The following is an 83,318-nucleotide window of genomic DNA, read 5'->3' as shown; positions in this document are numbered from 1 at the left end:
GCGGCTGAAAACGCCGCCCACCGCAACGCCGCTCCAGGGGCGCGGGGAACTGCGCGACCAGCCCCCGCAAGGCCGCACCCGTGTACACGAGGCCGCACCCGCGTACGACCGCGATACGACCCGCCCCGCCCGGGTTACTAGGCGGACACCTCCGACCGGTCCCCACCCCACAGCGTGTGGAACGAGCCCTCCCGGTCGGTCCGCCGATACGTGTGCGCCCCGAAGAAGTCCCGCTGTCCCTGCGTGAGCGCCGCGGGCAGCCGCTCGGCACGCAGGGCGTCGTAGTACGCGAGGGCCGCCGCGAAGCCCGGCGTCGGTACGCCCTGCCGGGTCGCCGCGATCAGCACCTCACGCCAGTCGTCCTGCGCGGCCGCGATCTCCTGCGCGAACGTCTCGTCCGAGAGGAGACTCGGCAGGTCGGGCCGGGCGTCGTACGCCGCGCGGATGCGGTCCAGGAACGCCGCGCGGATGATGCACCCGCCGCGCCAGATCGAGGCGACCCGGCCCAGGTCGATGTCCCAGTCGTACTCCGCGCGCGCCGCGTCGATCTCGTGGAAGCCCTGCGTGTACGACACGATCTTCGACGCGTACAGCGCCTGCTCCACCCGGTCGGCGAACGCCCCGGCCTCCGACGCGCTCAGCGGCGACGCCTTCGGTCCCGCCAGCCCCCGCGAAGCGGCCCGCAGCGCCGCGTGCCCGGACAGGGAGCGGGCGAAGACCGCCTCCGCGATCCCGGACACCGGCACACCCAGGTCCAGCGCGATCTGCACGGTCCACCGCCCCGTGCCCTTCTGCTCGGCCTGGTCGACCACCACGTCCACGAACGGCTTGCCCGTCGCCGCGTCCACGTGCGACAGCACCTCGGCCGTGATCTCGATCAGGTAGGAGTCCAGACGGCCGGTGTTCCAGGTCCGGAAGATCTCCGCGATCTGCGCCGGCTCGTACCCGGCGACATCGCGCAGCAACTGGTACGCCTCGCCGATGAGCTGCATGTCGGCGTACTCGATGCCGTTGTGCACCATCTTCACGAAGTGCCCGGCGCCGTCCGGTCCCACATGGGTCACGCAGGGCGCGCCGTCCGCCGCCTTCGCCGAGATCTTCTCCAGCATCGGGCCCAGCGAGTCGTACGACTCCCGCGGGCCGCCCGGCATGATGCTCGGCCCGTGCAGCGCGCCCTCCTCGCCGCCGGAGACGCCCATGCCGACGAAGTGGATGCCCTGCTCGCGCAGCTCCCGCTCCCGGCGCCGGGTGTCCGCGAAGTGCGCGTTGCCGCCGTCGATGATCATGTCGCCGGGCTCGAGCAGCGGCGCGAACTCCTGGATCACCGCGTCGGTCGGCTCACCGGCCTTCACCATGATGACCAGCCGCCGAGGGCGCTCCAGCGCCGCCACGAACTCCTTCGCGGTCTCGGCCGCGACGAACTCGCCCTCGCTCCCGAACTCCTCCACCAGCGCGCGCATACGCGCCGGCGTCCGGTTGTGCACCGCGACCGTGTAGCCGTTGCGGGCGAAGTTGCGGGCGAGGTTGCGGCCCATGACCGCCAGACCCGTGACGCCGATCTGCGCCGAAGTGCTCATGCGTTGGCTCCTAGTGACCTCGATATATCAGCGGTGCCGGTCATGCCCGCCAGTGGTGCCCCACCGTCCATCCTGACGTGCCGGTACTCCGACCGCACATCCGGGGTGGCGCGATGTCGCGCAGGCAGATACGCACGGAAGGCCCCACCGCACTCAGCCGTACCGGGTGGCGGACAACGCCCGCCGGTTCCCCGCCACTTGGCGTGAACAGGCGGCTGAATCGCTGTCTTGTCATGGCCTGTTCGCAGCGCTTACTTTTGCCCCTCCTGACGCATGTCATTGGGGGGCTCCGACATGGCCGTACGCGGCCGGCACCGCCGGTACCAGCCGAACAGGATCAACCGCGCCTCACTCACCGTCACCGCGGGCGGCGCCGGAATGGCGCTCCCGTTCATCGGCACCGGCGCCGCGCAGGCGGCCGACCTGGACACCTGGAACAAGGTGGCCGCGTGCGAGTCGAGCAGCAGGTGGCACGTCAACACCGGCAACGGCTACTACGGCGGGCTCCAGTTCGCCCAGTCGACGTGGGAGGCGTACGGCGGCGCGCGCTACGCGGGACGGGCGGACCTGGCCACCAAGGACCAGCAGATCGCCGTGGCGGAGAAGGTGCTGGACGGGCAGGGTCCCGACGCCTGGCCGGTGTGCTCGGCACGGGCCGGGCTGACCCGGGGCGGGGACACACCCGACATTCACCCCGCCGGCGCGACGACGAATACGAGGAAGACGAAGAAGACCTCGGTCCAGGACGTCCAGCCGCAGACCACGCCCCAGTCGCGGGCGGGCAGGACCGAGATGTACACCGTCGTCCAGGGCGACACCCTCTCGGGGATCGCGGAGACACAGAAGGTCAAGGGCGGTTGGCGGGGCCTGTACGCCGCGAACCGGAAGGCCATCGGATCGGACCCCGACCTGATCCTGCCGGGGCAGCGGCTGGCGCTGCGCGGCAAGGCCGCCACCACGGCGGACGAGGCGGCGTCCCGGACGACCTCCACCACCCCCAAGTCCCCGCCCGGGAAGACCTCTTCGGAACGGCAGGCGGAGAAGCGGGAACAGGCCACGACGACCGGCCGCACGCTGGTCGCGCCGGTCGGCGCTCCCGCCGGCACGCCGTACCGCAAGGCCGGTCCCTCCTGGTCGAAGGGCTACCACACCGGCGTCGACTTCCCCGTCCCGACCGGTACGTCCGTGAAGTCCGTCGCGGCAGGTCAGGTGGTCAGCGCCGGGTGGGGCGGCTCCTTCGGCTACGAGGTGGTGATCCGGCACACCGACGGCCGCTACACCCAGTACGCCCACCTCTCGGCCATCTCCGTGAAGACCGGGCAGTCGGTGGGGGCCGGCCAGCGCATCGGCCGCTCGGGGTCCACGGGCAACAGCTCGGGCCCGCATCTGCACTTCGAGGTGCGGACGGGGCCCGGCTTCGGCGCGGACATCGACCCGGTGGCGTACCTCCGGGCCGGTGGCGTCAGGATCTGACCCGCGTGCGGTGCCGGTCGAGGACGGGCGTCGGGACGTACGGGCCGCCGTAGAAGGGGCCGTAGAGGTTCCGGAGCTCGCCCTCGGGATGCTGCGGACCGCCGTCCTCGTACCCGCCCTCCGCGACCTCGGCCGGAATGAGGATGCCCTCGATCCTGTCCGGTACGAGGATCTCCTCGCGCCGGATCGTTCCTGCCTGCTCCGGAAGCCCGGGCAGCAGCTCCCCGGCGCGCACCGCGGTCCGCTCCGCCCCGGGCAGGGCTGCCACGGCCTGCGCCTCGGGCAGCGCCGCCGTGGCCTCCGCCTCCGTACGCGCGATCCGCTCCGTCGTCAGCAGGATCAGGCCACCCGCCGCCACCACGCCACAGCCCAGGGCCAGCACGGTGCCGGTGGTGCCGTACCGGAAGGTCTCGCCGAACAGCGTGATGCCGACCGCGGCCGCCACCACCGGGTTCACGACCGTCAGCGTGGCCAGCGGCGCCGCGAGTCCCGCGCCCCGGTAGGCGGCCTGGGACAGCAGCAGACCGGCCGTGGCGAAGACGCCTATCGTGCCGAGGGCCGGCAGGTCGGCCGCCGACACCCCGCCGTTCCAGTCGACCGCGACGATCTTCGTGAACACCGAGGACATGCCGAAGGCTATGCCGGCGGCCGTCGCGAGCAGCGTGCTGCGCACCGCCGGATGCCGGTGCGCCGCCCGGCCCGCGACCATCAGCGCCACGACCATGCCGCCCGTCACCACGGCCACGACCACGCGTTCCGCCGTGGCCAGCGACTGCGACTCGGCGGCGCCGACCAGGGACAGCAGTCCGGCGAGACCCACGGTCGCCATGATCGCGCCCCGCCAGGCCGTCGCCCCGGCCCCGCGGCCCACGAACAGCGCCGCCATCGGCAGCGCGAACACGATCGTCAGCGCGCCGAGCGGCTGCACCAGACTCAGCGGACCGAAGGCCAGCGCCACCACGTGCAGCAGACCGCCGAGGCCGTTCAGCGCGACCGCCGCCCACCAGCCCGGCCGGCGCATCGGCGCGAACTGCCGACCCGGGGTGGACACCGCGACACGCTCCTGCACGATCGCCCCGCCCGCGTACGCGACGGCGGAGACGAGCGACAGGAGCACGGACAACGCGAGGGCGCTCATGAGCTGCTCCTCTGCGGGAGGCGGGGGCGGTGACCCCGGTGCGGCGATCGGTCGGCTCTCATGACCGACACGATGCCTCGAAAAGGACTTCCCGTCGTCGTACCAGAGCACGCACTGTGTCGTACTGCCGATGGAGTACGACGGCGGCGGCGTCATCCCCAAGGCTGGTGGCCCTGGGGGAGACCCTCAGGTGAGAACCCCGAGGCGCCCTGGTACTACTGCACTTCGTGGACCTCGACCCCTCTCTCGCCGCGCTCCGGCCGCTGGGCGGCTTCTTCGTGCTCCGCACGGCAGGGGAAGCCCTTCGACCACTGCCGACCCTGGCGCAGGCGTACACGGAACAGCCGTCGGACGCCTCCGGCGGCGCCCTGACGTCCCGCGTCCGGAAAGTCGCGCACGCCCTGCGCGCCCCCGAGGCGCGGATCGCCGCCTCCGTGGCCCAGCAAGGGCTCGCGGCCCGGCTGTGGTCCGTCACGCTCGGCTGCGCCGCCCTCTACGGCCGCATCCCCGACCTCGACCCCCGACTGCTGCGCTGGGACCCCGACGCGGGCGCCCCCGACGACCTCCGGCTCACCGAGGTGCGCCCCCTGCCCGCGGACCCGGCGACCCTCGCGCACGTCGTCCTGCACGGCCACCTCGAACCGCTGACCGCCGCCCTGCACGCTCGGTACCGCGTCGCCACCGGCCTGCTGTGGGGCAACGCCGCGTCCGCGCTCGCGGGCGCCGCCCGGCAACTGGACCGGTGGGCGCACGCGAACGGCCGTACGGACACCGCCCCCCGCACCCGCGCCCTGACCGCCGAACTCCTGGGCCACCCCCTCCTCGCCGGCACCGGCACCCTCACCGAAACCGCCTTCCGGCGTCGCAACTGCTGCCTCTACTACCGTGTGCCGGGCGGCGGCGTATGTGGTGACTGTTGCTTCCCACGGCCCCCGCGCTCTTCCCCACGCGCCCCGTCTGAGTGACCATGAAAGGGCAACCAGCCGTCGAGCACAGGGGGTTCCGGGTGCGAGTGGGACTGCTGACCCGGGAGTACCCGCCGGACGTGTACGGCGGCGCGGGTGTCCATGTCGAGTTCCTCGCCCGGGAGTTGCGGGACCTCGTCGACCTGGAGGTGCACTGCTGGGGCGAGGGCCGCGGAGTGGGCGTGCAGCGCCACCGCCCCTGGTCCGCGCTCGACACCGCCAACGACGCGCTGCGCACCTTCTCCGTCGACCTCGCCATGGCAGCGGGCCTCCAGGGCCGTGAACTCGTCCACTCGCACACCTGGTACGCCAACCTCGCCGGCCACCTCGGCAAGCTCCTGTACGGCATCCCGCATGTGATGACCGCCCATTCCCTGGAGCCCCTGCGCCCCTGGAAGGCCGAGCAGCTCGGCGGCGGATACGCCCTCTCCAGCTGGGCCGAGCGCGCCGCGATCGAGGCGGCCGACGCGGTGGTCGCCGTCTCCGGGGCCATGCGCGAGGACATCCTCGGCTGCTATCCGGCGCTGGACCCGGACCGGGTCCACGTCGTGCACAACGGCATCGACACCACCCTCTACCGGCCCGACCACGGCACCGACGTCCTGCGCCGCTTCGGCCTCGACGCCGACCGCCCGTACGTGCTGTTCGTCGGCCGCATCACCCGCCAGAAGGGTGTGCCCCATCTGCTGCGCGCGGTACGGGACATCGACCCGGCCGCTCAGGTCGTGCTGTGCGCCGGCGCCCCCGACACCCCCGAGATCGACCAGGAGTTCCGCGACCTCTACCAGGAGCTGAGCCGCGTCCGCGAGGGCGTGCACTGGATCCCGCAGATGCTGCCGCGCCCGGAGGTGATCCAACTCCTCACGCACGCCGCCGTGTTCGCCTGCCCTTCGGTGTACGAACCCCTCGGCATCGTCAACCTGGAGGCGATGGCCTGTGGAACTCCCGTCGTGGCCTCACGGGTCGGCGGCATTCCCGAGGTCGTCGACGACGGCGAGACGGGCCTGCTGGTCCCGCTGGACGACGACTTCGAGGCATTCGAGGCAGCACTCGCGCGGGCCCTGGACTCGGTGATCGGCGACCCGGAGACCGCCCGCCGGATGGGCGAGGCCGGACGGGAGCGCGCGGTGGCGGAGTTCGGCTGGGACGCGGTGGCGCGGCGGACCGTCCGGCTCTACGAGGAGATCCTCAAACAGGCTTAGCGCGCGCTGCACAGGGGCAGGCTGGGATCAACCACGGTGAGGGGAGCGGCCATGCGTCGTGGCGGACCTTCGGTGCTCGGAATCGTACTGGCGGGCGGAGAAGGCAAACGCCTGATGCCCCTGACCGCGGACCGCGCGAAACCCGCGGTCACCTTCGGAGGAACGTATCGCCTGGTCGACTTCGTCCTCTCCAACCTCGTCAACGCCGACATCCTGCGCATCTGCGTCCTCACGCAGTACAAGTCGCACTCGCTGGACCGGCACATCACGACGACGTGGCGCATGTCCAGCCTGCTCGGCAACTACGTCACACCGGTCCCGGCGCAGCAGCGTCTCGGCCCGCGCTGGTACCTGGGCAGCGCGGACGCCATCCTGCAGTCCCTGAACCTCGTCTACGACGAACGCCCCGAGTACGTCGCGGTGTTCGGCGCCGACCACGTGTACCGCATGGACCCCCGCCAGATGCTCGCCCAGCACATCGAGAGCGGCGCGGGCGTCACGGTGGCGGGCATACGCGTCCCGCGGGGCGAGTCGTCGTCCTTCGGCGTGATCAGCCCCGGCTCGGACGGCCAGAGCGTGGAGCGCTTCCTGGAGAAGCCCGCCGACCCGCCCGGTCTCCCGGACGACCCGGGGTGCGTGTTCGCCTCCATGGGCAACTACATCTTCACCACCAAGGCCCTCATCGAGGCGCTCCAGCGGGACGCCGAGGACGAGAACTCCGTGCACGACATGGGTGGTTCGATCCTGCCCCAGCTCACCGACCGGGGCGAGGCCCAGCTGTACGACTTCAGCGCCAACCACGTCCCCGGCGAGACCAACCGCGACCGGGGCTACTGGCGGGACGTCGGCACCCTGGACGCCTACTACGACGCCCACATGGACCTCATCGCCGAGCGTCCCGCCTTCAACCTCTACAACCGCCAGTGGCCCATCTACACGCACTCCAACCAGCTCTCCCCGGCCCGCTTCAACGCGGGCGGCATCGCCGGCGAGTCCATCGTCAGCGCCGGCTGCCTGATCCGTGGGCAGGTCACGCGGTCCGTGCTCTCGCCGGGCGTGGTGGTCGACCCGGGGGCCGTGGTGCAGGGGGCGGTGCTGCACGACAACGTGCGCATAGGGCGGGGCGCGGTGGTGCGGGGAGCCGTGCTGGACAAGAACGTCGAGGTACCCCCGGGCGCGACGATCGGCGTCAACCCGGAGCGGGACGCGGACTTGTACACCGTCTCCAAGGGCGGGGTGATCGCGCTGGGGAAGGGGCAGTTGGTTTCGTAGCGGCCCCGGGGAGCGAGAGCAGACGCATATCGGTGCCGGCCGACTGGCGTATCGGCTCCGGCAAGCGCCTGAAGCCGGACTTCGGCGGTGTCGACTGGCGGGCCGAGGTGTACGTCAACGGCACCGCGTCGGCGTGCGCGACCCGACCGACGCGGCGAACGGCGGGAACCCCCCCCGCTCGGCAAAGCAGCGCCTGGACCCGAGCGGCATCCGGTACACCCCGTCCTCCGGCATCTGGCAACCGGTGTGGCTGGAGCCGGTCGCCTCCGACCATGTGGACGGGCTCAAGCTCACGCCGGACCTCGGCGTCGGCACTCTGACCGTCCCCGACCCGCCTCTGTGGTCACCCGACGACCCCAAGCACATCAAGGTCGAGCCGGACCGCTGGCTCTACTGGGCCGACCGGCTCGGCCTCGCGGTGCCCGGCCACGCCTGGTCGGTGCAGGTCTCGGAGGTCGAGGGTGAGCTGAACGGGCTGCTGACCTACGACCGCGCCGTGCTGAAACCGGACGCGGCACGGCTCGAAGCCGCGCACGAGGTACTCATCCGTGACGCCTCCCGGGTGACACCCACGGGATGCCCGGCGCCGCAACCTGTGCTGGAGTGACCTCATATGCACCATGAGTCCCGCCCCTTTCGCGAGGGGCGGGACTTAATCTGCTGTTAACTGAGCGTAGCTTGATCGTACTTGACCGTAATCGCCCCAGGGCGATTGACTGCTGATCCACCCGTCGTCGACGCGAGGCAAGCCATTGACTTCTGACCTGCTCGCACCTCTCGACCTGGCGTTCTGGAACATCGAGTCCGCCGAACACCCCATGCACCTCGGCGCGCTCGGCGTGTTCACGGCGCACTCGCCCACCGCCGGCGCCCACGCGGCCGACCTGCTCGCCGCCCGCGCCGCCGCCGTGCCGGGGCTGCGGATGCGCATCCGCGACGCATGGCAGCCGCGGGGCCTGCTGCGGCCGTTCTCCTTCGGCGGCGCCACCCGCGAGCCCGCTGACGACTTCGACCCGCTCGACCACGTCCGGCTGCACGCCCCGACCGCCGACTTCCAGGCGGCGGCGGGCCGGCTCATGGAGCGACCCCTGGAGCGGGGCCGGCCGCCGTGGGAGGCGCATGTGCTGCCGGGCGAGGACGGTGTGTCGTTCGCGGTGCTGTTCAAGTTCCACCACGCCCTGGCCGACGGACTGCGGGCGCTGACGCTGGCCGCCGCCGTCCTGGACCCCATGGACCTGCCCGCCCGCAAGCCCCGCCCCGAGGAGCCCCGGGCTGGTCGCCTGCCCGATGTGCGCAAGCTGCCGGACGTGCTGCGCGGCACCCTGTCCGACGTGGGCCGGGCCCTCGACATCGGCGCTTCCGTCGCCGTCTCCACCCTGGGCGTGCGTTCGTCGTCCGCGCTGACCGCCGAGCCGAGCGGCACCCGCCGCACCGCCGGGGTCGTCGTCGACATCGACGACGTGCACGTGATCCGCAAGGCCGTCGGCGGCACGGTCAACGACGTCCTCATCGCGGTCGTCGCGGGCGCCCTGCGCCGCTGGCTCGACGAGCGAGGAGACGGCAGCGCGGGCGTCGCGCCGCGCGCGCTGATCCCCGTCTCCAGGCGCCGCCCGCGCACCGCCCACCCACAGGGCAACCGGCTCTCCGGCTATTTGATACGGCTCCCGGTCGACGACCCCGACCCGCTGCGCCGCCTCGCCGCGGTCCGTACGGCGATGGACCGCAACAAGGACGCCGGTCCCCACCGGGGCGCGGGCGCCGTCGCCCTGCTCGCCGACCACGTCCCCGCGCTCGGCCACCGGCTCGGCGGACCGCTGGTCGGCCAGGCCGCCCGGCTCTGGTTCGACATCCTGGTCACCAGCGTGCCGCTGCCGGGCATCGCCCTGAAGCTCGGCGGCCACGCCGTCACCGAGGTCTACCCCTTCGCCCCGCTGGCCCGCGGCCAGTCCCTGGCGATCGCGATCTCGACGTACCGCGGACGCGTCCACTACGGCCTCGTCGCCGACGCCAAGGCCGTACCGGACCTCGACGTGCTCGCCGAGGCCGTGTCCGAGGAGGTGGAGACCCTCATCACGGCCTGCGGTCCTTGACCCCGGCGGATTTTGGCGGACCGGCCCGGCGCTCCGTAGAATTCCCCGTTCGAAAGCGGGCGCGACCGGAGCGCCGCGGGTGATCAGGGAACGGCAGCGGCGATGACGGTGACAGAGGACGGCTCGGCGACGCTCACGGACGACGTCGTGCGCGAGCCCGGTGACGAGGTCCAGTACGGCCCCGGCATCGACCCCGAGCGGCTCGCCGTCTGCCTCAGCGTGCTCGAGGAACTCGACAAGCTCGAGGTGGACCACCCGGACGCGATCGCCGTGCGCCGGGCCACCGCCGGCGTCTACCGCACCGTCAAGCAGCGCCGCCGCCAGGAGCGCCGGGCCGCCAAGACCGCCCACGACAAGGCGGTCACGGAGGCCACGGCGACCGGTTCCGCCCAGCGCATCGACGACGAGACCGAGGGTCTGCTGCCGTCGTCGGCCACGCAGGAGGGCAGGGTCGCGGGGATACTCCAGCGCCCGCGCTCCTGCTACACCTGCAAGACCCGGTACGTGGAGGTCGACTACTTCTACCACCAGCTCTGTCCCGACTGCGCCCGCGTGAACCGCGCCAAGCGCGACGCCCGCGCCGACCTCGCCGGCAAGCGCGCCCTGCTCACCGGCGGCCGCGCCAAGATCGGCATGTACATCGCGCTCAGGCTGCTGCGCGACGGCGCGCACACGACGATCACCACGCGCTTCCCGAAGGACGCCATCCGCCGCTTCAAGGCGATGGACGACTCGGCGGACTGGATGCACCGCCTGGAGGTCGTCGGCATCGACCTGCGCGACCCGGCTCAGGCCGTGGCCCTGGCCGACCAGGTCGCCGAGGCGGGCCCGCTGGACATCCTGATCAACAACGCGACGCAGACCGTGCGCCGCCTGCCCTCCGCCTACGCCGCCCTGGTCGACGGCGAGAGCGCCCCGCTCCCCGCCGGTGAGCTCCCCGCCCACCACGTCATCGGCGCCTTCAACTCCGGCGCGGTCGACGGCCTGGCCGCGCTGCCCCTCGGCACCAGCGGCCTCGACGCCCAGAAGGTCGCCGACCTCGCCCTGGTCGCGGGCAACGCCAGCGTCGAGCGGCACCTCGACGGCACCGCCATCGACGCCGGCGGCCTCGTCCCCGACGTCGTCGACACCAACACCTGGGTGCAGACCATCGAGCAGATCTCCCCGGTGGAGCTGCTGGAGACCCAGCTGTGCAACTACACGGCGCCGTTCATCCTGATCAGCAAGCTCCGGCCGGTCATGGCCGACGCCGCGAAGAAGGCGGCGAGCGGACGCGCGTACGTCGTGAACGTCTCGGCGATGGAAGGCGTCTTCGGCCGCGGCTACAAGGGCGCGGGCCACCCGAACACGAACGCCGCCAAGGCCGCGATGAACATGGTCACGCGCACCAGCGCCCAGGAGATGTTCCAGACCGACGGCATCCTCATGACCTCCGTCGACACCGGCTGGATCACGGACGAGCGCCCCCACTACGACAAGCTGCGCCTGGCCGAGGCCGGGTTCCACGCGCCGCTCGACCTGGTGGACGGTGCGGCTCGGGTCTACGACCCGATCGTGCGGGGCGAGGCGGGGGAGGACCTGTACGGGGTCTTCATGAAGGACTACGCGCCGGGTAAGTGGTAGGCAGCGCTTGGTCGCGTCCGCGCGGCGCCCCTAGGGGGCTGTCGGACCGCGCGACTGCAGGCGCTCGTGCACCGCGTATCCCGTTGCCGGCCGTGCCGCTCGCACCCGCGTCCCCCCGTCCACCAACAGGTCCGCCCCGGTCACCCACTCCGCCGCGTCCGACGCCAGCCACACCACCGCCCGCGCCACGTCCTCGGGTTCCCCGATCCGCCCCAGTGGCAGCCCGGCCGCGACCTGTTCCTCGCCGGGCTCCCACACGAACCGGGCCATCTCGGTGCGGACCAGCCCGGGCGAGACCGAGTTGACCCGTACCTTCGGGGCCAGCTCGCCCGCGAGCTGCTGGGTCAGATGGGCGAGGGCGGCCTTGCTGGTGCCGTACGCGCCGATGTGGGGGCCGACATGACCCGCGCCCTCCGTGCAGACGTTGACCACCGCGCCGCCGTGCTCGCGCATCCAGGCCCGCCAGGCGTACTGCACGAGCCGCAGCGGCGCCTCGACGTTCACCGTGAACGCCTCACGCCAGGCGGGCGGATCGACGTCCATGAGGGGGCCGTACGGCAGATTGGTCGCCGCGTTGTTCACGAGGATGTCGATCCGGCCGAACTCGCGCACAGTGAGGTCGACTACCTCCCGCAGATGCTCCGGGTCGGCCACGCTGCCCGCCGCCCCGACGCCACCCAGCTCGGCGGCCGTCCGCCGCACTTCGTCGGCGTCCCGCGCGGTCACGCACACCCGCGCTCCGGCGGCGGCCAGCCGCCGGGCGACCGCGTGCCCGATGCCGCGCGTGGCGCCCGTGACGACGGCGGCGCTGCCCTGAAGTCCGTACAACGACGTCATCGCCGTACGGTCTCATGACAGGTCGTCAGTCGGCAGCCCCGAGCGGCGAGTTCCGCGCCGCCACCAGCTCCAGCACCGTGCGCCAGTCCTCCAGCACCCCGGCGTCGAACTCGGCGCCGAGGCCCTCCTCGTCGGCCTGGCGCAGGCGCAGCAGGTCGTCGTCGGCCGGCTCGGGGGCCCGGCAGTGGTCCCGCACGAGGCGGGAGACCCTCTCGCCGAGGAGAGGGCGCACCGCGTCCGCCGCGCAGTCGCAGTGGCGGGTCGCGTCGCCCGGGCGCAGCAGCGGGCCGATGGCATGAACGAGCCCCGCGACCTGGAGCTCCTTGTCGGCGGGGCGGACGCGGCGCAGCAGCGCGGCGGTCCGCAGGGCGTGTTGGTGCAGATCGACTCGGGTGCCGCCAGGGCCCGGGCGGTACCTGGTGCCCCGGCAGGCGTACAGCAGATCCATCAGCTCCTCGACACTGCGCAGCTCCATGCGTCAGTCCTCCCGCCGGACAGGCCGTTGCCGCCCGCCAGCAGACCATGGTCGCCTTGCGAATCGGCCAACGGGACTTGAACTGCGCGGCGCGCTCGATCCACGGGTGGCCGGAACGATGATGTTGACCCGTACGAGTGACTTATGTATCAGGGTATTTCGGGATAAAACAGTGCATAGCGGGTGCCGGAGTACCGCTTGATTTCGGATAGTTACCGTTTGTTTGCAGCCCCATCGAGCGGGTACCCGCTCATTTGGTTAATCTGTAGCGGACGGACAGCACTACAGGGTCCCAACCCACACCCACGGTCCGTCCCGGGACAAGCCGGTGCACAACGGCCTGCTCTCACACCAGTTACCGGCGCCACCGCGTCCGAGCCGACTTTGAGTAAGACCCGAGCGGGCGTCAGGTACCGGACCGCAGACTGGCCGGCCCGCCCCGAGGGTGATCCGACACATAAGGAGTGCGCGGTGACACCTGAGAAGACGAATCGCGAGCAGCGCCCCAAGGAACGCACGGAGCGCGCGGGTCGCCGGTCCAAGGAGATCGGCAGTCTCGATGTGTGGGCCAGGTCCGCCCCCATCCGCCTGGCGGGCTACGAGGATGACCTCGCCGAGCCCCACATCCTGCCCAGCGTCGACTGACGGGGCAGAACCCTTCGCGATCGCCGTCGCATGGGCGTGCGAGACTCACGCCCATGCTGATCAGAGAAGCCGCGGCCGGTGACTGGCCGCGGATTTGGTCTTTCTGGCACCGGATCGTCGCCGCCGGCGAGACCTACACCTGGGACCCGGACACCTCCGAGGACGCCGCCCGGGCGCTGTGGATGAGCCCGCTCAAACGCGTCTACGTGGTCGAGGACGACGCCGGACTCGTCGTCGCCTCCGCCTATGTCACCCCCAACTACGGCGGCCCCGCCACCCGAATCGCCAACGCCGGCTTCATGGTCGACCCCGACCACGGCGGCCGCGGCATCGGCCGCGCCCTCGCCGCACACGTCCTGGCCGAGGCCAAGGCCGACGGTTACCGGGGCATGGTCTTCAACGCCGTCGTCGAGACCAATCCGGCCGTAAACCTGTGGACCTCCCTCGGCTTCACGATCCTCGGCACGGTCCCGGACGCGTACGACCATCCCAGGCACGGTCTGGTGGGTCTGCACATCATGTACAAGGCGCTTTAGCCGCCGCTGATCCCTTCTACGTTAGGCGCTTGCCTAAACGATTTAGGCAAATGCATACTCGCTTATGGCAACAAGCGGGTGAGCGGACGAGCGGGAGGACGGCTGTGGCACGCGTAGGGCTGACCGCGAAGCGCCTGGTCCGGGCGGGCGCCGAGCTGGCCGACGAGGTCGGCTTCGAGCGGGTGACCGTGTCGGAGCTCGCCCGGCGGTTCGACGTCAAGGTCGCGAGCCTGTACTCGCATGTGAAGAACTCCCAGGACCTCAAGACGCGGATCGCCCTGTTCGCGCTGGAGGAACTGGCCGACCGGGCCGCCGACGCCGTGGCCGGGCGGGCCGGCAAGGACGCCCTGGTCGCCTTCGCGAACGTCTACCGCGACTACGGCCGCCGGCATCCCGGCCGTGCCGCCGCCGCCCGGATGCGACTCGACCCCGAGGCGGCGGCCGCCAGTGCGGGCGTCCGGCACGCGCAGATGACCCGCGCGATCCTGCGCGGCTACGACCTCACGGAGCCGGACGCGACCCACGCCGTACGGCTGCTGGGCAGCGTCTTCCACGGCTACGCCAGCCTGGAGACGGCCGGCGGCTTCAGTCACAGCGCCCCCGACTCCGAGGAGTCCTGGACCCGGATCCTGGACGCCCTCGATGCCCTGCTGAGCAACTGGCCCACCGGGCCCACGCTTTGATCGCCAGGCCGAGGACAAGGACGCGGAGGACATGGACACCGAGTACGACTGGATCAGCACGCCCCTCACCGCCGGCCTGCTGCGCGGCGCCCTCGACGTCGAGCACACCGGACACGGCCTGCTGCCGCACCGGCTGCCCGCCCGGGCACGCGCCCAGAACACCGACGAGCAGCTGGCCATGGCCGAGTCACAGCCCTCCGGCGTACGCCTGGCCTTCCGTACCCGGGCCACCGCGCTCGAACTGGACACGCTGCCCACCAAGCGCACCTATGTAGGAGCTCCGCCCCGCCCGCACGGCGTGTACGACCTGGTCGTCGACGGCGGTCTCGTGGGGCAGGGCAGCGTGACCGACGGCAATGTGGTGATCGTCGACATGGCCGCCGGCACCGCCGAGCACCGGCCCGGCAAGCCCGGCACCCTCCGCTTCACCGGGCTGCCCGACGCGGAGAAGGATGTCGAGATCTGGCTGCCGCACAACGAGACCACCGAACTGATCGCGCTGCGCACAGACGCCCCCGTCGAGCCCGCGCGGGATCCGGGCCGCCGGGTGTGGCTGCACCACGGCAGTTCGATCAGCCACGGCTCCGACGCCGCGAGCCCCACCGGCATCTGGCCCGCGCTCGCCGCCACGCTCGGCGGCGTGGAGCTGATCAACCTGGGCCTGGCCGGGAGCGCCCTGCTCGACCCGTTCACCGCGCGCGCCCTGCGCGACACCCCCGCCGACCTCATCAGCGTCAAGATCGGCATCAATCTGGTCAACCTGGACCTGATGCGAGTGCGCGCCTTCGGTCCCGCGGTCCACGGCTTCCTCGACACCGTCCGGGAAGGACACCCGACGACACCGCTGCTGGTCGTGTCGCCCATCTTGTGCCCGATCCACGAGGACACGCCCGGCCCGTGTGCTCCGGACCTCAGCGGCCTGCGCGAGGGGCGGCTGCGGTTCGTGGCCATGGGCGACCCGGCGGAGAGCGCGAGCGGGAAGCTGACGTTGAGGATCATCCGGGACGAGTTGTCCCGGATCGTGCGGCAGCGGGCGGCCGACGACCCGCACCTGCACCACCTGGACGGCCGCGACCTCTACGGCGAGGCCGACGCCGCCGAACTCCCCCTGCCCGACGATCTCCACCCGGACGCCGACACCCACCGCCGCATCGGCGAACGCTTCGCCCGGCTGGCGTTCGCCGCCGACGGCCCGTTCGCCGGCACACCGGGCGAGCCGCGGCCGGAACCGCGGCGTGCCCCGAGCAGATGATCGGGGACGTGAGCGCACGACACCGCGACGACCGGCTGCCGCGGTCACAGCGGCGCACTACACGCCCGGCGCGATCGAGTACTACGACGACTGCGCCTGCTCCAGCGGCGCCGTCCGCTGCCACGGCCGCAGCCTCTCGATCTGCTCCGCCAGGCCCAGCAGCTCCGCCTCCGCGCCGGGGCGCCCCACCAGTTGGACGGCGCAGGGAGCGCCGGAGGGGAGCGTGCCGAACGGGATCGACATGGCGGGCCAGCCGGTGAGGTTCCACGGCGGGGTCAGCGGCGAGTAGGCGGTGTTCGCCATGATGTTGCGCAGCCAGCCCCGCTCGTGCCAGGGCTCCGACCTGGGCGAGCGGCGGGCGAGGGCCGGGGTGAGCAGTACGTCGTGCTCGGCGAAGAACGGCTCCAGACGCCGGCGCAGGGCCTCCCGGCTCGCGCCGCCCCGCGCCCGGGAGACGAAGCGCCTGCCGACAGCGGCGTGGACCCGGGTACGGCGGTCGAGCTGCCGGGGGTCGAGGCCCCGCGCGTCCACGGCCGTGCCCGCCGTCCAGTGGGTCAGCGCGGTGACGCCCAGCGACATCGGGTACGGCGGGTCGGCACGCCGTACCTGGTGACCGGCCTTGATGAGCAGCCCGGCGGCCTCGCGTACGGCGGTCGCGTACGGCTTGCCGATGGTGACCCCGGCGAGTGGGCTGCGCAGGGACACGGCGATCCGGTACGTGCCGGACGCGGCCGGCGGTGCGACCTCCGCGTCGGCGAGGACCGACAGCATCAGTCGGGCGTCCTCGACCGTGGTGGCCAGCGGGCCGTTCTCCGACATGCCGAACCAGTCGCCGTCGCCGACGCCGGCCGGGACCACGCCGGTGCCGGGCTTGATGGTGACCAGGCCGCAGTTGGCGGCCGGGATGCGCAGGGAGCCCATGCCGTCGTTGCCGAGGGCGATCGGCACCATGCCCGCGGCGACCGCCGCCGCGCTGCCGCCCGACGAACCGCCCGCCGTGCGCGAGGTGTCCCACGGGTTGCGGGCGGTGCCGTGCACGCCCTCCGTGGTGCCGAAGACACACAGCTCCGGCACGTTGGTCAGTCCCACGACCACCGCGCCGGCGGCCCGCAGCCGGGCCACGGTGACGTGGTCGTGGTCGGCCGGGGCGTCCGGTGTCGCCGCGGAGCCGACGCGGTTGGACTCGCCGCGCACCGCGAGATTGTCCTTGACCGCGACCGGCACGCCGGCCAGGGGCAGTTCGGCAAGGTCGGAGCGCGAGCCGACCTCGTCGGCCTCGGCGAGCGCCGCCTCGGCGCGGACCAGGCGGAACGCGCCGACGCGGCCGTCGAGGCGCTCGATGCGGGTCAGGTGCTCGGCCACCACCTCACGGGGCGTGGCCTGCTTCTCGCGTACGGCGGCGGCGATCTCGGCGGCGGTCCGGCCGACCCAGCTGGTCACGGGCGCTCCTCAGGGCTTACTCGCGAGTATGTAGGAGCACTCTGCCGGGTGGCGGGCCCGGAGTCGAGAGGACGCTCGGCTCGAACAGCCGGACGGGGGTGACCCGCGCCGGGACGATCGGCGCGAGCCGGCTCCTGCCGCCGGCGGACCTTCGCGTCAGCGTGGCCCGGCGCGGTGGTACCGCTCGGCCAGTCGTGCCAGGGCGACCGCGCCGAGCAGCAGGCCGAAGTCGCGCAGCGCGATGTCGTAGTAGTCGGGAATGCTCAGCAGGTTGATGATGATCCCCGCGAGCCAGCCGGCCACCAGCCAGCCCCCGAAGCGCGGTGCCACGGCGACGACCAGGCCGACGACGATCTCGATCACGCCGACGGCGTACATGGCGCCCTGCGCGCTGCCCGGGACGATGTCGTCGATCCACGGGGCGAGGTAGCCCGGCCAGTCGACCAGCAGATTGGCGAACTTGTCCAGCCCGAACAGCACCGGTGCGACGGTGAACCCCACGCGCAGGATCCAGAACGCCTGGTAGCCGGGGTCGGAGGTGAGGCCCCGCCGTGGGGCGACGGGGGCGGAGGATGCGGATGCGGATGGGGACGACATGATGCCCTCCTTCTATAACCAACTCCTGTTGTCGATAGAAGCCCATCGCGGCTCTATAGTCAATGGGCGTGGGTTTTACACTGGTGGGCGTGGACCACGCGAAGGACGCACCCCGCGACGACCTCTCCGCCCTCGCGGCGCTGGAGGAACCGACGCGCCGCCGGCTGTACGAGCACGTGGCGCGCCGTACCGACCCCGTGGGCCGGGACGAGGCCGCCCAGGCCCTGGGGCTGGCGCGGCAGACGGCGGCGTTCCATCTGGACCGACTGGCCGCCGAGGGCCTGCTGGACGTCGTCTACGAGCGGCGCAGCGGGCGAACGGGACCGGGTGCCGGACGGCCGGCCAAGCTGTACCGGCGCTCGGACCGGGAGGTCCGCGTGAGCCTGCCCGAGCGGCGCTACGAGCTGGCCGGGCGACTGCTGGCCCAGGCGGTGGAGGAGTCCGACGCCACGGGGGAACCGGTCCGCACGGTGCTGCACCGCAAGGCGGCCGGGCTCGGCGAGTGGCTGGGCGGCCGATCGGCGGCCGGTGTCGTGGACCTGCTGGAGCGGTACGGCTTCGAGCCGCGCAGGGAAGGGGACACCGTCGTCCTCGGCAACTGCCCCTTCCACGCGCTGGCGCGGGAGCACACCGAGACGGTGTGCGGGATGAACCTGCACCTGCTGCGCGGGGCGCTCACCACCTCGGGCGACACCTGCTTCGAGGCACGCCTCGCGCCGGCGCCGGGCCGGTGCTGTGTCGTGCTGGAACCGGCCTCCTGAGTCCGTCCCGGCGATCGGGCACGGCTGTTCAGGCGGTGCGGGCCGCTGGCGGGTGACCGACGACGGCAGCGGGGACGTGGTGGTGCGCTTCCACGAGGCGCACGGCGGCCGGGCACGGGCCACGCTGACGGCGGACTTCGAGGTCGCGGACGTCACGGCGACGGACCTGCTGGAGCGCCCGCTGCCCGAGACGCCGGCGCACGACGGGCGTCGCGTCGCCCTGCGGCCGCGGCCTTTCGAACGGGTGACGCCGTGGCTGCGACGGGCCTCGTCGCACGGACGGGTTACGGCGGCGGCGCGTCGTCGTGGAACGGGGCACCAACTGCCGTCACACTCAAGGTGGTTGGCGTCCCATTCGCGCCTCGGAGGCACTCTTGAAGCTCGTCACGCGCGCGCAGCTCGGCTGGCCCGCATCCGCCGCACCCACACAGACCTCGGCCAAGGGTGTGAAGGTCCACTACGCGGGCGCGCCGGTCAGCGTGAAACTCCTCGACGACCACGGCCTGTGCGTCGCCCAGTGGAAGGCGATCCGCAAGGACCACCTGGCCGACGAGAAGGAGAACTACTCCGACATCGCCTACAACTACGGGGCCTGCCCGCACGGTCATCTCCTGGAGGGACGCGGCCTCGACAGGCGCACCGGGGCGAACGGCAACCAGGAGCTCAACCGCGCCCACTACGCGATCTGCGGCCTGGTCGGCTCCGAGGGGCTCACCGAGCCGACGGACGCGATGCTGGGCGCGATCCGCGACGGCATCGAGTTGCTGCGCCGCCACGGCGCCGGCAAGGAGATCAAAGGACACAGGGACGGCTTCGCCACGAAGTGCCCCGGAACGCACCTGTACGCATGGGTGCGGAAGGGAGCCCCGCGTCCGGGTGGTCCGCCGACCGTGCCGGGCCCGCGGCCGGTGGTCGACCTGTCCAAGGTGATCGCCGCGGCCCTGAACGACCCGGACAAGGCGGGCACACCGGTGTCGTACGCGGGCGTGCGGACCGTGGAGAAGGCGCTCGTCGCGGAGGGCCTCCTGGACGCCGGGTACGCGGACGGCCACTTCGGCGGGGCGACCGTCAAGGCGTACTCCGCCTGGCAGCACCGGTGCGGCTTCACCGGCGCGGACGCCAACGGCATCCCCGGTCAGGCGTCGCTGGACCGGCTCGGCGAACGCCACGGCTTCGACGTACGACCGTAGGACCCGGACCCGGACCCGGCTGCGGCTTGGAGGGGAGGGTCAGCCGCCCAGCTGCGCCCGCAGCCACTCCTCCACCTCGCCCACGTGCGCGGCCGCCGCGGCGCGGGCCGCGTCCGGATCGCGGGCGACCAGGGCGCGGTGGATCGCGGCGTGTTCGCGGCGGGTGCGGGCGAAGGCGTCCTCCTCCTGGTAGCCGCGCCAGACGCGGGCGCGGAACGTGCGGGAGGACAGGCCCTCCAGGATCGCGGCCATCGTCTCGTTGCCGGCGGCGGCCGCGATCTCGCGGTGGAAGGCCAGGTCGTGGGCGAGGATCTCCTCCGGGTCGTCGGTGGCGTTCATCGCCGCGAGATGCTTCTCCACCTCCGCCAGTCGGTCCGGCGTGATGCGCGCCGCCGCCAGGGCCGTCGCCGTGGACTCCAGGACGCGGCGCACCTCCAGCAGCTCCACCAGCCGCGGTCCCCTGGACAGATCGGCCACGACGCCGAACGTCTCCAGCAGGTCGCCGGCTTCGAGCTGGGTGACATAGATGCCCGAACCGTGCCGGGCCTCCAGCACCCCGAGCACCGTCAGTGCGCGGATCGCCTCGCGCATCGAGCTGCGGGAGATGCCGAGTCGGGCCGCCAGATCGCGCTCGGTCGGCAGCCGCTGGCCCGGCTCCAGCCGCCCCTCGGCGATCATCGCCTTGACCGCCTCGATGGCGCGCTGCGGCGCGGTGCCCTTCTGTGGGGCTGTCTCGGCTTCCACGCCGTTCCTCCCGTCGCGAGGCACCTCGGGGGCGCCTGGTGAGCGGCAGTGTAATCACCAGGTTGGTCGGACCACTATGGCTGGAAACGGCGAGAATCTGCCTGCGGAGGGTGTTGTACCGGCGAAGTGGTCTGATAAATATGCGGACATCTGCTCGAACCAGGTGCTCGAACACGCTCGATGAGGAGCCGCCAGATGCCCGGCACGACAGCGCGGAAGCAGAACAGGTCACGGATGGTCAGGGCGGCGGCCGCGGTCGCCGGCGCCTCGCTCGCGCTCGCCGCGTGCGGCAGCACCAAGGACACCGGCGCCGCGAGCGCGGAAGGCGGCGGCAGCGGCGAGGTCGGGGTGATCCTGCCCCTGCTGACCTCGCCGTTCTGGCAGTCGTACAACGACTACGTGCCGAAGATGGCCGAGTCCGAAGGCGTCGACGCCCTCAAGACGGTCAACTCCAACAGCGACCCCTCCCAGCAGATCACCGACATCAACAACCAGCTCAACCAGGGCGTACGAGGGCTGGTCGTCGCCCCGCTGGACAGCGCCGCCATCGAGGCCGGCCTGGACCAGGCCGAACGCAAGGGCGTCCCGGTCGTCGCGGTCGACGTGGCCCCGGACAAGGGCAAGGTCGCGATGGTGGTGCGCGCCAACAACGTGGCGTACGGCGAGAAGGCCTGCGACTACCTCGGCAAGCACGTCACCAGCGGCAAGGTCGTGCAGATCATGGGCGACCTCGCCTCCGTCAACGGCCGCGACCGCTCCGAGGCGTTCCGCACCTGCGTGAAGAAGAACTTCCCCAAGCTGAAGGTCCTGGAGATACCGGCCAAGTGGGAGTCCGACACCGCGGCCTCCAAGCTGGACACCCTCCTGAACGCCAACCCGGACATCGAGGGCATCTACCTGCAGGCGGGCGGCGTCTACCTCGCACCGACCCTCCAGACCCTGAAGTCCAAGGGGATGCTGAAGAAGGCCGGGCAGCCGGGGCACATCACCATCGTCTCCAACGACGGCATCCCGCAGGAGTACGACGCCATCCGCAAGGGCGAGATCGACGCGACCGTCTCCCAGCCCGCCGACCTGTACGCCAAGTACGGCATGTACTACATCAAGGCCGCGATGGAGGGGAAGACCTTCCAGCCCGGCCCCACCGACCACGGCTCGACCATCGTCAAGCTGCCCAGCGGCATCCTCGAGGACCAGCTGCCCGCGCCCTTGGTCACCAAGGACAACGTCGACGACCCCGAGCTCTGGGGCAACACGGTCACATGACGACGCCACTCGTTCAGGCGCGGGACATCGTCAAGCGCTACGGCCCCACCACCGCCCTCGCCGACGGCCGGCTCACCGTCCTGCCCGGCGAGTCCCACGCCCTCGTCGGCCGCAACGGCGCCGGCAAGTCGACCCTGGTCAACATCCTCACCGGACTCCAGGCCGCCGACGAGGGCGAGGTCCGCTTCGACGGCGAACCCGCGCCCCCGCTCGCCGACCGTGACGCCTGGCGCCGCAGAGTCGCCTGCGTCTACCAGAAGCCCACGGTCGTCCCCGAGCTGACGGTCGCCGAGAACCTCTTCATCAACCGGCAGCCTCTCCGGCGCGGCTTCATCAGCTGGCGCAGGCTACGGACCGAGGCCGCCGCACTCCTCGCCACCTGGGACGTGCACGTCGACCCCGAGGCCCGCACCGCCGACCTCAAGGTCGAGGACCGTCACATGGTGGAGATCGCCCGCGCGTTGAGCTTCGGCGCCCGCTTCATCATCCTCGACGAGCCCACCGCCCAGCTCGACAACCGCGAGATCGAGCGGCTGTTCACGCGCATGCGGGCACTGCAGGACTCCGGCGTGACCTTCCTGTTCATCTCGCACCACCTCCAGGAGGTCTACGAGGTCTGCCAGACCGTCACGGTCCTGCGCGACGCCCGCTGGATCACCACGGCCCCGGTCGCCGAACTCCCGCGCCGGGCCCTGGTGGAGGCCATGGCGGGGGAGTCCATCGAGGTCATCGCCGAACAGGCCGTGGACCCCGGGGACGTCGACCACGACGCCCCCGTCCTCCTCGAAACCCGCGGGCTCACCTCACCGTCGTACGAGGACATCGACCTCAGCGTCCGCCGCGGCGAGGTCGTCGGGCTCGCCGGGATCAGCGGCAGCGGCAAGGTGGAGCTGGCCGAGTCCTTCGCGGGGCTGTACACCCCGACGAGCGGGACCGCGCACCTGGCCGGCGAGCGGCTGCCGTTCGGCGATGTGCGTGCGGCGCTCGACGCGGGCGTCGCCTGTGTGCCACGCGACCGGCACGACCAGGGCCTGGTCGCCGGCATGACCATCGGTGACAACGCCACCATGAGCGTCCTCGACCGGCTCGGCCGCTTCGGGTTCGTCGGCACCGAACGCAGGCGCGGCTTCGCCACCGCCCTCATCGAACGCCTCGACATCCACACCGAGGGCCCCGACCAGCCCGTCTCCGACCTGTCCGGCGGCAACGCGCAGAAAGTCGTCATGGCCCGGGCCCTCGCCTCCGACCCCCGCCTGCTCGTGCTGATCAACCCCACCGCGGGCGTCGACGTGAAGTCCAAGGAGTCCCTGCTGGCCCGCGTGGACAGCGCCCGCGAGGACGGCATCGCCGTGCTCGTCGTCTCCGACGAACTCGACGACCTGCGCCGCTGCGACCGCGTCCTCGTCCTGTTCCACGGCCGTGTCGTCGCCGAGCACCCGGCGGGCTGGCGCGACCACGAGCTGATCGCCTCCATCGAAGGAGTGGACCATGGCTGACACCAAGGCCCCACCGGCTACGCCCGTCAAGGTCCCCGATCCGCGCGCGGCCAGGACGGTCCTGCTCCGCCGCGCCCGCGAACTCGCCCTCGTGCCGGCGTTGCTGGTCCTCATGGTGCTCGGCGCCGTGGTCAACGACTCGTTCCTCACCGAGCGCAACCTGATCTCCATCCTCGGCGCCTCCGCCGCCCTCGCGATGGTCGTGCTGGCCGAGTCGCTCGTCCTCATCACCGGCAAGTTCGACCTGTCCCTCGAATCGGTCGTCGGCATCGCGCCGGCCGTCGGAGCGCTCCTCGTCCTGCCTGTCGCGAGCTCCGGCTGGGGCACCGAACTCCCGGCCGCACTCGCGCTGTCGGCGGTCCTCGTGGTCGGCGCCGCCGTCGGAGCCTTCAACGGCATCCTGGTCGTGAAGTTCAAGCTCAACGCGTTCATCGTGACGCTCGCGATGCTGATCGTCCTGCGCGGACTGCTGGTCGGCGCCACCAAGGGCAAGACGCTGTTCGGGATGCCTGACAGCTTCTACTCCCTCGCCACGACCACCTTCCTGACCATCCCCATGTCGGTGTGGCTCGCGGCGGCGGCCTTCGCGATCGCCGGGTTCGTGCTCAGGTACCACCGCATCGGGCGCGCGCTGTACGCCATCGGCGGCAACGCGGACGCCGCCCGCGCGGCCGGCATCCGGGTCGAGCGCGTGATGCTCGGCGTGTTCGTCGTGGCGGGCGCGCTCGCGGCGGTCGGCGGGATCATCCAGACCGGCTACGTCGGGGCGATCAGCGCCAACCAGGGCAACAACATGATCTTCACCGTGTTCGCGGCCGCGGTGATCGGCGGCATCAGCCTGGACGGCGGCAAAGGCACCATGTTCGGCGCCCTGACCGGCGTGCTCCTCCTCGGCGTCGTCCAGAACCTGCTCACCCTCGCCCAGGTCCCGTCCTTCTGGATCCAGGCCATCTACGGCGGAATCATCCTGGTCGCCCTCATGATCGCCCGCGTGACGACGGGCCGGGCCCAGGACTGACCCCGCCGGCCCCCGTCATCGACGTCACCGACCGAAAGGCCCTCTGTGTCCCCGACCCCCGGCACCCCCGCCCGCGTCACCGCGGTCGACACCTACGACATCCGCTTCCCCACCTCGCGCGAGCTCGACGGCTCCGACGCGATGAACCCGGACCCCGACTACTCGGCGGCGTACGTCGTCCTGCGCACCGACGCGGCCGACGGGCACGAGGGGCACGGCTTCACCTTCACCATCGGGCGGGGCAACGAGGTGCAGGTCGCCGCGATCGAGGCACTGCGCGGCCATGTCGTCGGCCGGTCCGTCGACGAGCTGTGCGCCGACCCGGGGACCCTCAACCGCGACCTGATCGGCGACAGCCAACTGCGCTGGCTCGGCCCCGAGAAGGGCGTGATGCACATGGCGATCGGCGCGGTCATGAACGCCGTGTGGGACCTCGCCGCCAAGCGTGCCGCCAAGCCGCTGTGGCGGCTCCTCGCCGACGCCGACCCGGAGTGGATCGTCCGCCAGATCGACTTCCGGTACATCGGCGACGCCCTCACCCCCGAGGAGGCGCTGCACCTCCTGCGCCGGGGCCGGGAGGGACGGGAGGAGCGCGCGGCCCGGCTGCTGGAGCGCGGGTACCCCGCCTACACCACCTCCGCGGGCTGGCTCGGCTACGACGACGCCAAGCTCACCCGGCTCGCCGCGGAGGCCGTCGCCGACGGCTTCCGGCAGATCAAGCTGAAAGTGGGCGCCGACCTGGAGGACGACGTACGGCGCTGCCGTGTCGCCCGTTCGGTCGTCGGGCCGGACATCCGCATGGCCATCGACGCCAACCAGCGCTGGGACGTGGCCGAGGCGATCCGCTGGACCAAGGCGCTCGCCGAGTTCGACCCCTACTGGATCGAGGAGCCCACCAGCCCCGACGACGTCCTCGGCCACGCGGCGATCCGCGAGGCCGTCGCCCCGGTGAAGGTGGCCACCGGCGAGCACGTGCAGAACCGGGTCGTCTTCAAGCAGCTCCTCCAGGCCGGCGCCGTCGACGTCGTCCAGATCGACGCCGCCCGCGTCGGCGGCGTCAACGAGAACCTCGCCGTCCTGCTGCTCGCCGCCAAGTTCGGCGTGCCGGTGTGCCCGCACGCGGGCGGCGTCGGCCTGTGCGAACTCGTCCAGCACCTGTCGATGTACGACTACGTGGCGGTCACCGGGACCACCGAGGACCGCGTCATCGAGTACGTCGACCATCTGCACGACCACTTCCTCGACCCGGTGGTGATCAGGGAGGGTCACTACACGGCACCCACCGCGCCGGGGTTCTCGGCCGCCATGCGGCCCGAGTCGATCGCGCGGTACACGTTCCCGGACGGCGCCTTCTGGGCCGCCGACCTCCAGACGCAGCAGAAGGGGCACACGGCATGAGCGACTTCGAGGGTCTCAAGGCGCTGGTGACGGGAGGCGCCTCCGGCATCGGCCGGGCCACCGCCGAACTCCTCGCCTCGCGCGGTGCCCAGGTCGCCGTACTCGACCTCGACCCGTCGTCGGTGGAGAAGCCACTGCTCGCCTACCGCGCCGACGTGACCGACGACACCTCCGTGCGCTGGGCCGTGTCCGCCGCCGTGGAGCGCCTCGGCGGACTGGACGTGCTCGTCAACAACGCCGGCATCGGCGCCCAGGGCACCGTCGAGGACAACGACGACGCCGAATGGCAGCGGGTCATGGACGTCAACGTCGTCGGCATGGTGCGGGTCGCCCGGGCGGCCCTGCCGCACCTGCGCCGGTCGTCGCACGCGGCGATCGTGAACACCTGCTCCATCGCGGCCACGGCCGGACTTCCGCAGCGGGCGCTGTACAGCGCGACCAAGGGTGCCGTGTACTCCCTCACCCTCGCCATGGCCGCCGACCACGTCCGCGAGGGCATCCGCGTCAACTGCGTCAACCCCGGCACGGCCGACACCCCCTGGGTCGGCCGCCTGCTCGACGCCGCCGACGACCCGGCCGCCGAACGGGCCGCACTGGAAGCCCGCCAGCCCACCGGACGGCTCGTCTCGGCCGCCGAGGTCGCGGGCGCCATCGCCTACCTGGCGAGCCCGCTCTCCGGCGCCACCACCGGCACCGCCCTCGCCGTCGACGGCGGCATGCAGGGCCTGCGCCTGCGGCCGGTGAGCCGGTGAGGCGGCTCGGCGGCAGCGGCGTCGAGGTCAGCGCCCTGTCCTTCGGCGCCGCCGGCATCGGCAACCTCTACACCGAGGTCGGCGAGGAGCAGGCGTACGAGGCGGTGCACGCCGCCTGGCAGCGGGGCATCCGCTACTTCGACACGGCACCGCACTACGGCCTCGGCCTGTCGGAACGTCGCCTGGGCGCGGCCCTGCGCGAACGCCCCCGCGACCGGTACGCCGTCTCGACGAAGGTGGGCCGCCGCCTGGAACCCTCGGACGAGGGCGGCGACGACCTCGCGAACGGCTTCGCCGTGCCCGCCACGCACCGCCGCGTCTGGGACTTCAGCGAGGACGGCGTGCGGCGCACCCTGGAGTCGAGCCTCGAACGGCTCGGCCTCGACCGCGTCGACGTCGTCTACCTCCACGACCCCGACGACCACGCCGAGTGGGCCTTCCGCGAGGGCTACCCGGCGCTGGAGAAGCTCCGCTCGGAGGGCGTCGTCGGCGCGATCGGCGCCGGCATGAACCAGGCGGAGATGCTCACCCGCTTCGTCCACGACACCGACGTCGACGTGGTGCTGTGCGCCGGCCGCTACACGCTGCTCGACCAGCGGGCCCTGACCGAACTGCTGCCCGCCGCCCAGGCACGCGGTACGTCGGTCGTGATCGGCGGCGCCTTCAACTCCGGGCTCCTGGCGGATCCGAAGCCGGGCGCGACGTACAACTACGCCACCGCGTCACCCGAGTCGCTGCACCGCGCCCTGCGCCTGAAGTCCGTCGCCGACCGCCACGGCGTCACCCTGCGCGCCGCGGCCCTCGCCTTCTGCGCCGCCCACCCGGCGGTCGCGAGCGTCCTCGTCGGCGCCCGCTCGGCACACGAAGTGGTCGACGGCGCCCACCAGTTCGCGGCGCCTGTGCCCGCCGCCCTCTGGCAGGAGCTGCGCGACACCGGCCTCCTGCCGCCGGACGCCCCCGTCCCCGCCGAGGAGCAGTGATGAGAGTCGCCCTGCACACCAAGGTCCGCGCGGACCGCGTCGCCGAGTACGAGGCCGCCCACCGCGAAGTCCCGAGAGAACTCACGGACGCCATCCGGGCCGCCGGCGCCTCCTCCTGGACCATCTGGCGCAGCGGCACCGACCTCTTCCACGTCCTGGAGTGCGAGGACTACGGCCGTCTCCTCGCCGAGCTGGAGAAACTGCCGGTCAACGTGGCCTGGCAGGCCCGCATGGCCGAACTGCTGGACGTGGTGCACGACTACTCCGGCGCGGGCGCGGAGGCCGGCCTGCCCGTCGTGTGGGAGCTGCCGTGACGATCGTGGACGCCCACCACCACGTCTGGGACCTGTCGGTCCGGGACCAGGACTGGATCAGCGGGCCCGAACTCCAGCCGCTGCGACGGAACTTCACCGTGGCCGACCTCGCCTTCGAGGCTCGGGCCGCCGGAATCGGCCGTACGGTCCTCGTCCAGACCGTCACCGTGCCGGAGGAGACCCCCGAGTTCCTGGCCCTCGCCGCCGAGCACGAGCTGATCGCGGGCGTCGTCGGCTGGACCGACCTCACCCGCCCCGACGTCGCCGAGGAACTGGCCCGGCTGCGGGAGCTTCCCGGCGGGCGGTACCTCAAGGGCATCCGCCACCAGGTCCAGGGCGAGCCCGACCCGGAGTGGCTGCTGCGTGCGGACGTACGGCGCGGACTGGCCGCCGTGGCCGACGCCGGGCTGGTCTACGACCTGGTCGTGCTGCCGCACCAGTTGCCGGCCTGCGTCAAGGCCGCCGCGGACCACCCCGGCCTCACCTTCGTCCTGGACCACCTGGGCAAGCCCCCCATCGCCTCCGGGGAGCGAGAACCCTGGGAGACGTCCGTGCGCTCCCTGGCCGCACTTCCCAACACCGTCTGCAAGGTCTCCGGCATGGTCACCGAGGCCGACCTCGCCTCCTGGACGGTCGACGACCTGCGTCCGTACGCCGACGTGGTCCTGGACGCCTTCGGCCCGGACCGGCTGATGTTCGGCTCGGACTGGCCGGTGTGCACGCTGGCCGCGTCGTACGGGCACGTGCTCGCCGCGGCACGGGAGCTGACCGACCCGGACGATCGCACGCGGATCTTCGAAACCACCGCCACCCGCGTCTACGACCTCTGAGCCACCCCCGCCAGCCGGGTGGGCGGCAGATACTCCCGCACATACGTCCGCTCCCAGCACGCGCCCGTCTCCCGCAGCTCGGGCCAGGTCGTGTACCGGTAACGGAACAGGCGGGCGCGGATGTGACGCGGCGGCGCGTCCGCGGGGAACGGCGAGCGGCGCAGCAGCTTCAGCGTGTCGCGGTCGTTCTCCAGGAGCCGTTCCACCAGGGCGCCGAACCACGACCCGGCGTACGCGGGCGACAGCGCGGCGAACCACATCAGCCAGTCCAGCCGGAGGTGGTACGGCGCGAACTGCCGCGGCCAGCGCCGGGGATCGCCGGGCTTGCCCTTGAACTCGTACTCCCGCCACTCCGAGTCCTCCCGCGGCACGTCGTCGGCGGTGCCCTCGATCACCACCTCGTACCGGATCCTGCTCACGCTGCCGAACGCGCCGTAGGTGTTGACCAGATGGAGCGGGTCGAAGGAGCGGTTCATGACCTGGCGGCGGGAGATCATGTTGGCGACCGGGCGGTAGCTGAGGAACAACAGCAGCGCGGCGACCGCCAGGACCACGACCTCGTACCACAACGGCGCCTCCGGCACGGCCGGCGGATCGCTCGGGAACTCCACTGCCGACAGGGCCAGCACGATGGTGATCCAGTTGAGCCAGGAGAAGTTGCCCGACAGGACCAGCCACAGCTGGGTCACGATCATCAGGGCGGCGGCGGCCGTCGCGATCGGCTGCGGGGTGAACAGCACAAACGGCACGACGAGTTGCGTGACGTGGTTCGCGGCCACCTCGACCCGGTGCAGCGGCTTCGGCAGATGGTGGAAGAACCAGCTCAGCGGCCCCGGCATCGGCTGGGTCTCGTGGTGGTGGTCCAGGCAGGTGAGCTTGCGCCAGCAGGCGTCGCCGCGCATCTTGATCAGGCCCGCGCCGAACTCCACCCGGAACAGGATCCAGCGCAGCAGGAACAGCACCACGATCGGCGGCGCCACCTCGTCGTTGCCGAGGAAGACGGCGAGGAAGCCGACCTCCAGCAGCAGGGACTCCCAGCCGAACGCGTACCAGGTCTGGCCGACATTGACGATCGACAGATACAGCGCCCAGGGGATCAGCCACAGCAGCATGGCCCCCCACAGCGGCACCAGGGAGTCCAGCCCCGCCAGCAGCGCCGCCGACACGGCGCAGCCCGCCCAGGCGCAGACGGCGAAAAGCCGGTCCGAGTAGCGGAGCTGGAACAGGCTCGGCGCGGCCCTGAAGGGCACCCGTTCGACGAAACGCGGCACGGGCAGCATGCCGCGCTCGCCGATCAGCGCCCGGAACTGGAGGGCCGCCGCCAGGAACGCCACGAGATACACACCGGCCAGAGCCCGCTGGAAGACCAGCCGACTCGTCCAGTAGTCGGGCGCGATGAACCACTCCACGGCCGTGTGCTCCTCGTGTCCATTGTCGCGCCGGAGACGCGTGTGACTCTCCGTATATCACCTCTCCGCTTGCGTAACCCGAGTGAGTGAAACAGACAATGGTCGCGAACTGCCCGGAAACCGTCGGGAGGACGTGGTGCGGACATCCACCGGAGCCATCGTCACGGCCTGCGCGCTCTCGGCGGCGCTCATCGTCGCCGGCTGCGGCGGCAACGCGGTGAAGGGTGTGGAGAAGGGCATGGAATCGAGCGGAGAGGTCCTCCTCCAACCCGCGGCGGCCAAGGGGCCGGATCCCTTCACCGACTCCACGGCGACCACGGCGACCACGGCGACCACCGCGTCCCCGGTCACCCGAACGCCGCAACCGTCGCGATCGGGCCGGACCGGGCCGCAGTCCCTGTCCGGCGACACGCCCGGCCTCTACGGCGGCACCCGGGGTACCGGCAGTTGCGACGTGCGGCGGCAGATCGACCACCTCACCTCCGACCGGGGCAGGGCCCGCGCCTTCGCCCGCACCGCGGGCATCGCGCAGGACTCGATCCCCGGTCATCTGCGGAGCCTGACCTCGGTCGTGCTGCGTGCCGACACCCGAGTCACCAACCACGGGTTCCGCGACGGCCGCGCGACCGGCTACCAGTCCGTCCTTCAGGCGGGCACCGCCGTCCTCGTCGACAACCACGGTGTGCCGCGCGTCCGCTGCGCCTGCGGCAATCCGCTCACGCCGGCCGCCGACCTGCGAGGCGAGCCCGGCACGAGCGGCCGGCCCTGGTCCGGGTACCGGCCGGCCCAGGTGGTCGTGGTGGCTCCGACGACCCAGGTGATCACCGACATCACGATCATCGACGTCGCCGACCACACCTGGATCGAGCGGCCGACCGGCCATCGGGGGCACGACCGCGACCATGTCCTGCCGCGCCCGGAGCCGGCCGACCCGCCCCCGCACCCGCACCCGCACGACAGCGTCTCCGGCGCCTGGCCGGGGGAGGACGGCGGGGACGGCGGAGACGGCGGGGACGGCGGGGACGGCGGGGACGGCGGGGTCCCCACGGGCGAGGGCACGGGGCCGTCCGGCGGACCCACCTCCCCGTCCGACGAGCGCACCTCATCGAACGCGTCGCCGACCGACTGCGCGACCCCGACGGCCACCGTCACCCCGGGCGCCACGGACGACACGCTGACCGAGCACGCGTCGGACACCTCGGACACCTCGGACACCTCGGACACCTCGGACACCTCGGACACCTCGGACACCCCGAATACCCCGGACACGCCGAACACCGGCGCCACCCCCTGCCCGACGGCCACCGTCACGGCCCCGCCCGCGCCGACGGCCCCCGACCGCACCCCTCGGTCGCCCGGGGAGCCCAGCGCCCCCGACTCCGGGACCGCGCCGAAGTCGTCACCGAAGTCGTCCCCGAAGACCTCACCGAAGACCTCGCCGAGGACCTCCCTTGCCCCGCAGACCTCGGACAGCATCTTCGGCAGCCCCACCGACGTCTTCGCCGGCTGACCGAGCGGGTGGAGACAGACCGGGCGGACGCCGAGAACAGTTCTGTCGTCCCAGTCGAAGAATCCGGCAAATCCTGGCAAGGTGGCCCCATGGTTGATCGGGGAGCGAGCGCCCTGTCTCTCCCGGACGACTGGCCCGCCCACCCGGATCCGATCCTGGCGCTCAACCGCATGGGCAGCTTCGACTGGGACCTGGACAGCGGTCTGTTCCACATGGACGCCCAGGCCCACGAGGTCTTCGACCTGCGCCCCGACGAATTCGACGGCAACCCCGCGACGCTGGCGATCCGGGTGCCGCCACCGGAGGCCTACCGGCTGGACGGCCTGGTCTCCAAGGCGATGAAGGACGGCAGCGAGAACTACGGCGCCTACTTCCGCATCCGCTGCCGCGACGGCACCCTGCGCTGGACCCACACCCAGGGCTACATCCGCCGCGACGAGACGGGCCGCCCGCGCCGCATCATCGGCATCGTCCGCGACGCCACCGACGAACTCGCCGAGAGCGAGGAGCGGCGCGAGCAGGCGGCCGAGGACGAGGCACGCCGTCAGCAGACCAGCGTCGTCCAGCTCACCACGGCCGCCCTCGCCCACGCCCGCACCGTCCAGGACGTCATCGACGTCCTCAAGGACACCCACGGCATCACTCACCTCGGCGCCACCAGCCTGGTCATGGGCCTGGTCGAGGCCGGCCGCATCCGCCTGGTCGCCGAAGGCCCCGCGGGCAGCTTCGTGCCCGGGACCCTGGTCACCCGGATCGACGAGCAGTACCCGATGAGCGAGGTCGTCCGCACCCTCAGCCCGCGCTTCATCGAGTCGCCGGAGGAGTTCGCGGAGCGCTACCCGATCCTCTGGCCGCACATCACCGACCTCGACATCACGGCCGCCGCCTATCTGCCGCTGATCGCCCAGGCCCGCCCGATCGGCGCCATCGGCCTGCTCTACAGCGACCGCGACGGATTCTCCACCGAGGACCGCAACGTGCTCGTCGCCCTCGGCAGCAGCATCGCGCAGAGCCTTCAGCGGGCCATGCTCTACGAGCAGGAGAAGGACCTCGCCACCGGTCTCCAGCAGGCCATGCTGCCGCGCACCATCCCCAGCGTCCCCGGCGCCGACGTCGCCGTCCGCTACCGCGCGGCCGGTGCCGCGGGCTCCCTCGGCCGGGACATCGGCGGCGACTGGTACGACCTCATCCCGCTGCCCGGCGGCCGGGTCGGCGCCGTCATCGGCGACGTCCAGGGCCACGACACGCACGCCGCCGCCGTCATGGGCCAGCTGCGCATCGTCCTGCGCGCCTACGCCGCCGAAGGGCACACCCCGGCCACGGTGATGGCCCGCGCCTCCGTCTTCCTGCACGAACTGGACACCGACCGCTTCGCCACCTGCCTGTACGCGGAGGCCGACCTGTCCACCGGCGTCGTGCAGATGGTCCGGGCGGGCCACATCGACCCGCTGATCCGGGAGCCCGGCGGCGCCTGCCGTCGCGTCCCGGTCGAGGGCGGGCTGCCGCTCGGCCTGTCCGCGGAGTTCGGGCGGCTCGAGTATCCCGTCAGCACCATCGAGCTGGACTCCGACCACACCCTCCTGCTGTGCACCGACGGTTTGGTCGAACAGCCCGGCGTCGACCTGGACGACGGCATGCGGACCCTTACCGCGCTCATCGCCACCGGCCCGCACGACGTGTGGGACCTCGCCGACCGCCTCATCGACGTCGCCGAGGAACGCGGCGGCGACGACGACGTGGCCCTGCTCCTGCTGCGCCGCCGCGTCCCGGACGCCCCGCAGTCCGGCGGCCGCCTCCAGCAGCACGTCGCCCCCGGCGACCCCGAGGCCCTCACCGGAGCCCGGCACATGATCCGCGCCGCCGTGCGCGCCTGGGACGCCGCCGAACGGGCCGACGAGATCGAGCTGGTGGCCGACGAGCTGATCACCAACGCCCTCATGCACACGGAGGGATCCGCCATCGTGACCCTGCGGGTCCTCACCGGCTCCGAGCGCCGGCTGCGCGTCGAGGTCGAGGACTCCTCCAGCGCCCTGCCACGCCGCCGCGAGGCGGGCGAGTCGGGCGTCTCCGGCCGGGGTCTGCTCCTGGTCGACCTGCTCACGGACGTGTGGGGCGTGGAGGCCCGGGGCGGCGGCAAGGCGGTGTGGTGCGAGTTCGTCGTGCCGGAGCGGACCTGAGCACTCCGGTCCGCGGTGGCACTCTGGACGTATGCCGGAACTCCCCGAGGTCGAAGCGCTCAAGGACTTCCTGACCGAGAACCTGGTCGGCCACGAGATCGTCCGCGTCCTGCCCGTCGCGATCAGCGTCCTCAAGACGTACGAGCCCCCGGTCAGCGCCCTTGAGGGCCACGAGGTCACCGCCGTGCACCGCCACGGCAAGTTCCTCGACCTCGAGACGGCCGACGGCCCCCACCTGGTCACCCACCTCGCGCGGGCGGGCTGGCTCCACTGGAAGGACGAGCTCCCGAGCGGCATGCCCCGACCCGGCAAGGGCCCGCTCGCGCTGCGTGTGGCCCTGGAGACCGGAGCGGGCTTCGACCTCACGGAGGCGGGCACGCAGAAGCGCCTGGCGGTGTACCTGGTCCAGGACCCGGGGCAGGTCCCGGGCGTGGCCCGCCTGGGCCCGGACCCGCTCGCCGACGACTTCGACGAGCGGCGGTTCACGGCGCTGCTGAAGGACGAGCGCCGTCAGCTCAAGGGCGCCCTGCGCGACCAGAGCCTCGTCGCCGGGGTCGGCAACGCCTACAGCGACGAGATCCTGCACGCGGCCAGGATGTCCCCGTTCAAGCTGGCGTCGTCGCTGACACCCGAGGAGACGACGAGGCTGTACGAGGCCCTGCGGACGACCCTCACCGATGCGGTCGAGCGCTCGCGCGGTCTGGCGGCCGGACGCCTGAAGGCGGAGAAGAAAAGCGGCCTGCGCGTGCACGGCCGCACCGGCGAGCCCTGCCCGGTGTGCGGCGACACCGTCCGCGAGGTCTCCTTCAGCGACTCCTCGCTCCAGTACTGCCCGACGTGCCAGACGGGCGGGAAGCCGCTGGCGGACCGCAGACTCTCGCGGCTGCTGAAGTAGGGCCCGCGGGCGCACTCCCTCAGGACGGCCTACCGGGGCACGAGCGTCACCAGATGCTCCCCGCCCGACGTCCGCACCTCGTAGCGCACGATCTCGTCGCGGTGCATCGCCGAGGCGCCCCTCATGGTGTTCTCGCGGGCGTCGTGGTCGGCGGCGTGCCAGGTGGTCACGGTCTCCTCCGAGCCGTCCCGGCCGACGGCGACCAGATGGCAGGCACGCGGACCCGCGCCGTCCCTCACCTTCAGCTCCACCTGGCTGCCGTACGCCTCGTCCTCGGTGGTGACCTGCGCCCACACGCCCGAGCGGGCGTCGGTCGCCTGGACGATCTGTACGGTCCCCTCGTCGCCGCCCGCCATGATCGCGGCCGTGGGTCCGGCGAGGGCGAACACGACCGAGGCGGCCACGGCGTACAGCGTGCGCCGGCGCCGGGCGCGACGGCGGGCCGCCACGGAGTCGAGCAGCCGGTTCAGCAGCTGCGGGCCGGGCTGGGCCATGGGGTGCACGAACCGGGGCGTGGCCCGCCGGTACAGCATCAACTGGCGGGTGACGGGCCCGAACTCGGTCACGTGTGCCGCGCAGCGCGGGCACTCCATGAGGTGGTCCTCGAAGCGGAACGCCTCCGCCTCGTTCAGCACGCCGAGCGCGTACGCGGCGACGTCGCGATGCCTCTCCAGGGACCTCATGCCGAATCCTCGTGCCGTTGGGTGTGGGGTGGGTTACTCCTTGCGCCCACTGGTACGCACCAGACAGTGGAATCACTCAAGCCCGGCACCGAATCGCAACCAAAGGATTCGGAGCGGTCGGCACCGAGGATTGGTCCGAGGCGAAAAGAACTTAAAAAAGATGGATGGCGAGGTGCCCGAGCGGCAGCCCGAGCTGCCACGCCGGGGTCCACACCTTCGGTCCCTCGTCCTCACCGACCAGCGCCCCGCCGCCCGGCACCGCGTTCAGATCGGGTGCGAGCAGCTCGGTCTCCTGCAGCCAGCGCCAGGCCGCCTCGGCCAACTCCAGGTCGGGTGCGGGCCCGCCGGCCTCGACCGCCTCCGCCGCCAGACCCGCCATGCGCTCGCGCACCCACTCCTGCCACGGCTGGTCGTACGCCGTCAGCGACAGCCAGGTCTCCAGCTGGGAGACGACCCGGATGCCGGAGAGCTCGCCGTCGGTGTCGGACAGGAAGATGGTCAGCGCCAAAGCGTCGCGCCCGGCACGGAACTCGAAGGACGTCGGCGGCATCAGGTCGCCGGTGCGCAGCAGCTCGTCGGCGATGTACTCGGCGTACAACCACGCCATGGGGACGGTCAGTTCACCGCCGCCTGCGCCGTCCGTGCTCTCTTGACCTCTGTGCAGCATCCCTTCCTGCCTTCCTCCGGTGAGTGCGTCGCCCGACCCGGGGCCCTCGGGCCCTGGGGCCCGATCGGGAACACGGATGAGGACAGCCGATTACTCAACCGGTGTCTTGGCAAGGCGCTTTACGGAGGCTTGACTCAGCCATTGGTTTCACCGCAGGTCGGCCGCGTATCCCGGAAGCACCCTGCGCAGGGCGCGCAGCGCGTAGTAAGCGCGGGACTTCACGGTACCGGGGGGGATCCCCAGTGTTTCCGCGGCTTCGGCAACACTCGCCCCTTGGAAGTACACGAGCACCAGAACTTCACGGTGCTCCGGAGTGAGTGTCTTCACAGCCTCGCGCACATCGAGCATCTCCGCGGCCCGCTCGGCATGGTCGGAGATCACGCGCGCGTTCTCCAGGATCGCGTCCCCGACCTCCGGCGGCCGTGCCTGCCGGGCGCGCCGCGCGTCGATCGCGAGCCGCCGCCCGACCGTCATGAGCCAGGGCCGTACGGACTCGAAGTCGGCCGCGCGCAGCGCCTCGGGGTGCTGCCAGGCGCGCACCAGCGTCTCCTGCACGAGGTCCTCGGCGCGCTGCCGGTCGCCGTCGCAGAGCCGGAGCAGGAGCGCGAAGAGGGGCCGGCCGTGCTCGCGCTGCAGTGCGGCGAGCTCGTGCTCGGCGGTCGTCGTCCCGTTCGTCAGGGTGGTTCCGGCCGTCATGGCCGTATGGCATCGCAGGCGGCTGTTGGGGGACAGAGCACGCACACGGATCTGCGGCGGACGGTCGATCGCGTCGGCGAACGGTTCGACGAACGGTTCGTTCCGCCTCTGGCGGTGGTTGAACGGTCCCTTCCGCCTGTGGTGGTGCGCGGACGGGCTAACAGAAGTGGCCGGATTGTTTGCGGGCAAGTCCAGATTCATACCTATTGGTGGGTAAATAAGACCACTCGGGGTGAGTTGATGATTGCACGCAGTCGACTTGCGGCCCTCGCTCTGACGGCCGCCCTCGCCGCAGGCGCCGCCTGCCAGGCCAACAACCACAAGGGCCCGGGACAGTCGGGCTCCTCCGCCGGTCCCCGCGGCTTCACGCTCGTCGCCTCCGGCGACATCCTCCCGCACACCTCGGTCATCGACCGCGCGCGCTACGACGCGGGTGGCTCCGGCTACGACTTCCGCGCGATGTTCGACGGCGTCAAACCCGTCGTCTCCCGCGCCGATCTGGCGCTGTGCCACATGGAGACCGTCTACGGCGCGGACGGCCAGTACACCGGCTACCCCACCTTCAAGTCCCCGCCGGAGGTGGCCCGCGGCGTCGCCGCCACCGGCTACGACGGCTGCTCCACCGCCTCCAACCACAGCCTCGACGACGGCGCCGCCGGCATCCTGCGCACCCTGAACGCCCTCGACGAGGCGCGCGTACGGCACGCGGGAACGGCCCGCACCCAAGGCGAGGCCCGTGCCGTGACGGTGCTGCGTGCCGGTGCGGCCAAGGTGGCGCACCTCGCGTACACGTACGGCGTCAACGGCTTCCCGCTGCCACCGGGGCAGCCCTGGGCGGTCAACCTCATCGACGAGGACAAGATCGTGGCGGACGCCCGCGCCGCCCGGAAGGGCGGCGCCGACGTGGTCGTCGTCTCGCTGCACTGGGGCACCGAATGGCAGGACGACCCCGACGACCAGCAGCTGACCCTCGCCCGCTCGCTCACCGGCTCCCGCACCGGCGAGCGCCCCGACATCGACCTGATCCTCGGCACCCACGCCCACGTCCCGCAGGCGTACGAGAAGGTCAACGGCACCTGGGTGATCTACGGCATGGGCGACCAGGTCGCCGGGGCGATGTACAACCACCAGGGCGTGCAGGACCCACGCGGCAACCAGTCCACCCTCGGCCGCTTCACCTTCGCCCCGCCCGAGCGGCCGGGCGGGCGCTGGGAGGTGAAGAAGGCCGAGTTCATTCCCCAGCTGTTCGACATCGACGCCGGCCGTGTGGTCAACGTCAACCGCGCCATCGCCAAGGGCGCCGAGCTGAGCGGCGTACGGGACCGGATCCGGGACGTGGTGCTCAGCAGGGGCGCGGCGGAGGACGGGCTGGTGATGGGGGAGTAGAGGAGCCGGGGGGAGTAGGGCGAGGGGCAGGCACGCCTCAGCCGGCGTCGACGTGGTGGAGGAGTCCGAGCAACTCGACGGGCGGGAAGGCCGCGGGCTTCCTACAGTCGGAACATGAGTGCCGCCGCGGAGGCCGCCCCGGTGAAGGACACCCCGGGCCGGATACGGCCGCCCGGGAACGCCCTGCTCAGCAGGGTGCCGGAGGCATTCGCGACCTTCTTCGGCGCCCTCGGACCGCTCTGCGACACCGAGACCGAACGCGGCTTCTCCATGGCCCCCGACCACCTCGGGAACCCGGCCGACGGCGACTGCCTCCTCGTGGAGGCCCTCGGCGGGGACGGCGGGCTGCTCGCCCTGCTGTCCTTCGTGCCCTGGGGCAAGGACTGCTTTTCCCTGGACCTGATGCGCCGTGACCGCGCCGCCCCCCCAACGGCGTCATGGAGTCCATGGTCGCCGAACTGCGCGCGGCGGCCCCGAAGACGGGCATCCGCAGGATCTCCCTGAACTTCGCCGTGTTCCGCTCGGTCTTGGAGGAGGGCGCCCGTATCGGCGCCGGACCGGTGCCGCGGCTGTGGCGGCGCCTGCTGCTGTTCTTCTCCAAGTGGTGGCGACTGGAGGCCCTGTACCGCTCCAACGCCAAGTACCAGCCGCACTGGTTCCCGCGCTTCCTCTGCTACGGCGAGGCCGCCTCCCTCGCCCGTATCGGCCTCGCCTCCGCCATCGCCGAGGGATTCGTCTCCGTACCGTCACTGCGCAAACTCCGCAGAAAGGGGCACCCGAGGAACGGACCGCGTCCCGCGACCACCGAGGCACTGCCCTCGCTGGCGGCGCTCGGCCTCGAAGGAGGGGACGAGGCCGGGGCGGTCGGACCGGATGCGGGCCTGCCCGAGCAGGTCCGCATCCGGCACCGCACCCTCGACCGGCTGCGCGCGGACGGCCTGGACCCCTACCCGGTGGGCATCCCGCCCCGCACCCACGCACTCGCCGACGTCCGCGCCGGCGAGCAGGTCACCGTCGCCGGCCGGATCCTGCTCGTACGCGACCTTCGGCGGCATCGTCTTCGCCGTGCTGCGCGACTGGTCCGGCGACCACCAACTCGCCCTCACCCGCAAGGACTCCGGCGCCGCCCTCGACCGCTTCGCCGCCGACACCGGCATCGGCCTGGCCGACGTCAGCGACAAGGGCGAACCCACCGTCTGGCGATCCGCGAGAGCCTGCCGTTCCCGCCGGTACGACGCTGCTGACTCCTCGTCATGAGTGCCATGCCCCACGGCCGGCCCGGCCGCCACCGGAGCTGGTCCGGTCGGGCGTTTTCCTGCCGCCGTCCCGGTGCCGCCGTGGTGCGCCGGTCCCTGCCCGGGCGACTGATGATTCATGACGAAGGATCAGTCGCTCACGCGACGCCGCGCGCTGCTCGCCGGTGCCGCCGCCGTCGGAGCGGCCGGCACCGCCGGACTGCTCAGGACGGTCGCGGGCGAGGAGCCGATCCGGCCCGCCGCCCCGGCCGCGGGCCCGCAGGCGCACCGCGCGCTCAAGCCCTCCGCCTACCGCCTCCAGCCCCTGACGGGGTACGGTCCGCCCCGCGCGGCGCCCCGCCGGGCCCTCGTACGGCGCAAACCGTTCCTGCGCGTGTCCGGACGGGGCCGGACCATGGTGCTGACCTTCGACGACGGACCCGACGCCCGCTACACCCCGTACATCCTGGACACCCTGCGCGAGTACGACGTCCGCGCCATGTTCTTCGTGTGCGGCGAGATGGTCGCCGACAACAAGGACCTCGTGGCCCGGATGGCCGACGAGGGCCATGTCGTCGGCAACCACACCTGGTCCCATCCACTGCTCACCCGTCTCAGCCGCGCCCGGATCCGGGCCGAGATGGAGCGCACCAGCGACATCGTCGAGGAGACGTACGGCGAACGCCCCCTCTGGTTCCGCGCCCCCTACGGCGCCTGGAACCGCGCCGCCTTCCAACTCGGCGCCGAACTCGGCATGGAACCACTGGCCTGGACCGTCGACACCCTCGACTGGACCGCCCCCGGCACCCGCACGATCGTCGACCGCGTCGAGCACGGCGCCGCCCCCGGCGTCGTGGTGCTCTCGCACGACGCCGGGGGCGACCGCTCCCAGAGCGTGCGGGCACTGCGCCTCTATCTGCCGCAGCTGCTGGACTCCGGATACTTCCTCACCGTTCCGGAACGGAAGTAGACCTGACGGGAGCGGACATACATTGCGGCCTTCGCCGGCCCGTCGAGAAACGCTCAGTGCACCTCGACCAGGCTGGCGAAAGCGACGACATTCCCGTCATAGCCGTTCTGCTGGGAGAAACCGCCGCCACAGGTGATGACCCGCAATTCGGCACTTCCTTTCGACGCGTAAACCCGGTCACCGGGGAAGTTGTTCTTCTCGAACATCTCCACACCGTAGACCTCGAAAACGGCCGTCTTTCCGTCCTGGCGGACGACCTCGACGCGATTTCCCCGGCCGAGCGATCCGAGCCCGTAGAAAACGGCGGGGCCCTGATGGTTGTCGACATGGCCGACGACCACCGCGGTGCCCTTCTCGCCGGGGGACACGGACCCGGTGAACCAACCCGCCAGGTTCGGGTCCTCCGGGGGCGGCGCGCCGATCCAGCCGTCCATGTCCAGGCCGACCGGGATGATCGGCGCGTCGACCTGGATCCCGGGGATCCTGACCCGTTCCGGCATGGCGTACGGCAGCGGCTGCGCGGTCGCGGCGAAGACGGCGCCGGGCACCCGGCTGTCCGCGGCGGCCGCCGAGGCGGGTCGCGGCGGTCCCGCGTCGAACTCCCCCGAGCCGTTGCGAATGAGCGCGAGACCGGTCAGCAGAACAAGCGCTATCACGCCCCAAGGAGCATGCTTCTTGCGCCGCTCCTCCTCTTCGGCCTGCTCGGACCCATACATTCGACTTCCCCTCTCGACGCGGCCGTCGCCACGTCAATCGCGCATACGAAAACGCTAAGTCCCGCGCGCGGAACCGGCGACGGGGCGGATGCGAACGGGTGGCCCCACTTCGGTGGGTGCGCCATCCGAGTTGCCGTCGACAGGAAAATTCTGACGGTCCGTGACCTGCGGCAATATCGGATTGTGGGCTCATCGGTCGGCGTGTCCTCTCACCAGGACGGACCATCGCCGAAATGCGGCTTCACGCAGGGCGTCTGAGGGTCTTTCTGGGAGGCGCTTTCTCGCCGATCGACCGGGGACGGTTCCCGGGGCGTCTTCCGCGGAGGATCACATGCGTACTACTCGTGCCCTGGCGGCCGCTGCCACCGCGGTCGCCGCTCTCGGCCTCGCCGCCCCGGCGGCGGCAGCGCGGGACGGCATGCACGTCGGCCCGAGCAACATCGTCGCCCTGCCCAGCGTCATCGCGCGCGGCGGGCAGCTGACCATCACCGTCGACGGCTGCCCGAAGGGCGGCACCGCGACCTCGGACGCGTTCCGGCCCACCCGGCTCACCCCGGTCGGCGGCAGCACGGCCAAGGGCACCGCGACGATCGACCGCCACGCGAGGCCGGGTGCGCACAGCATCACGGTCCACTGCGACGGCGCCGGCCGGCCCTTGACGCACCCCAACGCCTTCACCGTCATCGGCGGTGTCCAGGGCGGTCTCGGCGGCAGCACCTCCACAGGGGCGACGCCGACCGACATGGCCATCGGGGCCGGGCTCATCGCCGTGGCCGTCGTCGGTGGTGGCGTGTTCTGGATGCGGCGGCGCGCGGAGAAGCGGATCTGAACGGCTGCCCTTCCCAGACAGACAGGTCGCACGTTCGCAGATCTTCGCCCCGGCCCCCCTGAGAGGGGATCCGGGGCGAAGGGCTGTACGGGCGGCGGCCGTCCGAGTCAGCCGCCGTCCTCACTCTCGTGACGCCGCGAGAGGTGGTACGCCGTCCCGAGCGAGGCCGTGATGAGCGCGGCGCCCAGGCCGATGTGCTTCAGGTTCAGCTCGGCCAGGCTGCCCCCCTCGCCCGCCTGCACACCGTGCTGCCGATAGTCGGGCACCGGGCTGACGTGCCGGCCGCCGGCGATGGTGAGGTCGACGTCCTGCCAGAACGTGCCACAGTGGAACGACACCTCGTACACCGCGCCCGGCTTGGCGTCCCAGTCGACCTTGGCCCTGGCCGTCGTATGCCCCCGGGGGATGATGATCGTGTCGAAGACGCCCGAGGACACGCTCACACTCTTCTCGCAGCCGGTCGCGCGCAGCGTGACCTTGCCACCGGGCGCGATGGTGGAGGGCAGCACATCGACCCGGAAGCCATGGGACTCGCCGCTCGCCTGGGCGGCGGGGGTGGTCATGACCAGGGCGCTGAGGCCCAGCAGTGCGGCCGAGGCAACGCGTATCGCGCGCATGGTGTTTTCCTCCGGGTCCCCGAGGAGCAGCTGCGGACCTTCTTCCGCTTGTGCCGGACATGCACCTCGATGATCCGAACGCTAGAAAGACGCGCACACCCGCGCGATCGCTGTCGTGCGAATGGGGCAGGTGTGTGGGCCGCCCAGGGGACGCCGTTCCCACGACCGGGGGACGCGGGCGGCGTGGCGGCCGCGCGTCGAGCGCTGTCGCCGCCCGCGCCCGCGCCCCCGGCGGTCCGTCAGGTGCGGGCTGTCAGCCCCTGACGTGCGGGAAGAGTTCGAGGAAGGGCTCCGCCGACGCCGTGACGCCACGGCTGTAGGGCGCGTCGAAGTCCCAGATGAGGAAGAGCAGGAAGGCGATCAGCGCGGAGAACAGACCGGCGAGGACCAGCTCGCGGGGCGTACGCCGGATCTGCAGGACGAAGATCATCCCGATCGTGACGACACCGCCAGCGATCAGCCCGAACCACACCACGCCCGGCATGGTCTCCCCGGTCGAGTTCGCGCGGGCGTTGCGTGCCTGGTCGGCGGCGGTCACCTGGTCGAGGAGCGGCTGGTAGGCCTGCGCCTGGAAGTCCGTCTTCGGCTCGTAGTCGGTGACGTCCTCGCGCAGGCGCCGCAGGAGTTCGGTGCCACGCTCGGTGACCCGGCCGTGCTCGGCCATCGTCGTCCACTCGGTGGTGACGACGTGTCCGACATAGGCGTTGACATCGTCACGAATGCGGTCGCGTACGTCGGGCGGATAGACCCGGACGCGTTCCGAGATCTCGTGCAGCGCCACGGCCTCCGCCTGTACGTGGTCCTGAGCCGCGCTGCGGCCCTCCCACACACCGGCGATGGCCAGGCCCAGGACGATGGCGTACACCACGCCGATCCACATCGTCATGTACTCGATGACGTCCGGGGTCTCGGAGGGATCCTCGTCCTCGGGGGCGGTGCGGTGCCGTAGGAAGGTGATGATGACCACGACGGCGCAGGCGGCCAGCATCGCGAGGGTGAGAACAAGCCATTCCGGCAAGAGAAGCCTCCAGGATCAGCGTGGACGCAGTGCGGCGATGGCGGCGATCGCCGGTGCCGCGATGAGCAGGACGAAGGTCAGGGGCGACGGGGCGTCGTGCGCCGGGCGCCTGTGCGGGGCGGCGCGGTAGGGCGGGTAGTGCACGGGGGACGTGGACGGACTCGGGGACGGCTTGGCCGACGGCTTCGGCGCGGGGGTATCGGGGGAGGGCGTCGGTTTCGGCGCGGGCGGCGGTGTCGGCGCCGGCCGCGGGCGGGGCGGGGCGGGCCGGGGTTCCGGTGTCGCCGGGGGCGGTGGGGGTGCGGGCGGTGGGGGCTCGGGTTTAGGGGTGGGCGTGGGTTCCGGCGGCGGCGTCGGTGTGGGATCCGGCGTGGGCTTCGGTGTCGGCGTGGGCGTCGGTGTCGGTTTCGGGGTGGGCGTCGGTGTCGGCGCGGGGCACTGCGGGGGAGTCGGCCAGGTGCGGCTTCCGGCGACCGCCACCGCCTGCGCGCCGTCCGGGCCGGTGTCGGCGTACGCGCAGGCGTCGGCCACCGCCACGCCGGCCGGTGCCGCCACCAGCAGCCAGGTCAGCGTCGCCACCGTCAACGCCCTTGTCGCGAGGGTGGATTGGGTCGGTTCGCGTCCATGCACGACCAAGATCCTGAGGCCGGCCCGCGCTCCCACACACCGAAGCGCGAGCGGAATGCCCCGAACGGGCGACGGATGGCCCTCGAAAGGTTTGGTCGACGGGCGCGGGCCTGACCCTCGAAGCGCACGCGCGTGCGACACGAGGTGGGGGTGTCACAGCCTTCGGAAAGAAAGTTGCGCGCCGGTTGAACGCAGGCGTGGCACCCGTGCGTACCTCTGGTCGTGCGGCGGCGCAGCAGGGCGCTGCAACACCCTTGTGATGATCGGGGAGTTGACGATGAAGACCTCGTGGCGGAGCGCCTCGCTCGTGGTGAGCGCCGTGGCAGTGCTGGCGCTGACAACGGCATGTGGGCAGGAAACCGCCCCGCCGGCGAGCAGCCAGAACGTGGGTGCCACGGCCGCGGCCGGTGATTACGGAACCGCCGGCACCGGCCTGGGGAGCGGATCCGGCATCGACGCCGGAGCGGCTGGACAGGAGAGCGCCGCCAAGCCGGCCGCCTCCGCCGGTGAGCTGTCCGTGTCCACGAACCAGGAACTCGGCGAGGTGCTGACCGACAGCGCCGGTCTGACGCTCTACCGCTTCGACAAGGACACCGCGGAGCCACCCAAGTCCAGTTGCGACGGCGACTGCGCGAAGAAGTGGCCGCCGGTCCCCGCGGACGACGCCACGGCCGGCGCCGGCGTCGACGAAGCGCTGATCGGTTCGGTCACCCGGTCCGACGGCACCAAGCAGCTGACCATCGGCGGCTGGCCGGCCTACCGTTTCGCCCAGGACGTCAGCGCCGGCGAGGTCAAGGGCCAGGGCGTCGGCGGCACTTGGTACGCGCTCGCCCCCGACGGCAAGAAGGCGAAGGGGGGCACGGAGGCGGCCGACCTGCCCGGTCTGTCCACGCGCAAGGACCCCAAGCTCGGCGAGATCGTCATCGACAAGAACGGCATGACGGTCTACCGCTTCATGAGGGACACCCAGTGGCCGATGTCGACCAAGTGCACCGGCGACTGCCTGGAGAAGTGGCCCGTCGTCGCCCCGGTCGACGCCGAGGACACCAAGGGCATCGATCTGCAGGGGTCCACCCCCAACCGGGGCTACGTCGTCTTCGACCGCCCCGACGGCATCAAGCAGCAGTCCATCGACTGCGTACCGATCTACACCTTCGCCGGTGACAAGAAGCCAGGAGACACCAACGGTCAGGGTGTCGGCGGCACTTGGTACGCCGTCCGCCCCGACGGCAAGCCGGTCGGCGCGTCGGAGAAGTAGAGATCACACCTCCCCAGGGTTGATCGCCTCACCCGGTCGAGTACGCACCACGAAGGGAGGGACGACACCAGCGAGAGTGCCGGACGAACGGACGGCGCGCCCGACCCACCGGTCCGTCCCCTGCGGCTCCACAAGCAGGGGGCGGACCGGTTTGCGGTCATTCACCGGTATTCTTCATCCTCTTTCGTCATGGTTGTGAACTCAGTGGAACGCTTCAGGTGCTTTTCGTAGAGGGTGTACGGGGCATCAATACGGCACGTGCCGCTGGCAGTGACCGGGAACGGATGGTCAATTTCCGTTTCCGCTCGCTCCTTTGGCGGGCGATCAGTAGCCTCAGCTCGAACACCGGATCGCCCGAGCCTTGGAGAGATAGATGGAGCGTCCCGCCTGGGCCCCACGGAGCATCGACATCTCGGTGCCCAGTGTCTCGCGGATCTACGACTACTACCTGGGCGGTTCGCACAACTTCGAGGTCGACCGGGAAGCGGCCCGCAAGGCCATGGAGTTCATGCCGGGACTCCCCAAGATCATGCAGGCGAACCGGGCGTTCATGCGCCGCGCGGTGCGCTTCGCGATCGACGAGGGCATCACCCAGTTCCTGGACATCGGCTCCGGCATACCGACGTTCGGCAACGTCCACGAGGTGGCCCAGACGGCCAGCCCCGGCGCCCGCGTGGTGTACGTCGACCACGACCCGGTCGCCGTCGCGCACAGCCAGGCCGTCCTGGAGGGCGACGACACCACGGACGTCCTCGCCGCGGACCTGCGCAAGCCCAGGGAGATCCTGGCCAGTTCGCAGGTCCAGAGCCTCATCGACCTGAACCGGCCAGTGGTGTTGCTGCTCGTTGCCATACTGCACTTCGTGGAGGACGAGGACGACCCCTACGAGGCGGTGGCCGAGCTGCGCGACGCACTCGCGCCCGGCAGCATGCTGGTGCTCACGCATGCCTCGTACGAGGGAATCCCGCTGCCCGAGGAGCGGGCCAAGGGCACGGTCGACGTATACAAGGACATCCGCAACCCGCTGATCATGCGCTCGCGCGAGGAGATCGCGCGGTTCTTCGAGGGGTACGACATGGTGGAACCGGGACTGGTGCCGATGCCGCTCTGGCGGCCGGAGACAGCACCGGAGGACGAGGATCCGTATGCCTTCTCCGGGTTCGCCGGCGTGGGGCGTACGGCGTGAGCGCGGGGTCGGACGGGCCGGAGGACAGACTGCGCCGGTTCGCGACGATCTGGAGCCGGGCGGTCTTCCCGGTGACCTCGACGTCGTCGACCCGGCCGGAGTTCGAGGAGCAACTGCTGCCGCTGGCCCGGCGGTTGAGCGAGGCGCTCAGGGCCAGGACCTTCGAGGCGGACGAGGGCAAGGCGGTCGGCGCCGCGCTGGTCGCCGCGCACTGCACCGACCCCGAGGCGCTCAGCCGCTCGCTGGACTGCGTCGAGGCCTACCTCGTGCTGTACTGCGGCGCCGACGGCGACCAGGAGGGCCTGCGGGCGCGCTCCTCGCGACTGCAGCACGCCATGGCCGCCGGGTTCGCCCAGGAGCTGCGCGAGCGGACACTGGCCGAGCAGGAGGCGATCTCCGCGGCCGCCCTCAAGGCGCAGGGCGTGGTGGCGCAGGCGCTGCACGCCACCGAGGCCCGCTTCCGCGCGGTCTTCGAAGGCGCGGCCATAGGGATCGGCATCGCCGACCTCGACGGCAACATACTGCAGGTCAACGGCGCGCTGCTGCGCATGTTCGGGGTCTCCGAACAGGCGATCCGCAGCCGCAACGTCAAGGAGTGGACCCACCCCGAGGACGCTCCGCAGACCTGGAAGCTCTACGACGAACTCGTGCGCGGCGAGCGCGAGCACTACCACGTCGAGAAGGCCTTCTCCCGCCCCGACGGAACGGTCCTGTGGACCAACCTCACGGTCTCCCTGCTGCGCGACGCCGACGGCGACCCGCAGTACCAGCTGGCCCTGATGGAGGACACCACCGAGCGGCGCCTGCTCAACCTGCGGCTGCGCTACGAGGCCACGCACGACGCGCTCACCGGCCTGCCCAACCGCACGTTCTTCTTCGAACGCCTGGAGAAGGCGCTGAACGCCGGCGAGGGCCAGCGCTTCGGCCTGTGCTACCTCGACCTGGACGGCTTCAAGACCGTGAACGACAGCCTTGGTCACGCGGCCGGCGACCGGCTGCTCGTCGAGGTCGCCGACCGGCTGCAGTCCTGCGCCACCGCGCCCGGCGAGATGGTCGCGCGGCTCGGCGGCGACGAGTTCGTGGCGCTGACCACCGGCCCCGACACCGAGCACGAGGTCGACGAGCTCGCCGCCCGCATCATGAACGCGCTGGTCGCCCCGATCAGCGTCGACGGCCGGGAGCTGACCGTGCGCGGCAGCATCGGCATCGTCGAAGGACCGGCCGGGGAGCGCAGCCCGGCGGAGGTGCTGCGCAGCGCGGACATCACCATGTACCGCGCCAAGTCGGCGGGCGGCAACCGCTTCGAGCTCGCCGACGAGGAGGCCGACGCCCGCGCCATCACCCGGCACGGGCTGACCACGGCGCTGCCGACGGCCCTGGACCGGGGCGAGTTCTTCATCGAGTACCAGCCGCTGGTCCACCTCGGCGACGGCAGTGTCCGCGGCGCCGAGGCCCTGGTGCGCTGGCTGCACCCGCAGCACGGCATCCTCGGCCCGGACCGGTTCATCCCACTCGCCGAGCACACCGGACTCATCGTGCCGCTCGGCCGCTGGGTCCTGGAGCAGTCGGTGCGCCAGGCGCGCGAGTGGCGCGAACGCTACGACGCCGTGGGCCCGCTCCGCATCAACGTCAACCTCTCGCCGTGCCAGCTCACCCACCCCGGGCTGGTGCAGGACACGGTGGACATCCTGGAGCGCGCGGGCGTGGCACCCGACGCCCTCTGCCTGGAGGTCACGGAGTCGGCCCTCATCGGCGCCGACGACGATCTGCTCAAGCCCCTGCGCCGACTGGCCGAGATGGGCGTCGACATCGCGCTGGACGACTTCGGCACCGGCTACTCCAACCTCGCCAACCTGCGCCGTCTGCCGGTGAGCGTCCTCAAGCTGGATCGCTCGTTCACCCAGAGCATGCAGCGGTTCCCGGCCGACCCCGTCGACCTGAAGATCGTCGAGGGGATCGTCTCCCTCGCCCACGGCCTGAACCTCGCGGTGACGGTCGAGGGCGTGGAGACCGGCGCCCAGGCCGAACAACTGCGGCTCCTGGGCTGCGACACGGCCCAGGGCTGGTACTACGCCCGCCCGGGTCCGCCGGAGCGGCTGCACGAACTGGCGCTGGTGGACGCGACCAGGTGAGCGGCGGGGGCCGTCCGGGGGTTACTCCGACGCCCGGACGGCCGCCCCCGCGGAGGCGATGTCCAGCTCCACGGTGACCACCTCGCCCTCCCGGCGGCCGCGTTCCGTGATCGCCAGCCCGATCAGCGCCAGTTCGGCGGCGCCGTCGCGCAGCGCGTGCCGGCCGGCCGTCTCCGCGGCGGGCTCGTGTCGCTCGTCGCGGTGCCAGGCGGACATGGCCGCCTCGGCCAGTTCCCGGGGCAGCCGCACCGTGACCCGGCCGGTCTGCGCGGCGACCCGGGACCCGATCGCCGCCAGCACCTCGGTGTCGTCCCGATACCTGGCGTACTGCTCGTCCTGTTCCTCGCTCACCGGGCGAGGGTATCCAGGGACGCGCAGGGTGAGCGGGGAATATCCGGCCGGGGGACGGCCGCCGGTCACCGCTCCAGACGCTGATCTCCGCTCCAGCCGCGGATCACCGCTCCAGCAGCATCCGCTGCAACTCCCGCGCGGCCCGCGGCGGCGCCACGTCGCTGCGGTGGGCCAGCGCGATCGTCCGGTGCAGCCCGGGCCGGGCCAGTGGGGTGACCCGCAGCCCCCGGCCCGAACGCGCCGCCACCATGCGCGGGACGACGGCCACGCCCAGGCCCGCCCGCACGAAGCCCAGTACCGCGTCCATCTCCCCGCCCTCCACCGCGAAATCCGGCTCGAAGCCCTCGGCGCGGCAGGCGGCCACGGTCAGCTCGCGCAGGTCGTAGCCGTGCCGGAACATCACCAGGCGTTCGCCCTCCAGGTCGGCGACGCGCACGGTGCGCCGGCCGCCGCCCGGGCGGGGTGCCTCGGGTGAGGAGACGACCACCAGGTCCTCGCGCAGCAGCTCCACCGTGGTCAGTGCCGGGGACGGGCTGGGCAGGGGCAGGACGACCAGGGCCAGGTCGAGGGCGCCGCGGGCGAGCTCCCGTACGAGGTCGTGCGAGCCGCCCTCCTCGATGAGCAGCTGGATGCCGGGATAGCGGTCGTGGAAGGCGCGCAGCACATCCGGGAGCAGACCCGTGCACAGGCTCGGGGTGGCGCCGAGCCGGACCCGTCCCCGGCGCAGCTGCACCAGCTCCTGCACCTCGTGCCGGGCCGTGTCCGCGTCGGCGAGGATGCGCCGGGCCAGCGGGAGCAGGGCCTCCCCGGCGTCCGTCAGCGTGATGTTGCCGCGCGCCCGCAGGAACAGGTCCGCGCCCAACTCCCGCTCCAGCGCCTTGATCTGCTGCGACAGCGAGGGCTGCGCGACATGCACCAGGTCGGCGGCTCGGGTGAAGTGCCGGGTCTCGGCGACCGCCACGAAGTACTGGAGTTGCTGGAACTGCACCCCTCCACCATAGGGCATGCCTATCGAAACGAGCCGGACCATGTCTTGGACCGATGGGGCTGTTCGGCCCTAGCGTCCTGTCCATGGCTCTGGCAACGCGGACGGACCGACGGCCGTCCTTGGCACGCACGGTGTGGGACTCCACCGTCGGCAAGAAGACCGTGATGGCGGTCAGCGGGCTGATCATGCTGCTGTACCTGGTCGTCCACATGATCGGAAACCTGAAGATCTTCTTCGGGGCGGGCGAGTTCAACCACTACGCGCACTGGCTGCGCACCGTCGGCGAGCCGTTCATGCACTACGAGTGGACGCTCTGGCTCGTCCGCATCGTGCTGGTCGTCGCCGTCGTCGCCCACGCCACCTCGGCGTACCAGCTCAGCCGCCGCGACATCAGGGCACGCCCCCGCAAGTACGTGCACAAGAAGCCGCGGGCCTCCTACGCCACCCGCACCATGCGCTGGGGCGGCATCATCCTGGGTCTGTTCATCGTCTGGCACATCCTCGACCTGACGACGGGCACCGTGCACACCGGCGGTTTCCAGGAGGGCCGCCCGTACCAGAACGTCGTGGACACCTTCTCCACCTGGTACGGCAACGCCATCTACGTCGTCGCGATGCTCGCCCTCGGCCTGCACATCCGGCACGGCTTCTGGAGCGCCGCCCAGACCCTCGGCGCCGGCAGCCGCACCCGCGACCGCGCCCTCAAGACCGTCGCCGACGTCCTCGCGCTGCTGCTCACGGCCGGCTTCATCGCCGTACCCGTGGGCGTCATGACCGGAGTGGTGAGCTGACATGACCGCTGAATACGTGACCTACGCGACCGGCGAACCGGTCACCGACACCAAGGCCCCCTCCGGTCCCGTCCACGAGCGCTGGGACAAGCGCCGCTTCGAGGCCAAGCTGGTCAACCCCGCCAACCGGCGCAAGCACACCGTCATCGTCGTCGGCACGGGTCTCGCCGGAGGCTCCGCCGGCGCCACCCTCGCCGAACAGGGCTACCACGTCGTCCAGTTCTGCTACCAGGACTCCCCGCGCCGCGCCCACTCCATCGCCGCGCAGGGCGGCATCAACGCCGCGAAGAACTACCGCAACGACGGCGACTCCATCCACCGGCTGTTCTACGACACCGTCAAGGGCGGCGACTTCCGGGCCCGCGAGTCGAACGTGCACCGCCTGGCGCAGATCTCGGTCGAGATCATCGACCAGTGCGTGGCGCAGGGCGTGCCGTTCGCCCGCGAGTACGGCGGACTGCTCGACACCCGTTCCTTCGGCGGCGTCCAGGTGTCGCGTACCTTCTACGCCCGCGGCCAGACGGGCCAGCAACTGCTGCTCGGTGCCTACCAGGCACTGTCCCGGCAGATCGCCGCCGGGAACGTCGAGATGCACCCCCGTACGGAGATGCTCGACCTGATCGTCGTCGACGGGCGGGCGCGGGGGATCGTCGCCCGGGACCTGATCACCGGGAAGATCGACACGTACTTCGCGGACACGGTGGTGCTGGCCTCCGGCGGCTACGGCAACGTCTTCTACCTGTCGACGAACGCCATGAACTCCAACGCCACCGCCATCTGGCGGGCCCACCGGCGCGGCGCCTGGTTCGCCAACCCCTGCTTCACCCAGATCCACCCCACCTGCATCCCGCGCACCGGCGACCACCAGTCCAAGCTGACGCTGATGAGCGAGTCGCTGCGCAACGACGGCCGGATCTGGGTGCCGAAGGCCAAGGGCGACACCCGCCCGGCGAACCAGATCCCCGAGGACGAGCGCGACTACTACCTGGAGCGCATCTACCCCTCCTTCGGCAACCTGGTCCCGCGCGACATCGCCTCCCGCGCCGCGAAGAACGTCTGCGACGAGGGCAGGGGAGTGGGACCCGGCGGGCAGGGCGTGTACCTGGACTTCGCCGACGCGATTCTGCGGATGGGCCGGGGGGCCGTCGAGGCCAAGTACGGCAACCTCTTCGACATGTACCAGCGGATCACCGACGAGGATCCGTACGAGGTGCCGATGCGGATCTACCCGGCCGTGCACTACACGATGGGCGGCCTGTGGGTCGACTACGACCTCCAGACCACCGTCCCCGGCCTGTTCGCGATCGGCGAGGCCAACTTCTCCGACCACGGCGCCAACCGCCTCGGCGCCTCCGCGCTGATGCAGGGCCTGGCCGACGGCTACTTCGTGCTCCCGGCGACGATCAACGACTACCTCGCCCGCAACCCGCACCACGAGAAGGTCACCGACGACCACCCCGTCGTCCAGGAGGTGCTGGCCGAGACCCAGGACCGCCTCAACCTCCTGCTGGCGGTGGACGGCGACCGTACGCCGGACTCCTTCCATCGCGAACTCGGCGAACTGATGTGGGAGTTCTGCGGCATGGCGCGCAGCGACACCGGTCTGCGCAAGGCCCTGGAGCGCATCCCGCAGATCCGTGAGGAGTTCTGGCGGCGGATCAAGGTCCCGGGCACCGGCGAGGAGTTCAACCAGTCGCTGGAGAAGGCCAACCGCATCGTCGACTACCTGGAGCTCGCCGAGCTCATGTGCCTCGACGCGCTGCACCGCGGCGAGTCCTGCGGCGGCCACTTCCGCGAGGAGTCGCAGACGCCGGACGGCGAGGCGGCCCGCAAGGACGACGAGTTCGCCTACGCGGCGGCCTGGGAGTTCACCGACACCGGTGCCGCTCCGGTCCTGCACAAGGAAGACCTCGTCTTCGAGTACGTCCACCCCACCCAGCGGAGCTACGCATGAAGCTCACCCTGCGCGTCTGGCGGCAGAAGAACGCCGACGCCGAAGGCGCCATGTCCACGTACGAGGTGGACGGGATCTCCTCCGACATGTCCTTCCTGGAGATGCTCGACACCCTCAACGAGGAGCTCATCCTCAGGGGCGAGGACCCGGTCGCGTTCGACCACGACTGCCGTGAGGGGATCTGCGGCGCGTGCTCCCTCGTGATCAACGGCGACGCGCACGGTCCCGAGCGGACGACGACCTGTCAGCTGCACATGCGGTCCTTCGAGGACGGCGACACGATCGACATCGAGCCGTGGCGGGCGTCGGCGTTCCCGGTGATCAAGGACCTGGTGGTGGACCGGTCGGCGTTCGACCGGATCATCCAGGCCGGTGGTTACATCACCGCGCCGACGGGGGCGGCTCCCGAAGCGCACGCCACGCCGGTGCCCAAGCCGGATGCCGACTTCGCCTTCGAGCACGCCGAGTGCATCGGGTGCGGCGCGTGTGTGGCGGCCTGTCCCAACGGGGCGGCGATGCTGTTCACGTCCGCCAAGATCAATCACCTGAACGTGCTGCCGCAGGGGGCGCCCGAGCGCGAGAGCCGTGTCCTGGACATGGTGGCGCAGATGGACGAGGAGGGCTTCGGCGGCTGCACCCTCACCGGGGAGTGCGCCACCGCCTGCCCCAAGGGCATCCCGCTCATGTCCATCACGGGCATGAACAAGGAATGGCTGCGGGCTGCGCGGAAGGTGAAGCGGTAGACCGGGCTGCACCACAGACGTTCGCCGGCACGTGCGGACGGGCGGGGCCGGGAGTGGTGCTCCCCGGCCCCGTCTCGGCTTTCGGCGCGTCCCGGGTGAACGGCACCGGATCCGCAGGCTGACCGGGCGGACACCGGAAGGTGGACCGCCGGTACCGGTCCGTGCCGTTCAACATGCGCACATCCGCTCTCCTGGCACAGGTCACGCTCACGCCAACCGGCATCGGAAGAACAGGGTCGGCACACAACACCGCTCCGCTGTTCTCCGCCCGCCGTCCCCGGCCCGTGATCAGGAGTAAGCCATGACCGGCGTACTGACCGTCGACCGCCCCCCGCAGCCCACGGCACCCACCCGTTACACCGTCGGCCTCGCCCGCGACGAGGAGGACGTGCGTGCCGCCCAGCGGCTGCGGCACGACGTCTTCGCCCGCGAGATGGGAGCCCAGCTGTCCACCCCGCAGCCGGGTCACGACATCGACGCCTTCGACGCGTACTGCGACCATCTGCTCGTCCGCGAGGAGGTGTCCGGCCAGGTCGTCGGCACCTACCGGCTGCTCCCGCCCGAGCGGGCCGCGGTGGCCGGCCGGCTGTACTCGGAGGGCGAGTTCGACCTCACCCGCATCGACTCCCTGCGCCCGAACCTGGTCGAGGTCGGCCGCTCCTGCGTCCACCCCGACCACCGCGACGGCGCGGTCATCAGCCTCATCTGGGCCGGTATCGCCCGCTACATGGTCGACCACGGCCACGAGTGGCTGGCCGGCTGCTGCTCGATACCGCTCGCCGACGGCGGCACGCTCGCGGCCGCGACCTGGAACCGCGTGCAGGCCAAGCACCTGGCCCCCGAGGAGTACCGCGTACGACCGCTGCGCCCCTGGCGGCCCGCCGCCCCCGCCCCGGCCACACGAAGCGAACTGCCCGCCCTCCTGCGCGGCTACCTCCGTCTCGGCGCCTGGGTCTGCGGGGAGCCCGCGCACGACGCGGAGTTCGGGGTCGCCGACCTGTACGTGCTGCTGTCGATGCGCCGGATCAACCCGCGCTATCTGCGGCACTTCCTCTCCCTCGTCCCGGCATGACGGACATGGCGGCGACGAGCATCCCGGCGACCGCCTCCACGGCCGAGGCGGCCGGCGCGGGAACCCTCTGGCGGCCCACCGCCCCCTGCACCCCACAGGCGTGCGTGGAGGCGACGGGACGGGCCGCGGCCGCCCCCCTGGCCGTCCTGCGGGTCGCCGCGGTTGTGCTCCTGTTGATCGTCGGATTCCTGGTCAGCCCGCTCGGCGCGCGGATCCCCGCGAGACTGGTCCGGCGCTGGTGCCGCTGGGTCGTACGGGCCGCGGGCGTGCGGGTACGGATCGACGGCGGCGCCGCCCCCGACCGCGGGCTGCTGCTCGTCGCCAACCACATCTCCTGGCTGGACATCCCGCTGCTCGCCGCCGTACGCCCGGCCCGGATGCTCGCCAAGTCGGAGATCCGCCAGTGGCCCGTGGCGGGATGGCTGACCGCCCGCAGCGGCGCCCTGTTCATCGACCGGGACCGGATCCGCGCACTGCCCGACACGGTGGCCCGGATCGCCGAGGCGCTGCGCGCGGGCGACGCGGTCGCCGTCTTCCCCGAGGGCAGCACCTGGTGCGGCCGCGCCCAGGGGCCCTTCCGCCGGGCCGCCTTCCAGGCCGCCCTGGACGCCGGCGTCCCCGTGCAGCCGGTCCGCCTGCGCTACCGGACCGCCGGGGGCGCGCCCAGTACGGCCCCCGCCTTCGTGGGCGACGACTCGCTGCTCACCTCGGTGTGGCGGGTGGCGGCGACGCGGGGACTGGTGGCCGAGGTGGAGGTACGGAACGCGATCGAGGCAGACAGCCACCCCGACCGCCGCTCCCTGTCCCGCACGGCGGAGTCGTCGGTGCTGCCGGGGACGTGGCCGGCCCGGGCCTGCGACGGCCTGCGGCGCCCTGTGCCGGTCCTGGCGGAGCGTGGCCTCGGCGGGGTCGGGCAGTCGGCGCCGGCCGGGTCGTGTGAGGTCGTTTCGGCGTGATCGGGCGGTCGGGGCGGGCCGGTTGAGGTCTGCTCCCGCGGCACTCTGCGTCGGTCCTGCGGGAGCGTGGCTTCTGCGGGGCCGGGCAGTCGGCGTCGGCCCGGTCCCGCGAGGTCGTGTGAGGCTCTTTCGGCAGGGTGGGGTGGCCGGGGTGTCGGTGCTGCCCGGGGGGTGCGGCCGGTGCGGGTCTGTGGTTTGTGGTGGCCGGTGTGCGTCCCGGCGGAGCGTGGCCCTGACGCGGGCGAGCAGCCGTCGTCGGCCCGGTCGCGCCAGGTCCTTTCGGCGGGATCGGGAAATCCGGACGTCCGTGCTGCCGGGGCGCGGGCAAGGTGCGGGGTTGCGGCCGGAGGTGCCGGTGCGGGACTGTGGCCCGCGGCGCCCGTGTCCGTTCTGGCGGAGTGTGGCTTCCGCGGGGCCGAGCAGCCGTCGTTCGCCCCGTCGCACGGGGCCGTTACGGCATGGCACGGGCGAGATACGGCGCCGTGGCACTGTCGCTCGCCCGTGCCACCTCCGTCGGCGGACCCGCCGCCACGATCCGCCCGCCCGCGTCACCGCCGCCCGGCCCCAGGTCGATCACCCAGTCCGCGCCCGCGACCACGGACATGTCGTGCTCGACCACGACGACGGTGTGCCCGGCGTCGACGAGGCCGTGCAACTGGCGCATCAGCACCTCGACGTCGGCGGGGTGGAGTCCGGTCGTCGGCTCGTCGAGGAGGTAGAGCGTGTGGCCGCGACGGCCACGCTGCAACTCGCTCGCCAGCTTGATGCGCTGCGCCTCACCGCCGGACAGTTCGGTGGCCGGCTGGCCGAGACGCGGGTAGCCCAGACCGACGTCGAGCAGCGTGCCCAGACTGCGGGCCACCGCCGGGGTGTCCGCGAAGAAGTCCGCGGCCGCCTCGACCGTGAGGTCCAGCACCTGCGCGATGTTCCTTCCCCGGTACGTCACCTGGAGCGTCTCGGGGTTGTAGCGGGCCCCACCGCAGTCCGGGCACGGCGCGTACGTGCTCGGCAGGAACAGCAGCTCCACGCTGACGAAGCCCTCGCCCTGACAGGTCTCGCAGCGCCCGCCCGCCACATTGAAGGAGAAACGCCCGACGCCGTAACCACGCGCCCGCGCCTCGTCCGTGGCCGCGAACAGCTTGCGTACGACGTCGAAGAGGCCGGTGTAGGTGGCGAGATTGGAGCGGGGGGTACGGCCGATCGGCTTCTGGTCCACGCAGACCAGGCGGCCCACGCCCGCCGACTCCTCGGTGATCTCGCCGATGAGGGTGGACTTGCCCGATCCCGAGACACCGGTGACGGCCGTGAACACACCGAGCGGGAACTCGGCGGTCACCCCGCGCAGGTTGTGGCGGCTGACCGGGCCGACCTTCAACTGACCACGAGCGGCCCGCACTTGGCGTACGGCGGCAGGGGAGTCGTCGAACAGGAAACGTGCGGTCGCCGACTCCGCGACCGCCGCCAGCTCCGCCACCGGCCCGCTGTGCAGCACCCGCCCGCCGTGCTCACCCGCACGCGGCCCCACGTCGACCACCCAGTCGGCGCCACGCACCACATCGAGGTGGTGCTCGACCACGAACACCGTGTTCCCGGCCGCCTTCAGCCGTTCCAGCACCCTCAGCAGCGCCTCCGTGTCCGCCGGGTGCAGTCCCGCGGACGGCTCGTCGAGGACGTACACGACACCGAACAGCCCGGACCTGAGCTGGGTCGCGAGTCGCAGGCGCTGCAGCTCGCCGGCCGAGAGCGTGGGCGTGGCGCGGTCGAGGCTGAGGTAGCCGAGGCCGAGCTCGACGATGGGCCCGATACGGGACTTGAGGTCCTCGGTGAGGATGCGGGCCGTCTCCGAAGTGCCCTCCAGCGTGCCGGCCAGCTCCGTGAGCGGCAGCGCGGCCAGTTCGGCGATCGTCCGGCCGGCGAAGGTCACCGCCATCGCCTCGGGCCGCAGTCTGCTGCCGCCGCAGGCCGGGCAGGGCGCGGCGGCCAGGAACCGCTCCGCCTTGGCCCGCAGCGTCGGGCTCCTGGAGTCGGAGAAGGTCTTCATGACGTACCGCCGGGCGCTCATGTACGTGCCCCGGTACGGCCGTTGGATACGGTCGGCGTCGCGCACCGGGTGGACCGTGACCACCGGCTGCTCGTCGGTGAACAGGATCCACTCACGCTGCTCGGCGGGCAGCTCGCGCCAGGGCCGGTCGACGTCGTGACCGAGCGCGTCGAGGATGTCGCGCAGGTTCTTGCCCTGCCAGGCGCCCGGCCACGCTGCGATCGCGCCCTCGCGGATCGACAGTGAGGGGTCGGGGACCAGCAACTCCTCCGTCGTACCGTGCACTTGGCCGAGCCCGTGGCACCGAGGGCACGCCCCGGCCGCAGTGTGGGGAGAGAAGGCGTCCGAGTCCAGCCGCTCGGCGCCGGGTGGATGGTCGCCGGCGCGGGAGAACAGCATCCGCAGGGAGTTGGAGAGGTGGGTGACCGTGCCCACGGAGGAGCGGGACGTGGGCGTCGAGCGCCGCTGCTGGAGGGACACGGCGGGCGGGAGTCCGCTGATCTCGCCGACCTTCGGTGCCCCGACCTGGTGGATCAGCCTGCGCGCGTACGGCGCGACCGACTCGAAGTAACGGCGTTGGGCCTCGGCGTAGATCGTGCCGAAGGCGAGCGACGACTTCCCGGACCCGGACACCCCCGTGAACACGGCCAGCACCTCCCGCGGAATGTCGACGTCCACACCCTTGAGGTTGTGCTCACGGGCGCCGCGGACGCGGACGTACGGGTCGTGCGGAGAGTGCATGGGGATGGGCTCCGGGGCGTGTGGGTGGTTGGCGCGTGGGGCGGGGCGCGTGGGGCAGGGCGAGTGAGGCAGGGCGAGTGGGGCGGTGTCGTGGGCAAACCCCGCGATTCTATGTGAACGGGACGGAGGCGTTTCGGCGAGCCATCCGACGTTCATGAGGCCGTCGGATCCTTCGCACCGACCGCCCCTGACGTCTCGCCAGTCCCTCTTCTCACCGAGGAGTAGCGTGAGCGCTTCTAAGGGCGCCCGTTCCGCTGCCGAACGCGACCGACTGGACCCCGTGCGCCGACCCCGGCGACCGCCCGCAGGATGAAGCGCCAGGGCGCGGGCGGGGTGCGGCCGCGTTCCCGAAGCCGCTCACGATCGACACCACGTCGTTCGACCCGCGCGACGCGGACTGACCCACCAGCCGGCGGCTCGCCCGGTCACGCCGTGATGATCCGGGCGAGCCGCCGGTAGGAGTCCAGCAGTGCCTCACGGTCGTAGGTACTGGTCGTGACCAGCACCTCCTGCGCGCCCGTCTCCTTCAGCACCGTCTCCAGTTCGTGCGCGACCTGCTCCTCGGTGCCGGCGATCTGGCCGGTGAGGCCGTCCTCGTAGAAGCCGCGCTCCTTGTCGGCCATCGTGAGCGCCTCGATCCGCTCGGCGGGCGCCAGCGGCGGGAAGGTGCCGCGCGTGCGTGCGGAGGCCATGGACCATGCCTCCGGGACCAGCAGCCGCCGGGCCTCCTCGGGCGTGGCGGCCACGGCGACCGTGCCGGAGACCACGACGTACGGCTCGCTCGCCCAGGCGGAGGGCCGGAAGTGCTCCCGGTAGTGGTCGATGCCGCGCTGCATCCTGGCCCGGTTCCGGAGATCACCGATGACCATCGGCAGGCCCGCACGGGCCGCGATGTCCGCGCCCTCGCCCATGGCCAGCACGAACGGCGGCACGGTCAGACCCTCGGCGGGCCGCGCGTGCACCCCCGTGGGCGAGGTGCCGCGGAACCAGCCGAGCAGTTCCTGCAGCTGCGCCGCGAAGTCCGCCGCGTCCCCCTTGTCCCGCCCGAGCGCCTTGCGCACCCCGTCGGTGAAGCCGACCGAGCGGCCCAGCCCCATGTCGACACGCCCCGGGAACAGGGACTCCAGCACCCCGAACTGCTCGGCCACCACCAGCGGTCGGTGGTTCGGCAGCATCACCCCGCCGGTCCCGACCCGGATCGTACGGGTCGCGGATGCGACGGCGGCGGCCAGTACGGTCGGCGCGGAACCGGCGACGCCGGGCACCCCGTGATGCTCCGAGACCCAGAGGCGGTGGTAGCCCAGCTCCTCCAGCTCCCGCGCCAGCGTCACGGTGTCGCGCAGTGCCTCGGCGTCCGTGTGGCCCTCCCGGGTGCGGGAGCGGTCGAGGACGGAGAAGCGGGTCGCGGCGATCACGGAGCTCATATGGGGTTCAACAACGCCGCCGCCGCGGGATTCCTCACGGCGCGATGTTGTGGTTCAGGCGGAACAGGTTCCCCGGGTCGTAGCGCCTCTTCAGGGCCGTCAGACGAGCGTGGTTGTCACGGTAGTTGGCCTGTACGCGGTCCTGGTCGTCACTGTCCATGAAGTTCACGTACCCACCGCCCATGGAGTGCGTTTCGAGCGCCCGGTGGTAGGCGCGCACCCAGTCCTTCTGGGTCTCGCAGTCCTCACGTGTGGTCAGGGTGGGGCTGAGCGCGATGGAGAAGTCGGCGTCGCGGTAGGAGAAGGCGGTCTCCTCCGGTCCGACCCGGTGGCAGGCGCCGTCCAGGGGGAAGACGACCGTGACGCTCTGGATGGACGGGGTGTCGGCGCCGTACTCGACGAACGCGTCGATGGCGCCGTCCGGCAGGCCCTGGGTGAAGGAGCCCTTCCAGTAGTGGTACAGCCCGGCGGGAACCAGGTCGTCGAAGAGGGTGTTGATCACGGGGTACGGCATGCGCTCCAGGTGCCTGCCGAGCACCGGCCCGAGCGCGGCGACGCGGGCCCGGATCCTGTCGTCCTCGTCCTGCGGACCGGTCCAGCAGGCGATCACCCCGCAGACCGGCCGCCCGTGCCAGCGTTCGGGCAGGAACGGCACCGGCGGCCCGAGGCCGACGACGAAAATGGCGCCGAGCCTGTCGTCCGCTTCGGCGATCAGCTCCCGGTAGTGGCGGATCACGGCGCCGTCGAGCGGGAAGAAGGTCGGTCCGCCGAGGACGTCGGCGATGGGGTGCAGACGGTACGCGAAGGACGTGACGACCCCGAAGTTCCCACCGCCACCCCGTACGGCCCAGAACAGGTCGCTGTGGTGCTCGGCCGTGCACGTCACGAAGTGTCCGTCGGCCGTCACCAGGTCCACCGAGACCACGTTGTCGCAGGCCAGACCGCAGCGGCGGACCAGATAGCCCATGCCCCCGCCCGTGGTCAGACCGCCGACGCCGGTCGTGGAGACGATCCCGCCGGTGGTGGCCAGTCCGAAGGCGTGCGTGGCGTGGTTGACGTCCGCCCAGGTGCAGCCGCCCTCGACCCAGGCCGTACGGGTCTCGGGATCGACGCGGATCCCGCGCATCAGGCCGAGGTCGAGCACCACACCGCCGTCGCAGGTTCCGTAGCCGGGAACGCTGTGGCTGCCGCCGCGCACGGCCAGCGGCAGGCCCTGGTCGCGGGCGAAGTCCACCGTGGCGATGACATCGCCCGCGTCGACCGCCCGCACGATGATCGCGGGCCGCCTGTCGTGCATCGCGTTGTAGACCCTGCGGGCCTCGTCGTAGTCGGGGTCGCCGGGCTCGACGATGTTCCCGCGCACGCCCCCGCGCAGCCGCTCCAGCAGCTCGTGGTCGAAGGTCGGCGTGTAGGTGGTCATGGCCGCCACCTGCTTTCCACTCCTGGGTCGGAAAGGGGGACACCTCCTGGTGTACGCCGGGAGCGGGGTGCCCTCATCGCCGGTTCTGCCCATCCCCGGCGGACCCGGCATGGGCAGAACGGCCCATGCGCGTCATGCGAGTCCGTGCCGGTACGCGTACGCCGTCGCCGCCGCCCGCGAGGACACGTCGAGCTTGGCGAAGATGTTGTTGAGGTGCCGGGCGACAGTGTGCTCGCTGATCACCAGCTCGGCGGCGATGGCCCGGTTGGTGCGGCCCGCCGCGACCAGCCGCAGCACCTGGATCTCGCGCTCGGTGAGCCCGCCGGGCTGCCGTCGGCGCACATCCGCGAGCAGGGCCGCCGCCCGGCGGACGTCGGGTACGGCACCGAGCCGCCGGAAGGTCTGCTCCGCGGCGCGCAGCTCCATCCGGGCACCCTCGCCGTCCCCGGCGGCCCGGTCGGCGGCGGCCAGGGTCATCCGCACCTGGGCCGCCTCGTACGGCACCCGCAGCTCCAGCCACAGGGTCAGCGCCCGGCGCAGCAGGGGCAGCGCGCGGTCGAGGTCACCGTCGGCGAAGGCCACCGCACCGCAGGCCCCGGCGGCGCTCGCGTGCAGCAGCGTCGTCTCCGAACCGCACCGCCGCTGCCAGTCCCGGGCCAGGGACTGCAGCTCCTCGGCAGCCGCGCGGGCCTCGGCCGTCCGGCCCACCGCCAGGCACACCTCCACCTGGGCCGCGAGCAGCCGGCAGTGTTCGAGACAACCGGCCTCGGCTCCCCTCACGAGCGCCGGCCGCAGGGCCGTGACCAAGGCGTCGGCCTTCCCCTGGGCCAGCCGCAGCAGGGCCAGTCCGGGCTGCGGGTCGCGGCCGAGTTCGTGGGTCCGGTCGTACGACTCCTCGGCCGCGGTGAGCTCTCCTCGCCGCCGCTGGATCTGACCGACGAGGTAGACCGCCTCGGCGGCCATGCGCCGCTCGTACGGCAGCAGTTCCTCGCAGGTCCGTCCGGCCTCGGTCAGCGCCTCGGGCCAGCTGCCGCGCAGCTCCAGCACCTGGACCCGGTGCACCCGGCACAACCCGCGGTAGTTGTTCTCCTCCGGCATGGACGCGCACCAGCGCATGGCCGCGTCGGTCCATTCGGCGGCGCGTTCGAGATCGATGCAGGCCATGGCCTGCTGGAGGCCCAGGCAGTAGGTCCAGCCGGTGAAGAAGGAGCTGAGCTCACCTGCCATGGCCGAGCACATGGCGTCGTCCAGCAGATCGAGTCCGTCATGCAGGCGGCCCCGCGCGACCAGGACGCCCGCCTGCGCCTGCACGCTCATGGCCAGCAGGTCCGGGCTGCCGCAGCGCCGCGCGATCCCGGCCATACGCCGGGCCGCGGCCATCGCCTCGTCGAACGCACCGCGCTGCTGAGCGTCCTCGGCATCCATCCAGGCGAGGTAGCACTGCTCGACGCACTCCGGCTCGCCCCGCAGATGCCGCCGCGCCCGGCGCAGCCAGCCGGCGGCCACGGCCGTGCGGCCCGCGAGCTGATGTTCGTAGAAGAGCAGCCAGGCCATGAGCCCCGCCTGTCGCGCCGCGCCCGCCGCCACATATCCGGAATAGGCCCGCATCCGATGGACGATCGACTCGTCGATCCGGCTCGTCCACCAGGCGGCGTCGGCGAACGCGGCGTGGTCGTCGGGCGTGAGACAGCCGGCGTCCAGGCCGCCCAGCAGCCGGTACGCCTCGGCCCACGCCTCATGGGCGGCGGCGTCCCTGGCCTGCCGCAAGGTGTCCGCGGCCGCCCTGTCGATCGTCCGCTCGGTCACCCGCGGCTCCCTTCTCGCGCGCTGCGAGCAGGACCGGCCCCTCACCAGAACCAGAATAGGCGGGCCGGGTGCCGGAGGGCTCAGCGCACGGACACCTGGAGCGACCCCGCGTGCTCGTGGTCGCAGGCGTCGTCGATGCCGTAGGTGTCCCAGGCCGGGAACGGGTCGGTGGCCGGGGCGGCCTCGCCGTCCGCCAGCAGGCAGTCGGTCAGGGCGGCCCGGATCGCCTCCGCGTGCAGCCCCGTGCCGATGAAGACCAGCTCCTGCGCGTACGGCGCCTCGGTGTCCCGCGCGGCGCTGGGCTCGAAGCGGGCGACGGAACCGGCCTGCGACCACAGCCCCGTCACGCGCGGCCGGCTGGCGAGGGTGAAGAACCCCTTGGACCGCAGCACCTTCCCGTACGCGCCGCTGTCCAGCTCCTCGGTGACGAACGTCCACAACCGGCCGGGGTGGAAGGGCGAGTCGGCGCGGAACACCGTGGACGAGATCCCGTACTCCTCGGTCTCCGGCACATGGTCGCCGTTCAGTTCCCGCACCCAGCCCGGGGCCTGCTGGGCGCGCTCCAGGTCGAACAGCCGGGTGCCGAGCACCTCTTGGAGCGCCACGCGTCCCCGGACGGCGTCGACGATCCGCGCGGCCGGGTTGAGCCGGCCCAGCGCCGCCCGCAGCCGGTCCGCCGTCGCGGCGTCGACCAGGTCCAGCTTGTTGAGCACGATGACGTCCGCGAACTCGACCTGGTCGACGAGGAGATCGCTGACGGTGCGCTCGTCCTCCTCGTACTGGTCGAGGCCGCGCTCGACGAGCTCGTCGCCGCTGTCCAGCTCGGCGAGGAAGTTGGCGGCGTCGACGACCGTGACCATCGTGTCCAGCAGGGCGAGGTCGCCGAGGGTGGCGCCGTCGTCGCGGGCGAAGGCGAAGGTGGCGGCGACCGGCATCGGTTCGGAGATGCCGGAGCTCTCGATGAGCAGGTGGTCGAAGCGGCCCTCGCGGGCCAGCCGGTCGACCTCCTCCAGGAGGTCGTCGCGCAGGGTGCAGCAGATGCACCCGTTGGTCATCTCGACCAGGCGTTCCTCGGTCCGCGACAGCGCGGCCTCACCGCCCCGCACCAGCGCGGCGTCGATGTTGACCTCGCTCATGTCGTTGACGATGACCGCCACGCGCAGCCCCTCGCGGTTGGCCAGCACATGGTTGAGCAGGGTCGTCTTGCCCGCCCCGAGGAAGCCGGACAGGACGGTGACGGGCAGACGGCTCTCGTACGGCATTCCCGGTCAGCCCTCGGGGCGCAGCAGCCCGCGCTCGTACGCTTTGACCAGGTGCTGCGGCACGAGGTGGCTGACGCCGTCGATGGTGACGGGCACGAGCTGCGGCGTGCTCGCCTTCCACTGGGCGCGGCGGTGGCGGGTGTTGCTGCGGGACATCTTCCGCTTCGGGACAGCCATGACGGACCTCCTCGGTGGGTGAACACCGAGGACGCTACATGAAAATGGATCCCATTAACAATTTCGGGCGGGGTTCCGGTCCGCAGTCAGCGTCGCGACCGCACCCGCGCGTCCCGAGGCGGCCGGACGAACTGCAACTCCAGCGTGACGGGCGGCTCCGCGAGGCCCGGCCCGCCCGCGGCCGCCCACTGCACCAACTCCTCCGTGCAGTCGTCGTCCATCGCGAAGCCCACCCAGGTGGCCCGCCCGCCGGCCCGGCGCCCCGCGGCCGACGGCTGGACGACGATCACGTTGGCCTGGTCGCAGGGGCCGAGGCAGTCCGTCGTACGGACCTGGAAGCCGTGCTCGGCCCCCGCGGCGCGCAGCCGCTCCACCTGCCCGGCGTGATCGGTGCCGGGGAGTTTGCGTGGATTGCCGCAGCAGCAGCCCCGGCAGACGACGAGCGTGCAGGGCCGCTCGCGGGCGGCACCGATCAGGAAGGTGTGAGTGGGCATGACAGAAGCATCTCTCACTCCTTGGCGTCCACCAGCATCCGCACCTGGAACTCCTCGTACGCCGCGTCCCCGCCGGAGTCCTGACGGTCGCTCAGCACCGTGCCGAGCCAGCCGAGGAAGAAGCCCGCCGGGATGGAGACGATGCCGGGGTTCTGGAGCGGGAACCAGGCGAAGTCGGCGTCCGGGTAGAACGAGGCCGGTCCGCCGGAGACCACGGGGGAGAACAGCACCAGCAGCACCGAACAGGCCAGGCCGCCCCAGAGGCTGAGCAGCGCCCCCCGGCCCGTGAAGCGGCGCCAGAACAGGGTGTACACGATCGTCGGCAGGATCGCCGACGCCGCGATGGCGAAGGCGAGGAAGGCGAGCGTCGCGGTGTTGGCGCCGTACGAGACGAGGGCGAGCATCATGGCGAGGACACCGATGACGACCGCGGACAGCCGGGCGACGGTCAGCTCCTCGGTCTCGCTCGCGCGGCCCTTGCGGATCACCTCGCCGTACAGGTCGTGGGCGAGGGACGAGGCGGCGGCGAGGGTGAGGCCGGCCGCGACGGCGAGCAGCGTGACGAAGGCGAGGCAGGACAGCAGGGCCGTGAGGATGCCGCCGCCGAGGGCGTTGGCCAGGAGCAGGACGGCGGCGTCGCCCTTGTGGTCGGTCTCCGCGATGGTCTCGCGGCCGACGATGGCGGTGGCGCCGAGGCCGAGGATGCCGGCCGCCAGGCAGACCAGTCCGACCAGGCCCATCGCCCACACGACGGAGGAGCGCAGGACGTCGACCTTGCGCGGGGCGAGCAGACGCATCAGGACATGGGGGAGTGCGGCGAGGCCGAGGACGATCGCCAGTTCCAGGCTGAAGAAGTCGAGTTTGCTGGCGGTGCTGGCGCCGTAGCGCAGTCCGGGTTCGAGGAAGCGGGTGCCGGTGCCGCTGTTGTTCGCGGCCGCGGACAGCAGGGCGTCGGGGTTCCAGTCGTAGTGGTGGAGCACCATCACGGCGGTCACCGTCACGCCCGCCACCAGCATCACGGCCTTGATGATCTGGATGACCGTGGCGCCGGGCATCCCGCCGATGGCCGCGTACACGATGACGATGGTGCCGATCACGATCACGCACAGGGTGCGGGTGGCGGCGCTGGGCTCGCCCGTGAACTGGGTCAGCAGGGCCATGCTGCCCACGAGTTGGGCCACCAGGTACAGCACCGCGATGGTGAGGGTGCACACGGCCAGCGCGAGCCGTACCGGGCGTTGCAGTGCGGTCAGGCGCAGGGCGAGCGTGTCGCCCAGCGTGAACTTGCCCGTGCGGCGCAGTGGTTCGGCGATGAGCAGCAGCACCATCATCCAGGCGACGACCGTGCCGCCCAGGTACAGGAGTCCGTCGTACCCCGTGAGGGCGACCAGCCCGGTACTGCCCAGCAGGGTCGCGGCCGACAGGTAGTCGCCGCACATGGCGAGGCCGTTGCGCAGCGGGGACATGGTGCGGTTGCCGAGGTAGAACTCGCTGATCTCGTCGCGCTGCGGGGCCGTCAGCAGCGCCATGAACAGCGTGACCACGACCACCGACAGGAACAGCACGAACGTCAGTTGCAGGCTGAACCGGTCGACGATGCCTTCGGACATGGTCACCACGTGCGATACCCCCTGGAGCCGGGCTGGACGGTCGGCCCCGACTCGCCGCGGGACGCGGTGGCGCGGAGCGAGCCCGCTTCGTGCTGGCGCAGTCGTGAGCCCAGGCCGCGGGCGAGCGGGTCGACCCGGGTGCGCATGTGCCGGACGTAGCACCAGGCCGTCACGCCCATCACGACGAACTGCCCGAGGCCCAGGGCGAGGCCGAGTGTGAGGTGACCGAGCAGGCGCTGGTTCATCAGCCCGGGAACGGAATGCGACAGCAGCACGTACAGCAGGAATCCGCCGGCCGAAAGGAGCGTGGCGCGGATGCCGAACCTGCGCTGGGCTCGGCGCAGCGAGTGAAATTCCGGGTCTTCAGATATGCGCTTGGACGGTGGAGGGTCGCTGTTCGGCGGCGAACCGGATGTGAGCGAATTGTCGTGCCATGGTGAAAACTCGGGCACAGGCGCACCTTCTTCGCTGCGTCATGCCGAACACACTGGTGAGTGCGGGCTTGATGGGGGATGGGTGGCGGGAGAGTCGGAGCCCGGAGTATGTCAGCGGGCTCTTTGAACAATCAACCGGCAAGAGGAATTGCCCTGCACCCATGGCGCGTTCGTGCCCCTCGGGGCCGTTCGCGATCTTGCGCGGCCTGCGTAAAGGGGCCCTCATGAAATTAGTACGGACCATTCTTTCGGTCAGGCTGTCTCAAAGGCAGCCCGGGGGCAGTCTAGGGTGAGTGGTGTGACCGACCGCAGCAATCGCCCGCTCGCCGTGTTCGACCTGGACAACACCCTCGCCGACACGGCACACCGGCAGCACTTCCTGGAGCGCACACCGCGCGACTGGGACGGCTTCTTCGCGGCCGCCCCGCAGGACCCGCCGATCGAGGAGGGCATCGCGCTGGTCCGGGAGAGCGCGAAGGAGTGCGAGGTCCGCTATCTGACCGGGCGGCCCGAGCGCTGCCGGCGCGACACACTGGACTGGCTCGCGGCGCACGGACTGCCCGACGGGCGGGTGTACATGCGGCGCGACGCCGGGCGGGCGGGCGGGGGAAAAGGTGACCGACGGCCCGCCCGGCGCATCAAGCTCGAGATCCTGAACCGCCTCGCCCGCACCCGGGAGATCCGGATGCTGGTGGACGACGACGAACTGGTCTGCGAGGACGCCGAACGGGCCGGTTTCACCGTCGTACGGGCGCGCTGGACCGCCCCGTCCGCAGCGCTCGAGGTGGCACAGGAGCGGGAGGGGCGGACCTGACGACCCGCGTGCTACCCGGCGTCCTCGAGGCGGAAGCCGACCTTCATGGTCACCTGCCAGTGCGCGATCTGCCCGTTGTCGAGCTGGCCGCGCACCTCGGTCACCTCGAACCAGTCCAGGTTGCGCAGGGTCTGTGAGGCACGCTCGATGCCGTTGCGGATGGCCTGGTCCACGCCCTCGGGCGAGGTGCCGACGATGTCCGTGACCCGGTAGGTGTGGTTCGTCATGCGGGTGCTCCTCTCCCGTGACTGCGCCGTGGCGGATCAGTCACGCGTCATTCCACGGTGCCCCAGGGCGGGACATCGCGCGAGCCGTCCGTCACCGCGCCACGCTCAGCGACAGCGCGAAGCGGCCCTGGCCGTCCGTCCACCAGTGCGCCAGCTCCAGTCCGGCCACCGACAGCTCCGCACGGACGCCCTCCTTCCGGAACTTCGCCGACACCTCGGTGCGCAGTTCCTCGCCCGCCGCGAAGTCCACGGCGAGGTCGAGCGCGGGCACCTTCACCGTCTGCGCCGTACGGGAGCGCAGCCGCATCTCGATCCACTCGCTGCGCGCGTCCCACAGCGCCACGTGGTCGAAGGCGTCGGGATCGAAGTCGGCGCCCAACTCGCGGTTCATCACGGCCAGGACGTTCTTGTTGAAGGCGGCCGTCACCCCGGCCCCGTCGTCGTACGCCTCGACCAGGACCCGCTCGTCCTTCACCAGGTCCGTGCCGAGCAGCAGCGCGTCGCCGGGGGAGAGCAGGGCCCGCACCGAGGCCAGGAACGCCGCGCGCTCCTCCGGCAGGAGGTTGCCTACCGTGCCGCCGAGGAACGCCAGCAGCCGGGGGCCCGGCGTGTCCGGCAGGGTCAACCCACCGGTGAAGTCGGCGATCAGCGCGTGCACGTCCAGCGCGGGCCGCTCCTCGATGAGCGCGTGCCCGGCCTGTGTGAGCGCGCTCTCGCTGACGTCGACGGGGACGTACGTGTGCAGCCCGGTCAGCGCGTCGATGACGTACCGCGTCTTCTCGGAGGAGCCGGAGCCCAGTTCGACGAGGGTGCGGGCGCCGGTGGCCGCGGCGATCTCGCCGGCCCGGTCGACGAGGATCTCGCGCTCCGCGCGCGTGGGGTAGTACTCGGGCAACTCGGTGATCTGCTCGAAGAGTTCGCTGCCCTTCGCGTCGTAGAACCACTTCGGCGGCAGCGTCTTGGGTGTGCTCGTCAGGCCCTTCAGGACGTCGGCGCGCAGGGCGGCGTCGGTGGCGTCCTCGGGCAGGGTGCGGGTGAGAAGGAACGGGCTCACGTGCTGGGCTCCTTCGATGGTGCGGGGGGTGCCAGGGCGTCGTTCGGTTCCTTGAGCGGGGTGAGCAGTACGTCGGTGCGGTTCGCCGCGAGGAGGGTGCGGTCCGGAACCTCCTGCCAGTGCGGATCGTCGTCGTAGGGTTCGGAGGCCACGACGGTGCCGCCGCCGGGCCGGGACAGATACCAGAGCGTGTCGCCCCAGGCGGTCGCGGTGATGGTCTCGCCGTTGGTGAGCAGCAGGTTGAGCCGCGACGCGGGGGCCGCCTCGGCGACCTCCGCGACCGTGTCGGCCAGCGCCTGCGCCTCGTCGTCACCGCCGCGCAGCCGCGCGAGGACCAGCGCCCAGACGAACGCCGAGTCGTTGCGGGCCTCCATCCGCAGCACGTCCTCGGCGGGCAGGCTCGCGACAAGCGGGGCCAGCGAGCCCGGCCAGCCCTTCACGGCGCCGTTGTGGCTGAACAGCCAGGGGCCCGTGGCGAACGGCGCCGCCGCGGCCTCCTGGTCTGCGCCCGGCACCGTCGCGTCCCGTACGGCGGCCAGCAGCGCCGTGCTCCGTACGACCCGCGCGAGGTCGGCGAAGGACGGATCCGCCCAGACGGGCCCCGCCCGGCGGTACCGCGCCGGCACGGGATCCCCCTCGGCGTACCAACCGACCCCGAAACCATCGGCGTTGACCGTCCCGTACCGCTGCCGGCGAGGCGCCCACGACTGGCGGTACAGGCCGTGCGGGGGCTCCACGAGGAGTCGGCCGAGCGGCTCCTCGGGGCCCACATAAGCCAGGTGACGGCACATCAGACGTCTCCCGAACGGGCCGTGCGGAAGCCGGAGAAGATCTGCCGCCGGATCGGATAGTCCCAGTTGCGGAAGGTGCCCCGGCAGGCCACCGCGTCGACGGCGAACGAACCGCCGCGCAGCACCTTGTACTCGGGCCCGAAGAACACCTCCGAGTACTCCTTGTACGGGAACGCCTCGAAGCCCGGGTACGGCAGGAAGTCGCTCGCCGTCCACTCCCACACGTCACCGATCAACTGCCGTACCCCGAGCGGCGATTCACCCTCCGGATAGCTCCCGGCCGGCGCCGGGCGCAGATGCCGCTGACCGAGGTTGGCGTGCTCGGGCGCCGGGTCGGCGTCGCCCCACGGGTAGCGTGTCGAGCGGTCCCCGGCGGGGTCGTGCCGGGCGGCCTTCTCCCACTCGGCCTCCGTGGGCAGCCTGCGCCCGGCCCAGCGGGCGTAGGCGTCGGCCTCGTACCAGCACACGTGCAGCACGGGCTCGTCGGGTGGTACGACCTCGGTGACGCCGAAGCGGCGGCGGAGCCACTGCCTGCCGTCCCGGCGCCAGAACAGCGGGGCGTGGATCGCGTGCCGCCGGATGTGCGCCCAGCCCTCCGGCGTCCACCAGCGTTCGGTTTCGTAGCCGCCGTCCTCGATGAACGCCTGGTAGGCGGCGTTCGTCACCGGGGCCGTGTCGATGTAGAACGGCGCCACCTCGCGCCGGTGCGCCGGGCGCTCGTTGTCCAGCGCCCACGGCTCGGTGGAGGTTCCCATGGTGAACGGGCCGCCGGGAACCAGGACTTCGGACGGCCCCGCGAACAGCGGAGCCGGTGCGGGATCCGGGGCGGTCAGGGCCTGCGGGCCCCTGCGCAGCTGATGGGTGATCAGCATCGTCTCGTCGTGCTGCTGCTCGTGCTGCGCGATCATCCCGAAGGCGAAGCCCGCCTCGGTCAGCCGCGTCCCGTGGAAGGCGGCGCCCTCCAGCACGTCCAGGACGCGCCCGCGCACCTCGGCGGCGTAGTGCCGGGCCTCGGCGGGCGGCAGCAGGGGCAGCGAGGGGCGTTCGGCGCGCGGGTGCTCGAAGGCGTCGTAGAGGCCGTCGATCTCGGGCCGCATCGCCTCCCGCCCGGCGACCGCCCGCAGGAGCCACTGCTCCTCCTGGTTGCCGATGTGCGCGAGGTCCCACACCAGCGGGGACATCAGCGGCGAGTGCTGGGCGGTGAGGTCGGGGTCGTCGACGCAACTGGTCAGCAGGGTGGTCCGGGCACGGGCGGTGGTCAGGGTGGTCAGCGCCCGCTCGCGGAGGGTGTCGGCTTCGGGGGCGGGGTCGGTCATGTGCGGATGTCCTTCCCGTGCGGGACGGGGGCTGCCCCGGTCGGGCGCGGCCGGGACCGGGGGCGGTCCGTGCCGTGGAACTCGTCCAGCAGGTCGTCGGCGGGGCAGCGGCCCCTGCTGACATAGCGGTCGCGATACGCCGCCACCGCGCCCGTGACCTCGGCCGTGGCCCCCAGCCGGGGCAGCGCCTCCAGGGCCGCCGCGAAGCAGGCCGCGGCCACCTCGCGCAGCTCGGGATCGGCGAGCCCCGTCCGGGCCGCGTCGATCCACAGCGGATTGTGCGGAGCGGGCAGCGACTGGGCACGCTCGGCCAGCGGCTTCACGGCGCGGTAGGCGGTCTCGGCGGCCTCCGGGTCGTCGAACAGCGCGGTGGTCACGGCGAGCGGCACGATCCAGCCGTCCTCGCCGGGCTGGGCGTCGATCATGCGCAGCTCCAGATGGCCACGCGGCCTGACCGGCGGGAACAGCGTCGTCAGGTGGTAGTCGAGGTCCTCGTGCGTCGGCGGTCTGGGCGCCCCCGACCTGGCCCACTCCCGGAACGTCAGCCCCTCCGGGACGTCCCACGGGCCGGCGTCCCGCCGTACGCACATCACCGGCGCGTCCAGCACATGCCGCGCCCAGGCGGCCCGCGGATCGCCGTCGAGCGGGGGAGCGCCCGCGCGGCCGGCGCCGATCTCCATCCACAGCAACTGCCGGGTGGACAGCCAGCCGGTGGGCTCGCGCCCGGCCAGCGGGGAGTTGGCGAAGGCGGCCACCAGGACCGCGCCCAGCTGGTGGGCCAGCCACCAGCGCCGTCCGTGCCCGAGCGGGCCGGGCTCCTCGTTCCCGGCGTCCAGGCACACCTGCACGGAGGCCGAAGTGCACATCATGGCGCGGCCGGCCGGGCCCGTGCGGTCCAGGCATGCCTCCATGGCGTCGTAGCGCGGCTCGCGCAGGAAGCGGCGGGGCGGGCGCCAGGGGTCGTTGCCGATGCCGGCGAGCCCGAGATCGTGCCCGCGCAGTACCGCGCGGGCGGTGCCGAGGTCGGCGGAGACGGTACCGATGCACTCCATCAGCGAGGCGGCGGGCGGCGAGCTCAGCTCCAGCTGACCGCCGGGTTCGACGGTGAGCGCCGACCTCAGGGGCGCGGTACGCAGTGCGGCGTAGGCCGCTTCGAGTCGTTCGGGTGTCACGGGGAGCTGCGGTCCGCGCAGCTCGTGGACGAGCCATTCCACTTCGACCCCGACCGTGCGGGGTGGACCGGTCTTGAAGCAGATGCCCCTGACCAGGGCCTCCACCTCGGCTTCGGTGACTGCGGCGCGCGGCTGCTCCCTACAGTCACTCACCGAATCGGACATGGGAATCCTCCTGAGAATCCACGGTGCCGGCGCCCCGGATCCTGCGAACCGGGCGGCACACTCGTCCCACCCAAAACCCTCGCGCCGCTTCGCACAAGGGTGCGTACCACCACGTTCCGGGTCGGTAACCTGCGCCTCCCGGGCGTTCGCGAGGTCTTTCCCGGTCGTTCCCGGCCGGCCGCGGGGCCCGGCAAAACCCGGTTGCACCGCATGACCAGCATCGCCCACGATGCCTGCGTGAGCACGACGGGGGAGATCACGCGCAGCCGACGCGGTCGCGCGCTCATGGCGCGCACGGGGGTGGCGCCATGAGCGCGCGGCTGCGCGGCATCGCCCGAGAGACGGAACGGATCGTGGCGGCGGGGACGTACACCCCGCCCGGCGGCCGTGAGGTGTCCGTCGGGGCGGCGATCGAGGCGGCACGGAGCGGCACGCGGATGCACGGACCGGGCCCCGTTCCGGTGCCGCGGATCGCGGTGGCGGAGACGTTCTTCGAGGTCACGGGCGAGAGCAGCCTGGCCGCGGCCCGCCGGCTCGGCGACGGGACGGCCGTGCTCAACTTCGCCTCCGCCCGCAATCCGGGCGGCGGCCATCTGAACGGCGCGCAGGCGCAGGAAGAGGCCCTGTGCCGTGCCTCCGCGCTGTACACGTGCCTGCTCGCGGCCCGCGAGTTCTACGACCACCACCGCGCCCACCGCGACCCGTTCTACACGGACCGTGTCATCCACTCACCCCGCGTGCCCGTCTTCCGCGACGACGGCGGCCGCCTCCTGGACGAGCCGTACACCACCGGCTTCCTCACCGCCGCCGCGCCGAACGCGGGAGTCGTCCGGCGTACGGCGCCGCACCGCACGGCCGAGCTGCCGCGGGCGCTCGTCGCGCGTGCCGAGCGCGTGCTGGAGACGGCCGCGGCGTACGGATACCGGCGCCTGGTGCTGGGCGCGTGGGGCTGCGGGGTGTTCCAGAACGACCCGGCACAGGTGGCGGCGGCCTTCCGGGCCCTGCTCGGACCCGGCGGGCGGTTCGCCTCGGCCTTCGAGCACGTGGTGTTCGCGATCCTGGACCGTACGGCGGGGGGTGCGGTGCGCCAGGCGTTCGTACGGGCGTTCCCGGAGCGTCAGCTCCAGCCGTAGCGCTCGTGGAGGCGGTGCCTCACCAGGTTGAACCGCCCGCGGTCCAGGGCGCACGCCTCCCGTCGCATGCCTGCCTCATGGAGACGCAGGACGCGGTCCACGTCCACCCACGAGTCACGTCCGGACCGGTCCCACGGCCCGCTGCCGATCGCCACCCACTCGCGGTCCCCGTCGTGCCGCTTGCTGGAGAGCTGCACGGCGAGAAAAGTGCCGGCGGCCTCCCGGGCCACCACCAGCACCGGTCGGTCCTTGCCCCGCCCGTCGTTCTCCTCGAAGGGGACCCAGGTCCAGACGATCTCCCCGGGGTCGGGGTCGCCGTCGTGGGCGGGGGAGTACTCGGTGCGCACCTTGCCGATCGCGCGGGGGTCCGCTTCGGTGGTGGCGGTCGGGCCGTGGCGGCCCGGTACGTTCGCTTCGGTGGAGGTGCTCACGGGGGCACCTTAGGGCCTGGCCCCGTCAGCACACCCGGCGGGCTCGCTTCTCGGGGAGGCGAGGCGAGTCCGTCACCGACGAGGTCCCCGTCGGGGCCTGCCCGTTCTGGTTCCGGCCGTGGAGCGGCGCCATGTTGCCGATAGCGGCACCGTGTTGCCGATAGCGGCACCGTGTTGCCGATGCCGCCGAAGGCGGACGCGCGGGCCCGGACGATCACCTCGCCGACGAGTCCCGGCCCGGTCGTCCCCGCGGCCCTGCGCATGTGCCCGGCCAGCGACGCGTCGCCCTTGGTCTGGGGGCAGGGCCTGCCCGATGGGGTGGTGGCGGCTCAGACGACGGCGGTGGGCGCCGTCTCGCCCTGCTGCGGCGGCCACAGTTCGTGCCAGCGCAGCTCCGCCTCCACCTGCGCGGCCAGCGAGACCAGCAGGGGCTCGCTGTTCGCCGACCCGAGCAGTTGGGCGCCGACGGGCAGGCCACCCACGAATCCGGCGGGGACGTTGACGCCGGGCCAGCCCAGCACGTTCCACGGCCAGGCGTAGGGGCACGCGGCGATCATCGCCCGGTCGGTGGCGAACCCGCCCAGCTCTAGCATGGCGCCGATCCGGGGTGGGGGAGCGGCCGTCGTCGGCGCGAGGATCACGTCGTACGACTCGAAGAACGCGCCGATACGACGGTGCAGCCCGGCCTCCGCGCGCCGCGCCGCCCGCAGCGGGACCCCGCCGAGGAGCCGGCCCAGCCGCGCGGCGCCCCGGGTGCGCCGGTCGAGCAGCGCGGGGAAGGGCACCTCGCTCGCCCACTCGGCGATACCGGCCGTCGCGCGCGGGACGAAGGCCAGCCCGATCTGGCCGTACGGCGGATCCGCCTCCTCGACGACATGCCCCAACGCGCTCAGCTGCTCGGCGAGTTCGACGACCCTGGCCCGCACCTCCGGCTGGAGCCGGGCGGGCACGGCGGTGAACGGCGGCTTGAGGGAGAGCGCGACGCGCAGCCGGCCCGGTTCGCGGCCCACGGCCTCCGAGGCGTTGATCGCCGGCGGGCGGTGCGGGTCGAGGTCGTGGTTGCCGGCGGCGGCGTCCAGCAGGAGCGCGGCGTCGGCCACCGTGCGGGCGAGGGTGCCGTTGACGGTGATGCCCTGGAACGACTCGCCCTTCGGCCAGGTGGAGATACGGCCGCGCTGCGGCTTGATGCCGATCAGATGGGTCCAGGACGCGGGGATCCGCACCGACCCGGCGCCGTCCGAGCCGAGCGCGGCGGGGACGAGCCCCGCGGCCACGGCGGCGGCCGAACCACCGGACGAGCCACCGGGGGTGTGCTCCGGGTTCCACGGATTGCGGGTCGCGCCGAAGGCGGGCCCCTCCGTGAACGGCCACTGCCCCAGTTCGCAGGTGTTGGTCTTGCCGACGATCACGGCTCCGGCCGCGCGCAGCCGCCGTACCGCCTCGCCGTCCTCGGCGACGGGCGGGAACTCACCGCCGCATCCGAACGCCGTCGGCTCGCCCGCCACGTCCATGTCGTCCTTCACCGCGACCGGTACGCCGAGCAGCGGCCGCCGGACCCCGGCGGCGAGCTCCGCGTCCGCGGCCTCGGCCTCGGCGAGAGCGGCCTCGGCCCTGACCACCCGGAAGGCGTTGACGGACCCCTGGCTCGCCTCGATCCGCGCCAGCGCCTGAGCGACGAGCGCCCGCGACGTCACCTCCCCGTCGGCCAGCGCACGGGCGGACTCGGCGAGGCCTGCTGCACGGTCGGGTGTCATACGGGGGCACCTCCCAGACGGCGTTGTCTACCGAACGGTAACGTCCCGTGGGCGGCGGTGGAACGCTCTCGCCGGGCGCGGCTCCCAGGTTCCTCACAGGTTTCCCCCGCCTCGCTTCCTCGTGCGCGAACCATTGACGTGCTCGGACGTCACCCCTACCTTCTGATCGACTTCCCGAACTGCGTTCGACATTACGAACGTTCAGGTGTTTCGGGAACGTCCTTGAACCGTAGGGAGAGCCGCACGTGACCAGACGTCCCCCGACCCCGTCCCGCCGCACCCTGCTGCGCGCGATGGCCGCCCTGCCCGCCTCCGCGCTGGTCCTGGGCGAGGCCCCCGGCCTGCTCGGCACGGCGCTGGCGGCCGCACCGCCGAGCGGCTCGGCCACCCGCTACACCATCGTGCCGTTCCTGAACAGCAACGACGGGACCGTGAACGTCTACACGGCGGACGACGCCACCGACTTCCGCCTGGCCAGGGCCTCCGCGTACACGCCGCCGAGCAACCGCATCCGCGACGCGAGCATCTTCAAGCACACCAACGGCTACTACTACATCACCTACACGACCCACACCTGGCAGGACACCAGCACCACCATCGGCTTCGCCCGCAGCACCGACCGGGTCAACTGGACGTTCCTGTACGACTACACGGTCCCGATCGCGGGCCTCTCCCGGGCCTGGGCGCCGGAGTGGTTCGTCGACAGCGACGGCAGCGTGAACGTCATCGTGTCCTGCTCCACCGCCAACGATGAGTGGATCTTCACGCCGTATCTCCTCAGGGCCACCAACTCCTCGCTGACGTCCTGGAGTTCACCGGTGGCACTGTCCGGCATCGGTGCGAACCACATCGACACCTTCATCGTGAAGATCGGCTCCACCTACCACGCCTTCACGAAGAACGAGACGACGAAGTACATCGAGTACGCCACGGCGTCGCGCCTCACCGGCCCCTACACCATCTCCCGCACCGGCAACTGGGCGGGCTGGGGCAGCTACCGCGAGGGCCCCGCGCTGGTCCAGCTCGACAACGGCGGCTGGCGGATCTTCTTCGACGGCTACGGCGACGGCACGTACTACTACAGCGACAGCTACGACACCTTCGCCACGTGGTCCGCCCCGGCCGCCCTGCCCGCCGTCTCGGGAACGGCCCGCCACTTCACGGTGATCAAGGAGACCGTCTCGGGCGGCCCGGTCCTGGCGAGGAACGTCACCCGCTCCCTCCGGTCGGCCAACTACCCCACCCGGTACTGGCAGGTGCAGTCCTCCCTGCTCAACCTCCCCGTGGTCAGCGCATCGAGCACGACCGCCGAGAAGCAGGCCTCGACGTTCACGGTCGTGGCCGGCCTCGCCGACGCCAACGGCTACTCCTTCCGCGACGCGAGCGGCAGATACCTCCGCCACTACGACTTCCGGGCACGCTTCGACGCGAACGACGGGACCGCGACGTTCGCCAAGGACGCCACCTTCGTCGCCCGCACGGGCACGTCGAGCGGTTCGATGCGCTTCGAGTCGTACAACTATCCCGGGTACTACCTGCGGCACTACGGCTACCAGCTGAGGGTCGAGCGGGCGGACGGGACGGACCTGTTCCGGCAGGACAGTTCGTTCTTGCCGGTGACATCCTGGGCCTGAGCTGCGGCACCACCCGGGCCCCGCGCCGGCGGTGTGAACTCGTGCGCCGCCTCGGTGAGTTGCTGCGCGAGCCCAAGAGCGACCTGGCCGATCTCGTCATCATCGAGGCGGGCGAGATCCGTTCCGAGGCGCATGGCGAGATCCAGGAGATGATCGACGTCTGCGACTTCGCGGTCGGCCTCTCCCGCCGGCTCTACGGCCGCACGATCGCCTCCGAACGCTCCGGCCACCGCCTGGCCGAGACGTGGCACCCCCTCGGCGTGGTCGGCGACCTCTCCGCCTTCGACTTCCCCGCCGCCGTGTGGTCGTGGAACACCGTCGTCGCCCTCGTCAGCGCCACCGGCTCCACCCGCATGGGCCGCGAGGTCGGCCCCCGTGTCGCCGCCGCTTCGGCCGCAGCCTGCTGGAACTCGCCGGCGACAACGCCGCGATCGTCGCCCCGTCCGCCGACCTGGACCTCGCCGTCCAGGGCATCGTCTTCGCCGCGGCGGGCACCGCGGGCCAGCGCTGCACCACCCTGCGCCGCCTCATCGTCCACCGTGACATCGCCGACACCCTCATCGAGCGGCTGACAGCCGCCTACCACAAGCTCTCCATCGGCAGCCCGTTCGACGACACCACCCCGGTCGGCCCGCTCATTTCCACGACGGCCCCCGGCGCCATGAACAACGCCCTCGCCCGTCGTACGGGAGGAGACCTTCCCACCCATCCTGTACGTCCTGACCTACGACCCGCATCGGCACCTCCGGAGCCGAGAGCGGCGGCGCCTTCGGCGGCGAGAAGGACACCGGCGGCGGCCGCGCGTCCGGCTCCGACGCCCGGAAGTCCTACATGCGCTCCGCCACCAACACGATCAACTACTCCAGCGAGCTCAACCTCGCCCAGGGCGTCAGCTTCCGGTCAGCAGTGCCGCCAAGCGGCGCCAGGCGACGCGCGGGAGGTGGTCGAACGGCGGTTGGCCGTCGACGATCTGGAGAGCCACATGGTCCGCTCCCGCCTCGCGGAAGGCGACGATCCGGGCGCGGATCCGGTCCTCGTCGCCCCATGCGACGAGCGCGTCGATGAGGCGGTCGCTGCCGCCGTCGGCGAAGTCGTCCTCGGTGTAACCGAGGCGCAGGAGGCTGTTTGTGTAGTTCTCCAGGCCGAGGTAGAGGGCCAGATACCCGCGGGCGATCGTGCGGGCGCGGTCGGGGTCGTCTTCCAGGACGACTTTCAGCTCTGGGGCGAGCAGTGGGGCGTCGCCCAGGAGCGCGCGGGCCTGTGCGGTGTGTTCGGCCGTGACCAGGTAGGGGTGGGAACCGGCTGCGCGGTCGCGTGACAGCTTGAGCATCTTCGGGCCGAGCGCGGCCAGGACGCGGCGTTCGGCGGGTACGCCGGCCGAGTCCAGCGCGTCCAGGTAGGCGACCATCGACGAGTACGGGCGGTGGTAGCGGTCGGTTGCCACGGAGTGGCTCACCCCGAGGCCGAGCAGGAAGCGGCCCGGGTGGCAGGCGTCCGTCGCGGCGTACTGTGCCGCGGTCCGGTCCGGCTCCTGCTGCCAGATGCTGTGGATGCCGGTGGCCACGGTCAGCCGGGAGGTCGCCTCGATGAGCGGGGCGGCGTGTTGCGTCGTGCTGTTGTTGCCCAGCCAGACGGCCCCGAAGCCGAGTTCCTCCAGCTCGGCCGCGGCCTCGGTGATCTCGCCGCGCAGCGCCGGGTTCTCCGAGCGCAGGCCCAGGCTCCAGATGCCGTACCGGCCGACGGCCGTTCGCAGGGAGCTTCCGGGGTCTGCGGTCGCTGCGTCCATCATGTGCTTCGATCACTCCTTGTTCGTTGTCCGGCGCCTTCCGTGCCCTGGCCGCATGGGTGCGGACGATGCCGCCCGGGCACCGGCGCGGTTGCCCGGGCGGGCGGTGTGGATCAGCCCTGCCAGCTCGGCAAGGCGATGAGGTGGGCGAGGTTCAGCCGGGTCGGGGCGGCGCACGCGTACGCGATGGCGTCGGCGATGTCGCCGGGCTCCAGGGCCTGAACGGTCTTGCGGACCTCGGCGAACTGCTCCCGGGCGCCGTCGTCAAGCATGTCCCCGCCCAGCTCGGTGGCGGTCATGCCCGGCTCGACGTTCTTGACGCGGACGTTGCGTGGACCGAGTTCGACACGCAGGGAACGGGTCAGCGTGGCGACTGCCGCCTTGGTGGCCGCGTAGACCGCGTAGGTGGGGTAGAACGTGTGCGAGGCGATGGAGCCGACGTGCACCAGGTCCGCCGACCGTCCCTCGGCGGCAGTCGCGAGCAGGTCGTCGACGAAGACCCGGCCGGTGTAGATCAGGCCGCTGAGGTTGGTGCCGATCATCCGGTCCCATTCGACGGGCTGCGCCGACTCGTACGGGGCGCCGAGCATGGTGCCGGCGTTGGCGACCACCAGGTCGACCGGCCCCAGGGCGGTGCGTACGGTCTCGGCGGCCCGGGTCATCGCCTCCAGGTCGGACACGTCGGCCGCCACGGCGACGGCCTTCCCACCGATCTCGCCCATCTCGGCGGCCAGTTCCTTCAGCCGCTCCTCGCGGCGTCCGATGAGCGCGACGGACGCGCCGCCCGCGGCCAGGCGCCGGGCGGTCGCGGCGCCGATGCCGCCGGTCGCTCCGGTGACGACCGCCACGCGGCCGGCCAGGGTGTTGTGCTGTTCAGTCATGGCTCCACGCTCGCCGCCCAGGGACACGGCATCCAGGCCGCCCGACACCGGGGACCGGTGAACCTGGTAGTGACAGGGCCACCCAGCCGCCCGTCATGCGCCTTATCGTCGACCGCATGGCCATCGACAACCTTCTCGGCGAGTTCCTGCGGGCACGGCGGGCCCTGACCCGGCCCGCCGACTTCGGCCTGCCCGAGCCGATCCGCAGGCGCTCGCCAGGCCTGCGCCGGGAGGAGGTCGCGCTGCTGGCCGGCGTCAGCGTCGATTACTACGTTCGTCTCGAACAGGGCCGCGACCGCAACCCCTCGCAACAGGTCCTCGACGCGCTCGCACGGGTCTTCGGGCTGGACGACGAGGCCACCGCCCACCTGTACGAGCTGGCCCGCCCGGAGCCACGCCGTCGCCGGGCCCGCAACCGGCCGGAGAAGGTCGGTCCCGGCCTGCTGCGGCTGCTGGACAGCTGGCCCCACACCCCGGCGATCGTGCTGGGCCGCCACCTGGACGTGCTGGCCGGGAATCTGCTCGCCACCGCCCTCGCCCCCTGCCACACCCCGGGGCAGAACGCCGTACGCGCCCTCTTCCTCGATCCCGGTTCCCGCGCCACCTTCCCCGACTGGAACGCGGTCGCGGCCGACACAGTGGCCGGCCTGCGCGCGGCCGCCGGCGCCGACATGGACGACCCCCGCCTGACCGACCTGGTCGGTGAACTGTCACTGAAGAGTGAGGAGTTCCGGCAGCTCTGGGCTCGGCACGACGTCCGCAACCGCACCACCGGCACCAAGCGGTTCGCCCACCCCCTCGTCGGAGAACTCACCCTCGACTTCGAGACCTTCACCGTGAACAGCGCCCCCGGCCAGGCCCTCGTGGTCTACCACGCCGAACGAGGCAGCCCGTCCGCCCACGCCCTTGCCCTGCTCGGCAGCGCGGTGGCCACCGACCAGCACTCCGAGCAACGGCGGCCGCAGCCGGACGTGACGGCACGTGACGCGGCCGAGCAGCGAACCGCCGCCGAAGAGTAGTAAGGGGCGCGGCTGCCGGCCGGCAGGCTGACCGAGCGGCATCGCCGCTCCAGCGTCGGGCTGACGTGCCGGCTGCGGTCGATCGCGCTGGAACTCGGCGGCATGTCCGGTGGCGCGGCTTGTGCCGGAGGGAACCGCGGCCCTGGCGGGCTCGTGTCCTGGTACGGGTGGAAGGGAAACCGGGCGAGGGGCGCGGGAGAAACCATGCAGATCATCGAGATAACCGGGTATGCCGTCCGATCTGCTGTGATCACCTTGAGGCGGACAGGAAAGCCACTCGAATTCGTGATCTTCCCGATGGTGCATGTGGCTTCGCCGACGTTCTACTCCCAGGTCCGCATCCGACTCAGGGAATGCGACCTCATAGTCATGGAGGGAATCCGAGGCAAGTCGGTCGGCGTGAGTGCCCTCACGCTGGCTTACCGGTTCACCCCATGGCGTCGACGCAACGGCCTGCAAGAGCAGCGCGATGAGCTGCTGCTTCCCCCGTCCGTGCCGGTCGTCAACCCGGATGTGACCGCGGCGGAGGCGATCGCGGACCTGAAGGCACTGCCGCGGTGGAGCTACCTGCTGCTCATCCTCGCGGCTCCCGTGATGGGCCTGGTGTTCGCGCTGCGCGGTCCGCGCGCTTTCCTCGACGAGGACCTGGTCGTCGAGGATCTGCCGTCGACGCTGCGGGCGGAGATGATGGCCGACGATCCTGTGGAGCATGCGATGACCGATCGGCGCGACAAACGGCTTCTCGATGCGCTCGGCGAGATCTACGTAGAGCGCGCCGATGAGCCGATCAGGGTGGCCGTCGTCTACGGAGCCCGCCACGTCCCGGCGATCGTGTCGGGCCTGATGGACCGTTACGGGTACCGGGCGCGTGAAGCGGAATGGCTTACCGTCCTTGTCCCGGCGTAGATCACCCGGGCGCCGGGCGCCGGGCACGGGCTACACCGAGAACCGAGGACCGGCGGAGGCGTGACGGGCACTCAGTCGCACGAGTACCCGGGGGTGGCTCGATGCTTCCCAAAAGGGCGTCGCCGCCTGAGGCCAGGGACCGGCTGTTGAAGAAGTGGCGTATTGGGTCTTCTGGGAAAAGATGCGCACTTTGGGGTGATGTGGTGACCTTGGTTGTGGAGGCTATGGCTGACCCCAGAGGAGATGGTGATATGCCTTCCATTGACAAGGCGCTCAAGGAAACGACCGGCGTCCGGACCGACCTCGAAGCGGCACTTGACCCCGTCGAGCCCGACGGAGTCTTCCGAGACAGCCGGGAATGCGCCTCCTTGGCGCTTCTCTCCGCGGACACCAAGTTGCTGCTGTCCCCGCCGACCCCTCGCCCCAAGAAGGGCTGAGTGGACCGACAGGAGCGGCTGAATGGAGCAGTCAGGCACTTCGGCCCTCTTGCAGGGCGCGGTGCAGGACCTTGCGTCCGACGTGGTCTCCGCCCTTCGGGGTGGAGACCACGTGCGCATGTCCGGCACGGAGACAGAGGACGACCCTGAGGGAAGCCTCGCCCTCGCGGCCGTACGTGTGTTGGGAGCGGACCTGCTGCTGCCGCACGTGATCTTCCCGACACCCCCCGTACCAGAGGTACTCACCGTCTTCCGCAGAACGGTGGAGGCATTCCCGCCGCGCCCGGACGCGGCCCCCACCGTCAGGTGGAGCCACTGGGCCATGACGCGCACGCTGCGACGGTTCGACACGCCCCTGACCGGCACGGCCGGCGCGGACGACGACGCTGTCGCGGAACCCGACGCGAGCTGGCTCGGCGCGGCGACCTGGCAGGTGCTGACGCATCAACTCGCCGTCCTGGCCCCGCTCGCGGTGCCCCGCGAGGACTGTGCCGTCTCCCTGGCGGCCCGGCGCCGACCGGCCGACGTGGCCCGGGGATTCGTGCGGGCCGTACGCCGCAGGGACTGGCAGCAGGCGGCGGGGGCGGGACGCTGGCTGACCCTGCTCGACGGGGTGCCGGACACCCTCGGCCTCGAATCGGGCCTGGACTTCGTGGAGTTGATGGGCGGCAGCGATCCCCGGGTCGCCCTCCAGGTGCAGGCGGCACGGGTCATGCGGGCGGCCGGAGCGCTCGTATGACCGCCATGGGCGTCCGGGAGATCCGGGAGGTGGGAGTCGCCGCCTTCGCGTGGCTGTCCGCGCACCGGGGCGAGTTCGCGCTGGGCGAGGACGCCCTCACCGGGGACGGCCATGTGGACGCCACCTGGAAACCCCTCGGGGAACTGGTGCCCTCGCCGTGCTCCAGCGCGTCCCAGCAGTACTCGCCGTAGTGGTCGTCTCCGAAGGCCGCCGCGAGCGATGTCCTGAGG

Annotated in this window: 77 protein-coding genes and 4 pseudogenes; 46 read left to right on the top strand and 35 right to left on the bottom strand. The window is 71.9% G+C overall.

Annotated features, from left to right (window positions below; translation table 11 throughout):
• Window positions 1–137: 137 nt before the first annotated feature.
• The gene (gene gndA / locus ABZ078_RS26025; protein WP_356578949.1) at window positions 138–1,577 is read right to left on the bottom strand and encodes an NADP-dependent phosphogluconate dehydrogenase; all 1,440 of its coding nucleotides are present in this window, start codon (window positions 1,575–1,577) and stop codon (window positions 138–140) included.
• Window positions 1,578–1,871: 294 nt separating this feature from the next.
• Here gndA and ABZ078_RS26020 point away from each other — a divergent pair, with 294 nt between their 5' ends.
• Window positions 1,872–3,050, top strand: coding sequence for a transglycosylase family protein (locus tag ABZ078_RS26020; RefSeq protein ID WP_356578947.1), 1,179 nt, complete (start codon window positions 1,872–1,874; stop codon window positions 3,048–3,050).
• On the opposite strand, the gene ABZ078_RS26015 is transcribed toward ABZ078_RS26020, so the two are convergent.
• Window positions 3,040–4,188, bottom strand: coding sequence for a DMT family transporter (locus tag ABZ078_RS26015; protein ID WP_356578945.1), 1,149 nt, complete (start codon window positions 4,186–4,188; stop codon window positions 3,040–3,042). The genes ABZ078_RS26020 and ABZ078_RS26015 overlap by 11 nt on opposite strands.
• A gap of 227 nt (window positions 4,189–4,415) precedes the next feature.
• Between ABZ078_RS26015 and ABZ078_RS26010 the strand changes: the two genes are divergently transcribed.
• The 6 genes and pseudogenes from ABZ078_RS26010 (at window position 4,416) to ABZ078_RS25985 (ending at window position 11,340) form a co-directional block, all read left to right on the top strand.
• A complete protein-coding gene (locus ABZ078_RS26010; protein ID WP_356578943.1) occupies window positions 4,416–5,153 on the top strand; it encodes a (2Fe-2S)-binding protein in 738 nt (245 codons plus the stop codon).
• Between the two features lie 41 nt (window positions 5,154–5,194).
• Window positions 5,195–6,355 (top strand): glycogen synthase, encoded by a 1,161-nt coding sequence (glgA, locus tag ABZ078_RS26005; RefSeq protein ID WP_356578941.1) that lies wholly within the window; start codon window positions 5,195–5,197, stop codon window positions 6,353–6,355.
• A 51-nt stretch (window positions 6,356–6,406) separates the two neighbouring features.
• A complete protein-coding gene (glgC, locus tag ABZ078_RS26000) occupies window positions 6,407–7,627 on the top strand; it encodes a glucose-1-phosphate adenylyltransferase (RefSeq protein WP_356578939.1) in 1,221 nt (406 codons plus the stop codon).
• 29 nt (window positions 7,628–7,656) lie between these two features.
• A pseudogene (locus tag ABZ078_RS25995) lies at window positions 7,657–8,234 on the top strand (hypothetical protein); the annotation flags it as partial.
• Between the two features lie 145 nt (window positions 8,235–8,379).
• Window positions 8,380–9,717 carry a wax ester/triacylglycerol synthase family O-acyltransferase gene (locus ABZ078_RS25990; protein ID WP_356578937.1) on the top strand — a complete coding sequence of 446 codons (1,338 nt, stop codon included), beginning with the start codon at window positions 8,380–8,382 and terminating at the stop codon, window positions 9,715–9,717.
• Window positions 9,718–9,819: 102 nt separating this feature from the next.
• Complete coding sequence (locus tag ABZ078_RS25985) at window positions 9,820–11,340, top strand: SDR family NAD(P)-dependent oxidoreductase (RefSeq protein WP_356578935.1); 1,521 nt, start codon at window positions 9,820–9,822, stop codon at window positions 11,338–11,340.
• Between the two features lie 30 nt (window positions 11,341–11,370).
• On the opposite strand, the gene ABZ078_RS25980 is transcribed toward ABZ078_RS25985, so the two are convergent.
• Together ABZ078_RS25980 and ABZ078_RS25975 are read right to left on the bottom strand one after the other, a co-directional pair.
• The gene (locus ABZ078_RS25980) at window positions 11,371–12,177 is read right to left on the bottom strand and encodes an SDR family oxidoreductase (protein WP_356578933.1); all 807 of its coding nucleotides are present in this window, start codon (window positions 12,175–12,177) and stop codon (window positions 11,371–11,373) included.
• 25 nt (window positions 12,178–12,202) lie between these two features.
• Window positions 12,203–12,652 (bottom strand): hypothetical protein, encoded by a 450-nt coding sequence (locus tag ABZ078_RS25975; RefSeq protein ID WP_356578931.1) that lies wholly within the window; start codon window positions 12,650–12,652, stop codon window positions 12,203–12,205.
• A gap of 471 nt (window positions 12,653–13,123) precedes the next feature.
• Between ABZ078_RS25975 and ABZ078_RS25970 the strand changes: the two genes are divergently transcribed.
• From ABZ078_RS25970 to ABZ078_RS25955, 4 genes are all read left to right on the top strand, one after another.
• On the top strand, window positions 13,124–13,297 hold the full coding sequence (locus ABZ078_RS25970) for a hypothetical protein (protein ID WP_107086874.1): 174 nt from the start codon (window positions 13,124–13,126) through the stop codon (window positions 13,295–13,297).
• Between the two features lie 53 nt (window positions 13,298–13,350).
• Window positions 13,351–13,833: a GNAT family N-acetyltransferase gene (locus ABZ078_RS25965; RefSeq protein WP_356578928.1), complete on the top strand. Its 483-nt coding sequence runs from the start codon at window positions 13,351–13,353 to the stop codon at window positions 13,831–13,833.
• Between the two features lie 104 nt (window positions 13,834–13,937).
• Window positions 13,938–14,516: a TetR/AcrR family transcriptional regulator gene (locus ABZ078_RS25960; protein ID WP_356578926.1), complete on the top strand. Its 579-nt coding sequence runs from the start codon at window positions 13,938–13,940 to the stop codon at window positions 14,514–14,516.
• A gap of 31 nt (window positions 14,517–14,547) precedes the next feature.
• Window positions 14,548–15,768 carry a GDSL-type esterase/lipase family protein gene (locus tag ABZ078_RS25955; RefSeq protein WP_356578924.1) on the top strand — a complete coding sequence of 407 codons (1,221 nt, stop codon included), beginning with the start codon at window positions 14,548–14,550 and terminating at the stop codon, window positions 15,766–15,768.
• Between the two features lie 81 nt (window positions 15,769–15,849).
• Here the strand turns inward: ABZ078_RS25955 and ABZ078_RS25950 are convergent, their stop codons facing one another.
• Window positions 15,850–17,208: an amidase family protein gene (locus ABZ078_RS25950; protein ID WP_356578922.1), complete on the bottom strand. Its 1,359-nt coding sequence runs from the start codon at window positions 17,206–17,208 to the stop codon at window positions 15,850–15,852.
• Window positions 17,209–17,364: 156 nt separating this feature from the next.
• Window positions 17,365–17,805, bottom strand: a complete 441-nt coding sequence (locus ABZ078_RS25945) for a hypothetical protein (RefSeq protein WP_356578920.1) — start codon at window positions 17,803–17,805, stop codon at window positions 17,365–17,367.
• A 62-nt stretch (window positions 17,806–17,867) separates the two neighbouring features.
• Here ABZ078_RS25945 and ABZ078_RS25940 point away from each other — a divergent pair, with 62 nt between their 5' ends.
• The 3 genes and pseudogenes from ABZ078_RS25940 to ABZ078_RS25930 all read left to right on the top strand — a co-directional run bounded on the left by ABZ078_RS25940 (window position 17,868) and on the right by ABZ078_RS25930 (window position 19,756).
• Window positions 17,868–18,566 carry a helix-turn-helix domain-containing protein gene (locus ABZ078_RS25940; RefSeq protein WP_356578918.1) on the top strand — a complete coding sequence of 233 codons (699 nt, stop codon included), beginning with the start codon at window positions 17,868–17,870 and terminating at the stop codon, window positions 18,564–18,566.
• Between the two features lie 49 nt (window positions 18,567–18,615).
• Window positions 18,616–18,834: pseudogene (locus ABZ078_RS25935) on the top strand (glycosyl hydrolase-related protein); the annotation flags it as partial.
• Between the two features lie 106 nt (window positions 18,835–18,940).
• Entirely contained in the window at window positions 18,941–19,756 is an 816-nt protein-coding gene (locus ABZ078_RS25930; RefSeq protein WP_356578916.1) for an N-acetylmuramoyl-L-alanine amidase, read from the top strand.
• A gap of 39 nt (window positions 19,757–19,795) precedes the next feature.
• Here ABZ078_RS25930 and ABZ078_RS25925 read toward each other — a convergent pair whose 3' ends face one another.
• Complete coding sequence (locus tag ABZ078_RS25925) at window positions 19,796–20,500, bottom strand: FCD domain-containing protein (protein WP_356578914.1); 705 nt, start codon at window positions 20,498–20,500, stop codon at window positions 19,796–19,798.
• Between the two features lie 195 nt (window positions 20,501–20,695).
• Between ABZ078_RS25925 and ABZ078_RS25920 the strand changes: the two genes are divergently transcribed.
• Genes ABZ078_RS25920 through ABZ078_RS25885 form a run of 8 tightly spaced genes read left to right on the top strand, consistent with a single transcriptional unit; the run spans window position 20,696 to window position 28,554 of the window.
• Window positions 20,696–21,766 carry a sugar ABC transporter substrate-binding protein gene (locus ABZ078_RS25920; protein WP_356578913.1) on the top strand — a complete coding sequence of 357 codons (1,071 nt, stop codon included), beginning with the start codon at window positions 20,696–20,698 and terminating at the stop codon, window positions 21,764–21,766.
• Window positions 21,763–23,262 (top strand): sugar ABC transporter ATP-binding protein, encoded by a 1,500-nt coding sequence (locus ABZ078_RS25915; RefSeq protein ID WP_356578911.1) that lies wholly within the window; start codon window positions 21,763–21,765, stop codon window positions 23,260–23,262. Before ABZ078_RS25920 ends, ABZ078_RS25915 begins: the two co-directional genes overlap by 4 nt.
• Window positions 23,255–24,280 carry an ABC transporter permease gene (locus ABZ078_RS25910; RefSeq protein ID WP_356578909.1) on the top strand — a complete coding sequence of 342 codons (1,026 nt, stop codon included), beginning with the start codon at window positions 23,255–23,257 and terminating at the stop codon, window positions 24,278–24,280. Before ABZ078_RS25915 ends, ABZ078_RS25910 begins: the two co-directional genes overlap by 8 nt.
• 45 nt (window positions 24,281–24,325) lie before the next feature.
• Complete coding sequence (locus ABZ078_RS25905) at window positions 24,326–25,678, top strand: L-fuconate dehydratase (protein WP_356578907.1); 1,353 nt, start codon at window positions 24,326–24,328, stop codon at window positions 25,676–25,678.
• The gene (locus ABZ078_RS25900) at window positions 25,675–26,430 is read left to right on the top strand and encodes an SDR family oxidoreductase (protein ID WP_356578905.1); all 756 of its coding nucleotides are present in this window, start codon (window positions 25,675–25,677) and stop codon (window positions 26,428–26,430) included. The genes ABZ078_RS25905 and ABZ078_RS25900 overlap by 4 nt, the downstream gene beginning before the upstream one ends.
• Window positions 26,427–27,410: an aldo/keto reductase gene (locus ABZ078_RS25895; protein WP_356578903.1), complete on the top strand. Its 984-nt coding sequence runs from the start codon at window positions 26,427–26,429 to the stop codon at window positions 27,408–27,410. The genes ABZ078_RS25900 and ABZ078_RS25895 overlap by 4 nt, the downstream gene beginning before the upstream one ends.
• The gene (locus ABZ078_RS25890) at window positions 27,410–27,724 is read left to right on the top strand and encodes an L-rhamnose mutarotase (protein ID WP_356578901.1); all 315 of its coding nucleotides are present in this window, start codon (window positions 27,410–27,412) and stop codon (window positions 27,722–27,724) included. The genes ABZ078_RS25895 and ABZ078_RS25890 overlap by 1 nt, the downstream gene beginning before the upstream one ends.
• Window positions 27,721–28,554 (top strand): amidohydrolase family protein, encoded by an 834-nt coding sequence (locus ABZ078_RS25885; RefSeq protein WP_356578899.1) that lies wholly within the window; start codon window positions 27,721–27,723, stop codon window positions 28,552–28,554. The genes ABZ078_RS25890 and ABZ078_RS25885 overlap by 4 nt, the downstream gene beginning before the upstream one ends.
• On the opposite strand, the gene ABZ078_RS25880 is transcribed toward ABZ078_RS25885, so the two are convergent.
• Window positions 28,542–29,963 carry a lipase maturation factor family protein gene (locus tag ABZ078_RS25880; RefSeq protein ID WP_356578898.1) on the bottom strand — a complete coding sequence of 474 codons (1,422 nt, stop codon included), beginning with the start codon at window positions 29,961–29,963 and terminating at the stop codon, window positions 28,542–28,544. The two genes, ABZ078_RS25885 and ABZ078_RS25880, sit on opposite strands and share 13 nt — an antisense overlap.
• 136 nt (window positions 29,964–30,099) lie before the next feature.
• Here ABZ078_RS25880 and ABZ078_RS25875 point away from each other — a divergent pair, with 136 nt between their 5' ends.
• The 3 genes from ABZ078_RS25875 to ABZ078_RS25865 all read left to right on the top strand — a co-directional run bounded on the left by ABZ078_RS25875 (window position 30,100) and on the right by ABZ078_RS25865 (window position 34,545).
• Entirely contained in the window at window positions 30,100–31,473 is a 1,374-nt protein-coding gene (locus ABZ078_RS25875; protein ID WP_356578896.1) for a DUF6777 domain-containing protein, read from the top strand.
• 89 nt (window positions 31,474–31,562) lie between these two features.
• Window positions 31,563–33,650, top strand: a complete 2,088-nt coding sequence (locus ABZ078_RS25870) for a SpoIIE family protein phosphatase (protein WP_356578894.1) — start codon at window positions 31,563–31,565, stop codon at window positions 33,648–33,650.
• Between the two features lie 31 nt (window positions 33,651–33,681).
• Complete coding sequence (locus ABZ078_RS25865; protein WP_356578892.1) at window positions 33,682–34,545, top strand: DNA-formamidopyrimidine glycosylase family protein; 864 nt, start codon at window positions 33,682–33,684, stop codon at window positions 34,543–34,545.
• A gap of 29 nt (window positions 34,546–34,574) precedes the next feature.
• Here ABZ078_RS25865 and ABZ078_RS25860 read toward each other — a convergent pair whose 3' ends face one another.
• The 3 genes from ABZ078_RS25860 to ABZ078_RS25850 all read right to left on the bottom strand — a co-directional run bounded on the left by ABZ078_RS25860 (window position 34,575) and on the right by ABZ078_RS25850 (window position 36,591).
• Window positions 34,575–35,228, bottom strand: a complete 654-nt coding sequence (locus ABZ078_RS25860; RefSeq protein WP_356578890.1) for a zf-HC2 domain-containing protein — start codon at window positions 35,226–35,228, stop codon at window positions 34,575–34,577.
• A gap of 151 nt (window positions 35,229–35,379) precedes the next feature.
• The gene (locus ABZ078_RS25855; RefSeq protein ID WP_356578888.1) at window positions 35,380–35,895 is read right to left on the bottom strand and encodes a hypothetical protein; all 516 of its coding nucleotides are present in this window, start codon (window positions 35,893–35,895) and stop codon (window positions 35,380–35,382) included.
• A gap of 147 nt (window positions 35,896–36,042) precedes the next feature.
• The gene (locus ABZ078_RS25850) at window positions 36,043–36,591 is read right to left on the bottom strand and encodes a sigma-70 family RNA polymerase sigma factor (protein WP_356578886.1); all 549 of its coding nucleotides are present in this window, start codon (window positions 36,589–36,591) and stop codon (window positions 36,043–36,045) included.
• A 240-nt stretch (window positions 36,592–36,831) separates the two neighbouring features.
• Here ABZ078_RS25850 and ABZ078_RS25845 point away from each other — a divergent pair, with 240 nt between their 5' ends.
• The 3 genes and pseudogenes from ABZ078_RS25845 (at window position 36,832) to ABZ078_RS25835 (ending at window position 40,182) form a co-directional block, all read left to right on the top strand.
• Complete coding sequence (locus tag ABZ078_RS25845) at window positions 36,832–37,977, top strand: CapA family protein (protein ID WP_356578885.1); 1,146 nt, start codon at window positions 36,832–36,834, stop codon at window positions 37,975–37,977.
• Window positions 37,978–38,220: 243 nt separating this feature from the next.
• Window positions 38,221–39,126: pseudogene (locus ABZ078_RS25840) on the top strand (phosphatidylglycerol lysyltransferase domain-containing protein); the annotation flags it as partial.
• A gap of 225 nt (window positions 39,127–39,351) precedes the next feature.
• Window positions 39,352–40,182 carry a polysaccharide deacetylase family protein gene (locus ABZ078_RS25835; protein WP_356578883.1) on the top strand — a complete coding sequence of 277 codons (831 nt, stop codon included), beginning with the start codon at window positions 39,352–39,354 and terminating at the stop codon, window positions 40,180–40,182.
• A gap of 53 nt (window positions 40,183–40,235) precedes the next feature.
• On the opposite strand, the gene ABZ078_RS25830 is transcribed toward ABZ078_RS25835, so the two are convergent.
• Window positions 40,236–40,898, bottom strand: coding sequence for a class F sortase (locus ABZ078_RS25830; RefSeq protein WP_356578882.1), 663 nt, complete (start codon window positions 40,896–40,898; stop codon window positions 40,236–40,238).
• 331 nt (window positions 40,899–41,229) lie between these two features.
• Between ABZ078_RS25830 and ABZ078_RS25825 the strand changes: the two genes are divergently transcribed.
• Window positions 41,230–41,727 carry a hypothetical protein gene (locus ABZ078_RS25825; protein ID WP_356578880.1) on the top strand — a complete coding sequence of 166 codons (498 nt, stop codon included), beginning with the start codon at window positions 41,230–41,232 and terminating at the stop codon, window positions 41,725–41,727.
• A 107-nt stretch (window positions 41,728–41,834) separates the two neighbouring features.
• Here the strand turns inward: ABZ078_RS25825 and ABZ078_RS25820 are convergent, their stop codons facing one another.
• The 3 genes from ABZ078_RS25820 to ABZ078_RS25810 all read right to left on the bottom strand — a co-directional run bounded on the left by ABZ078_RS25820 (window position 41,835) and on the right by ABZ078_RS25810 (window position 43,941).
• A complete protein-coding gene (locus tag ABZ078_RS25820) occupies window positions 41,835–42,344 on the bottom strand; it encodes a hypothetical protein (RefSeq protein ID WP_356578878.1) in 510 nt (169 codons plus the stop codon).
• A gap of 253 nt (window positions 42,345–42,597) precedes the next feature.
• On the bottom strand, window positions 42,598–43,362 hold the full coding sequence (locus ABZ078_RS25815) for a hypothetical protein (protein ID WP_356578876.1): 765 nt from the start codon (window positions 43,360–43,362) through the stop codon (window positions 42,598–42,600).
• 15 nt (window positions 43,363–43,377) lie between these two features.
• On the bottom strand, window positions 43,378–43,941 hold the full coding sequence (locus ABZ078_RS25810; RefSeq protein ID WP_356578875.1) for a hypothetical protein: 564 nt from the start codon (window positions 43,939–43,941) through the stop codon (window positions 43,378–43,380).
• A 325-nt stretch (window positions 43,942–44,266) separates the two neighbouring features.
• Here ABZ078_RS25810 and ABZ078_RS25805 point away from each other — a divergent pair, with 325 nt between their 5' ends.
• The 3 genes from ABZ078_RS25805 to ABZ078_RS25795 all read left to right on the top strand — a co-directional run bounded on the left by ABZ078_RS25805 (window position 44,267) and on the right by ABZ078_RS25795 (window position 48,565).
• Window positions 44,267–45,247: an SCO0930 family lipoprotein gene (locus ABZ078_RS25805; protein WP_356578873.1), complete on the top strand. Its 981-nt coding sequence runs from the start codon at window positions 44,267–44,269 to the stop codon at window positions 45,245–45,247.
• A 373-nt stretch (window positions 45,248–45,620) separates the two neighbouring features.
• Window positions 45,621–46,433, top strand: a complete 813-nt coding sequence (locus tag ABZ078_RS25800) for an SAM-dependent methyltransferase (RefSeq protein ID WP_356578871.1) — start codon at window positions 45,621–45,623, stop codon at window positions 46,431–46,433.
• On the top strand, window positions 46,430–48,565 hold the full coding sequence (locus tag ABZ078_RS25795; protein ID WP_356578869.1) for an EAL domain-containing protein: 2,136 nt from the start codon (window positions 46,430–46,432) through the stop codon (window positions 48,563–48,565). Before ABZ078_RS25800 ends, ABZ078_RS25795 begins: the two co-directional genes overlap by 4 nt.
• A gap of 21 nt (window positions 48,566–48,586) precedes the next feature.
• Here the strand turns inward: ABZ078_RS25795 and ABZ078_RS25790 are convergent, their stop codons facing one another.
• The gene (locus ABZ078_RS25790; RefSeq protein ID WP_356578867.1) at window positions 48,587–48,916 is read right to left on the bottom strand and encodes a hypothetical protein; all 330 of its coding nucleotides are present in this window, start codon (window positions 48,914–48,916) and stop codon (window positions 48,587–48,589) included.
• Window positions 48,917–49,019: 103 nt separating this feature from the next.
• On the bottom strand, window positions 49,020–49,904 hold the full coding sequence (locus tag ABZ078_RS25785) for a LysR substrate-binding domain-containing protein (RefSeq protein WP_356578866.1): 885 nt from the start codon (window positions 49,902–49,904) through the stop codon (window positions 49,020–49,022).
• Between the two features lie 119 nt (window positions 49,905–50,023).
• On the opposite strand from ABZ078_RS25785, the gene ABZ078_RS25780 reads away from it, so the two are divergent.
• The 5 genes from ABZ078_RS25780 (at window position 50,024) to ABZ078_RS25760 (ending at window position 55,420) form a co-directional block, all read left to right on the top strand.
• On the top strand, window positions 50,024–50,695 hold the full coding sequence (locus ABZ078_RS25780; RefSeq protein ID WP_356578953.1) for a succinate dehydrogenase: 672 nt from the start codon (window positions 50,024–50,026) through the stop codon (window positions 50,693–50,695).
• A 1-nt stretch (window position 50,696) separates the two neighbouring features.
• Window positions 50,697–52,649 carry a fumarate reductase/succinate dehydrogenase flavoprotein subunit gene (locus ABZ078_RS25775; RefSeq protein WP_356578864.1) on the top strand — a complete coding sequence of 651 codons (1,953 nt, stop codon included), beginning with the start codon at window positions 50,697–50,699 and terminating at the stop codon, window positions 52,647–52,649.
• Window positions 52,646–53,392: a succinate dehydrogenase/fumarate reductase iron-sulfur subunit gene (locus ABZ078_RS25770; RefSeq protein WP_356578862.1), complete on the top strand. Its 747-nt coding sequence runs from the start codon at window positions 52,646–52,648 to the stop codon at window positions 53,390–53,392. Before ABZ078_RS25775 ends, ABZ078_RS25770 begins: the two co-directional genes overlap by 4 nt.
• A 301-nt stretch (window positions 53,393–53,693) precedes the next feature.
• Complete coding sequence (locus ABZ078_RS25765) at window positions 53,694–54,464, top strand: GNAT family N-acyltransferase (protein ID WP_356578860.1); 771 nt, start codon at window positions 53,694–53,696, stop codon at window positions 54,462–54,464.
• 5 nt (window positions 54,465–54,469) lie between these two features.
• Window positions 54,470–55,420: a lysophospholipid acyltransferase family protein gene (locus tag ABZ078_RS25760; RefSeq protein WP_356578951.1), complete on the top strand. Its 951-nt coding sequence runs from the start codon at window positions 54,470–54,472 to the stop codon at window positions 55,418–55,420.
• Window positions 55,421–55,871: 451 nt separating this feature from the next.
• Here ABZ078_RS25760 and ABZ078_RS25755 read toward each other — a convergent pair whose 3' ends face one another.
• From ABZ078_RS25755 to ABZ078_RS25715, 9 genes are all read right to left on the bottom strand, one after another.
• Window positions 55,872–58,202 (bottom strand): excinuclease ABC subunit UvrA, encoded by a 2,331-nt coding sequence (locus ABZ078_RS25755; RefSeq protein WP_356578858.1) that lies wholly within the window; start codon window positions 58,200–58,202, stop codon window positions 55,872–55,874.
• A 425-nt stretch (window positions 58,203–58,627) separates the two neighbouring features.
• Entirely contained in the window at window positions 58,628–59,626 is a 999-nt protein-coding gene (locus ABZ078_RS25750; protein ID WP_356578856.1) for an LLM class flavin-dependent oxidoreductase, read from the bottom strand.
• Between the two features lie 34 nt (window positions 59,627–59,660).
• Complete coding sequence (locus ABZ078_RS25745; protein ID WP_356578854.1) at window positions 59,661–61,046, bottom strand: FAD-binding oxidoreductase; 1,386 nt, start codon at window positions 61,044–61,046, stop codon at window positions 59,661–59,663.
• A 132-nt stretch (window positions 61,047–61,178) separates the two neighbouring features.
• Entirely contained in the window at window positions 61,179–62,852 is a 1,674-nt protein-coding gene (locus tag ABZ078_RS25740; RefSeq protein ID WP_356578852.1) for a LuxR C-terminal-related transcriptional regulator, read from the bottom strand.
• 80 nt (window positions 62,853–62,932) lie between these two features.
• Entirely contained in the window at window positions 62,933–64,114 is a 1,182-nt protein-coding gene (locus tag ABZ078_RS25735; protein WP_356578850.1) for a GTP-binding protein, read from the bottom strand.
• A 6-nt stretch (window positions 64,115–64,120) separates the two neighbouring features.
• The gene (gene rpmF, locus ABZ078_RS25730; RefSeq protein ID WP_003996023.1) at window positions 64,121–64,291 is read right to left on the bottom strand and encodes a 50S ribosomal protein L32; all 171 of its coding nucleotides are present in this window, start codon (window positions 64,289–64,291) and stop codon (window positions 64,121–64,123) included.
• Window positions 64,292–64,377: 86 nt separating this feature from the next.
• Window positions 64,378–64,785, bottom strand: coding sequence for a (2Fe-2S) ferredoxin domain-containing protein (locus ABZ078_RS25725; protein ID WP_356578848.1), 408 nt, complete (start codon window positions 64,783–64,785; stop codon window positions 64,378–64,380).
• Between the two features lie 14 nt (window positions 64,786–64,799).
• Entirely contained in the window at window positions 64,800–66,404 is a 1,605-nt protein-coding gene (locus tag ABZ078_RS25720) for a cation acetate symporter (RefSeq protein WP_356578846.1), read from the bottom strand.
• Entirely contained in the window at window positions 66,398–66,847 is a 450-nt protein-coding gene (locus ABZ078_RS25715) for a DUF485 domain-containing protein (RefSeq protein ID WP_356578844.1), read from the bottom strand. Before ABZ078_RS25715 ends, ABZ078_RS25720 begins: the two co-directional genes overlap by 7 nt.
• A gap of 280 nt (window positions 66,848–67,127) precedes the next feature.
• On the opposite strand from ABZ078_RS25715, the gene ABZ078_RS25710 reads away from it, so the two are divergent.
• The gene (locus ABZ078_RS25710) at window positions 67,128–67,643 is read left to right on the top strand and encodes a hypothetical protein (RefSeq protein ID WP_356578842.1); all 516 of its coding nucleotides are present in this window, start codon (window positions 67,128–67,130) and stop codon (window positions 67,641–67,643) included.
• A gap of 11 nt (window positions 67,644–67,654) precedes the next feature.
• On the opposite strand, the gene ABZ078_RS25705 is transcribed toward ABZ078_RS25710, so the two are convergent.
• The 5 genes from ABZ078_RS25705 to egtA all read right to left on the bottom strand — a co-directional run bounded on the left by ABZ078_RS25705 (window position 67,655) and on the right by egtA (window position 72,368).
• Window positions 67,655–67,870 carry a dodecin gene (locus ABZ078_RS25705; RefSeq protein WP_019758416.1) on the bottom strand — a complete coding sequence of 72 codons (216 nt, stop codon included), beginning with the start codon at window positions 67,868–67,870 and terminating at the stop codon, window positions 67,655–67,657.
• A 91-nt stretch (window positions 67,871–67,961) separates the two neighbouring features.
• Window positions 67,962–68,924, bottom strand: coding sequence for an L-histidine N(alpha)-methyltransferase (egtD, locus tag ABZ078_RS25700; RefSeq protein ID WP_356578840.1), 963 nt, complete (start codon window positions 68,922–68,924; stop codon window positions 67,962–67,964).
• Window positions 68,921–69,715 (bottom strand): ergothioneine biosynthesis protein EgtC, encoded by a 795-nt coding sequence (egtC, locus tag ABZ078_RS25695; protein WP_356578838.1) that lies wholly within the window; start codon window positions 69,713–69,715, stop codon window positions 68,921–68,923. Before egtC ends, egtD begins: the two co-directional genes overlap by 4 nt.
• The gene (gene egtB, locus ABZ078_RS25690; RefSeq protein ID WP_356578836.1) at window positions 69,715–71,031 is read right to left on the bottom strand and encodes an ergothioneine biosynthesis protein EgtB; all 1,317 of its coding nucleotides are present in this window, start codon (window positions 71,029–71,031) and stop codon (window positions 69,715–69,717) included. Before egtB ends, egtC begins: the two co-directional genes overlap by 1 nt.
• On the bottom strand, window positions 71,028–72,368 hold the full coding sequence (gene egtA, locus ABZ078_RS25685) for an ergothioneine biosynthesis glutamate--cysteine ligase EgtA (protein WP_356578834.1): 1,341 nt from the start codon (window positions 72,366–72,368) through the stop codon (window positions 71,028–71,030). The genes egtB and egtA overlap by 4 nt, the downstream gene beginning before the upstream one ends.
• 308 nt (window positions 72,369–72,676) lie before the next feature.
• Between egtA and ABZ078_RS25680 the strand changes: the two genes are divergently transcribed.
• The gene (locus tag ABZ078_RS25680) at window positions 72,677–73,501 is read left to right on the top strand and encodes a TIGR02452 family protein (RefSeq protein WP_356578832.1); all 825 of its coding nucleotides are present in this window, start codon (window positions 72,677–72,679) and stop codon (window positions 73,499–73,501) included.
• Here ABZ078_RS25680 and ABZ078_RS25675 read toward each other — a convergent pair.
• Window positions 73,486–73,932, bottom strand: a complete 447-nt coding sequence (locus ABZ078_RS25675; protein WP_356578830.1) for a type II toxin-antitoxin system PemK/MazF family toxin — start codon at window positions 73,930–73,932, stop codon at window positions 73,486–73,488. The two genes, ABZ078_RS25680 and ABZ078_RS25675, sit on opposite strands and share 16 nt — an antisense overlap.
• 329 nt (window positions 73,933–74,261) lie before the next feature.
• On the bottom strand, window positions 74,262–75,686 hold the full coding sequence (locus ABZ078_RS25670) for an amidase (protein WP_356578828.1): 1,425 nt from the start codon (window positions 75,684–75,686) through the stop codon (window positions 74,262–74,264).
• 245 nt (window positions 75,687–75,931) lie between these two features.
• Here ABZ078_RS25670 and ABZ078_RS25665 point away from each other — a divergent pair, with 245 nt between their 5' ends.
• Together ABZ078_RS25665 and ABZ078_RS25660 are read left to right on the top strand one after the other, a co-directional pair.
• Window positions 75,932–77,320 carry a glycoside hydrolase family 43 protein gene (locus ABZ078_RS25665; protein WP_356578826.1) on the top strand — a complete coding sequence of 463 codons (1,389 nt, stop codon included), beginning with the start codon at window positions 75,932–75,934 and terminating at the stop codon, window positions 77,318–77,320.
• Window positions 77,317–78,217, top strand: a pseudogene (locus tag ABZ078_RS25660) (aldehyde dehydrogenase family protein); the annotation flags it as partial. The gene ABZ078_RS25665 and the pseudogene ABZ078_RS25660, both read left to right, overlap by 4 nt.
• Here the strand turns inward: ABZ078_RS25660 and ABZ078_RS25655 are convergent.
• A complete protein-coding gene (locus ABZ078_RS25655) occupies window positions 78,210–79,109 on the bottom strand; it encodes an LLM class F420-dependent oxidoreductase (RefSeq protein ID WP_356578825.1) in 900 nt (299 codons plus the stop codon). The pseudogene ABZ078_RS25660 and the gene ABZ078_RS25655 sit on opposite strands and share 8 nt — an antisense overlap.
• Window positions 79,110–79,219: 110 nt before the next feature.
• On the bottom strand, window positions 79,220–79,987 hold the full coding sequence (locus tag ABZ078_RS25650) for an SDR family oxidoreductase (protein ID WP_356578823.1): 768 nt from the start codon (window positions 79,985–79,987) through the stop codon (window positions 79,220–79,222).
• 116 nt (window positions 79,988–80,103) lie between these two features.
• Here ABZ078_RS25650 and ABZ078_RS25645 point away from each other — a divergent pair, with 116 nt between their 5' ends.
• From ABZ078_RS25645 to ABZ078_RS25625, 5 genes are all read left to right on the top strand, one after another.
• The gene (locus ABZ078_RS25645; protein WP_356578822.1) at window positions 80,104–81,006 is read left to right on the top strand and encodes a helix-turn-helix domain-containing protein; all 903 of its coding nucleotides are present in this window, start codon (window positions 80,104–80,106) and stop codon (window positions 81,004–81,006) included.
• Between the two features lie 204 nt (window positions 81,007–81,210).
• The gene (locus ABZ078_RS25640) at window positions 81,211–81,912 is read left to right on the top strand and encodes a hypothetical protein (RefSeq protein ID WP_356578820.1); all 702 of its coding nucleotides are present in this window, start codon (window positions 81,211–81,213) and stop codon (window positions 81,910–81,912) included.
• 251 nt (window positions 81,913–82,163) lie between these two features.
• Complete coding sequence (locus tag ABZ078_RS25635; RefSeq protein ID WP_356578818.1) at window positions 82,164–82,349, top strand: hypothetical protein; 186 nt, start codon at window positions 82,164–82,166, stop codon at window positions 82,347–82,349.
• 22 nt (window positions 82,350–82,371) lie between these two features.
• Complete coding sequence (locus tag ABZ078_RS25630; protein WP_356578816.1) at window positions 82,372–83,088, top strand: hypothetical protein; 717 nt, start codon at window positions 82,372–82,374, stop codon at window positions 83,086–83,088.
• Window positions 83,085–83,279 carry a hypothetical protein gene (locus ABZ078_RS25625; RefSeq protein WP_356578955.1) on the top strand — a complete coding sequence of 65 codons (195 nt, stop codon included), beginning with the start codon at window positions 83,085–83,087 and terminating at the stop codon, window positions 83,277–83,279. The genes ABZ078_RS25630 and ABZ078_RS25625 overlap by 4 nt, the downstream gene beginning before the upstream one ends.
• Window positions 83,280–83,318 lie beyond the last annotated feature (39 nt).

Origin of the sequence: Streptomyces sp. NPDC006385 (assembly GCF_040612485.1) — a bacterium.
Taxonomy (GTDB): Bacteria; Actinomycetota; Actinomycetes; order Streptomycetales; family Streptomycetaceae; genus Streptomyces.
Note: the sequence above shows the minus strand (reverse complement) of the source record. Positions and strands in the feature narration are given on the sequence as shown.

Excerpts from the sequence above, each read along its gene's own strand:
- gndA (WP_356578949.1), bottom strand. The coding sequence starts at position 1,577 with ATGAGCACTTCGGCGCAGATCGGCGTCACGGGTCTGGCGGTCATGGGC.
- ABZ078_RS26020 (WP_356578947.1), top strand. The coding sequence starts at position 1,872 with ATGGCCGTACGCGGCCGGCACCGCCGGTACCAGCCGAACAGGATCAAC.
- ABZ078_RS26015 (WP_356578945.1), bottom strand. The coding sequence starts at position 4,188 with ATGAGCGCCCTCGCGTTGTCCGTGCTCCTGTCGCTCGTCTCCGCCGTC.
- glgC (WP_356578939.1), top strand. The coding sequence starts at position 6,407 with ATGCGTCGTGGCGGACCTTCGGTGCTCGGAATCGTACTGGCGGGCGGA.
- ABZ078_RS25985 (WP_356578935.1), top strand. The coding sequence starts at position 9,820 with ATGACGGTGACAGAGGACGGCTCGGCGACGCTCACGGACGACGTCGTG.
- ABZ078_RS25980 (WP_356578933.1), bottom strand. The coding sequence starts at position 12,177 with ATGACGTCGTTGTACGGACTTCAGGGCAGCGCCGCCGTCGTCACGGGC.
- ABZ078_RS25975 (WP_356578931.1), bottom strand. The coding sequence starts at position 12,652 with ATGGAGCTGCGCAGTGTCGAGGAGCTGATGGATCTGCTGTACGCCTGC.
- ABZ078_RS25965 (WP_356578928.1), top strand. The coding sequence starts at position 13,351 with ATGCTGATCAGAGAAGCCGCGGCCGGTGACTGGCCGCGGATTTGGTCT.
- ABZ078_RS25955 (WP_356578924.1), top strand. The coding sequence starts at position 14,548 with ATGGACACCGAGTACGACTGGATCAGCACGCCCCTCACCGCCGGCCTG.
- ABZ078_RS25945 (WP_356578920.1), bottom strand. The coding sequence starts at position 17,805 with ATGTCGTCCCCATCCGCATCCGCATCCTCCGCCCCCGTCGCCCCACGG.
- ABZ078_RS25940 (WP_356578918.1), top strand. The coding sequence starts at position 17,868 with ATGGGCGTGGGTTTTACACTGGTGGGCGTGGACCACGCGAAGGACGCA.
- ABZ078_RS25920 (WP_356578913.1), top strand. The coding sequence starts at position 20,696 with ATGCCCGGCACGACAGCGCGGAAGCAGAACAGGTCACGGATGGTCAGG.
- ABZ078_RS25915 (WP_356578911.1), top strand. The coding sequence starts at position 21,763 with ATGACGACGCCACTCGTTCAGGCGCGGGACATCGTCAAGCGCTACGGC.
- ABZ078_RS25910 (WP_356578909.1), top strand. The coding sequence starts at position 23,255 with ATGGCTGACACCAAGGCCCCACCGGCTACGCCCGTCAAGGTCCCCGAT.
- ABZ078_RS25900 (WP_356578905.1), top strand. The coding sequence starts at position 25,675 with ATGAGCGACTTCGAGGGTCTCAAGGCGCTGGTGACGGGAGGCGCCTCC.
- ABZ078_RS25890 (WP_356578901.1), top strand. The coding sequence starts at position 27,410 with ATGAGAGTCGCCCTGCACACCAAGGTCCGCGCGGACCGCGTCGCCGAG.
- ABZ078_RS25870 (WP_356578894.1), top strand. The coding sequence starts at position 31,563 with ATGGTTGATCGGGGAGCGAGCGCCCTGTCTCTCCCGGACGACTGGCCC.
- ABZ078_RS25865 (WP_356578892.1), top strand. The coding sequence starts at position 33,682 with ATGCCGGAACTCCCCGAGGTCGAAGCGCTCAAGGACTTCCTGACCGAG.
- ABZ078_RS25860 (WP_356578890.1), bottom strand. The coding sequence starts at position 35,228 with ATGAGGTCCCTGGAGAGGCATCGCGACGTCGCCGCGTACGCGCTCGGC.
- ABZ078_RS25855 (WP_356578888.1), bottom strand. The coding sequence starts at position 35,895 with ATGCTGCACAGAGGTCAAGAGAGCACGGACGGCGCAGGCGGCGGTGAA.
- ABZ078_RS25850 (WP_356578886.1), bottom strand. The coding sequence starts at position 36,591 with ATGACGGCCGGAACCACCCTGACGAACGGGACGACGACCGCCGAGCAC.
- ABZ078_RS25845 (WP_356578885.1), top strand. The coding sequence starts at position 36,832 with ATGATTGCACGCAGTCGACTTGCGGCCCTCGCTCTGACGGCCGCCCTC.
- ABZ078_RS25835 (WP_356578883.1), top strand. The coding sequence starts at position 39,352 with ATGACGAAGGATCAGTCGCTCACGCGACGCCGCGCGCTGCTCGCCGGT.
- ABZ078_RS25830 (WP_356578882.1), bottom strand. The coding sequence starts at position 40,898 with ATGTATGGGTCCGAGCAGGCCGAAGAGGAGGAGCGGCGCAAGAAGCAT.
- ABZ078_RS25825 (WP_356578880.1), top strand. The coding sequence starts at position 41,230 with ATGCGTACTACTCGTGCCCTGGCGGCCGCTGCCACCGCGGTCGCCGCT.
- ABZ078_RS25820 (WP_356578878.1), bottom strand. The coding sequence starts at position 42,344 with ATGCGCGCGATACGCGTTGCCTCGGCCGCACTGCTGGGCCTCAGCGCC.
- ABZ078_RS25805 (WP_356578873.1), top strand. The coding sequence starts at position 44,267 with ATGAAGACCTCGTGGCGGAGCGCCTCGCTCGTGGTGAGCGCCGTGGCA.
- ABZ078_RS25800 (WP_356578871.1), top strand. The coding sequence starts at position 45,621 with ATGGAGCGTCCCGCCTGGGCCCCACGGAGCATCGACATCTCGGTGCCC.
- ABZ078_RS25775 (WP_356578864.1), top strand. The coding sequence starts at position 50,697 with ATGACCGCTGAATACGTGACCTACGCGACCGGCGAACCGGTCACCGAC.
- ABZ078_RS25770 (WP_356578862.1), top strand. The coding sequence starts at position 52,646 with ATGAAGCTCACCCTGCGCGTCTGGCGGCAGAAGAACGCCGACGCCGAA.
- ABZ078_RS25765 (WP_356578860.1), top strand. The coding sequence starts at position 53,694 with ATGACCGGCGTACTGACCGTCGACCGCCCCCCGCAGCCCACGGCACCC.
- ABZ078_RS25760 (WP_356578951.1), top strand. The coding sequence starts at position 54,470 with ATGGCGGCGACGAGCATCCCGGCGACCGCCTCCACGGCCGAGGCGGCC.
- ABZ078_RS25755 (WP_356578858.1), bottom strand. The coding sequence starts at position 58,202 with ATGCACTCTCCGCACGACCCGTACGTCCGCGTCCGCGGCGCCCGTGAG.
- ABZ078_RS25750 (WP_356578856.1), bottom strand. The coding sequence starts at position 59,626 with ATGAGCTCCGTGATCGCCGCGACCCGCTTCTCCGTCCTCGACCGCTCC.
- ABZ078_RS25745 (WP_356578854.1), bottom strand. The coding sequence starts at position 61,046 with ATGACCACCTACACGCCGACCTTCGACCACGAGCTGCTGGAGCGGCTG.
- ABZ078_RS25735 (WP_356578850.1), bottom strand. The coding sequence starts at position 64,114 with ATGCCGTACGAGAGCCGTCTGCCCGTCACCGTCCTGTCCGGCTTCCTC.
- rpmF (WP_003996023.1), bottom strand. The coding sequence starts at position 64,291 with ATGGCTGTCCCGAAGCGGAAGATGTCCCGCAGCAACACCCGCCACCGC.
- ABZ078_RS25725 (WP_356578848.1), bottom strand. The coding sequence starts at position 64,785 with ATGCCCACTCACACCTTCCTGATCGGTGCCGCCCGCGAGCGGCCCTGC.
- ABZ078_RS25705 (WP_019758416.1), bottom strand. The coding sequence starts at position 67,870 with ATGACGAACCACACCTACCGGGTCACGGACATCGTCGGCACCTCGCCC.
- egtC (WP_356578838.1), bottom strand. The coding sequence starts at position 69,715 with ATGTGCCGTCACCTGGCTTATGTGGGCCCCGAGGAGCCGCTCGGCCGA.
- egtB (WP_356578836.1), bottom strand. The coding sequence starts at position 71,031 with ATGACCGACCCCGCCCCCGAAGCCGACACCCTCCGCGAGCGGGCGCTG.
- egtA (WP_356578834.1), bottom strand. The coding sequence starts at position 72,368 with ATGTCCGATTCGGTGAGTGACTGTAGGGAGCAGCCGCGCGCCGCAGTC.
- ABZ078_RS25680 (WP_356578832.1), top strand. The coding sequence starts at position 72,677 with ATGAGCGCGCGGCTGCGCGGCATCGCCCGAGAGACGGAACGGATCGTG.
- ABZ078_RS25670 (WP_356578828.1), bottom strand. The coding sequence starts at position 75,686 with ATGACACCCGACCGTGCAGCAGGCCTCGCCGAGTCCGCCCGTGCGCTG.
- ABZ078_RS25655 (WP_356578825.1), bottom strand. The coding sequence starts at position 79,109 with ATGATGGACGCAGCGACCGCAGACCCCGGAAGCTCCCTGCGAACGGCC.
- ABZ078_RS25650 (WP_356578823.1), bottom strand. The coding sequence starts at position 79,987 with ATGACTGAACAGCACAACACCCTGGCCGGCCGCGTGGCGGTCGTCACC.
- ABZ078_RS25645 (WP_356578822.1), top strand. The coding sequence starts at position 80,104 with ATGGCCATCGACAACCTTCTCGGCGAGTTCCTGCGGGCACGGCGGGCC.
- ABZ078_RS25640 (WP_356578820.1), top strand. The coding sequence starts at position 81,211 with ATGCAGATCATCGAGATAACCGGGTATGCCGTCCGATCTGCTGTGATC.
- ABZ078_RS25635 (WP_356578818.1), top strand. The coding sequence starts at position 82,164 with ATGCCTTCCATTGACAAGGCGCTCAAGGAAACGACCGGCGTCCGGACC.
- ABZ078_RS25630 (WP_356578816.1), top strand. The coding sequence starts at position 82,372 with ATGGAGCAGTCAGGCACTTCGGCCCTCTTGCAGGGCGCGGTGCAGGAC.
- ABZ078_RS25625 (WP_356578955.1), top strand. The coding sequence starts at position 83,085 with ATGACCGCCATGGGCGTCCGGGAGATCCGGGAGGTGGGAGTCGCCGCC.